Annotated in this window: 74 protein-coding genes, 4 pseudogenes and 1 riboswitch; of the genes and pseudogenes, 25 read left to right on the top strand and 53 right to left on the bottom strand. The window is 73.4% G+C overall.

All coding sequences use genetic code 11. The features are described from left to right. Positions 1-151: 151 nt before the first annotated feature. Positions 152-1039, bottom strand: coding sequence for a hypothetical protein (locus tag ACH5AO_RS33380; RefSeq protein ID WP_398931287.1), 888 nt, complete (start codon positions 1037-1039; stop codon positions 152-154). Between the two features lie 98 nt (positions 1040-1137). Next, positions 1138-3114: an acetoacetate--CoA ligase gene (locus tag ACH5AO_RS33385; protein ID WP_398931289.1), complete on the bottom strand. Its 1977-nt coding sequence runs from the start codon at positions 3112-3114 to the stop codon at positions 1138-1140. Positions 3115-3327: 213 nt separating this feature from the next. Between ACH5AO_RS33385 and ACH5AO_RS33390 the strand changes: the two genes are divergently transcribed. Beyond that, positions 3328-5706 carry a glycoside hydrolase family 31 protein gene (locus tag ACH5AO_RS33390; RefSeq protein WP_398931291.1) on the top strand — a complete coding sequence of 793 codons (2379 nt, stop codon included), beginning with the start codon at positions 3328-3330 and terminating at the stop codon, positions 5704-5706. On the opposite strand, the gene ACH5AO_RS33395 is transcribed toward ACH5AO_RS33390, so the two are convergent. Both ACH5AO_RS33395 and ACH5AO_RS33400 read right to left on the bottom strand, forming a co-directional pair. Continuing rightward, on the bottom strand, positions 5697-6233 hold the full coding sequence (locus tag ACH5AO_RS33395) for an NUDIX domain-containing protein (RefSeq protein WP_398931293.1): 537 nt from the start codon (positions 6231-6233) through the stop codon (positions 5697-5699). The two genes, ACH5AO_RS33390 and ACH5AO_RS33395, sit on opposite strands and share 10 nt — an antisense overlap. A 44-nt stretch (positions 6234-6277) precedes the next feature. Continuing rightward, positions 6278-7087: pseudogene (locus ACH5AO_RS33400) on the bottom strand (M15 family metallopeptidase). A gap of 172 nt (positions 7088-7259) precedes the next feature. On the opposite strand from ACH5AO_RS33400, the pseudogene ACH5AO_RS33405 reads away from it, so the two are divergent. Both ACH5AO_RS33405 and ACH5AO_RS33410 read left to right on the top strand, forming a co-directional pair. Then, positions 7260-7623, top strand: a pseudogene (locus ACH5AO_RS33405) (diguanylate cyclase); the annotation flags it as partial. Between the two features lie 300 nt (positions 7624-7923). Beyond that, positions 7924-8259: pseudogene (locus tag ACH5AO_RS33410) on the top strand (FGGY-family carbohydrate kinase); the annotation flags it as partial. Positions 8260-8339: 80 nt separating this feature from the next. Here ACH5AO_RS33410 and ACH5AO_RS33415 read toward each other — a convergent pair. From ACH5AO_RS33415 to ACH5AO_RS33435, 5 genes are read right to left on the bottom strand one after another with little or no spacing between them, the layout of a single operon-like run. Further along, positions 8340-8945 (bottom strand): GTP-binding protein, encoded by a 606-nt coding sequence (locus tag ACH5AO_RS33415; RefSeq protein ID WP_398931295.1) that lies wholly within the window; start codon positions 8943-8945, stop codon positions 8340-8342. After that, positions 8926-12609 carry a hydantoinase B/oxoprolinase family protein gene (locus ACH5AO_RS33420; protein WP_398931296.1) on the bottom strand — a complete coding sequence of 1228 codons (3684 nt, stop codon included), beginning with the start codon at positions 12607-12609 and terminating at the stop codon, positions 8926-8928. The genes ACH5AO_RS33415 and ACH5AO_RS33420 overlap by 20 nt, the downstream gene beginning before the upstream one ends. Positions 12610-12633: 24 nt before the next feature. After that, positions 12634-13029, bottom strand: a complete 396-nt coding sequence (locus tag ACH5AO_RS33425; RefSeq protein ID WP_398931298.1) for a DUF742 domain-containing protein — start codon at positions 13027-13029, stop codon at positions 12634-12636. Between the two features lie 9 nt (positions 13030-13038). After that, positions 13039-13473, bottom strand: a complete 435-nt coding sequence (locus tag ACH5AO_RS33430; protein WP_398931300.1) for a roadblock/LC7 domain-containing protein — start codon at positions 13471-13473, stop codon at positions 13039-13041. Further along, positions 13470-16469 (bottom strand): nitrate- and nitrite sensing domain-containing protein, encoded by a 3000-nt coding sequence (locus ACH5AO_RS33435; protein ID WP_398931302.1) that lies wholly within the window; start codon positions 16467-16469, stop codon positions 13470-13472. Before ACH5AO_RS33435 ends, ACH5AO_RS33430 begins: the two co-directional genes overlap by 4 nt. A 419-nt stretch (positions 16470-16888) precedes the next feature. On the opposite strand from ACH5AO_RS33435, the gene ACH5AO_RS33440 reads away from it, so the two are divergent. Then, entirely contained in the window at positions 16889-17515 is a 627-nt protein-coding gene (locus ACH5AO_RS33440) for a hypothetical protein (RefSeq protein ID WP_398931416.1), read from the top strand. Positions 17516-17670: 155 nt separating this feature from the next. Then, positions 17671-18468: an IclR family transcriptional regulator gene (locus ACH5AO_RS33445; protein WP_398931304.1), complete on the top strand. Its 798-nt coding sequence runs from the start codon at positions 17671-17673 to the stop codon at positions 18466-18468. Positions 18469-18491: 23 nt separating this feature from the next. Here the strand turns inward: ACH5AO_RS33445 and ACH5AO_RS33450 are convergent, their stop codons facing one another. The 4 genes from ACH5AO_RS33450 to ACH5AO_RS33465 all read right to left on the bottom strand — a co-directional run bounded on the left by ACH5AO_RS33450 (position 18492) and on the right by ACH5AO_RS33465 (position 26440). Next, complete coding sequence (locus tag ACH5AO_RS33450) at positions 18492-23144, bottom strand: hypothetical protein (RefSeq protein WP_398931306.1); 4653 nt, start codon at positions 23142-23144, stop codon at positions 18492-18494. 52 nt (positions 23145-23196) lie between these two features. After that, positions 23197-24078 (bottom strand): hypothetical protein, encoded by an 882-nt coding sequence (locus tag ACH5AO_RS33455; RefSeq protein ID WP_398931308.1) that lies wholly within the window; start codon positions 24076-24078, stop codon positions 23197-23199. Positions 24079-24127: 49 nt separating this feature from the next. After that, the gene (locus ACH5AO_RS33460; RefSeq protein WP_398931310.1) at positions 24128-25654 is read right to left on the bottom strand and encodes a hypothetical protein; all 1527 of its coding nucleotides are present in this window, start codon (positions 25652-25654) and stop codon (positions 24128-24130) included. Positions 25655-25723: 69 nt separating this feature from the next. Then, positions 25724-26440, bottom strand: a complete 717-nt coding sequence (locus ACH5AO_RS33465) for a GntR family transcriptional regulator (protein WP_398931312.1) — start codon at positions 26438-26440, stop codon at positions 25724-25726. A gap of 134 nt (positions 26441-26574) precedes the next feature. On the opposite strand from ACH5AO_RS33465, the gene ACH5AO_RS33470 reads away from it, so the two are divergent. From ACH5AO_RS33470 to ACH5AO_RS33490, 5 genes are read left to right on the top strand one after another with little or no spacing between them, the layout of a single operon-like run. Further along, positions 26575-27894, top strand: a complete 1320-nt coding sequence (locus ACH5AO_RS33470) for an MFS transporter (protein WP_398931314.1) — start codon at positions 26575-26577, stop codon at positions 27892-27894. Next, positions 27891-28736, top strand: a complete 846-nt coding sequence (locus ACH5AO_RS33475; protein ID WP_398931316.1) for a putative hydro-lyase — start codon at positions 27891-27893, stop codon at positions 28734-28736. The genes ACH5AO_RS33470 and ACH5AO_RS33475 overlap by 4 nt, the downstream gene beginning before the upstream one ends. Before the next feature lie 39 nt (positions 28737-28775). After that, positions 28776-29534, top strand: a complete 759-nt coding sequence (locus tag ACH5AO_RS33480; RefSeq protein WP_398931318.1) for a LamB/YcsF family protein — start codon at positions 28776-28778, stop codon at positions 29532-29534. Then, positions 29531-30160, top strand: a complete 630-nt coding sequence (locus tag ACH5AO_RS33485) for an allophanate hydrolase subunit 1 (RefSeq protein ID WP_398931320.1) — start codon at positions 29531-29533, stop codon at positions 30158-30160. Before ACH5AO_RS33480 ends, ACH5AO_RS33485 begins: the two co-directional genes overlap by 4 nt. Continuing rightward, on the top strand, positions 30157-31032 hold the full coding sequence (locus tag ACH5AO_RS33490) for a biotin-dependent carboxyltransferase family protein (protein WP_398931322.1): 876 nt from the start codon (positions 30157-30159) through the stop codon (positions 31030-31032). Before ACH5AO_RS33485 ends, ACH5AO_RS33490 begins: the two co-directional genes overlap by 4 nt. Here the strand turns inward: ACH5AO_RS33490 and ACH5AO_RS33495 are convergent. The 5 genes from ACH5AO_RS33495 to ACH5AO_RS33515 all read right to left on the bottom strand — a co-directional run bounded on the left by ACH5AO_RS33495 (position 31029) and on the right by ACH5AO_RS33515 (position 36462). Continuing rightward, positions 31029-31880: an SGNH/GDSL hydrolase family protein gene (locus tag ACH5AO_RS33495; RefSeq protein ID WP_398931324.1), complete on the bottom strand. Its 852-nt coding sequence runs from the start codon at positions 31878-31880 to the stop codon at positions 31029-31031. The two genes, ACH5AO_RS33490 and ACH5AO_RS33495, sit on opposite strands and share 4 nt — an antisense overlap. Further along, a complete protein-coding gene (locus ACH5AO_RS33500) occupies positions 31877-33070 on the bottom strand; it encodes a glycosyltransferase (RefSeq protein WP_398931326.1) in 1194 nt (397 codons plus the stop codon). Before ACH5AO_RS33500 ends, ACH5AO_RS33495 begins: the two co-directional genes overlap by 4 nt. After that, the gene (locus ACH5AO_RS33505; protein ID WP_398931328.1) at positions 33067-34191 is read right to left on the bottom strand and encodes a glycosyltransferase family 4 protein; all 1125 of its coding nucleotides are present in this window, start codon (positions 34189-34191) and stop codon (positions 33067-33069) included. The genes ACH5AO_RS33500 and ACH5AO_RS33505 overlap by 4 nt, the downstream gene beginning before the upstream one ends. Positions 34192-34352: 161 nt before the next feature. Then, positions 34353-35771: a HEAT repeat domain-containing protein gene (locus tag ACH5AO_RS33510; RefSeq protein ID WP_398931330.1), complete on the bottom strand. Its 1419-nt coding sequence runs from the start codon at positions 35769-35771 to the stop codon at positions 34353-34355. Between the two features lie 298 nt (positions 35772-36069). Continuing rightward, on the bottom strand, positions 36070-36462 hold the full coding sequence (locus ACH5AO_RS33515; protein ID WP_398931332.1) for an ankyrin repeat domain-containing protein: 393 nt from the start codon (positions 36460-36462) through the stop codon (positions 36070-36072). A gap of 261 nt (positions 36463-36723) precedes the next feature. Here ACH5AO_RS33515 and ACH5AO_RS33520 point away from each other — a divergent pair, with 261 nt between their 5' ends. Together ACH5AO_RS33520 and ACH5AO_RS33525 are read left to right on the top strand one after the other, a co-directional pair. Further along, positions 36724-36918 (top strand): hypothetical protein, encoded by a 195-nt coding sequence (locus ACH5AO_RS33520; protein WP_398931334.1) that lies wholly within the window; start codon positions 36724-36726, stop codon positions 36916-36918. A gap of 49 nt (positions 36919-36967) precedes the next feature. Beyond that, positions 36968-38614 (top strand): hypothetical protein, encoded by a 1647-nt coding sequence (locus ACH5AO_RS33525; RefSeq protein WP_398931335.1) that lies wholly within the window; start codon positions 36968-36970, stop codon positions 38612-38614. A gap of 181 nt (positions 38615-38795) precedes the next feature. On the opposite strand, the gene ACH5AO_RS33530 is transcribed toward ACH5AO_RS33525, so the two are convergent. Continuing rightward, on the bottom strand, positions 38796-40295 hold the full coding sequence (locus ACH5AO_RS33530; protein ID WP_398931337.1) for a PLP-dependent aminotransferase family protein: 1500 nt from the start codon (positions 40293-40295) through the stop codon (positions 38796-38798). A 99-nt stretch (positions 40296-40394) separates the two neighbouring features. Between ACH5AO_RS33530 and ACH5AO_RS33535 the strand changes: the two genes are divergently transcribed. The 4 genes from ACH5AO_RS33535 to ACH5AO_RS33550 all read left to right on the top strand — a co-directional run bounded on the left by ACH5AO_RS33535 (position 40395) and on the right by ACH5AO_RS33550 (position 43873). Next, a complete protein-coding gene (locus tag ACH5AO_RS33535) occupies positions 40395-41060 on the top strand; it encodes a YitT family protein (RefSeq protein WP_398931339.1) in 666 nt (221 codons plus the stop codon). Next, on the top strand, positions 41057-41824 hold the full coding sequence (locus ACH5AO_RS33540; RefSeq protein ID WP_398931341.1) for a glycerophosphodiester phosphodiesterase: 768 nt from the start codon (positions 41057-41059) through the stop codon (positions 41822-41824). The genes ACH5AO_RS33535 and ACH5AO_RS33540 overlap by 4 nt, the downstream gene beginning before the upstream one ends. Before the next feature lie 50 nt (positions 41825-41874). Next, a complete protein-coding gene (locus ACH5AO_RS33545) occupies positions 41875-43221 on the top strand; it encodes an MFS transporter (protein WP_398931343.1) in 1347 nt (448 codons plus the stop codon). Positions 43222-43498: 277 nt separating this feature from the next. Further along, positions 43499-43873 carry an RNA polymerase-binding protein RbpA gene (locus ACH5AO_RS33550; RefSeq protein WP_003977404.1) on the top strand — a complete coding sequence of 125 codons (375 nt, stop codon included), beginning with the start codon at positions 43499-43501 and terminating at the stop codon, positions 43871-43873. A gap of 128 nt (positions 43874-44001) precedes the next feature. Here ACH5AO_RS33550 and fxsA read toward each other — a convergent pair whose 3' ends face one another. The 4 genes from fxsA to ACH5AO_RS33570 form a co-directional block, all read right to left on the bottom strand. Next, entirely contained in the window at positions 44002-44583 is a 582-nt protein-coding gene (gene fxsA / locus ACH5AO_RS33555) for an FxsA family membrane protein (protein WP_398931345.1), read from the bottom strand. Positions 44584-44655: 72 nt separating this feature from the next. Beyond that, positions 44656-45507, bottom strand: coding sequence for a polyprenol monophosphomannose synthase (locus tag ACH5AO_RS33560; protein WP_398931347.1), 852 nt, complete (start codon positions 45505-45507; stop codon positions 44656-44658). A gap of 541 nt (positions 45508-46048) precedes the next feature. Further along, on the bottom strand, positions 46049-47653 hold the full coding sequence (locus ACH5AO_RS33565) for an amidohydrolase (RefSeq protein ID WP_398931349.1): 1605 nt from the start codon (positions 47651-47653) through the stop codon (positions 46049-46051). A 207-nt stretch (positions 47654-47860) separates the two neighbouring features. Next, entirely contained in the window at positions 47861-48301 is a 441-nt protein-coding gene (locus ACH5AO_RS33570) for an Lrp/AsnC family transcriptional regulator (protein ID WP_030867874.1), read from the bottom strand. A gap of 267 nt (positions 48302-48568) precedes the next feature. On the opposite strand from ACH5AO_RS33570, the gene ACH5AO_RS33575 reads away from it, so the two are divergent. Both ACH5AO_RS33575 and ACH5AO_RS33580 read left to right on the top strand, forming a co-directional pair. Continuing rightward, on the top strand, positions 48569-49003 hold the full coding sequence (locus ACH5AO_RS33575; protein ID WP_398931351.1) for a hypothetical protein: 435 nt from the start codon (positions 48569-48571) through the stop codon (positions 49001-49003). Between the two features lie 118 nt (positions 49004-49121). Next, on the top strand, positions 49122-49358 hold the full coding sequence (locus tag ACH5AO_RS33580; protein ID WP_398931353.1) for a hypothetical protein: 237 nt from the start codon (positions 49122-49124) through the stop codon (positions 49356-49358). Here ACH5AO_RS33580 and ACH5AO_RS33585 read toward each other — a convergent pair. The 4 genes from ACH5AO_RS33585 to ACH5AO_RS33600 all read right to left on the bottom strand — a co-directional run bounded on the left by ACH5AO_RS33585 (position 49336) and on the right by ACH5AO_RS33600 (position 53791). Beyond that, a complete protein-coding gene (locus ACH5AO_RS33585; RefSeq protein ID WP_398931355.1) occupies positions 49336-50508 on the bottom strand; it encodes an acyl-CoA dehydrogenase family protein in 1173 nt (390 codons plus the stop codon). The two genes, ACH5AO_RS33580 and ACH5AO_RS33585, sit on opposite strands and share 23 nt — an antisense overlap. Before the next feature lie 704 nt (positions 50509-51212). Beyond that, positions 51213-51869 (bottom strand): TetR/AcrR family transcriptional regulator, encoded by a 657-nt coding sequence (locus ACH5AO_RS33590; protein WP_398931357.1) that lies wholly within the window; start codon positions 51867-51869, stop codon positions 51213-51215. Positions 51870-51963: 94 nt separating this feature from the next. Next, positions 51964-52104, bottom strand: coding sequence for an SCO1431 family membrane protein (locus ACH5AO_RS33595; RefSeq protein ID WP_106979546.1), 141 nt, complete (start codon positions 52102-52104; stop codon positions 51964-51966). A 307-nt stretch (positions 52105-52411) separates the two neighbouring features. Beyond that, a complete protein-coding gene (locus tag ACH5AO_RS33600) occupies positions 52412-53791 on the bottom strand; it encodes a peptidase C39 family protein (protein ID WP_398931359.1) in 1380 nt (459 codons plus the stop codon). 261 nt (positions 53792-54052) lie between these two features. Between ACH5AO_RS33600 and ACH5AO_RS33605 the strand changes: the two genes are divergently transcribed. Both ACH5AO_RS33605 and ACH5AO_RS33610 read left to right on the top strand, forming a co-directional pair. Then, on the top strand, positions 54053-54709 hold the full coding sequence (locus ACH5AO_RS33605; RefSeq protein ID WP_398931361.1) for a uridine kinase: 657 nt from the start codon (positions 54053-54055) through the stop codon (positions 54707-54709). Between the two features lie 429 nt (positions 54710-55138). After that, the gene (locus ACH5AO_RS33610; protein WP_398931363.1) at positions 55139-57001 is read left to right on the top strand and encodes an AAA family ATPase; all 1863 of its coding nucleotides are present in this window, start codon (positions 55139-55141) and stop codon (positions 56999-57001) included. Positions 57002-57217: 216 nt separating this feature from the next. Here the strand turns inward: ACH5AO_RS33610 and ACH5AO_RS33615 are convergent, their stop codons facing one another. From ACH5AO_RS33615 to ACH5AO_RS33660, 10 genes are all read right to left on the bottom strand, one after another. Beyond that, positions 57218-58294, bottom strand: coding sequence for a hemolysin family protein (locus ACH5AO_RS33615; protein ID WP_398931365.1), 1077 nt, complete (start codon positions 58292-58294; stop codon positions 57218-57220). Next, positions 58291-59622: a hemolysin family protein gene (locus ACH5AO_RS33620; RefSeq protein WP_398931367.1), complete on the bottom strand. Its 1332-nt coding sequence runs from the start codon at positions 59620-59622 to the stop codon at positions 58291-58293. The genes ACH5AO_RS33615 and ACH5AO_RS33620 overlap by 4 nt, the downstream gene beginning before the upstream one ends. Positions 59623-59904: 282 nt before the next feature. Then, positions 59905-60375: a PH domain-containing protein gene (locus ACH5AO_RS33625; protein WP_398931369.1), complete on the bottom strand. Its 471-nt coding sequence runs from the start codon at positions 60373-60375 to the stop codon at positions 59905-59907. A 19-nt stretch (positions 60376-60394) separates the two neighbouring features. After that, positions 60395-61243 (bottom strand): ATP phosphoribosyltransferase, encoded by an 849-nt coding sequence (gene hisG, locus ACH5AO_RS33630; protein ID WP_398931371.1) that lies wholly within the window; start codon positions 61241-61243, stop codon positions 60395-60397. 49 nt (positions 61244-61292) lie between these two features. Continuing rightward, the gene (locus tag ACH5AO_RS33635; RefSeq protein WP_398931373.1) at positions 61293-61565 is read right to left on the bottom strand and encodes a phosphoribosyl-ATP diphosphatase; all 273 of its coding nucleotides are present in this window, start codon (positions 61563-61565) and stop codon (positions 61293-61295) included. A gap of 34 nt (positions 61566-61599) precedes the next feature. Further along, positions 61600-62085, bottom strand: coding sequence for a 6,7-dimethyl-8-ribityllumazine synthase (gene ribH, locus ACH5AO_RS33640; RefSeq protein ID WP_030867847.1), 486 nt, complete (start codon positions 62083-62085; stop codon positions 61600-61602). Positions 62086-62106: 21 nt separating this feature from the next. Further along, complete coding sequence (locus tag ACH5AO_RS33645) at positions 62107-63396, bottom strand: bifunctional 3,4-dihydroxy-2-butanone-4-phosphate synthase/GTP cyclohydrolase II (protein WP_398931375.1); 1290 nt, start codon at positions 63394-63396, stop codon at positions 62107-62109. Further along, positions 63393-64034, bottom strand: a complete 642-nt coding sequence (locus tag ACH5AO_RS33650) for a nicotinamide riboside transporter PnuC (protein ID WP_398931377.1) — start codon at positions 64032-64034, stop codon at positions 63393-63395. The genes ACH5AO_RS33645 and ACH5AO_RS33650 overlap by 4 nt, the downstream gene beginning before the upstream one ends. Further along, positions 64031-64645, bottom strand: a complete 615-nt coding sequence (locus ACH5AO_RS33655; protein ID WP_398931379.1) for a riboflavin synthase — start codon at positions 64643-64645, stop codon at positions 64031-64033. Before ACH5AO_RS33655 ends, ACH5AO_RS33650 begins: the two co-directional genes overlap by 4 nt. 145 nt (positions 64646-64790) lie before the next feature. Continuing rightward, positions 64791-64921: riboswitch (FMN riboswitch) on the bottom strand. A 145-nt stretch (positions 64922-65066) separates the two neighbouring features. Further along, positions 65067-66275 (bottom strand): ROK family transcriptional regulator, encoded by a 1209-nt coding sequence (locus tag ACH5AO_RS33660; protein ID WP_398931381.1) that lies wholly within the window; start codon positions 66273-66275, stop codon positions 65067-65069. A gap of 132 nt (positions 66276-66407) precedes the next feature. Here ACH5AO_RS33660 and ACH5AO_RS33665 point away from each other — a divergent pair, with 132 nt between their 5' ends. Continuing rightward, the gene (locus ACH5AO_RS33665; protein WP_398931383.1) at positions 66408-67613 is read left to right on the top strand and encodes an MFS transporter; all 1206 of its coding nucleotides are present in this window, start codon (positions 66408-66410) and stop codon (positions 67611-67613) included. On the opposite strand, the gene ACH5AO_RS33670 is transcribed toward ACH5AO_RS33665, so the two are convergent. Continuing rightward, the gene (locus tag ACH5AO_RS33670) at positions 67573-68031 is read right to left on the bottom strand and encodes an acyl-CoA thioesterase (RefSeq protein ID WP_398931385.1); all 459 of its coding nucleotides are present in this window, start codon (positions 68029-68031) and stop codon (positions 67573-67575) included. The genes ACH5AO_RS33665 and ACH5AO_RS33670 overlap by 41 nt on opposite strands. A gap of 175 nt (positions 68032-68206) precedes the next feature. Between ACH5AO_RS33670 and ACH5AO_RS33675 the strand changes: the two genes are divergently transcribed. Then, positions 68207-69610 (top strand): uracil-xanthine permease family protein, encoded by a 1404-nt coding sequence (locus tag ACH5AO_RS33675; protein WP_398931387.1) that lies wholly within the window; start codon positions 68207-68209, stop codon positions 69608-69610. On the opposite strand, the gene ACH5AO_RS33680 is transcribed toward ACH5AO_RS33675, so the two are convergent. After that, the gene (locus ACH5AO_RS33680; RefSeq protein WP_398931418.1) at positions 69592-70728 is read right to left on the bottom strand and encodes a glycoside hydrolase family 6 protein; all 1137 of its coding nucleotides are present in this window, start codon (positions 70726-70728) and stop codon (positions 69592-69594) included. The genes ACH5AO_RS33675 and ACH5AO_RS33680 overlap by 19 nt on opposite strands. Positions 70729-70901: 173 nt before the next feature. Between ACH5AO_RS33680 and ACH5AO_RS33685 the strand changes: the two genes are divergently transcribed. Further along, entirely contained in the window at positions 70902-71588 is a 687-nt protein-coding gene (locus tag ACH5AO_RS33685; RefSeq protein ID WP_398931389.1) for a DUF5995 family protein, read from the top strand. Between the two features lie 21 nt (positions 71589-71609). Here ACH5AO_RS33685 and ACH5AO_RS33690 read toward each other — a convergent pair whose 3' ends face one another. The 10 genes and pseudogenes from ACH5AO_RS33690 to rpe all read right to left on the bottom strand — a co-directional run bounded on the left by ACH5AO_RS33690 (position 71610) and on the right by rpe (position 85003). After that, positions 71610-73307 (bottom strand): flavin monoamine oxidase family protein, encoded by a 1698-nt coding sequence (locus tag ACH5AO_RS33690; RefSeq protein ID WP_398931391.1) that lies wholly within the window; start codon positions 73305-73307, stop codon positions 71610-71612. A 52-nt stretch (positions 73308-73359) separates the two neighbouring features. Further along, entirely contained in the window at positions 73360-74148 is a 789-nt protein-coding gene (locus ACH5AO_RS33695) for a carbon-nitrogen hydrolase family protein (protein ID WP_398931393.1), read from the bottom strand. Between the two features lie 475 nt (positions 74149-74623). Beyond that, complete coding sequence (locus tag ACH5AO_RS33700) at positions 74624-75817, bottom strand: MFS transporter (RefSeq protein WP_398931395.1); 1194 nt, start codon at positions 75815-75817, stop codon at positions 74624-74626. Between the two features lie 161 nt (positions 75818-75978). Continuing rightward, positions 75979-78151 (bottom strand): annotated as a pseudogene (locus ACH5AO_RS33705) (bifunctional polysaccharide deacetylase/glycosyltransferase family 2 protein). Continuing rightward, a complete protein-coding gene (locus tag ACH5AO_RS33710; RefSeq protein ID WP_398931397.1) occupies positions 78151-78879 on the bottom strand; it encodes a hypothetical protein in 729 nt (242 codons plus the stop codon). The pseudogene ACH5AO_RS33705 and the gene ACH5AO_RS33710 overlap by 1 nt, the downstream one beginning before the upstream one ends. 29 nt (positions 78880-78908) lie before the next feature. Continuing rightward, positions 78909-79361, bottom strand: coding sequence for an Lrp/AsnC family transcriptional regulator (locus ACH5AO_RS33715; RefSeq protein WP_398931399.1), 453 nt, complete (start codon positions 79359-79361; stop codon positions 78909-78911). A 10-nt stretch (positions 79362-79371) separates the two neighbouring features. Beyond that, on the bottom strand, positions 79372-80850 hold the full coding sequence (locus ACH5AO_RS33720; protein WP_398931401.1) for an amino acid permease: 1479 nt from the start codon (positions 80848-80850) through the stop codon (positions 79372-79374). Positions 80851-81126: 276 nt separating this feature from the next. Continuing rightward, positions 81127-82569: a GuaB1 family IMP dehydrogenase-related protein gene (locus ACH5AO_RS33725; RefSeq protein WP_398931420.1), complete on the bottom strand. Its 1443-nt coding sequence runs from the start codon at positions 82567-82569 to the stop codon at positions 81127-81129. Positions 82570-83194: 625 nt separating this feature from the next. Next, complete coding sequence (locus tag ACH5AO_RS33730) at positions 83195-84238, bottom strand: sugar-binding transcriptional regulator (RefSeq protein ID WP_217129967.1); 1044 nt, start codon at positions 84236-84238, stop codon at positions 83195-83197. 78 nt (positions 84239-84316) lie between these two features. Continuing rightward, a complete protein-coding gene (gene rpe / locus ACH5AO_RS33735; protein ID WP_398931403.1) occupies positions 84317-85003 on the bottom strand; it encodes a ribulose-phosphate 3-epimerase in 687 nt (228 codons plus the stop codon). A 160-nt stretch (positions 85004-85163) separates the two neighbouring features. Between rpe and ACH5AO_RS33740 the strand changes: the two genes are divergently transcribed. Next, a complete protein-coding gene (locus ACH5AO_RS33740; RefSeq protein WP_398931405.1) occupies positions 85164-87305 on the top strand; it encodes an MMPL family transporter in 2142 nt (713 codons plus the stop codon). Here ACH5AO_RS33740 and ACH5AO_RS33745 read toward each other — a convergent pair. After that, positions 87286-88704, bottom strand: coding sequence for an RsmB/NOP family class I SAM-dependent RNA methyltransferase (locus ACH5AO_RS33745; protein ID WP_398931407.1), 1419 nt, complete (start codon positions 88702-88704; stop codon positions 87286-87288). The two genes, ACH5AO_RS33740 and ACH5AO_RS33745, sit on opposite strands and share 20 nt — an antisense overlap. A 66-nt stretch (positions 88705-88770) precedes the next feature. Further along, positions 88771-89703, bottom strand: a complete 933-nt coding sequence (gene fmt, locus ACH5AO_RS33750) for a methionyl-tRNA formyltransferase (RefSeq protein WP_398931409.1) — start codon at positions 89701-89703, stop codon at positions 88771-88773. Positions 89704-90030: 327 nt separating this feature from the next. Here fmt and ACH5AO_RS33755 point away from each other — a divergent pair, with 327 nt between their 5' ends. Next, positions 90031-90564: a hypothetical protein gene (locus tag ACH5AO_RS33755; protein WP_398931411.1), complete on the top strand. Its 534-nt coding sequence runs from the start codon at positions 90031-90033 to the stop codon at positions 90562-90564. A gap of 81 nt (positions 90565-90645) precedes the next feature. On the opposite strand, the gene ACH5AO_RS33760 is transcribed toward ACH5AO_RS33755, so the two are convergent. Then, a complete protein-coding gene (locus ACH5AO_RS33760) occupies positions 90646-92793 on the bottom strand; it encodes a primosomal protein N' (protein ID WP_398931412.1) in 2148 nt (715 codons plus the stop codon). Positions 92794-93117: 324 nt separating this feature from the next. Further along, positions 93118-93336: methionine adenosyltransferase domain-containing protein (locus tag ACH5AO_RS33765; RefSeq protein ID WP_398931414.1), on the bottom strand; the 219-nt coding region annotated here is incomplete at its 5' end.

Raw genomic sequence — 93336 nt, forward strand, 5'->3', positions numbered from 1 at the left:
GGGGGGGGGCGGGCGGGCGCCGGGGGGGGGGGGGGCGCGGGCGGCGGCGGGGGGGGTGGGGGGGGGGGGGCCCCGGGCCGGGCGGGGGCGCGGGGGGGGGCCGGGGGGGGGCCCCCCCCGGGGGGGGGGCCACCCCTCAGGTGTTTCCGGCTCAATGGCAGTGGGCCGGGCCCGGTTCCTCGCCGAGGTCGGGCGGCTCGCAGTAGTCGACGTTGGACTCCGGGGAGATGAGCTCCCCGGACTCGGCGTCGGTGCAGTAGGCGTCGAAGACCTCGCCGGCGGTGAGAGGTTCGAGACCGTGGACGCGCAGTCGCCAGCCGTGGATACGGTCGGGGCTGCCGGGTTTGCTGGTCCGCATGACCAGTCCGCCGGGGCTCCCGGTGGCGAGGCCGACGGCCAGGACGGTGGTGAACTCGAAGGCTTCGGACTCGTCGAGTTCCATGCGGTCGGCGATGTCGTCGGCGTGCAGAACAGCGACAAGCGTTTCGGGTGGTCCGGAGACGCTGCACACGAGGTGCCGCTCGCCGGGTGGGGCCGCGTCGAGGATACGGACGAGGAGGCGTGAGGCGCGGGTGAAGGCGGCGCGGCCCAGGTCCTCGCCGCACGAGGCGCAGGCGCCGAGGCGGGCGAGGATCGCGGCCGCGTACTCCCAGGTGGCGTGGCGTACGGCCTCGTCGACGAGGGTGGGCAGGAGGTCGGCCAGTGGGCGGCCGTCGTAGGGGACCGTGGGACCGGTGGACGCGAGTACGGCCGTGAACCGTGCGCGGCTGGTGTGACTGTCGGGGTCGAGGCCCGTTTCCGCGCAGTACTCGGCGTAGTCCTCGGGGTCGAAGAGGGCCACCGTGGTGTGGCTGCCCTGCAGCGCACGCGTCCTGAGGACGGCTTCCATGTGTTTGAGGTAGGTGATGTGGTCGTCGAAGACGAAGCTGTCGTAGCGCCGCATGGCGCGGAAGTCGTGCTCGTCGGCCAGCAGGCCGACGGTGCCCGCGACTTCGCGGTGCAGGACGCGTCGCAAGGTCCGGTGGTCGGTGTGGGTCATGTCTCCCCCTGTGCACGGTCGATCAATGCTCACTCACAGTAATCGGCGGCACTGACAACGGCGTGGCCGAGGGGAAGCCGGTCTTGTTCCCGGAACAGTCAGGCGCGCTTGCGGGCGAGTTCCTCGTAGAAGGCGAGCAGGCCGAGGTCGTCGATGGAGCCCGGGTTGACCGCCTTCTCCAGCGGGGTGCCCTGGAGGAGGCGCTTGACCGGGACCTCGATGCGTTTGCCGGTGAGGGTGTGCGGGACGCCGGGGACCTCGATGATCTCGTCGGGGACGTGGCGCGGTGAGAGGTGTTCGCGGATGGTCCGCTTGATGCGGTTGCGCAGGTCCTCGTCGAGGGTGGCTCCGGGTGCCAGGTGGACGAACAGGGGCATCCAGTAGCCGCCGTCGGGCTGTTCGACGCCGATGACGAGGGATTCCCTGATCTCCGGGAGGCGTTCCACGGCTTCGTAGATGTCGGCCGATCCCATGCGGACGCCCTGGCGGTTGAGCGTGGAGTCGGAGCGGCCGTGGATGACGACGGAGCCCCGGGAGGTGATGGTGATCCAGTCGCCGTGCCGCCAGACGCCGGGGTAGGTGTCGAAGTAGCTGTTGTGGTAGCGGGTGCCGTCGGGGTCGTTCCAGAAGCGGATCGGCATGGAGGGCATCGGGTTGGTGACCACGAGTTCGCCGACCTCGTCGGTCAGGGGATTGCCGTCGGCGTCCCAGGACTGCAGGTCCGTGCCCAGGCCGGGGGCCTGGAGCTCGCCGATGTGGACGGGGAGGGTCGGTACGGCCCCGGCGAAGCAGGAGCAGACGTCCGTGCCGCCGCTGACGGAGGCGATCCACAGGTCGGCCCCGTTCTCGGCAAACTCGTCGTGCAGCCAGCGGAAGCCGTCGGGAGGCAGGGGGGAGCCGGTGGTCGCGACGCACTTCACCGCGGAGAGGTCGAAGTCGCGCGAGGGGTGCACGCCGGCCTTGCGGCAGGCCATGACGTAGGCGGCGGAGGTGCCGTAGAAGGTGGCGCCGGTGCGTTCGGCGACGCGCCACTGGGCGCCTGTGTCCGGATGGCCGGGGCTGCCGTCGTACAGGACGATCGTCGTTCCGGTCAGGAGACCGGAGACGAGGAAGTTCCACATCATCCAGCCGGTGGAGGTGTACCAGAAGAAGCGGTCCTCGGGGCCCAGGTCGCAGTGGAGCCCGAGTTGTTTGAGGTGTTCGACGAGGATGCCGCCCTGGGACTGGACGATCGCCTTGGGCAGTCCGGTGGTGCCGGAGGAGTAGAGCACCCACAGCGGGTGGTCGAAGGGCACCTGCTCGAAGACCGGTTCGGTGTCCGCGGCGGTGAGGGCGGACCAGTCCAGGGCGCCGTCGGGGGCCTCGGTGCCGAGCAGGGGGATGTGCACGACGGCACGCAGGGTGGGCAGTTCGCGGCGGAGTTCGGCGACGACGTCGCGGCGGTCGTGTTCCTTGCCGCCGTAGCGGTAGCCGTCGACGGTGAACAGGACGACGGGTTCGACCTGCTGGAAGCGGTCGAGGACGCTGCGGGCGCCGAAGTCGGGTGCGCAGGAGGTCCACACGCCGCCCACGGCCGCCGTGGCGAGGAGGGCGACGACGGCCTGCGGGATGTTCGGGAGGTATCCGCTGACGCGGTCTCCGGGGCGTACGCCGAGGGAGCGCAGCTCGGCCGCCAGGGAGCCGACCTGGCGGCGCAGCTCGGTCCAGGCGACGGGGCGCGGCTCGTGGGTTTCGTCGACGTACAGGAGCGCGGCTTCGTCCGCGCGGGAGACGGTCGCGCGCAGCGCGTGTTCGGCGTAGTTCAGCGTGGCTCCGGGGAACCACTGGGCGCCGGGCATCGAGCGGTCGCCCAGCACACGCGTGCAGGGAGTCGAGAAGCGGACGTCGAACCACTCCGTGACCGCTTTCCAGAAGGTGTCCAGCTCTTGCACGGACCAGCGGTGGAGCGCCGCGTAGCCGCCCTCGGCGGGGGCTCCGTGGTGTTCGGCGGCCCACGCCCGGAACGTGGTGATCCGCGCCTGGGCGATCTGGTCCCGGCTCGGCTGCCAGAGCGGCTGGGGGTTCACGGTCGACATGGGGCGGCTCCCGGACTGTGCGCGTCGTGTGCGTCCTCCGCGCACGGGCTGGGGTGTGCGCGTGACACGGCTGACAGGGACGATGCCATGTGATCGACTTCCGCACCAGGGCGTCTCCCACATAGTCCGTGTCGTGAAGATGTGGTCCGATCACAGGTGAACGGCAGTTGAACGACCCTCGTGGTGGACAGGGTCAATGGCAGGGTGAGCAGCATGGACGGTCGTGACCTGGTGCGTTCGGTGAAGTCGGTCGGTTCGGTGGGGGCGGCTCAGGGGTTGCGTACCGTACGAGCAGCGTGGCGCAGGCGGCGGGCCGATGCCACCGGGCTGCCGCCGCGGGGGCCGGTGCGTGCGCGGGTGCCCGGGGCCGTGCGGGAGGTGGAGCCGGGGCTCGGTGGCGGGCTGGTCAGGTTCGGCCGCTCCGAGTTGCGGATCTTCGTGGCGGTGAACGGGGTGGTCTTCTGGGGCTGGGACGGGGCTGCTCCGGAACCGTCGTACGCGCTGGCCGGTCGCTGTCCTGACCCGGATCCGCGGGCCGCGCTGGAGCCGGACAAGGACGGTGGCTGGCGGGTGGTGGCCGAGCGGGTGACGGTGGTGGTCTCGCGGCACGGTGCGGTGGAGGTGCTCACCCCGGGGGGTGTGATGCTGCGGCGCGATCTGCCGCCGCGGTGGTGGGAGCCGGTGGGCGGTGGTGCCGCGCGCTGGATGCAGCGGTCCGAGGTGCCGGCCGACGCGCGTTTTTTCGGGCTCGGGGGGCGTGCGTCGGGTCCCCGGCTGCGGGACGGCACGTACCGGTTGTGGAACGCCGCGCCCGGCCGTGCTGTCGGTCCCGGCGACGATCCGCTGTCCGTCACGATGCCGGTGCAGATGGTGGTGGCCGACGCGGGCACGCATCTGATGTTCTACGACAACTCGTGGGACGGCACCGTGACGCTGCGGGAGGGTGAGGAGGGTGCCGGTTCCGGACACGACCGGACCGGGACGAGTGAGGTGTGCGTGGACGGTGGTCCGCTGCGCTGTTGGGTGATGGTGGGTGCTCCCGCGCGGGTGCTGCTCGCCTGGGCCTCGCTCACCGGTGCGCCGGCGCTACCGCCCGCGTGGGCGCTCGGTCATCATCACGCGCGAGGGGCCTCCGGCGGCGAGGAGGAGGTGCGGCGGACCGTCGCGGGGCACCGGGAGCACGGGCTGCCGCTCGACGCCGTGCACCTCGGTGTCGATCACTTCGATGCCCGTCAGGTGTTCACCGTGGACCAGGAGCGGTTCCCCGAGCTGCCGGTTCTCGCGGACGAGCTGCGGCGCGAGGGGATCAGGCTGGTGTCGGTCGTCAACCCGGCGGTCGGCGCGGTACCCGGTGCCCCCGTGTACGACGAGGGGGTGGAGCGGGACGCGTTCGTGCGGGACGCCTCCGGGGAGGTCGTGGAAGGGGCCGGGAGCGCCGGAGAGGTGGTCTTTCCGGACTTCACGCACGCGCGCGTGCGTGCGTGGTGGGGCGGTTTGTACACGGAGCGGCTGGCACAGGGGTTCGCGGGCTTCTGGCACAGCCTGGACGAGCCGACGTCCTTCGTGGCCTTCGGCGAGCCGACGCTGCCGCGGTCGGCTCGGCACGCGCTGGACGGGCGCGGAGGTGACCATCGCGAGGCGCACAACGTGTACGGGTTGTGCATGGCCCGGGCGGCGTACGAGGGGCTGCGGAAGCAGGCTCCCCGGGAGCGCCCGTTCGTGTTCTCGCGTTCCGGGTGGGCCGGTACGCAGCGTCACGGCGGGGTGTGGTCGGGCGGGGTGACGGCGGGGTGGCCCGGGTTGCGGGCGGCGTTGTCGCTGGTGCTGGGGCTGGGCCTGTGCGGTGTTCCCTACGCGGGTCCGGACGTCGGCGGCTCCGACGGGGAGGTGTCGCCCGAGCTGTATCTGCGCGGGCTCCAGTTGGGGGCCTATCTTCCGTTCTTCCGCACCCATGACGCTGCGCGTGCGGGCCGGGGTGGGCCGTGGGGGTTCGGCGCGGACGTCCTCGGGCACGCGCGCGTGGCGCTCGTCGAGCGCCGGCGGCTGTTGCCGTACTTCATGACGCTGGCGCATCTGGCCCGACGTACCGGGGCGCCGTACGTGCGGCCGTTGTGGTGGTCGGCGCCCGAGGACCGCGCGTTGCGCGACTGCGAGGACGCCTTTCTGCTCGGTGACTGTCTGCTGGTGGCGCCGGTGCTCGCTCCGGGGATGGACCGGCGGGTCGTCCGGCTGCCGCGCGGACGGTGGTACGACACGGCGACGGGACGGGCGTACGACGGGCCGGTCCAGGTGTGGGCCGACGCGCCGCTGGGACGGATCCCGGTGTTCGCGCGCGGGGGCTCCGTTCTTCCGGTGCTGGGGGAGGACGGCGGTCCGGAGCTGGAGGTGTGGGCACCGGCCCGGGGGCGGACCGGGGGCGGGCTGGTCGTACTGGACGTCGGCGAGGGGTGGGAGGAGCCGGAGACCGAGCGTTACACCGTGCGGTGGTCGGGTCCGCGGGTCGTCGTGGAGCGGGAGGGCGGGGACGGCGGGGTCGAGCCGCCCTGCCCGGTGCGCGTCCGCGGGACGGGCACCGGCAGGAGTCAGATGTAGCGGCCCTCGAACCAGGCCCGTGCGGCCAGGGTGTGCAGGGGGAAGGCGAGTTCCTCCGGGCGGCGCAGCAGGTGGCGGTCCTCGGTCTCGTCGGTGGCGGTGAAGGGCGGCAGGTCTTCCGCGGGGCGTTCCGGGAGGAGTCCGAACAGCAGCAGGTGTCCGTCGGGCGAGCTCATGGCGTCGGCGAGCCTTACGTCGCGGCTCGCCGCGACGATGCCGGTCTCTTCCTCGAGTTCGCGGACGACGGCCTGGCGCCAGTCCTCCCGGTCGTCGATGTAGCCGCCGGGCAGGGCCGTACGGCCGCGCGCGGGCGCGATGGTGCGGGTGATGACGACGAGGCCGGTGCCCTGCGTGTCGTACACGGGCTGGAGGGCGACCGCGACCGGCAGCGGGTTGCGGTAGGCGACGGTGCCGCAGGCCGGACAGGTCCGGGGCCATCCGGAGACGCCCTCTCCGAAGGGCGTGCCGCAGCTCGAACAGTGGGAGTCCGGCGCGGAGTTGGAAGTCGTGGCATGAGTTTCGGACACGCGCGGACTGTATCCGATCGCGGTGGGGGCGTCTCCGGGGCCGGTCAGTTGTGGCCGGTGAGTGACCTCCGGGACACCGGGAAGTCGAAGTAGGTGTCCGGGTGGGCCTCCGGTCTGAAGGTGTAGTGCCACCACTCCTCGGCGAGGTTCACGAAGCCGAGGTCTTCCAGGGTGCTCTTGAGGAGCAGTCGGTTGGCGCGCTGTTCGCCCTGGACACGCGGGTCGAGGGTGTGACTGAGGGTGTCGAAGCAGTCGTAGCCGGTGCCCATGTCGACGGAGGTGTCGGGGAACCGTTCGTCCTGAGGGGCGAAGCAGGGGGTGAGGGGTTGCCCGGGACGGTAGGGCATCGTCGGCTTCGTGGGGATTTCCACGAGGGTGAGGTCCACGGTCGAGCCTCGGCTGTGGCCGGATTTCTCCGCGATGTAGCCGTTGGCGAACAACCGGCTCTTGTCGACGTTCGGGTAGAACTCGGCCTTCGTCCTCTGGTCGTCGAGGTCCTCGGCTCAGCGCACGAAGTGGTCCACCGCGCGCTGCGGCCGGTAGCAGTCGTACACCTTCAGGGAGTAGCCCTGGCGCAGCAGCTTCCGCTGCGCCGCGTGGAGGGCCTCTGCGGCGGGGCGGGTGAGGATGCACAACGGCTGCCGGTAGCCGTCGACTGGTTCGCCGACGAAGTTGTGCGGGGTGAAGTAACGGATCTCCTGGAGGATCGTCGGGTCCACGCTGTTCAGTGCCACGAAGTCGCGGGGCGCCTTGGGTTCGGGCTTCGCCTGGGCGGTGGCGGAGGCGGTGGTCGCGGCGAGCAGGGCGGCGACGGTGGTGGCGAGACCACGTACCGCGGTGAGGAGTCGTGTCATGTCCCCTGCATCTATCAGGAGAGGGCTCCATCGGGGAAGCACCCGGCCCTCCTCGGGTCGCGAAGGGCGCGCTTCCGATGCCATCGCACACGTGCAGTGACCGCCCGGAGGCCCTGCATGAACGTCTCGTGAACCGCGCTCGGGCGGCATCGGGCGGCGCCGTCGTGCTCTTGTGAGCTCCTGGTCGGACAGTCTCCGCTTCGTCTTCCGACCGGTGATCGACCTGACGATCGGCGAGGTGACGGATCTGGAGATACCAGCCCGCCCCGAGGCCGGCGACATCCTGAGGCGGACCTGCGGCTGGCCGTGTCGGCGGTACGGACGCGATCCGCAAGGAGACGCTGCTCCCGCTGTACGTGAACGTGTTCGCGGGCACCCTCGCCGGTCTCGGCGGCCTCGCGACGCTGCACGGCGCCGTGCGCGAGGCGGGACGGCTGCCGTGGGAGGTGACGATCGGCATCGGTCCTCCCTGCACGCACGTGCCGCGGCGGGCGATGCTGGACGCGGTCGCCGGCGACGGTCCTGTGCCCGCCCGGCAGCGTGACGGACCACCGGCAGGCCGCCGCCTGTCCGGCGCCGCTCAAGAAGGCGGCGAAGGCGTTACGGCGGACGAGTCGGGTGGTGGGCCGGGCGGGAGCGGGCGGGCACGGGATCCGGCGGGGCGACGAGCGGACGCCGTCGCCCGCGGGCTGACGGGTGAGGCGGGCGGCCCGGCGCCCGTGCCGTCACGGAGGACGTGCTTCCGGCCGGGTGGCCAACCGTTGCGGTCGGTGACCTTGACCCTCCTCGGTGCTGGTGGACCCGCGCGTGCGGCACTCGAGGCGGCCGACCGGTAAACGTGCGAGGTCGTGCATGCCGTGCGCCAGGACTCCGGGGCACGGATCACCACCCTGAGGACCGACGGGGGCATGACGAAGAACAACCTGCTGATGCGGCACCAGGCGGATGCGCCCGGGGGCCGGTGGTCCGGCCCGGGGTGTCCGTGGCGGCCCGTCCGGGCTCCGTCTGTGCCGCGGGGCTCGCCGCGGGCGTGTGGAACGGCCTGGACGAACTGAAGTCCCACTGGAGGAAGAACGCCGGTCACAGAGGTGCCGGCACGGGACCGGAAGTACCGCGGCTGGCGCAAGACGGTGGAGAAGAGCTTCGGAGGGATGGCGGAGGGGGACGGCTGACCGCGCGTGGTGCGTCGTTCTCCGGGTACGCGGCCCGGGCTCCGGTCGGTGGGAGCACGGGCCGCGTACCTGCCGGTATCTCAGGTGCCGACCGTCTGGCGTCGCTGTGCGGCCTGGGCCATGGCGTGCTGGACGACGCCGATGAGGGTCTCCTTGACCGACTCACGGTCCCGCGCGTCACACATCAGCAGCGGTACGTGGTCGTCGAGGTCGAGGGCACGGCGGACGTCGTCGGCCGGGTAGCGCGCCGCTCCGTCGAAGCAGTTGACGCCGACGAGGAACGGGATGGCGCGCCGCTCGAAGTAGTCGATGGCCGCGAAACAGTCCTCCAGGCGCCGGGTGTCGGCGAGGACCACGGCTCCGAGGGCGCCCTCGGACAGTTCGTCCCACATGAACCAGAACCGCTCCTGACCGGGCGTACCGAAGAGGTACAGCACCAGGTCCTCGCGGAGGGTGATGCGGCCGAAGTCCATGGCCACGGTGGTGGTCTTCTTCCCTTCCACACCGGAGGTGTCGTCGACCGGGCGCCCGGCCTCGGTGAGGAGTTCCTCGGTGCGCAGCGGCCTGATCTCGCTGACCGCGCCGACGAGCGTGGTCTTGCCCACGCCGAAGCCGCCGGCCACCAGGATCTTGAGCGTGACGGGCTCGACCGGGGGCTTGCCGCGCTCAGAACGCCCGAAGATCATCGATCTCTTCTCCTGCTTGATGGGGGTCGGGCGGCGGGCCGTATCCTCCGCCGCCGGGGGTTTCGACGACGAGTACGTCGCCGGGTCCGACGTCCGCCGAGTCGCTTCCGGCGAGCCGGGTGACCGTGCCGTCCGCCCGTTCGATCCGGTGGGCGCCCGGTGCGCCGGGTTCACCTCCGGCCATGCCGTACGGGGGGACCCTGCGGTGCTGGGACAGCGTGGAGACCGTCATGGGCTCCAGGAAGCGGATGCGGCGCACGGCCCCGTCCCCGCCGCGCCACCGTCCGGCGCCGCCGCTGCCGCGACGCACCGCGAACTCCTCGAGGCGGACGGGCAGTCGCCACTCCAGGATCTCGGGGTCGGTGAGCCGGGAGTTGGTCATGTGCGTCTGTACAACGGATGCTCCGGGGAAGCCGTCTCCGGCACCCGAGCCGGAGGCGACGGTTTCGTAGTACTGGTGGCGGGCGTTGCCGAAGGTGACGTTGTTCATCGTGCCGGAGCCCTCCGCCTGGACGCCGAGGGCCGCGTACAGGGCACCGGTGACGGCCTGGGAGGTCTCCACGTTGCCCGCGACGACGGCGGCCGGCGGCTCGGGGGCCAGCATGCAGCCCAGCGGCACGATGATGTCCAGCGGGCGCAGACAGCCGTCGTTGAGTGGGATGTCGTCGGCGACCAGCGTGCGGAAGACGTACAGGACGGCCGCGTTGACCACGGAGAAGGGGGCGTTGAAATTGGTGGGCAGCTGGGCGGAGGTACCGGTGAAGTCGATGGTCGCGCGGCGGTTCTCGCGGTCCACGCGGACGCGTACGCGGATGACGGCGCCCGAGTCGGTCTCGTAGGCGTACGCGCCGTCGTCGAGGGCGTCGATGACGCGGCGCACGGCCTCTTCGGCGTTGTCCTGGACGTGCTTCATGTAGGCCTGGACGACATCGAGGCCGAAGTTCTCGATCATGTGGCCGACCTCGTCGACGCCCTTGCGGTTGGCGGCGATCTGGGCGCGCAGGTCGGCGAGGTTGGTCTTCGGATTGCGGGAGGGGTGGGGTGCCTCGGTGAGGAGGCGGAGGGTCTCCTCCTCGCGGAAGCGGCCGTTCTCGGTGAGCAGCCAGTTGTCGAAGAGGACGCCCTCCTCGTCGATGGTGCGGCTGTCGGCCGGCATGGAGCCCGGGGCGATGCCGCCGATCTCTGCGTGGTGGCCGCGTGAGGCGACGTAGAAGAGGACCTTCCGGTCACTCTCCGTGCCGTCGGTGGGTTCGGTGCCGAAGACCGGGGTGATGACGGTGACGTCGGGAAGGTGGGTACCGCCGTGGTACGGGTCGTTGACGGCGTAGGTGTCGCCGGGCCGCATGGCCGGGCCGCGCCGCCGGATGACCTCCTTGACGCTGGTGCCCATCGAGCCCAGGTGGACGGGGATGTGGGGGGCGTTGGCCACCAGGTTCCCGTCGGGGTCGAAGAGGGCGCAGGAGAAGTCCAGGCGTTCCTTGATGTTGACGGACTGGGCGGTGGACTCGAGGCGGGCGCCCATCTGTTCGGCGATGGACATGAAGAGGTTGTTGAAGACCTCGAGCAGCACGGGGTCGGCTTTTGTGTCGGCTCGGGAACTCTGCGTAACCGCGACGCGTTCCATGACCAGATGCCCGTCGTCGGTCGTCGCGGCCCGCCAGCCGTCGTCGACGACGGTCGTCGCTCCGGACTCGGTGATGATCGCCGGGCCGGTGACGGCTTCGCCGGGGGGAAGGTCCTCACGGCGGTGAAGGGGTACGTCGCGCCAGGTGCCGCCGGTGTGGAGACGGACGGTCCGCGGGGTGACGGTGGAGTGGTGCGGGGTGCCTTCGTAGGGAGCGAGGGCGGAGAGATCGGGGGGCTCGGTGATGCCGGTGGCTTCGACGGAGAGGGCTTCGACGACGATCGGGCGGTCGAGCGTGAAGGAGTACGTGGCGCGATGACGTTCTTCGAAGGTGTGCCGCATCGTGCCGGGGTCGGTCAGTTCCACGGTCAGGGTGGTGTCGGTGCCGTCGTAGCGGAGCTGGGCGCGGCGGGTGACCTCGATCCGCTCCTCGGGGACGTCCTCGGCGAGGAGTTCGGCGCGGGCCGCCGATTCGAGGTCGTCGGCGGTCCTGTGGACACCGGGCATGGCGGCCGGTTCCAGGGGAGCCTCGACGGACCGTTCCCGCATGGCCGTGGTGTCGGCGAGACCGATGCCGAGCGCCGACAGGACGCCGGCCATGGGCGGGACGAGGACGGTGCGGATGCCGAGGGAGTCGGCGACCATGCACGCGTGCTGTCCGCCGGCTCCGCCGAAGGTGGTGAGGGCGTACCGGGTGACGTCGTGACCCTTCTGCACGGAGATCCGCTTCACCGCGCCGGCGATGTTGGCGACGGCGATCCGCAGGTAGCCCTCGGCGACCTGTTCGGGGGTGCGGTCGTCGCCGGTCTGCTCGCGGATCTCGCCGGCGAGGGCGGTGAAGCGGTCACGGACGAGCGCGTCGTCGAGGGGCTGGTCGCTGTCCGGGCCGAACACCGTGGGGAAGTGGGCGGGCTGGACGCGGCCGAGCATGACGTTGGCGTCGGTGACCGTGAGCGGGCCGCCGCGCCGGTAGCAGGCGGGGCCCGGGTCGGCGCCCGCCGAGTCCGGCCCCACGCGGTAGCGGGAGCCGTCGAAGTGGAGGACCGAGCCGCCGCCGGCGGCGACGGTGTGGATGTCCAGCATGGGCGCGCGCAGCCGGACTCCGGCGATCTGTGTGGTGAAGACGCGTTCGTACTCGCCCGCGAAGTGCGAGACGTCGGTGGAGGTGCCGCCCATGTCGAAGCCGATGACGCGGTCGAAGCCGGCGAGCTGCGACATGCGGGCCATGCCGACGATGCCGCCGGCAGGCCCGGACAGGACGGCGTCCTTGCCTCGGAACCGGCCGGCTTCGGTGAGACCGCCGTTGGACTGCATGAACATCATCCGTACGCCGTCGAGTTCGTCGGCGACATGGCGGACGTAACGGCGCAGCACGGGCGAGAGGTAGGCGTCCACGACGGCGGTGTCCCCACGCGGGACGAGCTTCATCAGGGGACTGACCTCGCTGGACAGCGAGATCTGCGGGAAGCCGATCCGGGCGGCAAGTTCCCCGACCGCCTGTTCGTGGGCGGGGTGGAGATGGCTGTGCACGCAGACCACGGCGACGGCCCGGATGCCGTCGTCGTACGCCCGGCGCAGGGGTCCGGTGAGGGCGTCCAGGTCGGGGGCGCGCAGGACGGTGCCGTCGGCGGCGATGCGTTCGTCCACCTCGACGACCCGTTCGTGCAGCAGCTCGGGCAGGTCGATGCGGCGGGCGAAGATGTGCGGGCGGTTCTGGTAGGCGATGCGCAGCGCGTCGCGGAAGCCGCGGGTGACGACCAGCAGGGTCCGTTCGCCCTTGCGCTCGAGGAGGGCGTTGGTGGCGACGGTAGTCCCCATGCGCACGGCGTCGACGGGAGCGTCGGATCCGGCCAGCAGTGCGCGGACGCCCACGACCGCCGCGTCGGTGCCGCGTGTCCCCCGGCTCCCGCGGTTTTGGGCGTGTTCCGGAGCCGGGTTGTCGGACAACACCTTGTGCGTCAGCAGCCGGCCGTCGGGGCGCCTCGCGACGATGTCGGTGAAGGTGCCGCCTCGGTCGACCCAGAACTGCCAGCCTGTCACGTCAGTACCCCGCTTCCGCGCCGGTCACAGCGCCCGGAGGCCGTTGATCACGTCGCGCAGAATACTCTCGTCCGGCAGCTCGGCCGGGGGTACCGGCCGGTTCACATGGACCCATTCCGCTTCCACCAGATCTCCGACGAGGACCCGGACCACCCCGATCGGCAGATCGAGTTCGGCGGAGAGCTCGGCGACCGTCTGCGAGCTGTCACGGCACAGTTCGACGATGACCACGTGTTCCGGGGAGAGCGTGGGATCGGCCTCCGGATCGTCCGCGTGCGGCTCCGTGACGACCACCGCGATCAGGTCGAGGCGGTGCTGGGCCGCACTGGTGGTGCGGCCCCGCGTCATGGCGTACGGGCGGACGACCGGTCCGGCCTCGTCGTCGAACCAGTGGCTTCCACCCTGACCGTCAGCGCTCATGCCATCCCACTACCCGCCCGCGGGCAGATCGGTGCGCGGTGCGGCACCCAGATGCACACCGACCCGCTTCACGAGAAGCGTCATCTCGTAGGCGACCTGTCCGACGTCCGAATCCGCGTCCGCGAGGACGGCGAGGCAGCTGCCGTCACCCGCGGCGGTGACGAAGAGGAACGCCTCGTCGAGTTCGACGACGGTCTGACGGACGTCTCCGGCCTCGAAATGGCGGCCCACGCCCTTGGCGAGGCTGTGGAAGCCGGAGGCCACGGCGGCCAGGTGCTCGCTGTCCTCCCGGGTGAGGTCCTTCGACGCGCCTGTCGGCAGGCCGTCACCGGAGAGCACGATCGCCTTGCGGATGCTGGTGACCCGGTCCACCAGGTCGTCGAGGAGCCAGTTCAGCTCCCCCTTGTCGGTCGTGGTGTGGCCGGTGGCCCTCGGTGCGGTCATCGACCGTCCCCCTCTGTCGTTCGTCGTGGTGCTGTGCCGCTGTCGGCTTCGTCGCCGGCGGCGTTCTCCTCGCGGCCGCGCTGCCAGCCACGCTGGAGCGAGGCCATGCGGCTGCGGACTTCGTCGGCATCCCGTTCAACGGGCCGCGCCCTGTCCTCGTTCCGCGGTTCGGCACTGCGCTTGAGCTGCGGAGCGAGGCTGGCCTGCCGTATGCGCCGGGGCAGCGCTCCGCCACCGGGCCGTGCGGCGTCGGCGTCCGTGCCGCCCGCGCCCGGCACGGAGTCGTCGAGGCCGCTCACCGCGACGGCGGGGCGGCCGGTGCGCCGGGGACGGCCGGCAGTGGGCTCCGGCCGGTCCTCGCGTACGGGGCCGGAGGGCTCCGGAGTCTCGTCCTGGCCCCCGGTTCCGGTCCTGGGGCGGGAGGGGCCGGGGCCCCGTCGTCGGGCGGGCAGCGGGGGCAGTGACTCCGTGCCCGGTTGTGCGCGCTCGGCGTCGGAGGGGAGCCGTTCGGCGCGGCGGCGTGCGGGAAGCGGGGACAGCGCATCCGTATCCGCATCCGGGCGGCCGGGACCCCGGCGTCCCGCGGAATTCTCACCGCGGCGGCGGGCGGGCAGCGGAGGCGCCGCTTCCGGCTCGGGCCGGGTAGACGCGGCGGGCGTGCCCTCCTCGCCCGTGCGCTCCGCACGGACGCGAGCGTCGCGGACCGGGCGCCCGTGGGAGCTGACCAGCTTGGGTGCTCCCCTGCGGGCCGGCGGTACCGGGGCGCTCCGGTCGTCCCCGTCCGGGTTCGCGCTCCCGGGCGTGTCGGGGGTCTGCTGATGGTGTGCGCGGCCGGGCCGCTCCTCCTGGGTGCCGGTGAGGGAGCGGCGGGAGCGGAAGAGGCCGCCGCTCCGGCTGTCCTCGTCCTCCAGGGCGCCGGGGAAGCCGTCAAGTGCGTCCAGGTCGACGGGGGCTTCCAGTTCGACCGGTCCGTCCAGCAGCGCGGCGGGGAGCCTGGGCAGTTGTACGGGCATCTGGGAGAGCGCGGTGCGGCGGGTCTCCTCCGGTTCGCGGTCCTTGGCCCGCTGGGGGCGGTCGAGGCGGAAACCGACGCCGTTGGTGTCCGGAACGTCGTCCGTCAGCAGTGCGTCGGGGATGAAGACGACCGCCGTGGTGCCGCCGTACGGGGAGGGCTGCAGGGAGACCCGGACGTTCTGGCGCTGGGCGAGGCGGCTGACCACGAACAGTCCGAGCCGGTCGGTGTCGGAGAGCTCGAACTCGGGGGTCTCGGCGAGTCTGAGGTTGGCGTCCAGAAGGGCGTCGGCCGCCATGCCGAGCCCGCGGTCGTGGATCTCCAGGGTGAATCCGTTGGCCACCCGCTCGCCGAGGACCTGGACGGCGGTGTGCGGCGGGGAGAACACCGTGGCGTTCTCCAGCAGTTCGGCCACGAGGTGAGTGAGGTCGGCGACGGCAGGACCGGTGACGGCGACCCTGGGCAGCCGACGGACCTCGATGCGCTCGTAGTCCTCGACCTCGGCGACGGAGGCGCGTACGACGTCCATGAGCTGGACGGGCTTGCGCCACTGCCGGGAGGGCGCGGCACCGGAGAGGATCACCAGGCCCTCGGCGTGCCGGCGCATACGGGTGGTGAGGTGGTCCAGCCGGAACAGGTCGGCGAGTTCCTCGGTGTCCTCGGTCCGGCGTTCCATGGTGTCCAGCAGGGTGAGCTGTTTGTGCAGCAGGACCTGGCTGCGGCGGGCGAGGTTGACGAACACCTCGGAGACGCCGGCGCGCAGCTCGGCCTGCTTGACGGCGGCCTCCACGGCGGCGCGTTGGAGGGTGTTGAGGGCCTGGCCGACCTCTCCCATCTCGTTCTTGTCGTACTCCAGGTACGGGACCTCGGTCTCGACGTCGACCTGTTCGCCCGCCGAGAGGCGGCGCATCACGCTGGGCAGCCGCACACCGGACGCCTCGTGGGCCTCCAGGCGCAGCTGCCGGAGGTCCCGGACGAGTCCGCGGCCCACACGTACGGAGAGGACGAGGGAGACCAGGAGGGCGGCCAGTCCGAGGACACCGGCGATGACGGCCTGGGTGATGACGCCCACGGCGACGGGGCGGACGCGGTCCTGGTAGCGGTCGGCGGCCTGGTCGTTGAGGGTGCCGAGTTCGGAGAGCACGTTGCCGGCGGCGATGTCCCAACTCTTGGCCGTGATCCCACGGGGCTCCCCGCTGCCGGAGGAGACGGCCGCCTCCTCGCCCACGCGCAGCGGGGCGGACGCCGCGTTCTTCCAGAAGGTCTCGTAGCGGTCGCGCTCGGACGCGGGCAGCTGCGGCAGGCCGGCGTCGTACATCAGCGTGCGCTGGGCCACGAGGTCGGAGATCTGCCGCACTTCGGCACGGGACAGTTCGCCGACGATCAGGGCGGAGCCGAGCAGGGCGTCCTCGCGGGAGAGGAGTTCGCGGGCGCGGGCGAGGCTGACGAGGGCGCGGTACTGCTTGTCGAGTTCGACGTCTTCGACCACGTGCAGATTGGCCAGCAGGACGTAGCAGGGGTCGATCAGCCGGTTGTAGAGGTCGAGGGCCTGGGAGCGGTCGACGGTGCCGTCCTCGACGCTGCGGCGCAGGGACTCGATGCCTTCGAAGGAGTCCAGTACCGCGCTCAGTTCACCGGAGTCCCCTTGCATGGCCTCGCGCACATCGGTGTTCGCCGCGTTCCTGCGGACGCTGTCGATGGCCTCGTCGGTGGCGGCGCGACTGCGCCGGAGCGCGGCGAGCCCTTCGGCGGCGCGGGGGTCCGCGAGATGGACGAGGGTCTGCCGGCGCTCCTGCTGGAGGACGCGGACGGTGTCCTCGACGGGATAGCCGACCTCCTCCATCACCGACGACACGTCGAACAGATGGCTTGCCTCACGGCCCGTGAGCACCGTGGTGAAGGCCCAGATCGTCGTCAGGGACAACAGCGGCACGAGAAGCAGCGCCACGATCTTCCGGCGGACGGACTTCCCGCGAAAGCGCATGGCCTCCCCCAGCTCGGCCCCCGGCCGTCCGGGGGTACACGTGTGCGTCAACAAACGGCGCGAGCCTACTACCGCGCCGGGGTGAACTCGAAGAGCCGTCCGGAAGCTACAGTTCCGCGCCGGGGGCGGGAGATGACGAGTTGTCCGGGCATTGGGGGAGATCGCCTCCCGGAATCGGGGGTGCGGCACCCGGGTCGATCTCCCGGAGACGTGGGGACGGTTGGCCGATTCCTTTCCCACGTCGGGAATCTTCGCGACGCGCCGTTCGTCCTTCTCTGTGGGAGATGGGGGCGGAATCGGCCGCAGGAGCCGTGTCCCGCACCTGGGCGGCGTAGAACAGCGCAAGCCGGGCAGCCACTGGAGAACCAGGTCTTCGAACACGAGTGAGCGGTCTGCTGGCGGTGGGGAGTGACACGTTGATGGGCACGGCGGAGCGGCGCGAGGCGTCCGAGGAGGGCGCGGCGGCGCAGATGACGACGCGGCCGGGGGCCGGGGCTTCCGGACCCGGTGCAGCCGCGTCCGGGCACGGGACGGCCGGCGGACGCGATGCCGCGGCGACCGTGCGCGAAGCGGCACGCGAGGGCCGCGACGGCGCTGCGGCGCGGAAGACCGGAGGGGGGAACAGCGAGTCCGGCAGCCTCAGCGGCAGGGCTTCCCACCGGCCGCTGTGGGTCGAGGAACCGGCCCGGCGGCGCCGGTTGCCGGACCCGGTACGGACGTCGGCCGTGCGGGCGGTGCTCGTCATCGCGGTGACGTTGATTCAGGCCATGGTGGCCTTCCTGTGCACGCTGGCCGGGTCCTGGCTGGCTTTCCCCATGGTCATCAGCAGCATCGTCAGCACGATCCTCGCGACCTGGGGAGTCCTGGACGTCTGGGTGACCCGCCAGGTCTGGAATCAGCGCAACGGCGTGGTGTCCGCGCCCAGCAGCACCGCGCGGGCCCTGCGGCGCGAGCGGCGCCGTGCTCGCCGTCAGCAGCGGGCCGCCCAGCGGGCGCAGGCTCGAATACGCCGTCGGGGCGGAGCCGGGCAGCTGTCGCACTCCTGACCGCGCACCCGCCGAAGCCCGGACTCTCGGTAGGCTGATGTCACGTGTGCCGCATGTGCAGGCGCTACGCGCAACAGTTCCCGGGCGGGTGACCGTCGCAGCGAGGGCGGTCGGCATCGGCCCGCACCGGGCCGACGGATGGTGAGAGCCGAGCCATGACCGGCGAGCGGAAACAGCCCGGGGGGAACGAGAAGGGCACGACGAGTGCCGTGCAGTCGGTGGACCGTGCGGTGAGCGTCCTGGAGATCCTGGCGCGGCACGGCGAGGCGGGCGTCACGGAGATCGCCGGCGAACTGGGCGTACACAAGTCCACGGCCTTCCGGTTGCTCGGCGTCCTGGAGAACCGCGGTCTTGTGACCCAGACGAAGGACCGCGGCAAGTACCACCTGGGTGCCGGCGTGCTGCGCCTCGCGGGGGCGGCCGCCGTGCGGCTGGACATCTCGCAGGAGGGCGTCCCGGTCTGCCGGGAGCTCGCCGACGAGCTGGGCGAGACGGTGAACATAGCGGTGCTGGACGACGACGCGGCCGTCAACATCATGCAGGCCCGGGGTACGGCGTCGGTCACCGCGCAGAACTGGCTCGGCAGGCGCACCCCGCTGCACGCCACCGCCGGCGGCAAGGTGTTCCTGGCCCACCTGCCACCCGCGGTCCGTGAAGACCACCTCGCACGCCCGCTGCACCGGTTCACGGAGCGGACGCTCACCACGGCAGCGGGGCTGCGAGGTGAACTGGAGGCGGTGGTCGAGCACGGCTACGCCACCACGCTCGAGGAGCTGGAGCTGGGGCTCGCGGCCGTCGCGGCGCCGGTCCGCTCGCACGACGGCACGGTGATCGCGGCGATCAGTGTCTCGGGGCCGGTGTACCGGCTGCGTGCGGACCTGCTGCCCGAGCTGGGCAGCCGGACCGCGACGGCGGCGGCCGGGCTGTCCCGGCGCATGGGCTACGGCTTCTGAGCCTTCTCCGGGGTGCTGCCTGATCAGCCGCTCGCCGTCGCGGGCCGCTTGAACATGCGGGTCGCCGTGATCTCGCTGTGCGCTTCCTCGGCCGGGTCCTGCTGGGGAAGTCCCGGCCGGAGGTGCTCCTCCACACTGATGTACTTCAGGCCGGCCCGCAGGTCGGCGTCGTTCCGCAGCCGGATGACCAGCGGGAACTCCGCGAGCGCCGTCGTGTCGAACAGACCGGTGGTGTACAGGAGCTGGACGCCGAGCGCGTCGGCGACCGCGCGCTGGAGCTCCAGGAGGTAGGTCGCGTTGGCGCGGCCGATGGGGTTGTCCAGGAACAGCGTGCCGGCGTGGCGGTGCTTGTCCCGGCCGCGGTCGTTGGAGCGCAGCGCGGCCATCGTGCAGTACAGGGCGATGGCCGCGGTGAGCAGCTGGCCGCCGGAGAACACGTCACCCATCTGACCGACGGGTACGCGTTCGGCGCGCAGTACCGCGTCGGGCTTGAGGATCTCGACCGCGACCCCCTTCGGCTGGAGGGCGGCGGCGACCCCGCGCAGCAGCAGGGACATGCCGTCGCGCCGCAGGTCGGAGTTCTTCTTCACGGCCGCCCGGGTCGCCTCGTCGACGACCTCGCCGAGCCGCTCGGTGAGGGTGGCCTGGTCGGGTTCCTCGAAGCGGATGCGCAGGAACTCCTGTCCGGACCACTCGCCGAGGCCTTCCGGCAGCCGGGACAGCCGCTGGGCGGAGCGGAGGGTGGCGAGGGCGGACTCGACCAGGCCCCGCAGCCGGTCCACGATCGAGTCGCGGTTGCGTTCCAGCTGCTCCAACTCGTCGGTGAGGACCCGCAGCCGGGGCGCGAAGGCGTCCGCCCACTTCTGGGCGTGCTCGGGCAGCGCGGAGGCGGGCAGTTCGCGGATCTGCTGGCGCGCGGGCGTGCGGACCTGCTCGTAGCGCGTGGAGTTGGCGTGCCGGACGAGGATGTCACTCGCCTCGCGCACGGCGGACTCGGCGGCGGACAGGTCGGCGGCGCAGCCGCGCAGCGAGCGGCGGGACTCGGCGGCGGACTGCCGGGCCTCGTCCAGGCCGCCCGGGTAGGGCTCGGGCTGCTCCTGTTCCTCTTCAGGGCCGTGTTCGCGCAGCAGGTCGCGGAGCATGGCGGCGATCTCGTCGAAGCCTCCGGCCGCGTCCTCGGCGGCGCGGTGCGCGTCGAGCAGTTCGGCGTGGGCCTCCCGTTCCCGGCTCAAGGCCTCGCTGCGGGAGGCGAGTTCGGTGGTGGCGGTGCGCAGGAGGGCCTGTGCGTGCTCGGCGTCACGCGGCACCAGGTCCTCGGGGAGGTCGGTGTGCGCCTCGCCGTCCTCGGGTGCGAGCCGTTCGGCTTCGCCGCGCAGCCGTCCGAGCTGTTCGCTCGCGCTGGACATGCGGGTCTCCAGGAGCTGCACCAGCTCCTCCGCACGGGCGGCGGCGGCCTGCCGGCTGGGTCCGTCGGAGCCGTCGGGCGACTGGAGCAGTTGCTCGGCGCGGGTGCGGACCTTGTTGCTGAGCCGGTCCAGTTCGGCCCGTGCGGCGCTCTCGTCGCTCTCCGCGCGGGCCTGTTCGGCGCGCAGATCGGCGCCGACGCCGACCTTCTCGTACACCTGGGACGCGGCGCGGTACGCCTCACGCAGGGCCGGCAGGGAGGACTGCGGCGCTCCGGTGCCGTCTTCGGGCACGTCGTCGGGGGCGCCCGCGATCTCGGAGCGTTCGGCGCGCAGAGCGCGGGCGGTGCGGCGGGCGTCGTCGGCGGCCCGCTGGGCGCCGCGCCGGTCCTCGTCTGCGGCGCGCGCCCGTTCCAGGCAGGTCTGGGCGCGGGCCTCCGCCTCGGTCGCGTCGTCGGCGAGTTCGCGCAGCTTGGCCTGCCAGCCGGCCCGTTCGCGCAGCCGGAAGGCGAGTCCGGCGAGGGCGTCGGCCGCGCGCCGGGCCTTCTGCGCGGCTTCCTGCCGTTCGTCACGGACGCCGACGGCCTCGGCGGCGGCCTCCTCGGCCTCCGCGCGCACGGTGCGCGCCTCGGTCAGCTCGGCCTCGGCCTCCTCGGCGAACGTCCGCGCCTCGTGGGCCGTGGCGGCCAGTTCCGTGAGCCGTCCGGCGGGGCAGCCGGTGCGCCAGGAGGCGAGCCGCGCGGCCAGTTCCCGGTCCTTGCCGAGCCGGACGGCGAGCGCGCGGATCTCCTCGTCCCGCTCGGTCGCCCGCGCGCGCAGTGCCTGCCGTTCCTCGTCGGCGGCGTGCTCGTCGTGCATGGCCGGGTTCGGCGGTACGAGGAAGACGTCCCCGGTGTCGGTGTCCTGCGCGGGGGTGGGGGCGAGCAGGGCGGCGGCGGTGCCGACGGCGACGGCGGAGCGGGGCAGCAGGGCGGCGTCGCTCAGTGCCTCGCGGGCGCGGAGATGGGAGTCGGGGTCGGTGATGATGACGCCGTCGACCAGTTCGGGGCGGGCGGCCAGCACGCGCGCGTGGTCGGCGGGGGCGACGGCCTGGGCGAGGTAGCGCCACCCCGGGAGGGCCGGGATGCCGTGCTCGCCGAGGAACTCGACCGTCGCCAGCACGTCCGGGCCGGGCGGCAGCAGCCCGCCGTCGCCGAGGGCGCCGAGGATGCGGGCGTCGTCCGCGGCGGCGGTCCGCAGGTCGAACAGCTGCCGCTCGGCGGAGGAGACGGCGTCGTCGAGCAGTTCGCGCAGCTCGTCGGCGAACCGGTCGAGTTCCTCGGCGGTCAGGGCGCCTTCGCCGAAGGAAGGCCCGGTCTCGGAAGCGTCCGCGGCGCGGTCCGTGTCCGTGCGCTGTCCCTGCGCGCCGGCCCGTCGCCGGCCGGCGGCTCCCGGCAGGCTCAGCAGTTCCGCCAGCCGTTGTTCGGCTGCGAGGGCCTCGGCCGTGCGGCGCTCGCTCTCGTGGGCGCGCTCGGCCGCCGTGGCCGCGTCCGCCGCGCGGGCCGCGGTGAGTTCCGCGCGGCTCTCGGCGGCGGCCGCCTCCCGCGCGTGCTCGGTGGCCCGGCGGGCCGCCTCGCGGGCGGTGTCCCAGGCGGCGACCGCCGTCTTCTCGGCGTCGCTGGCCGCGAGCGCGGCCCTGGCGGGGTCGGCGTCGGGGGCGCTGTCGTCGAGCCAGCCGGCCCGCACGGCCTCGGCGGTCTCCTGCTCGACCTCGGTGAGCCGCTGCCGCAGGTGTCCGACCTCGCTGCGGGCCCGCTGTGCCTCGGTGGCGGCGGCGGTGGAGTCGCGGTGGGCGCCGTCGCTGACCTCCTGGAGGGCGGCGGAGCGCTCCTCCTCCTCGTTGGCGAGGTCCTCGGCGTTCTGCGCGGCCGCGTGCAGGGCGCGGACGAGGTCGACGGCGGCCTTGGCGCGCGCGGCCAGCGCGGGGGCCGCGTCCCGCTCGGCCTCCTGGATGGCGGCGGACACCCTGGCGACGCGGTCGGCGGCGGCGCGGTGGCGCAGTACGGCCTCGGCGGCCTGCCAGGCCGAGTACAGGGTGCGCGCGTCGGCGAGTTCGCGTTTCTGGGCGGCGGCGGACTTCTCCGCGGCGGCGAGCGCCAGGGAGGCGTGCCGGTAGGCGAGTTCGGCGGAGATCAGCGCGCTGTGCTCGCGTGCCGACTCGGCGTGGGTGACGGCGTACGCGGCGGCGGTGACCCGCCCGGCCAGGTCGGCCGCGCGGACGCGTTCCCGGGAGCCGCGCGCGGAGAGTCGGCGGGCCAGGGTGCGGGTGCGGCGCTCGGCGGCGGTGTGGATCTCCCGCGCGCGGGTGCGGGCCTCGGCGGCCTCGACGATCCGGCCGAGCAGGTCGACGGACCCGGCGGTGAAGTCCCGTTCGGCGATCAGCTCGGCGCGCCGGCCCAGTTTGTTGCCGAAGCCGCCGACCAGGTCGGCGAGTCCGTCGGTGTCGCGGGTGTCGGTGACGGCGCGCAGCAGCAGGTCGGTGAAGTCGGAGTCCTTCTTGACCGCGAAGAGACCGGCTGCCTCGCCCTCGTCGGCGTTCATCTCCCGCTGGTAGCGGAAGAGTTCGGGGTCGAGTCCCAGCTCGCCGAGGTGTTCGGTCCAGCGCTCGTGGATCTCCTCCCAGTGCACTTCCAGGTGCGGGTAGTTCTTGCCGGCCTCCGTGAGGGCGTCCCGGAAGCCCTTCATGGTGCGGCGGCGTCCCCGCGCGCCCGACTGGCCCTCGACGGGCGGTCGTACGGCCGTGGACTCGGCGACGGGAAGGTTGTCCAGGCTGAGGCCGGGGCCGGGCCGGAAGGAGTACCAGGCCTCGGCGAACTTCCTCGGGTCGTTGGAGACCTGGCGGCCTCGCCACTCACTGGCCTTGCCGACGACGACGCACTCGCCGGTCTGCACGTGCTGCCATTCCAGCGCCACGTGGCCGCAGTCGTCGGCGAGCAGGAACTTGCGCAGCACACCGGAGCTGGCGCCGCCGAGGGTGTTGCGGTGGCCCGGGAGCATCACGGAGAAGATCAGCTTGAGCAGGACGGACTTGCCGCCGCCGTTCTCCAGGAAGAGCACCCCGGCGGGGGCGGGCCTGCGCGGCGGGCCGACGGGCTCCTCCTCGAAGAACTCCGCCTGCGTCGGCGCGGGGTCCGGCACGAGCCCGCCGACACCGCGCAGGTCGAGCACGGTGTCGGCGTAGCGCGCACCGGCCGGCCCGATGGAGTAGAGGCGGACCCGGGACAGCTCGTACATGGCGGACTCTCGTGAGGCTTCGTGAAACGGGGGTTCAGGCGGAAACGGGGGTTCAGGAGGAGTGGAACGGCAGACCGGCGTCGGCGACCAGCTCCAGGTCGTCGCCGTCCTCGGGCGGCAGCAGTGTGGGCGTGCCGTCGGTGACCGGGACGACGCCCAGCTCCAGCAGCTCGGCCATGGCGGCGCCGCCCGCCATGTCGCGGACCTGGAGCTGGTAGCGGGCCGTGGTGCGGTACGTGCCGCCGTTGTCGTCGCCGGTGCGCTGCAGGAAGCCGGAGTCGGTGAGGAAGCCGACGGCCTTGGCGACGATGCCGGTGGTGGAGCCCGCGAGGCGGCGGGCGTCCTTGGTGGCGCCGGTCGAGCTGCGTCTGGCCCAGATCCGCCACGCGGCCTCCAGGCCGGGGGCGTCGCTGGCCGGGTCGGTGTTCTCGCCCTGCTGCGCGGCCCGCTCCTCCAGGCGGTGGCAGGCCTGGCGGACGAAGGAGTCGACGCCGTTGACCGTGACGCGCCCGATGTAGCCGTCGTCGGCGAGGTCCTCGGGGCGCGGGAAGGCCATGGCGGCGACGGCGAGGTGGGCGAGCCCGTGCAGGAACCGGTCGCCGCCGTCGGCGGAGGTGCGGCGCGCGTAGTCGCCCATGCGGACGGCGAAGACGGAGTCCTCGGCGGCGGTGACGGCCATGCCGGCGCGCGGGGACACCTCCAGCACGACCAGTCCGAGGCCGGTGGCCACGGCGTCGGCGAGCCGCGCGAACGGCGGGTCCTCGCGGTAGCGGCGCAGCAGGTCGGCGTACTCCTGGTCGCGGGCGGGCTGGAGCTTGGGCTGGAGGCCGAAGGCGACGAGCCGTGCGGCGTCGGCGGCGTCGGCGGGTGTGACGGCGGCGCTCGCCGGTGCGGCCGCGGCCTCCGGCTCACTCCACTCGACGTGCTCGGTCACGGTCGGGACTCCTTGCTCTGGGACAGCTCGGTACGGACTGCTCGCTCCGTCATGCCGCCTCCGACCGGTCCGCGGCCATCCCCGCCGCGTCCAGCAGGGCCGTGCCGACGATGAGGTCGGCGCCGCCGAACTCGGGGTCGTCGAGTTCGGTTCCGTCGTCCACGGCGAACAGCAGTTTCGGTTCGCCCTGGCGGTAGGCGGTGCCGACCGGGGGGCTGGCGGCGTGGATGGCCAGCAGGGCGACCAGGTAGGGCAGTTCGGGGTCCTGGCGGCGGGCTTCGGCGAGCAGTCCGGACAGCCGGCGCGGTGCGTCGGCGGGCAGGTCCAGCAGTTCCGTGGCGGCCGCCAGCTGCTCCTCGCTGAAGCGGCTGTCGTCGGGCGTGGCGATCAGGTCGGGCTCGGGCATCTCGGCGCCGAGGTGTTCGCGCTCCACGGGCGGTGTCAGCAGGATCTCGACAAGGTCGGCGACCCGCACGGAGACCGGGGTGCGCAGTCCGGTGCCGTGGGCGAAGAAGGCGTCGGTGACCCGGGCCGCCCGCTCCACGGGCAGTGGCAGCAGGGGCGCGAGGAGGTGGCCGTAGAGGTCGGTGCCCGAGGACGACGTGGGGGTGGCGAAGGCCTGCCGGTCCTGTTCGGCGCGGAACAGCGGTCCGGCCTCCAGCAGCCGTGACTGCAGCTGGGTGTGGCGCCGGATGCAGTCCTTGACGATGTCCACCAGCTCGGCCGCCCGGCGCTTGTGCTCGAGGTCCTCGGACTCGTCGCGGGCCTTGCGGATGTTGGTGAGGATCGCGTTCTCGTGGCGGTAGCGGTCCGCCACGTGGTCGAGGGCCTCGGCGATCATGTCGGGCACGGCGCTCAGCCAGTCCACCGCGCGGACGTTGCGGCGGGTGGCGTCCAGGGCCCGGCGCAGGGTCTCGGAGTACTGCACGGTCCGGTAGCGGGCCTGCTCGGCGGCGAGCTGGGCGTCGGCGAGCCTGCCCCGGCTGATCAGCACCTCCAGCTTGACCTCGGCGGCGATCTGCGCGCTGGTGACGTCGGTGTCCAGGGCGCCGACCAGGACGTTGACGGCCTCGTCGGTCGTCCGCAGGTACACCGTGCCGCCGGGGCCGGGGACCTCCTCGATCAGCTTGAAGTCGTAGTCACGGCGCACATAGGTGCCGTCCGCGCCGAACACGCCGTACACCGCGCGGAAGCCGCGGTCGACGCTGCCGACGTTGATCAGGTTCTCCAGGACCCAGCGGGCCACCCGCTCGTGCTCGGCGGCGGGGCGGAGCGGGGCCTGGGCGGCGACGCGCGGGACGATCCGGGCGACTATCTGGTCGTGGTCGGCGCCCGTGTCGAAGTCCATGTTCAGGGTGACGAGGTCGATGGCCGCGAGGGCGATCTCCGCCATGCCGTACACCGAGTACTCGCCGGCGAGGTTGGCCTTGCGCGCGTCGAGGTCGTGCAGCGGCGCGGTGCACGCGAGCGCGCGCAGCCGCCGCGCCAGCCCTTCGTCGGCGGCCGGGCCCGGCGCGGGCCGCGGCCCCGCGCTGAGCTGGGGCGGAACGCTGTCCGTCGATGCAGGCGAAGTCACGGTGCACAGACTAGGTCCTCGGTCTGACAACGACCCAAACGACCGTGTTGCGCCCCGGCGCGACGGTCGTCACACCGTCGGCCGGCCGTCCTGTCCGTCCTCGCCGACGCGCCGCCGGTATACCTCGACGACCCGTTCCAGCGAGACCTCGAGGTAGGCCGCCAGCAGCGCCTCGGCCTTGTCGCGGTCCCCGTCCTGAAGCGCCTGGAGAATCCCGACATTGCGGGCGATGTACGGTTCGTGCAGTCGCCGGGGTTCGTCCACGACGTGGAAGGCGAGCCGCAGTTCGGCGAAGACGCTGCGCATCAGCTCGTCCGTGCGCTCACTGGCGGCGAGGGCCACCAGTTCCCGGTGGAAGTGGATGTTGGCCGTGCCCACGCCGTTCCAGTCACCTTCGCGCGCCGCCGTGCGCCCCTGTTCCACCACCTCGGTGAGCGCGTCGAGCGCGTAGGGCGGCTCGCCGAGCCCGCGCACGACGGCGCACTCGACGAGGCGGCGGGTGCGGTAGATGTCCTCGACGTCCTCGACGGTCAGCACCCGGACGAACACGCCCCGGTTCAGCTCGTGGACGAGCAGCCGTTCGTGCGTGAGCAGCCGGAACGCCTCGCGCAGCGTGTTGCGGGAGACGCCGAGCGCACCGCCGATGCTGTCCTCCGACAGCCGCGTGCCGGGCGGGAAGTAGCCCTCGGCGATACGGCTCCTGAGGATGTCCGCGACCCGCTCGGCGGTGCTGGTACGGCCCAACAGGGCACGGTCGTCGGCCAGTCCGCCCATCCGCTCTGCCATGCCGGAATTCAATCGCACGCGGAAGAACGAGACAACATGGGTATTGAAGGATCGTTCAACGATCCTCTACCTTGCTGGACAGTGGCACGGCTCACTCCTTCCCGCACCCTCCGTCCTCTTCCTGCGAGGTGCCCATGAGTACGCCCCCTCCACCGCGGGCCCTGACCGACGCCCCACGCCCCGCACCGCCCGAACACGCCCCTGACGACGGGGCGTTCGGCTGGCTGCGCGCACTGGGGCCGCGCGGCCGGCGCGCCTTCGGCGGCGCTTTCGGCGGCTATGCCCTGGACTCGTACGACTACTTCACGCTGCCGCTGACGATGGTCGCGCTGTCGGCGTACTTCGGTCTGGACAGCGGCCAGACCGGCCTGCTCACGACCGTCACCCTGGTGGTGTCCGCGGTCGGCGGCGCCCTCGCCGGCGTGCTGGCGGACCGCGTCGGCCGGGTCAGGGCGCTGCTGCTGACGGTGATCACGTACGCGGTGTTCACCGTGGCCTGCGGCTTCGCGCCCGACTACGAGACGCTGCTGGTGTTCCGCGCGCTGCAGGGGCTCGGCTTCGGCGGTGAGTGGGCGGTCGGCGCGATCCTGGTCGCCGAGTACGCAAGCGCCCGGCACCGCGGCCGCACCCTCGGCGCGGTCCAGAGTTCCTGGGCCGTGGGCTGGGCGCTGGCGGTGATCGTGTACACGACGATCTTCTCGCTGGCCGACGACGACCTGGCCTGGCGCGTGATGTTCTGGACCGGCGCGCTGCCGGCGCTGCTCGTGGTGTGGGTGCGGCGCAGCGTGCGGGACGCTCCCGAGGCGGCCGCCGCGCGGGAGAAGAGCGCGCGGAAGGGTTCGTTCGCGGTGATCTTCCGGCCGGACCGGCCGGGAGCGCCGGGCCTGCTGCGCACCACGCTCTTCGCCGTGCTGCTCTCCACGGGCGTCCAGGGCGGCTACTACACCCTCGCCACGTGGGTGCCGACCTATCTGAAGACCGAGCGCGACCTGTCGGTCGTGGGCACCGGCGGCTATCTGACGTTCCTGATCTCGGGTGCCTTCGCCGGCTACCTGACCGGCGGCTACCTCACCGACCGGCTGGGCCGGCGGCGCAACATCTGGCTGTTCGCGCTGCTGTCCGCGATCTGCATCCTGGCGTACACGAACATCCCGAACGGCGCCAACACCGTGATCCTCGTGCTCGGTTTCCCACTCGGGTTCTGCATGTCGGCGATCTTCAGCGGCTTCGGCTCCTACCTGAGCGAGCTGTACCCGACGGCGGTGCGCGGCACGGGGCAGGGCTTCACGTACAACACCGGACGCGCCGTGGGCGCCGTCTTCCCCACGACGGTCGGCTTCCTGGCCGACGGCTGGGGCGTGGGCGGGGCGCTGGTCTTCGGCGCGATCGGCTACGGCATCGCGGCGCTGGCGCTGCTGGGGCTGCCGGAGACCCGCGGGAAGGAACTGGAGTGAGCCACATCGACGACCGTACGCCGACCGCCGTGGACGACCGCCCCGTGGCGCTGGTCGACGGGCAGGCACACGCGTGGAGCCCGCGCACGGCGCGCGCCCGCTTCCGGGAGGGGCTGGCCGGCCCCACGGCCGGCGTGGCCGCGGGGCACACACAGGCCAACCTGATCTCGGTGCCCGCCGACTGGGCGTACGACATGCTGCTGTTCTGCCAGCGCAACCCCAAGCCCTGTCCGGTGCTGGACGTCACCGACGCCGGGTCCACGACCACCGTCCTCGCCCCGGGCGCGGACCTGCGCACCGACCTGCCCCGCTACCGCGTGTGGGAGCACGGCGAGCTGGTGGACGAGCCGACGGACGTGCGGGCGCACTGGCGCGGTGACCTGGTGTCGTTCCTGATCGGCTGCAGCTTCACGTTCGAGTGGGCGCTGACGGCGGCGGGCGTTCCGGTCCGGCACGTCGAGCAGGGCCGCAACGTTCCCATGTACGTGACGAGTTGGCAGTGCCGTCCGGCGGGGCGGCTGCGCGGGCCGATGGTGGTGTCCATGCGGCCGGTGCCGCCCGAGCACCTCTCCGCGGCGATCCGGGAGAGCAGTCTGCTGCCGGCGGTGCACGGCGGACCCGTGCACTGCGGGGACCCCTCCGGGCTGGGCGTCGACGACCTCGGCCGCCCGGACTTCGGCGACCCGGTGGACCTCGAGCCGGAGGACATCCCGGTGTTCTGGGCCTGCGGGGTGACCCCGCAGGCCGCGGTCATGGCCTCCCGCCCGCCGTTCGCCCTCACCCACGCGCCGGGGCAGATGTTCCTCAGCGACGCCCGCGACGAGCAGTTCCGCGTGGCCTGACCGGCCCGTGCGGCACGAGACAGGAGAAACGAAGCGCCCATGACGTCGATCGATCTGAACGCCGACCTCGGCGAGGGGTTCGGCCGCTGGCGGCTCACCGACGACGAGCGGCTGCTGTCCGTGGTGACCAGCGCCAACGTGGCGTGCGGTTTCCACGCCGGGGACGCGTCCACCATGCGCCGGGTGTGCGAGCTCGCCGCCGGGCGCGGGGTGCGGATCGGCGCCCAGGTCTCCTACCGGGACCTGGCCGGGTTCGGGCGGCGCGCGATGGACGTGCCGCCCGCCGAACTGGCGGCCGAGGTCGCCTACCAGATCGGCGCCCTGGAGGTGTTCGCCCGCGCGGCGGGCGCCCGCGTGGCGTACGTCAAACCGCACGGGGCGTTGTACAACCGGGTGGTGCGCGACGAGGAACAGGCCGGCGCGGTCGTCGACGGGGTGCTCCTGGCGGACGCCACGCTGCCCGTGCTCGGCCTGCCCGGCTCCCGGCTGCTGGAACTGGCCCGGAAGGCGGGTCTGCCGGTGGTCGCGGAGGCGTTCGCCGACCGGGCGTACACCGACGGGGGCACGCTGGTGCCACGTGGTCAGGAAGGCGCCGTGGTCACCGATCCGGAGTCGGTGGTGGCCCGCTCGGTGGACCTGGCCCGCCGAGGGGAGGTCGACGCGCACTCGGGACGGCGCATCGAGGTGCGGGCGCGTTCCCTGTGCCTGCACGGTGACACGCCCGGCGCGGTGGACCTGGCGCGACGGGTGCGTGACGCGCTGGAGGCGTCCGGGGTGCGGGTGGAGGCCTTCGTATGAGGGTGCTGCCCGTCGGCGAGGACGCGCTGCTCGTCGAGGTCGCCTCGGACGACGAGGCCCAGGCGCTCCACGCGGAGCTGCTGCGGCGCCGCGCGGAGGGCTCGTTGCCCGCCGGCGAGATCGTCCCGGCGGCGCGCACGGTGCTGCTCGACGGCCTGTCCGATCCGGCCCGGCTGGCCGCCGAACTGACCTCCCTCCGTCTCCCGCCCGTGTCCCCGCACGCGCGGGAGACGGTCGAGATCCCGGTGCGCTACGACGGCCCGGACCTCGCAAACGTCGCCGCGCACTGGGGTGTCCCCGCGCGGGAGGTGGCCCGCGTCCACGCGGGCACCGAGTTCCGTGTCGCCTTCTGCGGGTTCGCGCCCGGCTTCGGCTACCTCACCGGTCTGCCGGCCCGCTACGACGTGCCCCGCCGGGCCACTCCGCGCACCGCCGTCCCGGCCGGCTCGGTGGCGCTGGCGGGCCCGTACACGGGCGTGTACCCGCGGTCCTCGCCGGGCGGCTGGCAGCTGATCGGTACGACCGACCTCGTGCTGTGGGACCACGCGCGCGTGCCCGCGGCGCTGCTCTCCCCCGGCACGCGGGTGCGCTTCGTCCCGGTGGCCGCGGCGGGGTCCGCGGCATGACGGACCGTGCGCTCGCCGTCGTCCGCGCGGGAGCCCTCACCACCGTGCAGGACCGGGGCCGTCCTGGACACGCCCATCTCGGCGTCCCCCGTTCCGGAGCGCTGGACGGGCCCGCGGCGGCGCTCGCCAACCGGCTGACCGGCAACCCGCCGGACGCGGCCGTCCTGGAGACGACCCTCGACGGCTGTTCCCTGCGGCCCCGTTCGACGGTCACCGTGGCGGTCACCGGGGCTCCCTGCCCGGTCACCGTGGACGGCCGGCCGGCCGCCTGGGGTGCGCCGGTGCGCGTGCGCGCCGGTTCCGTGCTGGACGTCGGCGCGGCGGTCTCCGGAGTACGCGCCTACGTGGCCGTCTCCGGTGGGATCGCCGTCGAACCGGTGCTCGGCAGCCGCTCCACGGACCTGCTCTCCGGTCTCGGCCCGGCCCCCCTCACGGATGGCGCCGTGCTCCCCCTCGGCACCCCGCGGAAGGTCCACGCGCGCGTGGACGTCGCCCCGCAGCCGGCACCCCCGGACGAACTCGTGCTGCGAGTGACACCGGGCCCGCGCGACGACTGGTTCACCCCGGCCGCCGTACGGCTCTTCACGTCCCGCACGTACCACGTGTCGCCGGCGAGCAACCGCATCGGGCTGCGCACGTCCGGGCCGGCCCTGGAACGGGCCCGGCGGGACGAACTCCCCAGTGAGGGCATGGTGCTGGGCGCGGTCCAGGTGCCGCCCGACGGCACGCCGGTGGTCTTCCTCGCCGACCATCCGACCACCGGGGGCTACCCGGTGATCGCGGTCGTCCGCCCCGCCGACCTCCCGGCCGCCGCGCAGGCACGCCCCGGCACGCCGGTCCGCTTCGTCGCCGTACGCCGCCGGTGCTCCTAGGCGGCGCCGGGACGTTGTTCCCCCACCGGCAACGCGGCCAGGGCCGCCGAGACGGCGGCGGAGGTGCGCAGGTCCAGGCGGACGCCGGTGCCCCGCGCGTGGTGGCGCATGTCGTCGACGGCCAGGGAGAGCAGTTGCGGCAGCAGGTCGGTGCACCGGCGGGCCACCCAGCCGGTGCCGGCCGTGGCCAGCCACCGCAGGCTCGCCCACCTGGTGGGAGCCGGGGAGTCCGGCTCCGGTGACGGAGCGGGCCCGGTCGCGAGGCCGCGCTCCGTCAGCAGCGCGTGGAAGCGCAGGGCCAGCTGGCGGTGCCCCGGCTCACCGGGGTGCAGCCGGTCCGCGCTCCACATCGCGCGGTCGGTGATCCAGTCGCCCTCGCAGGCGTGCAGGTGCACCGCCCCGTAGCGGTCGGACAGGGCGTGGACCACGGTGTTCACCGCCCGTTGCCGCCGGGCGAGCGGGCGGGCCAGCGCCCCCGGCAGTCCCAGCATCCCGCCGGGATCGGGCAGGCACGCGGTCAGCAGCACGGCACCCTGGCCGGTGCACGCCGCGTACACCCGGTCCAGCCGTGCCACCACGTCACGGATGTCGAAGGTGCGGCGCAGGGTGTCGTTGACGCCGACGACGACGGAGACGAGGTCGGGCCGCTGCTCCAGCGCGGCGGGCAGTTGCCGCTCGAGCACGTCGCGCGTCTGTGCCCCGCTCACCGCGAGGTTGGTGAACCGCACGGGTCCGACGCCCAGCGACGGCGCGAGCAGCGCGGCCCAGCCCCGCCATCCGCCGCCGGTCCGGTCCCCGACCCCCTCGGTCAGCGAGTCCCCGAGGGCCACGAACCGCAGCGGTCTCACGAAAGCCCCCGGGACACGACCGGCCGCACCGGGGCGGCTCCCCTGGCCGCCGCCTCCGGCACCGTCGCCGGCGCGTCGTGCGCCGTGAGGAACGCCGCCACCGCCGTGCCCCAGCCGAAACGCTCCGCACGCGCGCGTGCCGCCTCGCGCCGGTCCGTCTCCGCGCGCTCCAGGAGCAGCTCGACGGCGTCCGCGAAGGCCTCCCCGCGGTCCTCGGCGACCGCGCCCGCCGCTCCGATCACCTCCGGGAGCGCCGACGACGCGCTCGCCACCACGGGCGTGCCGCACGCCATCGCCTCCAGCGCGGCGAGCCCGAAGGTCTCGGCGGGCCCCGGTGCCAGACACACGTCGGCGGACGCCTGGAGCGCGCCCAGCAGCCTCCGGTCGCGCACGTGCCCGAGGAAGACGACCGGCAGCCCGCGCTCCCGCGCGCGCTGTTCGAGCCGCGCCCGCAGCGGCCCGTCCCCGGCGACGACCAGCACCGTCCGCCGCCCACGCCGCAGCAGCGCCTCCAGCGCGTCCAGCGCGGTCCCCGGCCGCTTCTCCAGGGACAGTCTGGAGCACATCACGAGCAGCGTCCGCGGCCCGCGCGCGTACCGGGCGCGCAGTCCCGGGTCGCGCAGCGCGGGGTGCCGTTCCACCAGGTCGACGCCGAGCGGGGCCCGTACGACGTTGCGGGCCCCGATGCGCACGAACTCCCGCTCGGCGAACTCGGTGGTGCACACCACGCGCGCGTACGTGTGCGCGGTACGCGTGTTGAGGGCGTCGGCGGTGCGCCGGGCGGCCCGCTCCGGCAGCCCCCAGGTGCGCAGCACCCCGTCGGCGGTCTCGTGGGAGACCATGACCGCCGGGACGCGGGCCCGCCGGGCCCACCGGCCGGTCCAGCGCAGGGTCGTACGGTCGGACACCTCGAGCCGGTCGGGGGCCAGGTCCTGGAGCAGGCCGGCGACCCGCCGCCTGTCAGTGAGGACGCGGTAGCCGCCGGTGCCGGGCAGCAGGGGGCCCGGCAGGGTGATCACCCGCCCCTGCTCGGTCTCGCGGTCGCTCTCCCGCTCGCCGGGGACGACGAGCACGGGCCGGTGCCCCGCCCCCAGGTAGCCCTTGCCGAGTTCCCGCAGCGCGGTGCGCAGCCCGCCGGACGCGGGCGCCACGAAGTTCGCCAGCCGCACGATGCGCAGTGACCCGTTCACGCCGCCACCGCCGTCCTGCGTCCGGCGAGCACATCGGCGTAGTACCCGATGAGCCGGTCGCCGACGGCCGCCCAGGTGCGTCCCTCGACCGTCGTGCGCCCTGCCGCCCCGTACGCGGCCCGCAGGGCGGGATCGGCGGCCATGGACCACACCGCGTCGCGTACGGCGGCGGCGTCGCGCGGCGGGACGAGCAGTCCGGTGCGGCCGTGCGCGACCAGGTCCAGCGGGCCGCCCGCCGCGGGCGCGACCACGGGCACCCCGCTCGCCATCGCCTCCTGCACGGTCTGGCAGAAGGTCTCGAACGGTCCGGTGTGCACGAAGACGTCCAGCGAGGCGAAGATCCGCGCGAGGTCCTCGCCGGTGCGGCGGCCGAGGAAGACCGCGCCGGGCAGCGCCTGTTCCAGCGCCGGCCGGCTGGGCCCGTCGCCGACGACCACGCCCCGTACGCCGGGCAGCTCGCAGGTCTCCGACAGCAGCTCGACCTGCTTCTCCGGGGCGAGCCGACCCACGTAGCCGACGACGAGCTCGCCGTTCGGGGCGAGGGAGCGGCGCAGGGCCTCGTCGCGGAGGCCGGGCCGGAAGCGGGCGGTGTCCACACCGCGCGGCCACAGCCGGACCCGGGGCACGCCGTGTGCCTCCAGGTCGCGCAGGGCGGCGCCGGACGGGGCCAGGGTGAGGTCCGCGGCCGTGTGCACGGAGCGGATGCGCCGCCAGGCCGCCGCCTCTCCGGCGCCCACGTACGTGCGGGCGTATCCGGCGAGGTCGGTCTGGTAGACGGCGACGGCGGGCAGGCCCAGGCGGGCGGCGGCCGCCATGCCGCGCACGCCGAGGACGAAGGGGCTGGCCAGGTGGACGACGTCGGCCCGGTGCGCGGTGATCGCGGCGGCCAGGCGCCGGCTGGGGAGGGCGACGCGGACCTGGGTGTAGCCGGGGAGCGGAAGGGAGGGGACGCGGACGACGGGGCAGGGCACCCCGCCGTCGGGGGCGTCGTCCGCGATGGCGGGGGCGACGACGAGGGGGGCGTGGCCGCGGTCGACGAGGTGTCGGGCGGTCTGGAGCGCGCAGTGGGCCACGCCGTTCACATCGGGGGGAAAGGACTCGGTCACGATGACGACACGCATACCGGTGTTGTCGCCGCGCCGGACGTGGTCACGTCAACGTGGATCTTTCCTGGCGGGGAACGCGCCGTGAGCGTTGCCTTCCTCACCCGCGCAGGTCAGGCGGCATCCATGTGCGCCTGACCCACGGGCCATCCGCCGTTCACCGGCCGCGCGGGAGGCGGTCACACGGCGGGTTCCTCGGGACCGATCCGGCTGCGCACGGCGGTCTGCACCTCGGCCTCCTCGGCCGGGTCCGCGGCGAGCCTGCGCAGGCGCTCCACGACCCGGGTGTCCCCGGTCTCGGCGTGCCGGGCGGCGATCTCGCGGGTGGACTCCTCGCAGTCCCACAGGCACTCGACGGCGAAGCCGGTGCCGTAGGAGGGGTCGGTCGCGGCGAGGGCGCGGGCGGCGCGGCCCCGCAGATGGGACGAGGCGGTCTCGCGGTAGACGTGGCGGAGCACGGGGGCGGCACAGGCGATGCCGAGGCGTCCGGCGCCGTCGACGAGGGTCCACAGGGTGGGCGCGTCGGGGCCCTCGCCCCGTACCGCCTCCCGCAGCGCCGCGAGGACCAGGTCACGGTCCTGGGCGCCGCCCCGGCAGGCGAGGACCCGGCCGGCGGCGGCGCCGAGCGGGTCGGGCCGACGGGCCCAGCCGCGCGCCCGGTCGACGGCGGCGAGACCGCGCATGCGCTCGAAGGCGTCGACCGCGGCCTCCGCCACGGCCGTCGAGCCGGTGGCCACGGCGCCCTCGATCAGGCCGAGGGCGTCGGGATCGTCGCGGTCGGCGAGGTAGCGCAGGGCGGTGCACCGGGCTCCCTCGGTGCCGTCCTGGGCGGCGAGGACGATCTCGGGCCGGTCCTCGGGGCCCGCCACGGCGGTGAGGCAGCGGGCGGCCGGGACATGGAGCGCGGCGCCGCGTTCGACGCCTTGCTGGGCCCACTCGAACACCGCCTGGACGCTCCAGCCGGGCCGGGGCCCGGTGGGGCGCATCTGCCGCTGCCAGCGGTCGAAGGACCCGGCCTCCTGGGCGGCGCGCACGCGCGCGGCGACGGACTCGCGGGGGTCGTCGGCCCACAGGCGCCAGGGCCGTGGTTCGAAGGCGTCGCGGACGGTGGCGGCGAGTTCCGCCTCGCCCTCGGCGTCGGTGGCGAACCGCGCGAGGACCGGGACGGCCAAGGCGCGCAGACCCGCGTCGTCGTCCCTCAGGGCCAGCTCGTCCAGGGCCCAGGCCCAGTTGGTGCCGTGGGCGGCGTACCTGCGCAACAGTTCGAGGGCCTCCCGCCTGCCGTAGGAGGCGAGGTGCCCGAGGACCGCGAGGGCGAGTCCGGTGCGGGACTCGTCGGTGTCGAGGACGTCCTCGGGGTCGAAGAGGTGGGCCTCGATCGCGTCCAGTCCGCCGTGCAGATCGAGGTAGAGGCGGGCGTAGTAGAGGGAGCGGTTCTCCACCTGCCAGTCGTGGCGCGGGTCGTGGAGCACACAGTGGTTCAACGCCGCGAGCGCTTCGGAGCGCGGGGCGGTGAGCGCGTGCAGCGTGCCGTCGCCGCGGCCCCGCTGGAGCAGGCCGAGCAGCGTACCGCTGGGCGCTATGACCGGATCGAACATGGGAAACAGCCTCACATCAAGCGTCGACGCAACCGGGGACGTGCATTACCTGGCCGCGTGACAACACGTCGGGGCGCCCGCCGTTTCCTGCTTGCTGTAGACCATCTCTCTGCCTCTCGTCGGTGGCCCATGCGGACCGCATCACGGCCCGCGCGGTGCGGCAACACCTGCCCAGCCGTCGCGTCCGTGAATCACGTCGTCATGATGACCCGGCGGTCACATCTGCCGCGACCGAAATTTCGGCGGCCCTGTACCGCCTCCCCCGTTTTCCGTGTCGTCGCTGGTCGGAGCGTGTCGTTCAGCCTTCGCCGAACAGCTCGAGCAGTTCCGTACGACCGAACATCCGGGCCGTGTCGACGGCCGAGGGGGTGCCCGCGGACGGGTCCGCGCCACCCTTCAGGAGGGCCTGGATCACCTCGGTCTCGCCCTTGAAGACCGCTCCCGCGAGTGGCGTCTGGCCCCGGTCGTTGACGCGGTCGGCGTCGGCGCCGCGCTCCAGCAGGGCGCGCACCGCCTCGGCGTGACCGTGGTACGCGGCGAGCATCACGAGGGAGTCGCCCCGGTCGTTGGTCAGGTCGGCCGGCACGCCCGCGTCGACGTAGGCCACGAGCTCCTCGGTCCGGCCGCGCCGGGCCAGGTCGAAGATCTTGGTCGCCAGCTCCACGACCTCGGGGTCGGGGGCATCGGTCATCGCCGGACCGCCTCTCACTGCACGCGCTTCACGCATCGGGGACAGGACGTACGTCTGCGAGCGGTGCAGAGCCGTACGGGTGAATCGCCAGAGTACTGGCTCGCCGGGCACATGACCCGTTGCGCCCGAGGTAATGATCACGGCAGACCCATGCGGGGGAAAGGCCGCGAATCGACCCAGTTGCACCTTTTATCCTATAGATACATTCTGTGATCCTGGACGTACTCATGGTGACTGTCCCCGCGAACCAGGAGAACTCACATGATCATCTCGATCTCATGCGTGGTGCTGCTCGGCATCGTCGTCTTCATCTTCCTCCGCAAGGACGGGCTGAAGACGTCGCACGCCCTGGTGGCGATGCTCTTCGGCTTCTATCTGGCCAGCACGGCCATCGCGCCCAGCATCAAGGCGGGCGGCGAGAGCCTGGCCGGCCTCCTGGGCGGCTTCAAGTTCTGACCCGCCCGACCACGCACCGCCCGCCCGTACACACCCTCTGGAGACAGCAGTGGCCCGGCGTCCCCTCCCCCGCATCCTGCGCAACGGCGGCGCACAGCTCGCCCGGAGCCGGGAGCTGGCCAGGACGGCGGCCGACAGCGCCACGGACGTCCTCCACCCGCTGATCACCATCACGCGCGGTCTGCGCCTACTGGCCTCGGCCGGGCGGCGCAGGTGGGCCGACACCCCCAAGGACCGGCGCGGCGCGCTGCTCTTCCTGGTGGCGTCGGTCCTGCTGGTCGTGGCGCTCGCGCCGTACGGTCCCCTGCTCGCCGTCATCACCCTGATGGCGGCGGCGGCCTGGCAGGGCCGGGACCGCGCCCCGTCGGCGCCCGCCGGGCCCGACGCGTCACAGGTCCAGCGCCTGAAGTCGCTCTACGAGGCCCTGGTGCCGTACTTCTCCGCCGCCGAGGACCCCGAACCGCTCTACGCTCACGGCGGTGACTGGGAGAAGGTCTTCTCCGAGTACGAGTTCGACGCCACCGGCCGGATCGCGCACCTGGTGATCGGCTACCCCGCCTACTTCACCGACGGCGAGCCGGAGTCACGGGCGCGGATCGAGCACCTGCTCGGCGCGAAGTCGGGCCGCGGCCGCGAGTATCACTTCGCGTGGGACGAGGAGGCCAACCAGCTCACGGTCCGCGTCCTCGCGCCCCTGCCCACCGACATCGCCGCCCAGCCCTTCGTCACAGCCCCCGGCGAGACGGTCCTCGGCTTCACCGACCCCGCCGGGGTGCAGCGGACGCTGCCGCTCACCCACGGCGTCCACGGCGGGGAGCGGCGTGACGTCCCGCCCGTCGTCTGGCGCACCGGCATCCGTTCCACCGAGCCGCATCTGCTCGTGGCCGGCCAGCCGGGCAGCGGCACCTCGACACTGCTGCGCTCCATCGCCCTGCAGGCCCTCCGCCACGGCGACGTGGTGATCGTCGACGGGGGCGGCACCGGCGAGTACGCCTGTCTGACCGGCCGGGACGGCGTGCTCGCCGTGGAGTGCGGGCCGACGGGGGCGCTGACGAGCCTGGAGTGGGCCGCGCACGAGACGGAGCGCCGGCTGATCGCGGTCAACCGCGCGCATCAGGCGGGTGACCCGCCGCCCGAGGACACCCGGCGTCCCCTGTGGCTGCTGCTGGACCGGCCGAGCGCGTTCACGCACCTGGCCGCCGCGAACGGCCGCGAGGACCCCCAGTCCCTGCTCCAGGTTCCGCTGCGGCACGGCCGCCCGGCGAACGTCACCGTGGTCGTCGCCGAGCAGCTCGACGGCCTGGAGGGCCTCAGCGACCCGGTACGGCAGCACACGCGCGCGCGGGTCGTCCTCGGGCCCGCGACGGCGGAGCAGCTGGAGGCCGTTCTGGGGGCGCCGCCGCACACCACGCCGGTGGACCAGGTCCCGCCGGGGCGCGGGTACGCCCGGCTGGGCTCGGGGCCGGTCCACCGTCTCCAGGTCCCGGCGACGCCGGACCCGTACGACGACGCGACCAGCGACGCGGAGCGGCAGGCGGTGCTGGACCTGCTGCCGCCGCGGACGACACCCGCGGACGAGGAACCGGAGCGGCTGGAGGCGGGGGTGGCGGAGGCCGTACGCCTCGACAAGGTGAGGGTGGAGAAGGACGCGGCGAAGACGCCCGCCGAGGCGGCGGTGGCGGAGCCCAGCACCTAGCCGACCGCCGGTGCCCGCAGGTCCCGCCGTTCGAGCGGTGCCCCGTGGCACGCGCCTCCCCCAGGGCCTCCCAGGTCTTCGAGGCACCGGGGGAGGCACGATCGCCCGCGGTCGCGGGGCACCGCCGCCTCTTCGAACGTCCGCACGGCCGCCCGCGGTCGAAACGGCACCGGCACTCCGGTCACGCCACGAACGTGCGGGGGATCTCCGTGCCCGAGGTGCCGCCCGTCTCGACGACGCGCCTCGCCGCGGACAGGCGGGCCGCCGCCTCCTCCGCCACCGCGCCGCCCACGGTGAAGGGCAGCCGTACGTAGCCCTCGAACGCTCCGTCGACGCCGAAGCGGGGCCCGGACGGCACCCGTACGCCGACCCGTTCGCCCGCCTCGGCCAGGCGTGAGCCGGAGAGACCGCCGGTGCGCACCCACAGCGTGAGCCCTCCGCGCGGCACCTCGAACTCCCAGTCGGGCAGCTCCCGCCGTACGGCGGTCACCAGCTCGTCCCGGTTCTGCCGGGCCTGGGCGCGCCGCACCTCCACCGCCTGTTCCCAGCCACCTGTGCCGAACAGCCAGTTCACGGCCAGCTGTTCCAGCACGGGCGTGCCCAGATCGGCGTACGCGCGTGCGGCGACGAGGCTGCGGATGACGTCGGGGGCCGCGCGCACCCAGCCGATGCGCATGCCGGCCCAGAAGGCCTTGCTCGCCGAGCCGACCGTGATCACCGTGGACCCCGCCGGGTCGAAGGCGCACACCGCGCGCGGCATCTCCACGTCCGCGTCGAGCCACAGCTCGCTCATCGTCTCGTCGGCGACCAGCACCGTGCCCGCGGAACGCGCCGCGTCCACCAGGCGCCGCCGCTGGTCCTCGTCGGCGAGCGCGCCGGTCGGGTTGTGGAAGTCGGCCACGACGTACGCGATCCGGGGTGCCGCCTCGCGCAGCACCTGGCGCCAGCGGTCCAGGTCCCAGCCGGTCAGTCCCTCGGCCATGGCGACGGGGACGAGCCGGGCGCCGGCCTCCCGCATCAGCTGGAGGATGTTGGCGTAGGACGGCGACTCGACGGCGATGCGCTCGCCGCGTCCCCCGAAGAGGTGACAGATGGCGTCGATGGCGCCCATGGCGCCGGTGGTCACCATGATCTGCTCGGGCATGGTCGGGACGCCCCGCGCGGTGTAGCGGTCCGCGATCATCGAGCGCAGCGCGGGCAGCCCGGCGGGATAGTCGCCGTGGGTGTGCGCGTACGGCGGAAGCTCCTCCAGCGCGCCCTGGACAGCCCGGGTGAGCCAGGGCTCGGGCGCGGGCAGCGCGGCACAGCCGAGGTCGATCATCGAGCCGAGGGCCTCGGGCGGCAGCGGTTCCAGCCCCCGCGCGGGCACCGGATTGCCGGCCGGCACCGCGGTCCAGCTGCCCGCGCCGCGCCGTGACTCCAGGAACCCCTCGGTGCGCAGCGCCTCGTAGGCGGCGGCGACGGTGGTGCGGCTGACGGAGAGGGCGAGGGCCAGTTCCCGCTCGGCGGGCAGCCGCGCGGCCACCGGTACGCGCCCTTCCAGCACCAGCAGGCGGATGCCGTCGGCGAGCGCGCGGTAGGCGGGCGGACGGCGGGTCCCGGGGCCGGCCGGGCGCTCCTGCTGGGAGTTGAGCAGCCGGGCGAGCTGCGCCGCGCCCACTGCGGAAGTCCACTGCACCACGAGAATCAGTCCACCTTCCCTGAATTGGCCCTGGATGACGCCCTCGCCCCCGCCACATGATCGCACGTACCGGTCCACTTCCACTACAGGGGGCACGTTTTGGCCAGGTACTCGTCCCGTCACGGGCATCTCGCGCGGCGGTTGTTCCAGCTGTACGCGGGTCTGGCGCTGTACGGCGCGAGTTCGGCGCTGCTGGTCCGCTCGGGGCTCGGCCTCGAACCGTGGAACGTACTGCACCAGGGCCTGTCCGAGCGGACGGGACTGTCCATGGGCGTGGTACTGACGCTCCTGGGCGCGGCGGTGCTGCTGCTGTGGATCCCGCTGCGTCAGCGGCCGGGCCTCGGCACCGTCTCCAACGTGCTGGTGATCGGCGTGGCGATGGACGCGGCCCTGGCCGTGGTCCCCGACGCGCACACCATGGCCGTACGCGTGCCGCTGACGGTGGCGGGCATCGTGCTCAACGGCGCGGCGACCGGGCTGTACATCGCGGCGCGCTTCGGCCCGGGCCCGCGCGACGGGCTGATGACGGGCCTGAACCGGCGCACCGGGGTGTCGGTCCGCCTGGTCCGCACGGCCATCGAGATCACGGTCGTCGTCACCGGCTTCGTCCTCGGCGGCACGGTGGGCGTCGGCACCTTGCTGTACGCGGTGACGATCGGTCCGCTCGCCCAGCTGTTCCTGCGGGTCTTCGCCGTCCCCCCGGCATCCGGCGGCAGCACGGTCGTCGCCGCCGGTCCACCACGGCGCGCGATACTGCGTCCGTGACCCCGCGGATACGCCACCCCTACCTCGACCGTCCCGGCCCGATCGCCTTCGCCCACCGGGGCGGTGCGGCGGACGGCCTGGAGAACACCGTCCGGCAGTTCCGGCGTGCCGTCGAGGCGGGCTACCGGTACATCGAGACCGACGTCCACACCACGCGCGACGGCCGGCTCGTCGCCTTCCACGACGTGACCCTCGACCGGGTGACGGACGGCGCGGGCCGGATAGCCGATCTGCCGTGGCGGGACGTGGCGCACGCGCGCGTGGCGGGTGAGGAACCGGTCCCCCTGTTCGAGGAGCTCCTGGAGACCTTCCCCGAGGTGCGCTGGAACGTCGACGTGAAGGCCGAGGCGGCCCTCCTGCCCTTCCTGGACCTGGTCGGGCGCACCGATTCCTGGGACCGGATCTGTCTCGGCTCGTTCTCCGAGGCCCGCGTGGTGCGCGCCCAGCGGCTGGCCGGCCCCCGGCTGGCCACCTCGTACGGCACCCGGGGCGTGCTGAACCTGCGGCTGCGGTCCTGGGGACTGCCCGCCGCGGTGCGCCGGTCGGCCGTCGCCGCCCAGGTCCCCGAGCGGCAGTCGGGCATCCAGGTGGTCGACCACCGGTTCGTGCGGGCCGCCCACGCGCACGGTCTGCAGGTACACGTGTGGACCGTCAACGAGGCGGAGCGGATGCACCGGCTCCTGGACCTCGGGGTGGATGGCATCATGACCGATCACATCGGCACACTGCGCAAGGTCATGGAGGACCGCGGCGTCTGGGTCTGAGACCCCGCGTCCGGCCGCCTCCGCGCGCTCACGGGGAAGCGAGGGCACGGGTGGACACCGACACCGTGCGGTCACCGGCGCCGGACGAGGCCGCCGGCCGGCGGCGCGAGCAGCGCGGCTGGTACTTCTACGACTGGGCCTGCTCCGTGTACTCCACGAGCGTGCTCACCGTGTTCCTCGGGCCCTATCTGACATCGGTCGCCGAGGCCGCGGCGGACGCGGACGGATTCGTCCACCCGCTGGGCATACCGGTGCGCGCGGGGTCCTTCTTCGCCTACTCGGTCTCCCTGTCGGTGATCGTGGCGGTGCTGGTGATGCCGCTGGTGGGCGCCGCCGCCGACCGCGCCGGACGCAAGAAGCCGCTGCTCGCGGCCGCCGCCTACACCGGGGCCGCGGCCACCGCCGGCATGTTCTTCCTCGGCGGTGAGCGCTATCTCCTCGGCGGCGTGCTGCTGGTGGTGGCGAACGCCGCGCAGTCCGTCGCGATGATGCTCTACAACTCCTACCTCCCGCAGATCGCCACGCCCGAGGAGCGCGACGCGGTCTCCTCGCGCGGGTGGGCCTTCGGGTACGCGGCCGGGGCCCTGGTCCTCGTCCTGAACCTCGTCCTCTACACCGGTCACGAAGGCTTCGGCGTCTCCGAGGGCATGGCGGTGCGCATCTGCCTGGCGTCGGCCGGTCTGTGGTGGGGCGCCTTCGCGCTGGTGCCGCTGCGCCGGCTGCGCGACCGCCGCGCTCCCGCGCGGGAGGCGGCCCTGCCGGGCTTCCGCCAACTGGCGGCGACCGTCCGCGACATGCGCCGGCACCCGCTGACGCTGGCGTTCCTGCTGGCGTACCTCGTCTACAACGACGGCATCCAGACGGTGATCACCCAGGCCTCGGTGTACGGCTCGAAGGAACTGGGGCTCGGGCAGTCGACGCTCATCGTGGCCGTGCTGCTGGTCCAGGTGCTGGCGGTGGCGGGCGCCCTGGCGCTGGGCCGGCTGGCCCGGCGGTACGGCGCGAAGCGCGCGATCCTCGGTTCCCTGGTCGCCTGGACCCTGACCCTGGCCGCCGGGTACTTCCTGCCCGCGGGCGCCCCCGCGTGGTTCTTCGTGCTGGCGGCCGGTATCGGTCTGGTCCTCGGCGGCAGCCAGGCACTGTCCCGCTCGCTCTTCTCCCACCTCGTGCCGCCCGGCAAGGAGGCCGAGTACTTCTCCGCGTACGAGGTGAGCGACCGCGGGACGAGCTGGCTCGGGCCCCTGCTGTTCGGTCTCACCTACCAGCTGACGGGCAGCTACCGGGACGCGATCATCTCCCTGGTGGGCTTCTTCGCCCTGGGATTCGTCCTGCTCGCACGGGTACCGGTACGGCGGGCGATCAGCGAAGCGGGCAACCCGGTTCCCGAAAGGATTTAGCGCTGGGCGCGAAAGGGCTGTAGTGTACGCGTTTGGCCTGCCAGGCGTACCGTTACTGCGCGTCAAAGATGCCGAACGCTGAGTCGTATCTCCTTATAGATGTGACAAACCGGACGTCGGGGGGTACTGCACTGGTTGACAAGGCTGCGGCTACGACGGCGACACATGACCCGGATCGGGACTCCGGTCGGGAATCTTTACCGCCGCCCGGACGTTGACCGGATGACGACGACAGCGACACCTGTCCTGTGGGCGACAAGCCCGGGAGGCACGATTCATGAGTGAGCGAGCTCTTCGCGGCACGCGCCTCGTGGTGACCAGCTACGAGACGGACCGCGGCATCGACCTGGCCCCGCGCCAGGCCGTGGAGTACGCATGCGAGAAGGGGCACCGCTTCGAGATGCCCTTCTCGGTCGAGGCGGAGATCCCGCCGGAGTGGGAGTGCAAGGTCTGCGGTGCCCAGGCACTCCTGGTGGACGGCGACGGCCCCGAGGAGAAGAAGGCCAAGCCCGCGCGTACGCATTGGGACATGCTGATGGAGCGGCGCACCCGCGAGGAACTCGAAGAGGTCCTCGAGGAGCGTCTCGCCGTTCTGCGCTCCGGTGCGATGAACATCGCGGTTCACCCCAGGGACAGCCGAAAGTCGGCTTGATCCCGTCAGGGGCTTAGGGCGAAACCGCACACGCACAAAGGCACAGGACCGCGGGCGCCGTACGTGACGTACGGCGCCCGCGGTCCTGTGTGCGTGCGGGGACCCGGCGACGGGGACCCGCCCCTCCCTCAGCGGGTGAGCGGCGGGCGCGGTCCCTGCGGGGTGTCTCCCGGAGCGCCTCCGGGTTCGTCCCGGACGACCTCCCCCTGGACGACCTTGCCGTCGGGCATGCGCATACGGGCCTGCTGGAAGGCGTCCCCGAGGGAGCCCTGCGCGGCCTCGCGGAGCTTGCGTTCGAAGGTGCGCTCGGCGTGACGGCTCACGGCCTTCTGCACCGGCGGCACCAGCAGGAGCAGCCCCACCGCGTCCGAGATCACACCGGGGATGATCAGCAGCAGGCCGCCCAGCATCGTCAGGCCGTTGCCCTCGCTGTTCGGCCGGGCTTCGGACAGCACCCCGCCCTGCTGCTGTTGCAGCGTCTCGGTCAGGTTCCTGAAGGCCCGCCGGCCGGCCCGCTTGATGACGGCCGAGCCGAGGACGAGGCCGGCCACCAGGATCAGGAAGACCACCAGTCCGTTCGACGCCCCGGCGACCATGGTGAGCAGCCAGATCTCCAGCACGAGCCATGCGGCGACCCCCAGCGGCAGGAAGGTGCGCAGCCGGGAGCGCCGGGGCCGGGCGGGATACGGGGTCTGAGCGCCAGTCGTCATGCTCCCAGTGTGCCTGGGCCCGGCTCAGCACGGGATAAGCGGGATCACCGGGACGAACGGGCGGTCCTGCGCCTACGGTTCGGACCGCTCGACGTCCGGCTCGGGCTGCTCGACGTCCCGCTCCGCCCGCTGCTTGTCGTCAACGCGCCCGAGGACCTTGCCGACCCGCTCGCCCACGCCCCACGCCGTGACCCGCCACAGCGCTTCGACGAGGATGTCACGGCTCATCTTGGAGTCGCCCAGTTCGCGCTCGACGAAGGTGATGGGGACCTCGACGACGTGGTAACCGGCCTTCACCGCGCGGCGGGCCAGGTCCACCTGGAAGCAGTACCCCTGGGAGGCCACTTCCTCGAGACCGAGGCCCTCCAGCGTCTCGCGGCGGAAGGCGCGGAAACCACCGGTGATGTCGCGCAGCGGCAGATCGAGCGCCACGCGCGAGTAGAGGCTGCCCCCGCGCGAGATGAACTCACGGGACTTGGGCCAGTTCACCACCCGGCCGCCGGGCACCCAGCGCGAACCGAGCACCAGGTCGGCGCCCTTGAGCGCGGTCAGCAGACGGGGCAGCTCCTCGGGCTGGTGGGAACCGTCGGCGTCCATCTCGACGAGCACGCCGTAGCCGTGCTCCATGCCCCAGCGGAAGCCCGCGAGATAGGCCGCGCCCAGCCCCTCCTTGCCCTTGCGGTGCAGCACCTGGACGCGGTCGTCCCCGGCGGCCAGTTCATCGGCGAGCTTGCCCGTGCCGTCGGGGCTGTTGTCGTCGGCCACGAGAACGTGCGCCTCGGGAACGGCCTCACGCACCCGGCCGACGATCGCCTTGATGTTCTCCGCCTCGTTGTAGGTCGGGATGATCACCAGAGCCGTGCCGAGCGGGCCGAAGTTCCTCCCCTGGGATCCTGCCGCGAGGATCCCGTCGCCGTGGTTCACTGCTGCCCCTTCATGTCCTGTCCGGAGGATCCCACCATAGTGGGCACGGCCTGCACCGACGTGACAGGACGTTCATATGGTGGTGTTCTTTACCGAAGATCGGGTAGGAACACACTTTTTGGGCGTGCTGGAAGAGGGGCAGCGGAGGGGGCCCGGCGCCCTTCGGGCCGGCCCGGGACCCGCCGGCTGCGGATCGCCCTGAAGCCGTTGTCTACTGAGCACCCGGGCCCCACCCCGGGTCGCACCTCCCCGGCCGGCTGGAGCGTCCCTCGGTACCGCGCCGCCGCTGAGCCTGGCTCCCAGTGACGGTGCTCCGGTGCGGCACGCCGTCCCTGACCCAGCGGCGCTGCCCCGAGTGGCCGGACGTTCTCCGGTCGGGCGTCCGGTGGTGGACCCGGCCGAACCTATCGGCCCCCCGCCGTCGCCTGTCAACAGTCGTTTGACCTGCGCGATGCGGCTCGCATGCCTGGTCAGCCGCGAGGATGCGCAGGTCGCGAGACGGGGACGCGGTGCGTGATCGTCACCGTGCCACCCCCGCAGATCACTCGCCCGGCCGCACGAACACCGTGCGCCCGCCGACCACGGTCCGCAGGCAGACCGGCAGGTCACGGCCGGGAGCGAGATCGGGCAGGCCGGGGGTGCCGGAGCGGGGGTCGGTGGACCAGCGCGCCACCCGGTCGTCGGGTGCCTGGACGACGAGTTCACCGGTGCGCCAGAGGGCGTAGTCGGCGGGGGCGCCGGGCACCAGGACGCCCGCGTCGTCGCGTCCGACCGCCCGCCAGCCGCCGCGCGTGTGCGCGGTGAACGCGGCGCGCACGGAGACGCGGTGCTCCGGTGTGCGGTGGAAGGCGGCGGCCCGGACCGTGCCCCAGGGGTCGAGGGGGGTGACCGGGCTGTCGGAGCCGAAGGCGAGCGGGACGCCCGCCCGCAGCAGCGCCGCGAAGGGGTTCAGGGAGCGGGCCCGCTCCGCTCCCAGACGCCGCGCGTACATGCCGTCCTCGCCGCCCCACAGGGCGTCGAAGGCGGGCTGGACGGAGGCGGTCAGACCGAGTTCGGCGAAGGCGGCGACGGTCTCGGGGGTGAGCATCTCGGCGTGCTCGACGCGGTGCCGGGCGGCGCGGACGCGGGCGAGACCGAGCGTGCCGGCGGCGGCCCGCACGCCGTCGACGACGGTGCTCACGGCGGCGTCACCGATCGCGTGGAAGCCGGCCTGGAGCCCGGCCTCGGTGCAGGCGACGACGTGGGCCGCGACGGCGGCCGCGTCCAGGTGCGCGGTGCCGGTGTGTGCGGCGTCGGCGTACGGCTCGTGCAGGCACGCGGTGTGCGAGCCGAGGGCGCCGTCGGCGAACAGGTCGCCCGCGGCGCCGATCGCGCCCAGCTCACGGGCCTTGGCGACGTCCTGTTCGGCCCAGTAGCCGACGACGCGCGGGCCGTTCTCCTCTGCGGCGAGCCGCAGCAGTCCGGTGAAGTCGTCCTCGGAGGAGATCTCCGGTCCGCCGCACTCGTGGACCGTGCCGATGCCGAGGGAGGCGGCGTGGCCGAGGGCGGCGCGCTGGGCCTCGGTGCGCTGGGCCGGTGTGACGGCGGCCAGGGCGGCGGCGCGGACGGCGTGATGGGCGTCCCCGGTGAGCGGGCGGTCCTCGCGGGTGACGGCGCCCGGGACGAGGTCGAGCAGCGCGGTGGTGACGACCGCGGAGTGGACGTCGATCCGGCTGAGGTAGAGGGGGCGGCCGCCGGCGGCCTCGTCGAGCTCGGCGCGGGTCGGGGGACGGCCGCCGGGCCAGCGGGCGGCGTCCCAGCCGTGGCCGAGGAGGACCCGGTCGTCCGGGCGGGCGGCGGCGAACTCCCGTACGCGGGCCAGCGCGGCCTCGAGGGAAGGGGCGGTGGACAGGTCCAGGCCGGTGAGGGCGAGGCCGGTGGCCGTGGTGTGGACGTGCGCGTCGGTGAAGGCGGGGGTGACCAGCGCACCGTCGAGGTCGATCACCTCGTCGACCCCGTCCGCGAAGGCGTCGGCGGCGCCCTCGGAGCCGACCCAGGCGATCTCACCGTGCTCGACGACCATCGCGGTGGCGAAGGGGTCGGCGGGGCTGTGGACCTCCCCGCGGCGGAGCAGGACGGTGCGGGGCGGGACGGTGCGTTCACTCATGTCCCACAGTTTCGCGCGTCGCGCGGGGCGCTCCGTACGCGGGGCCGTCCCACCACGACGGAGACGGCCCGCGGGGCCACTGCCCCGGGATGTTCCACCGCCCCGCCGTGCTCGCCCCGCCGTGCTCGCCCCGCCGCCCCTCCCCGCTCCCGGCCCCGGGGGCTCCGCCCTCGGGCCTCCGCTCCTCGAACGTGGAGGGGCTGTGGTTCAGATGCGCGGCGGACGGGCTTCGTACGGGGTGGAGAGGACCACCGTCGTGCGGGTGGAGACGCCTGCCAGCGAGCGTACGCGGGCGAGCAGTTCCTCCAGTTCGTGCGGTGTGGAGACGCGCACCTTGAGGATGTAGTTCTCGTCGCCCGCGACGCTGTGGCAGGCCTCGATCTCGGGGACGCCGGCGAGACGGTCCGCGATGTCGTCGGGGGCGCTGGGATCGAAGGGTTTGACCGAGATGAAGGCGGTCATGGGCAGGCCGACGGCCTCCGGGTCGACGACCGCGGCATAGCCGCGGATGACGCCACGCTGTTCCAGCCGGCGCACCCGCTGGTGCACGGCCGACGTGGACAGGCCCGTGGCCTTGCCCAGGTCTGTGTAGCTCATCCGCCCGTCCTTGACGAGCAGCTGCACGATCTGTCGGTCCAGCTCCTCCATGGCGCAAGAACCTACAGTGCGCTTGATCCCCTCGGGTACCTGAGCCGTCCAGGTCATGCCCGGTTCGTGATGCGCCGGGGACCGCCGCGCGCGGTCCGGGGGGACAAAGCCCCCGCACGGGGCACCCGCACATGGCATGTGACGAACACCACACCCTTCGAACGGTCTCCGTGATGTTCCCGTGATTACCCCGGAGGGGGGACGGGAAGTGCTTGCTGTGGTCGAGGCCGCAGTGCCTTCACGGCCCAGCCCGAGGGGGAGAACCCAATGCAGAGTCTTAAGCGCCTTGGTCGTACCACGTCCAAGCGGCAGCAGCCGGTCGTCGAGCTCGACCCGGAGTACGTCGAACCCGACGCCCCGGACGAGGAACTCGACACCTACGACACCTTCGAGATGTACCGGGTCGTCTGCCCGGACTGCGCGCAGCCCATCGCCCTGCTCGCGGACGAGGACGTCCTGCCGGAGCACGCGCTGTGCGCCTCGCCGTGGAACCCGTTCGGGCTCACGGTCTGCGCCGGCACCGGCCGCCGGGCCGCCGAGGCGCGGCCGGCCGACGAGTCCGTCACTCCCCAGGAGCAGGACACCGCGCTGCTGTTGACGCTCCCTCAGGGACTCGACTGGCGCACCCAGCCCTTCTCGCACGTCGGCGGCCCGGGCTCGCGTCCGATCCGGGTCCCGGCGATGCGGCGGCACGCCGCCTGAGCGCACACCGGTGCCGGGGCGGCGCGGTCCGCCGCCCCCGTCCGTGCGGGACGGCCGCGAACGCACGTCCTGTTCCAGGGGTCGGTGACCCGTCGGGCCGCTTCCACGTTGCCCGGGTATGACGACCCCCACGTACTCGACGACCGGGCGTCAGCGTCACGTCTTCGTGCCGCCGCCCATGGAGGCGGTCGCGCCCGTGCCGCCCCGGCTCCCGGATCCTCCGATCTACCGCGATCTCATGCGGACCTGGGTCGACCGGGGCCGCACGGTGCCCGGGCGGCAGGATCCGGAGTGGACCCGGCTCGTCGCGCCCTGGCGGGGGCCCGGCCGGATCAGCGGGTCTCCGGACCCGTGAGGTGGCGGGCGATGACCATGCGCTGGATCTGGTTGGTGCCCTCGACGATCTGCAGGACCTTGGCCTCACGCATGTAGCGCTCGGCGGGGAAGTCCGCGGTGTAGCCGTAGCCGCCGAGGATCTGCACGGCGTCGGTGGTGACCCGCATCGCCGTGTCGGTGCAGTGCAGCTTGGCCATGGCGGCCTGCTTGGCGAACGGCCGCCCCGCGTCGCGCAGTCGGGCCGCCGCCAGGTACAGCGCGCGCCCCGCCTCGATCTGCGTGGCCATGTCGGCGAGCATGAAGCGCAGTCCCTGGAAGTCGGCGATCGGCTTGCCGAACTGCCGCCGCTCGGCCGCGTAGCCGAGCGCCTCGTCCAGCGCCGCCTGGGCCAGGCCGATCGCGCAGGCGGCGATGCCGAGCCGGCCGCCGTTCAGCGCCGACAGGGCGATCGCGAAGCCCTGCCCCTCCTCCCCGACCCGCCTCGCGTCGGGAACCCGGACGCCGTCGAGATGGACCTGGGCGGTCGGCGAGCCCTTCATCCCCATCTTCTTCTCCGGCACGGCGGCGCTCAGCCCTTCGGCGTCACCGGGCACCAGGAACGCGGTGATGCCGCGCGGGCCCTCCTCGCCGGTACGGGCCATGACGGTGTAGAAGTCGGCGATGCCACCGTGGGTGATCCACGCCTTGGTGCCGGTGAGCACCCAGTCGTCCCCGTCGCGCACCGCCTTGGTGCGCAGGGAGGCCGCGTCGGAGCCCGAGGCGGGCTCGGAGAGGCAGTAGGCGCCGAGCAGGCCGCCGCCGAGCATCGCCGGCAGGTGTTCGGCCTGCTGCTCCTTGGCTCCGTGGGCGGCGAGCGCGTAGGAGGCCAGGGTGTGCACGCTGACGCCGAGGCCGACGGTGAGGCGGGCCGCGGCGAGCTCTTCGAGGACCTGGAGGTAGACCTCGTACGGCTGGTCACCGCCGCCGTACTCGGAGTCGTAGGGCAGGCCGAGCAGGCCGGACTCGGAGAGCAGCGTGAACAGTTCACGGGGGAAGCGTCCCGCTTCCTCCTCCTCGGCCGCCCGCGGGGCGACCTCGCGCTGCGCGATGTCGCGGACGAGCGAGATCAGGTCCCGGGCTTCGTCCGTGGGCAGTTGCCGGTCCACCGGCTGCGGGGCGCGGTCGGGCATGGCGACGCTCTCCTCCCTGTTCGGGCACGTCGGCGTGCGCCTTGGGTGGGGGCGGCTCCGCCGGGGTCGTATCGGTGCCTGGCCGATGCTCGCACTCCCGGGTCTCGGAAGCTGCTGACCAGCGGCTGTGCGCTGCGAGTATGCCCGATCGGCCGCAGCAAGTCACCCGTTAACGACCGCTCACTTCAGGAAATCCCCTCCCCCGCGAGGAGACGACCGGATGCGGTCCCGTACCGCCCCCGCACCCCGCGGTCGCTCGTGTCCGCCGCGTGCGCCACCGTGCCCGGCGCCGGACCACCCGCCGGCGCGGCGTTCCGGCCGCGACCGCCGCGACCTCGGCTCAGGAGACCGCCGGTTCCCAGGTCGCCGGAGACCTCACCGCACGGGGCGCCCACGACCGCGCGCACCGCGTCGGGAACATCGGGACGCCGCGCTCCGTGGACGGGCTCACCCCCGTCGCCCACGCCGTCGGCGACCCCTGCGCCGCACCTTCGACCAGCCTCGCGAACCGGAGAAGGAGGCCCCGACCGCCACCAGGACGACCCGCGAGGAGCGGCAGGGCCCGGGCGGCACGTCCGTCCGGGAGCCGGGCGGTGACACCGCGGACGGGGAACTGACCGAGGCGCCCCGGTGACCCTCTCGGGCGCACGCCGGGGGCGGGGTTCCACGGGGGACTTCCGCCCCGGCCGCCGTCCGGGACCGGCTCAGCCGTCGCGGCGGGCGGGCGCCGGTGCCAGGTAAGCGGGGTCCAGCTCCTCGATGGCGCGCAGGGCCCCGCCGAGCGTCTTCACCAGCAGTTCGCCCATGGTCTCGCGGGACAGTTCACCGCGGTCGATCCACGCGAGTGCGGCACCCTCCACGCTGCACACCCAGGCCAGCAGCCCCATCCGGGCCACCGGCGCGATGTCCATACGGCCGTAGGCCCCCTCGGCGATGGTCGCGACGATGGCCTCGCGCACCCCGTCCCGGATCGCGTGCACCTCGGTGTCGAAGCCGACGCCGCCGCTGACGATCGCGCGGTAGGCGGCCTGGTTGTGCTCGGCGTACCGCAGATAGCTGTCGATGGTGCGGTGCACCCGCTCCGCGGGCGGCAGCCCGGCCCCGCTCGCGGCGAAGGAGACCAGGCCGGCCACCGAGTCCTCGATGATCGCCAGGTAGTAGCCGCGCTTGGAGTGGAAGTAGTAGTAGATCAGCCCCTTGGCGACCTGCGCCTGGCGTGCGATGTCGTCCATCGAGAGCGCGTCGTACGACGTGTCCGCGAACAGCCTCCGCCCGATGGCGATGAGTTCGGCGCGGCGCGCGGACGAACGCTCGGTACCGTGCGCCGCGGCGCGTACGGCGGACTGCCGGCTGATGTTCAATGTCGACCCAGGTCTTCCTGCGGACGGTGGGACATCCCGCCGCAGTATGTCAGGTCGTCCGGAGGGCCCGGGCCGGTATTGCCGCGGCCTCGGGTTACAGCAGTCCCAGTTGGGTCACGAACATCGCGAGGACCACGACGAGGGTCCATCCCATGGCGTGTTCGAAGATCTTCGGGCCGTCCTCCCGGGGGCCGCCGGTGCGGGCGCGGGTGACGGTGGCTGCGTTCGCGGTCATGGCTTCTCGCTGGTCTCTGTGGTGCGGTGGACTCCCCCTGCGACTGACGTCCACCTTGCCACCGTGAGCGGCCTGTGTGGCCGAGAGGTTGGTCACAGCCGTGCGGCGGGGCCCCGGCGGCCCGGGGCCCCCCGCCCGCCCCGCGCACCCCCCCCCCCCCCCCCCCACCGCCGAGCGCGCCCCCCGGGGGGGCCCGGCCCGGCCGATGCCGGCCCCCCTCCCCCCGGGGGGGGGGTGTGGGGGCGGTTTGGTGGCCCCCCCCGGCCGGGGGCCCCCGGCCCCCCGGGGCCCCGCCGGACGGACCGGCTCAGCGCACGCCCACCGCCGCGAGCGCCTTGCGCTGCCGCGGGGTCGGCCGGGCCGGGAAGTAGAGGTAGCAGATCCCCCCGGTGCCGGAGACGACCTTCCCGGAGGCGTTGTACCGCTTGGTCCTCAGCCAGATGTTCTCCCACTCGCGCCGGTCGTAGACGCGGCGCACGGCCTCGTTGTCGTCCGAGGCGGGGTCGTTGGCGATCACATCGCCGTCGGCGGTGAAGCCGATCACCGTCATCAGGTGCCCGGAGGTGCCGTACCCCGCCCCGGTCAGCTCCTCCGCCAGGAACGACTGCGACGTGATGGCCGGGATGCCCGCGGCGATCAGCGTCTCCAGGTCGGTGAGGGAGCCGAGGCGGGTGACCACGCCCGCCAGGCCGTCGAAGGTGGCCGCGTAGGCGGCGTTGAACGGCCAGTTGCCGCAGCCGGCGTACTGGTGGTCGTACGTGTACCGGGCCGCGTGGCAGATCTGCGGGTCGGCGTAGGACGGATCGACCCAGGACAGCTGCTCCTCGGTGAGCCGCCCTCCCCAGTACTCGATGATCATCTGCGAGGAGGTGGGGCTGCACCAGGCCTCGCCGCCGTTGTCGTACTCCGGGTACTGGCCCTTGTGGATCTCCTGCGAGTAGCGCGGGACGATCAGCTCCTCGGCGAGACCGGGCCGGGAGGCGGGAACGGTGAACCGGTCGGGGACGTCGGAGCCCATCACGCCGAGCCGCCACACCGTCGGGGTGAGCCGGGTGCCGGGGCGGCGGTGGAGGGTCAGCCGCAGCCGGTACGAGACGACGCGCAGGCCCGAGGCCGCGTCGTCCACGGAGAGCGTGTCCGTCCAGACGGTGCTCCTCCCGTCGCCCTGGCCGTCCACCGAGGTGCGCCGGATGTCCTGATCGCCGGCGGCCCAGCGGCCCATGACGTACCAGGGGCTGTCCGTGCCGTCGGAGTACGTGCCCTTCAGCTCGATCTGGAGCCAGGTGCCCTCGGGGGTGTGCGCGTTCCAGGAGGCGATGACCTCCGTCGCCGGAACCCCGGGACGGTGCACGGGTGAGGTCCAGGTCGCGTACTCCCAGGCGGTCGTGCGGCCGGTGTGCGGGTCGGTGTGGTCCGTGGTGCCGGCGGGCCGCGCGATCACGAGGCCGGGACGGGCGCCGGTGACGGCACGGGTGCCGTCGGCGGTGCCGCCGCACCAGTCGGCGTACGAGGTCCAGGCCCGGTTGTCGACGGGACGGGCGGCGGTCCGGCCGGTGCCGACGGTGCGTCCGGCCGGGATGCCGGCCGTCGGGGTGCCGGCGGACGCCGGGCCCGCGCTCCCGGCGACGGCGACGACGACCGCCGCGGCCAGGAGGGATCTGCGGGAGGGCAGTTCGGCTCTGCTCATGGGTGGAGGACCCCCAGGTGTCGGAGTCGGGACAGGACCAAAGCGCGGCCGGCCGGACGGCGGACGTCCGCCGGATGGAGCGGGTGTGCGCCCACTATGAACGCAGCCGGGCGGATCCTGCCAGCATCCCGGCCGTGCCGAGTCCGACCGACAGGGGACTCGCCCCATGGCGGGGCCTGCGGCGGGCCCGTCCGGCCGAGGGTTCGGGGGCTTCTCCGTCCGGGCGTCCGGGCTCGTCCGTCCGGGGCCTAGAGTGCTCCGGTGAGCCCTCCACCCTCCCCGCCCCAGGAGCCGGCCCTCCACGGTCTCGCCTCCCGCATCCGCCGGCTCGCCCCCTCGTGCGGCCCGGTCCGGCTCGTCGGTGTCGACGGACACGCCGGCTCGGGGAAGTCGACGTTCGCCGTGCGACTGGCCGAGGCCCTGGACGGCGCTCCGGTGCTGCGGCTCGACGACATCGCCAGCCACACCGAACTGTTCGACTGGACCGGACGGCTGCTGAGCCAGGTGATCGAGCCGCTCGGCCGCGGCGAGACCGCGCGCTACTCCCCCTATGACTGGCGGGCCCGCCGCTTCGGACCGTCCCGCCGGCTGCCGCCCGCCCCCGTGATCGTCGTGGAAGGTGTCGGCGCGGGACGCCGGGCCCTGCGCCCGCATCTGGCGCTGCTGCTGTGGATGGATCTCCCCCGGGAGGAGTCCTGGTCACGGGGGCGGGCCCGCGACGGAGCGGAGCAGCGGGAGTTCTGGGACGGCTGGGTCCGCGCGGAGCGCGAACACTTCACCGGCGATCCCTCACGGCCCTTCGCCGGCCTTCTGGTACGGCAGCGCCCGAAGGGATACGAGCTGCTTCCCGGGCCTGCCGGGGCGGGTGAGCCACCCCGGCCGATCACGTACGGTGACGGGTCACCCGCGTTGTGGTGAACCCGTGAAGAGCGGTCCCGGACAAGTTGCCGGAGTACCCCAACTCGGCTTGACCGGGGGCGCGTACAGGTCTTACGTTCTCAATGTGCGGCCCTTCGGAGCCGCCGGCAGACGCGAAGCCCCCGGTTGTTCCCCCGTGATCGGGGGCTTCGTTCTGCCCTCTTCACACTTTTCGGGCGCTCAGCGGCATATGACGATCACCCTGGGTCACCGCGCGTGTTCCGCGCTCCCTCTCCCGCCTCGCCCTTCGGCGTGCACGGCACCCTACGGACGTGACGCCGCCGCAGGTACGATGCCCTCGGTGCGACCTACGGACGCTGCTTCGCGCACCTTGCAACTCCGGTCCGCGGCACAGCGGTTCGACCGACGGGAGCAGACGGACGCGGGCCGGCCGGCACACCGACGGGGGCACGGTTCGTGGGGGACGTGATGGACTTCGGCACGCAGGACCCGCAGGCCCCGGCCGATCTCGCCTGGCTGCGCGGCGTGGACGCCTACACGATGGGCGCCTATCCGCAGGCGGAGGAGGAGTTCCGGGCCGCGGTGCGGCTCGACCCGGGGATGGCCGACGGCTGGCTGGGACTGCACGCGCTGCGCGTCGACACGACGACCGCGCTGCTCAGGATGTTCCGGCACCGGGAGCGCTTCGGCGAGCAGCGCGCCCGGCACCGCCGCACCCTCAACTCCTGGTACTGGCTGGGCTGGTGGGTGCAGCCGGTACTGGAGAGCCCTCGCGATCTGCTGCTGGCGCACGCCTCCCACTGGCTGGACGGGCGCCACGTGCCCGAACTGGACCGGGCGCTCGCCGGACTGCCCCCGGTGGACGCCGATCCGCAGGTCCGCTTCCTGCACGCCTGCCGCGCCTACCTGGTCAAGGACTGGGAGCAGCTGGTCCGGTACACGGACTCCCTCGTCGAGGACCCGATGCTGGGCATCGAGGCCGGCCTGTTCGGCGGCATGGCACGGGTACGGCTGGAGATGTACGGGCAGGCCGAACCGCTGCTGTCGGCGGCGCTGATGCGGTGCCGCAGCGAACAGCCGCAGCGCAAGGAGCTGCGCTACTGGCTGGCCCGCGCCCACGAGGGGACCGGCCGCAGCGCCGCCGCGCTCCCCCTGTACCGGGCCGTGCACCGGGTCGATCCGGCCTTCATGGACACCTCCGCCCGGCTCGCCGCGATCGCCGAGGGCGACGGGTACGACGACTCCGCCGATCTCGCCGCGATCACGCTCACCGGGGCCGGGCAGGATGCCGTGGACGGCCCCGACATGCTCGATCCCCTGTTCGGCACCGAGGGGCGTGACCTGCGGCTGCCCGAGCCCGAGCCCGTGCCGGGCCCCCTGCCCCCGGTCACCGCTCCGGGCGTGCGGGAGCGGGCGGGCACCGGGACGTCACCGCTGCCCACCGGACCCACGGACCCCGTGTTACTGGAGGAAGCGCTCGCCGAGCTGGAGCGCATGGTGGGCCTGGAGCCGGTGAAGCGCCAGGTCAAGGCGTTGTCGGCGCAGCTGAACATGGCGCGGCTGCGCGCCGGGCAGGGGCTGCCGGTACAGCCGCCCAAACGCCATTTCGTCTTCTCCGGACCGTCCGGGACCGGCAAGACCACGGTGGCCCGCATCCTCGGCCGGGTGTTCTACGCCCTCGGGCTGCTCGGCGGTGACCATCTGGTGGAGGCCCAGCGGGCGGATCTGGTCGGTGAGTACCTGGGGCAGACCGCGGTGAAGGCCAACGAGCTGATCGACTCCGCGCTGGGCGGGGTCCTGTTCGTGGACGAGGCGTACTCCCTGTCCAACTCCGGGTACGGCAAGGGGGACGCGTACGGGGACGAGGCGCTTCAGGTGCTGCTGAAGCGGGCGGAGGACAACCGGGACCATCTGGTGGTGATCCTCGCCGGGTATCCGGAGGGCATGGACCGGCTGCTGGCCGCGAACCCCGGACTGTCCTCGCGGTTCACCACACGGGTGGACTTCCCCTCGTACCGGCCGCTGGAGCTGACCTCGATCGGTGAGGTGCTGGCGGAGGAGAACGGGGATGTGTGGGACGAGGAGGCGTTGGACGAGCTGCGGTCGATCGCCGGGCACGTGGTGGACCAGGGGTGGATCGACGAGCTGGGGAACGGGCGGTTCCTGCGGACGCTGTACGAGAAGAGCTGTGCGTACCGGGATCTGCGGTTGTCGGTGTATCCCGGGACGCTGACCCGGGATGATCTGGCCACGTTGCGGTTGCCGGATCTCATGCAGGCGTACGGGGAGGTTCTGTCGGGGCGGGGGCCGGCGGACCCACCGGGGTCGTGAGACCCCGGTGGGTGGGCTGACGGGGGGGTGTCAGCTCGCTCCGCTGAAGAGGTGCCTCCCCCACTCTCGGCTTCGCTCGAGCGGGGGGACCCCCATCGCCCACCCGTGCCGCCCTGGGGGTACCTCCCAGGCCCTTAAGGCACTGGGGGAGGCACGACTGCCCGCAGCTGGGGCGGCGTGGCTGCCTCGTAGCTGGGGCGGCGGGGCTACTCGTGGTCAGGGGGTCAGGGCCTCCTCCGGGGTTCCGCTCGCCCTCTGGGGGGTCACCGTCACTTCTCGGTGGGCCGGGTCACGGACCTCGCCCACCAGGAGTTCCAGGACGTCCTCCAGGGCGACCAGGCCCAGGACCCTGCCGGAGGCGTCGGAGACCTGGGCCAGGTGGGTCGCGGCGCGGCGCATCACCGTGAGGGCGTCGTCCAGGGGGAGTTCGGGGCGGAGGGTCGTCATCGGGCGCCACAGGTGCTGCGGGACGGCCCGGTCGGAGTCCTCCAGGTCCAGTACGTCCTTGACGTGCAGGTAGCCCATGAAGGCACCGCTGTCCGCGGCCACCGGGAACCGGGAGTACCCGGTGCGGGCGGTGAGTTCCACGATCTGTCCCGGCGTGACCGCGGGCGTGACCGTCACCAGCGACTCACGGCCCAGCAGGACGTCCGTCACCGGGCGGGAGCCCAGTTCCAGCGCGTCCTCCAGGCGCTCGGCCTCCTCGGGGTCGAGGAGGCCGGCCTGGCCGGCGTCCTCCACCAGCCGGTTGAGCTGTTCGCTGGTGAAGACGGCCTCGACCTCGTCCTTCGGTTCGACGCGGAACAGCCGCAGCACGGCCTGGGCACAGGCGCCGAGCGCGATCGTGACCGGCCTGCACAGGCGGGCGAACCAGACCAAGCCGGGGCTCAGCCACAGGGCGGCCTTCTCGGGGGCCGCCATCGCCAGGTTCTTCGGGACCATCTCGCCGATGACGAGGTGGAAGAAGACCACCACGGCGAGCGCGATGACGTAGCCGAGCGGGTGGATCATGCCGTGCGGCAGGTGCATCCACGCGAAGACCGGTTCCAGCAGGCGGGCGACCGTCGGTTCGGCGACGGCGCCCAGGGTCAGCGAGCAGACGGTGATGCCGAACTGGGCCGCCGCCATCATCTGCGGCAGGTGCTCCAGGCCGTACAGCACCCGGCGGGCGCGGGCCGTGCCGAGGGGTTCGATCTGGCTGCGGCGGACCGAGACCAGCGCGAACTCGGCGCCGACGAAGAAGCCGTTGGCGAGCACGAGCAGCCCGGCGAAGAGGAGTTGCAGCACGCTCATCCGGCCACCTCCACCAGCGGCAGCGGGGCCGTTCTGACCAGGCGGACGCGTTCGGCGCGGTAGTGACCGACCCGGCGTACCGACAGCCGCCAGCCGGGCAGTTCCGCGCGGTCGCCGACGGCCGGGATCCGGCCGAGCAGATCGGCGATCAGGCCGGCCACCGTCTCGTAGGGGCCTTCGGGCACCTCCAGGCCTATGCGCAGCAGGATGTCGACCCGGACACCGCCGTCGACGTCCCAGGCGGGGTTGCCGTCCTCGGGCGGGGCGGGGGCGAGTTCGGGGACGTCCTGTCCGTCGTGCTCGTCGCGCACCTCGCCGACGATCTCCTCGACGATGTCCTCCAGTGTGACGACGCCGGCCGTGCCGCCGTACTCGTCGACGACGACCGCGATGGGCTGCTCGCTGCGCAGCCGTGTGAGCAGCGGCCGTACGGGCAGGGTCTCGGGGACGAGCAGCGCCGGACGGGCGATGCGGCTCACGGGGGTGCGCAGCCGGTCGTGCACGGGCACCGCGAGGGCGTCCTTGAGGTGCACCATGCCGACGATCTCGTCGATCCGCTCCCGGTAGACGGGGAAGCGGGACAGGCCGGTGGCCCGGGTCAGGTTGACCACGTCCTCGGCGGTCGCCGAGGACTGCAGGGCGCTGACCTTCACGCGTGGCGTCATGACGTGCTGTGCGGTCAGTTCGCCGAGGGACAGGGTGCGGACGAAGAGGTCCGCCGTGTCCTGTTCCAGGGCGCCGGCCCGGGCGGAGTGCCGGGCCAGGGAGACGAGTTCGCCGGGGGTGCGGGCGGAGGCCAGTTCCTCGGCGGGCTCGATGCCCAGGGCGCGCACCAGACGGTTGGCCACGGCGTTCAGTCCGGCGATGACCGGGCGGAAGAGCCGGGCGAACGCGTGCTGCGGGCCGGCCACGAAGCGGGCGACCTGCAGGGGGCGGGACACGGCCCAGTTCTTCGGCACGAGTTCGCCGATCACCATCTGCACCGCGGAGGCCAGCAGCATGCCGACGACGACGGAGACACCGGGGACCGCGCCCTCGGGGACACCGATGCCGGTGAAGGGGCCGTGCAGCAGTCCGACGAGCGCCGGCTCGGCCAGCATGCCGACGACGAGGGAGGTGATGGTGATGCCGAGCTGGGTGCCGGAGAGCTGGAAGGAGAGCTCCCTGAGCGACTCGACGACCCGGCGGGCGCGCCGGTCGCCGCCCGCGGCGGCCCGTTCGGCGTCCGGTCGCTCGACGGTGACCAGGCCGAACTCCGCGGCCACGAAGAATCCGTTGGCCAGGATCAGTAGGAAAGCGGCTGCCAGAAGCAGCAAGGAGGTGGTCATGATGCCGCCGCCTCCGCATGCGCGCGGACCTGGAGACGCGGGTCCGCGCTATGTCGGCAGGGGGCGGCGCAGGTACTACAGGACGATCCGTCCATCGCCGGAGAGGGTCACTCCTCGGGTAGCTGGAGCCCCTGTGCACCGGGCGGGGCGGCAGGGGCGCAGGCGCGGTCGTCGCGCCTGCGCCCACCAGATTAATCAAGACATGGGCGACTGCGGCAGGTGGACGTCCCCGGACGCTTCCCGGAGTCCGGCCCCGGACCGTCCCGGAGGGGTGGCCCCGAGTCAGCTCCGGGGTGTCCCGGGCCCGGCCGTGGAGCGGGCCTCGACGAGCGCCCGCAGGGCCCGCGCGTCGGCGACGGCCCGCTGTCTGGCGATGCCCGGCTGGATGCCGAGCGCGGGCAGGCTGGTGCCGTCGCTGAGGTCGAGGAAGACCCAGGGATCACCGGAACGGAGGTTCACCTGAAGGACCTCCGCCCATTCCAGGCGGCGCCGGCTCACGATGTTGACGACGGTGACACCCGTCTCGTCGGCGTCGACCCTCGGCCGGGCCAGCAGGAACAGCACGCCGGCCAGCAGCGCGGCGGTGAACACGAAGCTGATCCGCTCCCCCGGGCTGAGCTGCTCCAGCAGCAGCGCGATCAGGGTGATGACCACGAAGAGCGCGGTGCCGGCCGTGAGCAGTACCGCGCGGGTGCGGCCCGGACGGAAGGTGACGGGCAGTTCGGGCAGCCGGCCCTCGGTCGCGTCGGACATGGTGGTGCTCCGGAACCGGTCAGAGGCGGCAGGCGTGGATGGCCGTGGTGAGGATGGCGCGGGCGCCGATGTCGTACAGGTCGTCCATGATCCGCTGGGCCTCCTTGGCGGGGACCATCGCGCGGACGGCGACCCAGCCCTCGTTGTGCAGCGGGGACACGGTGGGGGACTCCAGGCCGGGGGTGAGGTCGACGGCCTTCTCGAGCTGTTCGACGCGGCAGTCGTAGTCCATCATCACGTACGTCCGGGCGACCAGGACGCCCTGGAGGCGGCGCAGGAACTGCCGCACCTTGGGCTCCTCGCCGTCCGCGCCGGTGCGGCGGATGACGACGGCCTCGGACTTCATGATCGGTTCGCCGGTGATCTCCAGGCCGGCGTTGCGCAGCGAGGTGCCGGTCTCGACGACGTCCGCGATGACCTGGGCGACACCGAGCTGGATGGCGGTCTCGACGGCGCCGTCGAGGTGGACGACGGAGGCGTCGATGCCGTGGTCGGCGAGGTGTCCCGCGACGATGCCCTCGTAGGAGGTGGCGATCGTCTTGCCCTTCAGGTCCGCCAGGCCGCCGAGGGTGCCCGGCTTGGTGGCGTAGTGGAAGGTGGAGCGGGCGAAGCCGAGGGGGAGGATCTCCTCGGCGTCGGCGCCGGAGTCGATCAGCAGGTCGCGGCCGGTGATGCCGATGTCGAGCTGTCCGGAGGCGACGTAGATGGCGATGTCGCGCGGGCGGAGGTAGAAGAACTCGACCTCGTTCGCCGGGTCGACGATCCGCAGTTCCTTGGACTCGCGGCGCTGCCGGTAGCCGGCCTCATGCAGCATCTCCCCCGCGGGGCCTGACAGGGAACCCTTGTTGGGGACGGCGATGCGCAGCATGAGGTCGGCTTCCTTCGTGTGGGGAGGGGTGAGTGGCGAACGTCGGTTCTTACAGGTGGGCGTAGACGTCGTCGAGGGAGATGCCGCGGGCGACCATCATCACCTGGACGTGGTAGAGCAGCTGCGAGATCTCCTCGGCGGCCGCCTCCTTGCCCTCGTGCTCGGCGGCCATCCAGACCTCGGCGGCCTCCTCGACGACCTTCTTGCCGATGGCATGGACCCCCTTGTCCACCAGCTCGGCGGTGCGGGAGGTGGCGGGGTCCCCGTGGGCGGCCTTCTGCTGGAGCTCGGTGAAGAGCTCCTCGAACGTCTTCTTGGACATGGTGGTCCTTACCCTACGCGGTGACGGGGTCTGCTCACCGCCAGGGTTCGGATACTGAGCGCAGGCAGGCCGCGGTCGCCACCGCCGCGGTGACCGCCTCGTGCCCCTTGTCCTCGCTGGAGCCGGGCAGTCCGGCGCGGTCGAGGGCCTGCTCCTCGTCGTCACAGGTGAGCAGGCCGAAGCCGACGGGGACGCCGGTGTCGACCGAGACCTGGGTGAGGCCCTGGGTGACGCCCTGGCACACATAGTCGAAGTGGGGCGTGCCGCCCCGGATGACGACGCCGAGGGCGACGACCGCGTCGTAGCCGCGGCCGGCCAGGACCTTGGCGACGACGGGGAGTTCCCAGCTGCCGGGAACCCGGAGCAGGGTCGGTTCGTCGATGCCGAGGTCGTGCAGGGCGCGCAGGGCGCCGTCCACCAGTCCGTCCATCACCTTCTCGTGCCACTGTGCCGCGATGACGGCGACCCGCAGGTCCCCCACGTCGCGTACGGACAGTTCCGGTGCACCCTTGCCGCTCACGTCTCTCCTCGGTGATTCTCGTTACTGGTTGCCGCAGGCGGGCACGGCCGGCGTGTCCAGCCAGGGCAGGTCGTGGCCCATCCGGTCCCGCTTGGTGCGCAGGTAGCGGAGGTTGTGTTCGCCCGCGGTGACGGGCATCGGCTCGCGCGCGGTGACCTGGATGCCGTGACGGGCGAGCGCGTCGGACTTGTCGGGGTTGTTGGTCATCAGGCGGACGCTGCGGACGCCCAGGTCGGCGAGTATCCGCGCCCCGGCGCCGTAGTCGCGGGCGTCGGCGGGCAGGCCGAGTTCGAGGTTGGCGTCGAGGGTGTCCCGGCCGCGCTCCTGGAGTTCGTAGGCGCGCAGCTTGGGCATCAGGCCGATGCCGCGTCCCTCGTGGCCGCGCAGGTAGACGACCACGCCCCGGTCCTCGGCCTGGACGCGTTCCAGGGAGGCGTCGAGCTGGGGGCCGCAGTCGCAGCGCCGGGAGCCGAAGACGTCACCGGTGAGGCATTCGGAGTGGACGCGGACGAGGACGTCCTCGCCGTCGCCGATGTCGCCGTGGACGAGGGCGACGTGTTCGACGCCGTCGGCGGTGGAGCGGTAGCCGTACGCGGTGAAGGTGCCGTGCGAGGTGGGCAGACGGACCTCGGCCTCGCGGCGGACGGTGGGTTCGGCGGAGCGGCGGTAGGCGATCAGGTCCTCGATGGAGATGATCGTCAGGCCGTGCTTGCGGGCGAACGGGATCAGTTCGGGGAGCCGGAGCATGGTGCCGTCCTCGCCGGCGATCTCCACGATGGCGCCGGCCGGGCGCAGGCCGGCGAGGCGGGCGAGGTCGACGGCGGCCTCGGTGTGTCCGTTGCGCGCGAGCACGCCGCCGGGGCGGGCGCGCAGCGGGAAGATGTGGCCGGGGCGGACGAAGTCGTCGGCCCGCGCGGTGCCGCTCGCCAGCAGCCGGAGCGTGGTCGCGCGGTCCGCGGCGGAGATGCCGGTGGTCACGCCGTGGGCGCCCGAGCCGTCCACGGTGACGGTGAACGCGGTCCGCATGGACTCGGTGTTGTTCTCCACCATCAGGGGGATGCCGAGCCTGTCCAGCTCCTCGCCCTCCATGGGGGCGCAGATCAGGCCGCGGCACTCGCTCATCATGAAGGCGACGGTCTCGGGGGTGACCTTCTCGGCGGCGATGACGAGGTCGCCCTCGTTCTCGCGGTCCTCGTCGTCGACGACCACGACCGGGCGGCCGGCCGCGATGTCGGCGATCGCCTGTTCGACCGGGTCGAGCGTGAGGTCCTCGAGGCCGTCGGTGCCGTACAGGATCGGTGCCGTGCTCATGCGGGCGCTCCTTCCAGGGCGGGCCGCGCGTCGCGGGAGCGCAGCCACCAGTCGCGCAGGCCCCACAGGACCAGTGCGCCGTAGATGACGTAGACGAAGCCGGAGAAGGCGAAGCCGTTGGCGAAGTTCAGGGGGACGCCGACGAGGTCGACGAGCAGCCAGGCGAACCAGAACTCGACCATGCCGCGGGCCTGGGCGTACATGGCGACGACGGTGCCGACGAAGATGTAGGCGTCCGGCCAGGGGTCCCAGGACAGGGACGGGTAGAGGGTGAACAGCCCGCCGACGGCGAGGGTGCCGACGGCCGCGGCGCCCACGAGAAGAAGCCGTTCGGTGTTGGTCGCGAACCGTACGGCGACGGAGCCGTCCTGCGCCTGTCGCCGGCCGCGGTTCCACTGCCAGAAGCCCCAGGCGGCGACCAGCATGACGACGATCTGCTTGCCGGCGCTGCCCGAGAGGTGGGCGGTGGCGAAGGCCGTGAAGAGGATCAGGCCGGAGACGAACTGGGCGGGCCAGGTCCACAGGGAGCGGCGCCAGCCGAGGGCGAGGGCGATCAGGCCGATCACGTTGCCGATCATGTCCGACCACTTGATGTGCTGGCCGAAGAGGGTGAAGGCCTCGGAGTTGAGCCAGTTCACCGGGGAACCCCCTCACCGGTGACGCGGTCGCCGAGCATCCGCTCGACGTACTTGGCGATGACGTCCACCTCGAGGTTGACCGGGTCGCCGGGCTGCTTGATGCCGAGGGTCGTCAGGGCGAGGGTGGTGGGGATCAGGCTGACGGTGAAGAAGTCGGGCCCGGCGTCGACAACGGTGAGGCTGATGCCGTCGACGGTGATGGAGCCCTTCTCCACGACGTAGCGGGAGAGGTCGGCGGGGAGGGAGATCTTCACGATCTCCCAGTTCTCCGACGGCTCGCGCCCGAGGATCTCGCCGGTGCCGTCGACGTGCCCCTGGACGATGTGGCCGCCGAGGCGGGAGCCGACGGCCGTGGGGCGTTCGAGGTTGACGCGGGAGCCGACGGCGAGGACGCCGAGGCTGGAGCGTTTCAGGGTCTCCGCCATGACGTCGGCGGTGAACTCGTCGCCCTCGTGCTCGACGACCGTGAGGCAGACGCCGTTGACGGCGATGGAGTCGCCGTGCTTCGCGCCTTCGGTGACGACGGGGCCGCGCAGCCGGAAGCGACAGGCGTCGTCGAGGGTTTCGACGGCGGTGATCTCGCCCAGCTCTTCGACGATTCCGGTGAACACTTCCCGGGTCCTCCTGCCTTTTCGGGCACGGACTCCGGGGCTGCCGATAACGGCGGGAACCGCGGACGAAAACACCGGGAGCGACGCCGGACAGGGCTCGCCCGGACGGCGAACCGGTACGGCGGCGCGCATGGATGCCCGCCCGCCGCGCACTGCCTCCCATCCGGACTTTAACCGTCGGTCCAGGAATTTCACCTGGTCAACCGGTCGCTGGAGGCGACCGGGTCGCGGACTGTAACCGCCGGTTCGGACTTTCACCGACCCCGGAGTGCGCTGCTACTGGTACAGGGTCAGTGTGCCACGGCCGACCGCCGTCCATGCGTGCGGGGGGTGTGGAGTGCCTCACAGCCGTGAGGCGGGGACCGCCGAGGGTCGCGCGGGGAGCGACTCCGTCGCGGCGTCCCGCGCCGGTGAGCGGAGGCTAGTGCCCGGGCGTGCCGAACAGTTCGTCCTGGGCCCGGTCGCGGGCCGTCAGGAGGGCTCCGCGGAGCACCGCGCCGCCGCCCAGGGTGCTGGGCCGTACGTCGGCGGGCAGGGGGGAGAGGGCGGCCAGGCGGTCCCGCACCCGCGCGGCGAGCGCCTCGCCACCGGCCTGGCCGATCTCGCCGCCCAGGACCACGTGGCCGGGGTCGAGCAGCGCGACCACCGAGGCGACGCCCACCGCGATCCGGTCGGCCAGGGTGTCGAGGAAGCGTGCCTCCGGGGAGGCGGGCCCGGACGGGGAGGCGGGCCCGGCCGACGCGACGGCCGTCCGTACCGCGCCCGCCGCCGGCGGCTCGATGCCCGGCTCCGCCACGACGCCGTACTCCTCCGCCAACTCCGCGACCGCCGCCGCCCCCACCAGGGAGTGGTAGCCGCCCGCGCAGTCGGTGGCCGAGGGCAGACCGCGGGTGCCCGGGACCGGGAGGAAGCCGATCTCGCCCGTGCCGCCGGAGGCGCCCCTGCGCAGGGTGCCGTCGAGGATCACGGCGGCGCCGGTGCCGTGGCCCAGCCACAGCAGGACGAAGGTGTCCCGGTCGCGGGCCGCGCCGTCGCGCTGCTCGGCCAGCGCGGCGAGGTTGGTCTCGTTCTCCACGCTGACCCGGGCCTCGGGGAACCGTTCCTGGAGTACGGCGACCAGGTGCCGGTGCCACTCGGGCAGGCCCGTGGAGTCGCGCAGTTCGCCGCTCGCGGGGTCGATCAGCCCGGGGGCGCCGATCCCGACGGTGTGCAGCCGGTCGGCGCCCGCCTCCTTCGCCGTCCGCTCGACCAGTGCGACCGCCTGTTCGACCGCCGGTCCGGTGCCCGCCGCCCCGGTGATGGGCAGGGCGGCCTCGGCCAGCACCTCGCCGACGAGGTCGGAGACGACCACGGTGACGCCCTCGGTGCGGACGTCCAGCGCGGCCAGGTGCGCCCGGTCCGCGACGATGCCGTAGAGCTTGGCGTTGGGGCCGCGCCGCTGCTCCCCCGCCTCGCCGGCCACCGCGATGAGCCCGGCGGCGGTGAGCCGCTCGACGAGGTCGGCGACGGTCGGCCGGGACAGTCCGGTCAGCTGCTTCAACTGCCCTGCGGTCAGCGGGCCTTCCTGCTGGAGCAGACGCAGGGCGAGCCGGTCGTTGATGGCTCTGGCGGTGCTCGGGGATGCGGCCATGCCGGGATCCTTCCAGATCGGCGGGGCCGGCCGGCGCATGCTCCGTCCCCGGATGCCCCATATCTTTCAGGCAGGGTTCCTGATAGTTTACGGCGGCGCAGACGGAAACCGACGGCCGGGAGGGGCGGGACGATGAGCGCAGTGGTCCATCGACAGCGCGACGTGAGGCGGGCGCGGTACGCCGTGGCCGCCGTGTTCGCCGTGCACGGCGCCGTCACCGGCTCGTTCGCCACCCGCGTCCCCTGGATCCAGGACCACGCCGGGGTGAGCGCCGGGCAGTTGGGCCTCGCGCTCGCCTTCCCCGCGCTCGGGGCGTCCCTCGCGATGCCGCTCGCGGGAAGCGTCAGCCACCGCTTCGGCGCCCGCACGGCGCTGCGCGGCCTGATCGCGCTGTGGACGCTCGCGCTGATCCTGCCGTCGATCGCCCCGAACCTGCTCACCCTCTGCCTGGCCCTGTTCGTCTACGGCGCCACGGCCGGCATGTCCGACGTGGCGATGAACGCGCTGGGCGTGGAGGTGGAGAACCGGCTCGACAAGTCGATCATGTCGGGGCTGCACGGCATGTGGAGCGCCGGCGCCCTGGTCGGCTCGGCGGCCGGCACGCTCGCCGCCCACCTGGGCACGGACGCCCGGCTGCACCACGCGCTCGCGGCCGCCGTCTTGACGGTGGCGGGCGTGACCGCCTGCACCTGGGTGCTCGACCTGCAGCCCGCCGAGGACGAGGAGCCGCCGCCGCGGTTCGCCCTGCCGCCCCGCTCCGCGCTGCTCATCGGCGCGATCGGCTTCTGCGCGGTGTTCGCGGAGGGCGCGAGCCTGGACTGGTCGGCGGTCTACCTGCGCGACCAGCTGGAGACCTCGGCCGGTCTCGCGGCCGCCTGCACCACCGGTTTCACGCTCACCATGGCGATCGCCCGGATCGCCGGGGACCACGTGGTGGACCGCTACGGCGCCGTGCGCACGGTCCGCGCGAGCGGCGCCGTCGCCCTGCTGGGCGGACTGCTGATCGTGTTCGCCGGGCACCCCGCGGTGGCGATGGGCGGGTTCGCGCTGATGGGGCTCGGCATCGCGGTGGTCGTGCCGCTGTGCTTCGCCGCCGCCGGCCGCAGCGGCTCCAACCCGAGCCTGGCCATCGCGGGCGTCGCGACCATCACCTACACCTCGGGCCTGATCGCCCCGAGCGCGATCGGCCTGCTGGCCCAGGCGACCAGCCTGATGGTGTCGTTCGTCCTGGTGACGGTGTTGTCGTGCGGCATCGCGGGCTTCGCGGGCGTGCTGCGCGCGGGAGACCGTACGAAAGTCACGCGTCCGGAAGCAGCAGTTCCCGAGCCCCGTCCCTGAACGTCTCGCTCCAGGGCGCCGGGCGCAGGGTCGTGGCGTCCAGCCGCACCAGCACCCGGCTGCCCCGCGCGTAGGTCACCTCCCCGTCCTGCGAGCAGAAGCGGAAGCCGTACGTCAGTCCGGTCCTGCCGAGCCGCTCCAGCCACAGGTGGACCGCGTACGTACCGGCGCGGGTCACCGGGGCCTCGTAGCCGATGCGCAGCTCCCGGACCGCGTTGCAGGCGTCGCCGGCCGCCGCCCAGTCCCCGTCGAAGCGGACGCCCTTCTCCTGCCACAGCTCGGTCCACGCCCGCTCGACGAGCAGTGGGTAGCGGGCGTTGTGCAGCAGCCCCAGCGCGTCGAGGTCGTCGAAGTGGACGGTCACGGGGATCAGCCGGCCGTGCGACAGGGCGGGGGCGAGCGGGGCTTCGGCGGTCACGGGCGGGACTCCTGGGACGTACGGGACGAGTGCCGCTTACATCGAACAGCGGCGCGTCCTCATCCTAAGCAGACGCTCAGCCGGGTCGGCCGTGCCCGCCCACCTGTACGAACCACCGCTGCCCAGCCCGCACAATGGTCCGGACACCCTGCACGTACGACGAAAGCGACAGCCCATGGATCTCGGCGTCCGGTGGAAACTGCACGGCGACGGACGCACCCCGGCCCCCGGCGCGGTGGTCCGCCCCGACGAACGGCTCTCCTGGCCCCGCACGGCGGGTCTGGGTGCCCAGCACGTCGTGGCGATGTTCGGGGCGTCCTTCGTCGCCCCGGTGCTCATGGGTCTGGACCCCAACCTGGCGATCATGATGTCGGGTGTCGCGACCGTCGTCTTCCTGCTCGCCACCCGCGGCCGGGTGCCGAGTTACCTCGGCTGCTCGCTCTCCTTCGTCGGCGTCGCCGCGGTCATCCGGGCCGACGGCGGCTCCAGCGCCACCGTCACCGGCGCCGTGTTCGTGGTGGGGGGCGCGCTGTTCCTGGTGGGTCTCGCGGTGCGGCGGTTCGGGGCGCGGATCATCCACGCCGCGATGCCGCCGGTCGTCACCGGCGCGGTGGTGATGCTCATCGGCTTCAACCTGGCACCGGTGACCGCCTCCACCTACTGGCCGCAGGACCAGTGGACCGCCCTGTCCGTGATGCTGTTCACCGGGCTCGCCGTGGTCTGCCTGCGCGGCTTCTGGTCCCGCGTCGCGATCTTCCTCGGACTGGTCTTCGGGTACGCCCTGTCCTGGGCGCTCGACCGGGTCTTCGGGAAGATCCACTCGGCGGACGCGAGCGGCAAGGTCACCGACCACTGGCGCCTGGACCTGTCCGGCGTGGGCCAGGCCGACTGGATCGGCCTGCCGACCCTGCACGGCCCGTCCTTCGAGTGGTCGGCGGTCCTGGTCGCCCTGCCGGTGGTCATCGCGCTCATCGCCGAGAACGCCGGGCACGTCAAGGCGGTCGGCGAGATGACCGGGGACAACCTCGACGACAAGCTCGGCACGGCCATCTCCGCCGACGGTGTCGGCTCCATGCTGTCCACCGCGGTCGGCGGCCCGCCCAACACCACCTACTCCGAGAACATCGGCGTGATGGCCGCGACCCGCGTCTACTCCACGGCCGCGTACTGGGCCGCCGCCGGCTTCGCCCTGCTGTTCGGCGTGTGCCCGAAGTTCGGCGCGGTCGTGGCGGCCGTCCCGGGTGGGGTCCTCGGCGGGATCACCGTCATCCTGTACGGCATGATCGGCCTGCTCGGCGCGCAGATCTGGACCAACGCCAAGGTGGACCTGCGCAATCCGCTGAACCTGGTGCCGGCCGCGGCGGGCATCATCATCGGCGTCGGCAACGTCTCGATGGAGTTCACCGACACCTTCTCGCTCAGCGGCATCGCGCTCGGCACGCTGGTCGTCATCACCGGCTACCACGCGCTGCGCGCCTTCGCGCCCGCCCACCTCAAGACGCAGGAGCCGCTGCTCGACGAGGGCACGTCCTCCTACGACACCGACGGCGCCGAAGGCGATCAGCGCGCCAAGTCGTAGGCGTACGACGGGGTGAAGGTGCCCGGCGCCCCCTTGCAGCCGTCGGACTCCCCCGGCAGCTTCACCCACAGGTAGGCGTCGATTCCGGCCTCCCCGGTGCTCAGCGTCGGGGTCCGGCCGAGCTTGCGGCCGGCCGGGTCGCACCATGCGCCGTCCGCCGGGGCGCCGTTGCCGTTGCGGCTGGTGTCGATCACCGCGCCGAGGCCCGGCGGGCCGTCGAGGGCGTCGAGCACGGCACGGTCGTAGGCGACCTCGTCGGCGGTGGAGTGGAAGTTGGAGACGTTGCTGAAGACGCCGTCGGAGGAGGCGGCCGAGGCGGCCCCGGCCTGCCGCAGCAGGGCGGCCTGCTCGGCGGGCGCGTGCCAGCCGGAGTGCCCGGCGTCGAAGTAGACCCGCGCCCGGGGGTTGGCGTCCTTCAGCACCCGGCCGGCCCGGGCCAGCGAGGCGAAGCGGTCGGCGCGCCGCCCGGCGGGGAGGCACTCGGACTGGGCGATCGCGTCGGGCTCCAGGATCACGATGACCTCGCCGTCGCCCAGTCCGGCGGCGAACCGGTCGATCCAGGCGTCGTAGGCGGCCAGATCGGGCGCCCCGCCCTCGGAGTGCCCGCCGCAGTCGCGGTCGGGGATCGCGTACGGCACGAGGACCGGCGTCCGGCCCCGCGCCGCGCCGCCCGACGTCACGGCACGCACCCGGGAGGTGATCAACTCCGGGGAGTGGTCCGCGAACCACACGGCCGCCGGCTGGTCGGCTATCCGGGACTCGATGACCGCGCGGCGCGGGTCGTCGGGGTTGGTCCGCAGCCAGTCCAGGACCTGGGAGTCGGGGTGACGGTAGAGGCGGGTGGACACGGGGGCGGTCCACCGCTTCCTCTCGGCCTCGGACGCGGACGCCCTCGGACTCGTCCCCTCCTGCGGACCCGCCGTGGGGGAAGGGGACTTCGACGCCGACGGGAAGACCGTCGGGGAGGGCGACGGCGACGGCACGGTGGGCAGCGATTCCAGCCGTGGTGACGAGGTCACCACGGGGCGGGCCTCGTCCGCGCGGCGTCCGTCGCCGACCGCCGACATCATCCCGGCGGCGGTGCCGACCGCGACCACCACGGAGGCCGCCGCGACCATCGCGCCGCGCCGGGCGGCACGCCGGCGCTCGGCCCTCCGCGCGGACAGGCGCTGGGTACGCGGGCCTGACACAGTACTGCTCCCCCTCCCCCACGACGGGCGCGTTCCCCCGTTCCGGGGAAGCGTCGGGCCCGCCGCCACTGGTTCCACCCTAAAGGTGCGACTCTGCGCTCATGCCGCAACGCGAACAAGTCCTCACATCTGTGGACGGGGTCATCTCCCGTATGCGCGCGCTCGACGCGGCCCTGCCCGCGCGGGACGGGGTCGCGGTGTTCAACCGCGTCTACCTCACCGTCACGGAGGCCGTGGACCGGCGGATCGACGCGGGCCGGTTCCCGGACGCGCGGGCGGCGATCACGCTGGACGTGCGGTTCGCGGAGCGCTATCTGGCGGCGGTGGACGCGGTGGCCCGGGAGCTGCGGCCACCGGCCTGCTGGCGCCCGCTGTTCCAGTTCCGCCGGCATCCCGGAGTACGCCCGCTGCAGTTCGCGCTCGCGGGCGTCAACGCGCACATCGGCCACGATCTCGCGCTCGCCGTCGTGGACACCTGTCGTACGCTCGCCTGCGAACCCGTGGACCTGGAGGACGAGTTCGACCACGTGGGCGACATCCTCCTGTCGTTGGAGGACCGGATCCGCGAGGAGCTGACCCCGGGCCCCGAGCTGCTGCGGATCGCCGACCCGCTGACCCATCTGCTGGGCGCGTGGAGCCTGGAACGCGCCCGGGAGGCGGCCTGGACGGCGGCCCGCGCCCTGTGGGCGCTGCGCGGACTGCCGGACGTCGCCGGGGAGTTCACCGAACGCCTGGACACGGCGGTGGGCTTCGCCGGCCGCATGCTGCTCACCCCGCTGCCGGACTGATCCGGCGGCGGGGAGGCGGGCTCAGTCCTCGGGGAGTTCGACCGGGGCGATCTCGTCGTAGAGATCGCCGGGGCCCGGGTTGGTCGGGTCGGTCTCGCCGCCGAAGTGGTGCATGACGCCCCAGACCGCGTTCAGCGCGGTCTGGACGGCGCCCTCCGCCCAGCCGGCCGTCCAGGAGATGTCGTCGCCGGCGAGGAAGATGCCCCGCTTGTCCTCGGGCAGCGCCTCCTGCATGAAGTGGGTGAACAGGCGGCGCTGGTAGCGATAGTGGCCGGGCAGGTTGGCCTTGAACGCGCCCATGAAGTAGGGCTCGTTCTCCCAGGAGACGGTCACCGGGTTGCCGATGATGTGCTTCCGGATGTCGACCTTCGGGTAGATCTCGCCGAGCGACTTCAGCATGACCTCCATCCGCTCGTTCGCGGACAGCGGCAGCCACTTCAGGCTGTCGTCGCACCAGGTGTAGGAGAGGCAGATGACGGCGGGCTTGTCGGGGCCGTCGTCGAGGAGGTACGTGCCGCGCGTCATGCGGTCGGTGAGCGTCATCGACATGACGTCCCGGCCGGTCTCCTCGTCCTTGTCCAGCCAGAACGGCCGGTCCACGGGCACGAAGAGCTTGGAGCTCTCCATGTAGTGGGTGCGCTCGATGGCGGTCCAGTGGTCGATCGGGAAGAGCGAGTCGTCGCAGGCGATCTTGGACAGCAGCATCCAGGACTGGGCGGTGAAGATCGCCGCCCGGTAGGTGCGGATGTCCCCGTCGGCGTCCGTCACCGTGATCCGGTTGCCCGCGGTGCGGTTGAGCCGGGTGACCGCCGGGCGGGGCTCGCCGTCCTGGTGCAGGGACTTCAGCGAGGTGCCGTACGGCCAGTGGACGATCTTCTCCGGCTCGCGCTCCCACAGACGCAGGGGCAGCTGCTGGGAGCCGCCGACGATGCCGCGGTGGTGGTCGTCGGCCTCGGTGTAGACGACGCGGAGGATCTCCAGGATGGAGTTGGGGAAGTCGGTGTCCCAGCCGCCGGTGCCGAAGCCGACCTGGCCGAAGATCTCGCGGTGGCGGAAGGACTTGAAGGCCTCGGAGTCGCAGAGGAAGCCGTAGAAGGTCTGGTTGTCGAGCTTCTCGACCAGCTTCGCCCAGATCTCCCGGATGCGCGGGACGTCGCGCTCGCGCAGGGCGCGGTTCATGTCGGAGAAGTCGGCGCCCTCTTCGAGGCACTTGCCCCAGGCGTCGGCGACGTCCCGGTAGACCTGGGGCAGGTCGTCGAGGGTTTCGGCGTAGTGCGACTCGCCCTTGAGGTCGACGACGGTGGACGGCGTCGCCTCGGCGAGGGGATTGGGGAAGGGACGGGTCCGGAGACCCACCAGGTCGATGTAGTGCTGGAGCGCCGTGGAGGACGGCGGGAAGCGCATCGCGCCCATCTCGGCGGTCAGGGAGTCGTCGCACCCGTCGAAGCCGACGGTGCGCAGCCGGCCGCCGATCCGGTCGGCCTCGTACACGACCGGCTTGAGGCCCATCTTCATCAGCTCGTACGCGGCGACGATGCCGGACAGGCCGCCGCCGATCACCGCGACCTCGGTGCCGTGTTCGGTCGCCGGTATCTGTCCGAGGCCCGCCGGGTGGGCGAGGAAGTCGTCGTACGCGTACGGGAAGTCCGGGCCGAACATGGTGATCGGCGGCTGCTGCTCGTCGGCGTGCTCGATCGCGTTGGGCACGGTGGACGTCATGGGGTACGGACTCCTTGCACGGGTGAAGCGGGGGTGGGGCGGGAGCGGGGGTTCAGACGAGGGACCCGTAGAGGCCGGGGCGGCGGTCGGCCAGGTACGGGTTGTTCTCACGGGACGCGGCGAGGAGGACGGGGTCGGCGTCGGCGACGACGAGTTCCTCGGTGCGGCCGGCCCGGGTGCGGGCGACTCCGTCGGGGGCCGCGAGCGTGGACAGGCCCACGAACTCGAACTCGCCCTCCTGGCCGACCCGGTTGACGTACGCGATGTACATCTGGTTCTCGAACGCCCGCACCGGTACGACGGACTCGGCGACGAACTGGAACGGGTGCAGCTGTGCCGTGGGCACCAGGAGGAGGTCGGTGCCGGCCAGCGCGTGGGAGCGCACGTTCTCCGGGAACTCGACGTCGTAGCAGATCATCAGGCCGACGGTGAGGCCGTCGATCTCGGCCTGCACGACGGCTCGCTCTCCCGGGGTGAAGTGGTCCCGCTCGAAGCAGCCGTAGAGGTGGGTCTTGCGGTAGTTCGCGAGGCGGGTGCCGGCGGCGGAGATCAGCTGTACGGAGTTGAAGACGCGCTCGCCGTCCCGCTCGGGGTAGCTGTAGGCGACCGCGAGGCCGTGCCGGGTGGCGGTCTCCGCGATCGCGTCGGCCGCGTCGCCGTCGGCGGGCTCGGCGAGCCGGCCGAGGTCGTCGCCGATCGCGTACCCCGTGAGGAACAGCTCCGAGGTGACGAGCAGCCCGGCGCCCGCGGCGGCGGCGCGGGCGGCCGCCTCGTCGAGGACCTTGAGGTTCTCGACGACGGATCCGGGGCGGCCGGAGCTCTGGAGCAGGGCGGTGCGCATGCGTGTTCCTCACCGGTACGCGGGGGTTTCGGGGGGTCGGATAGACGGTACGGGCGGGCGGCTCGGGGGGACAAGGCGGAGCCGTTGCGCGTCGGTGAGGGGTTTGTTGCGCGTGAGGTAGGGCGGGCGGCGATTCGTTGCGCGGCGCGCGGCGCTTCCGCGGTGGGTTCGGAGGGCGGCGCCGTGTGGGGTGCCCCGGCGTCGGTGCGGCCCGGCGTGCTACGGGGTGCTCCACGTTGGTGTGGGCCGGGGGTGGGGTTGCGCGGCCCGGCGCTTGCGGGGTGCCTCCCCCACTCTCGGCTCCGCTCGAGCGGGAGGTACCCCCACCGCCCACCCGTGCCGCCCTGGGGGCACCTCCCAGGCCCTTGAGGCACTGGGGGAGGCACGACTGCCCGCGGGAGCGGCAGGGAGGGGACGGGGGTGGCCGCCCGCAGTGGCCGGCGTGTCCACTCCCCGCGGGCGCTACGGCGGGTTCTCACGTACGGCGTGTCCTGGCGGCCCCGGTGAGCAGCAGGGCCGCCGTCGCCAGGTACGGCAGCGCGAACACCGCGAAAGCGGTGCTGTGGGCGCTGCCCGAGGCGATCAGCGCGTAACCGCCGTAGACCGCCACCGTCGCCAGTTCCGTGCCCAGGCCCGCCACCGAGGTGAGGGTGGCCCGGCCGGTGTCCTCGATGCGCCGCTGGAGACGGGCGTCGGCCAGTACCGTCGCCGCCTGGAAGCCGCCGAAGGCGAGGGCGACGAGACCCAGCCCCCAGGGGGTGCCGTCGGCCGCGCCGGCGGCCAGGGCGAGACCGGAGCCGGCCAGCAGCGCGGCGAGCCCGGCCGTGCCGAGCCGCTCGCCCTCACCGGCCAGCAGGCTCCCGGCGGTGGCGCCGGCCCAGATCAGCAGGAGCAGGTAGGGGACGGTCCCGTCGGCGGCCCCGGTCTCCCGCACCAGCAGGGGCGTGTACTCGTCGAGGGCGCCCCATACCGCGCCGACGGCCGGGACGAGCAGCAGCGCCCCGCGTACGGACCGGTCGGCGCGGGCCCCGGCGAGCCCGGCGCGCAGGGTCGCCGTCCAGTTCTCCTGCCCGGTCTTCGGCGAGCGGCGCTCGGGGAACCGGAGCGCCGTGGCCGCCGCCAGCAGGCACACCAGCACGCTGGCGGCCCCGACGGCGGTGTGGCCGCCCCAGGTGAGCACGGGGCCGGCGAGTCCCATCGCCGCCATCACCGCGACCAGCCCGGCCGCACGGGCCCGGCCCATGATCCGGGCGTAGCGGCCGGCCGCGTCGAGCCGTTCCAGTTCGTCGTAGACCAGCGCCTCCAGCGCACCGGAGCCGAGCGCCCCGCCGGCGCCCCACAGCACGAAGCCGAGGGCGAAGGCGCCGTACGACGGGACGAGCACCCACAGGGCGAAGCCGGTGGCGGTGAGCAGCGGGCCGAGCCACAGCAGCAGCCGGCGCGAGACGGCGTCGGCCCAGACACCGGAGGGGACCTCCAGCAGCACACCGGTCACCGACCAGAGGGCGAACAGGGAGGAGATCTGCCCGACGGACAGGCCGGTGTCGCTGAACAGCAGCGCGTACACCGGGTAGAGCAGGACGAAGTCTTCGAGGAACGCGTAGCCGTACAGCGTGGTCGTCAGCCGTCGCACGCGGACGTCGGAGGCACGCGTGGGCGTGAGAGTCATGAGGCCTTCCCGTAGGGGCGGTTCGGACACCGGACGTCGAGGACGTACGGCGGCCGAGGCGGTCCTCGGGAGGCGCGGCCGGTGGATCAATGTCGCCAGGTCATGACCCTCATGCTAGACCGGCCGTGCGGGGTCCCGCCCGGTGTTTCCGCGGTCGGAGCTCACCGTTCCCGGACGGGGAACCGGGGCGGCAGCACGACGTCGCCGCTGCGCTTGAGGCGTTGCCAGGGCAGCCGGTACCCGTTGACCGCGGTGAGGCAGGCCTGGACGAGCACCAGGTACATGAGCTGGCGGTAGACGATCTGCTGCAGCGGGAGCGTCCACAGCGGCCGGAGGCTCTCGCCGTCGAGGCGGAAGGCGTAGGCCGCGCAGAGGGTCTGCACGGCCAGCACACCGGCCCACGCCAGCATCGTGCGGAGCGGGTTCCCGAAGACCAGGCCATAGACGGTCAGCAGGTCGATCAGCGGGGCGAGGAGCGGGGTGAGGATCTGGAAGACGGCCAGCAGGGGCAGCCCGAGGCGGCCGAAGTGTCCCGCGTGGCCGCGCTCGACCAACGCGCGGCGGTGCTTCCACGCGGCCTGCAGGGTGCCGTAGCTCCAGCGGTAGCGCTGGCGCCACAGTTGCCGCAGGGTGGCCGGCGCCTCGGTCCAGGCGAGCGCGTCCTCGGTGTAGCGGACCTCCCACCCGGCCCGGTGCAGGGCCATGGTGATGTCGGTGTCCTCGGCGAGGGTGTCGCCGCTCATCATCCCGGCGTCCCGCAGGGCCGTGACGCGAAAGGCCCCGACGGCGCCGGGGACGGTCGGCATGCAGCGCAGCAGGTCGTAGCTGCGGCGGTCCAGGTTGAAGCCCATCACGTACTCGATGTGCTGCCAACGGCCCAGCAGGCCCCGGCGGTTGCCCACCTTGGCGTTGCCGGCGGTGGCGCCGACGGCCGGGTCGGCGAACGGCTGGACGAGGCGGTGGACGGTCGAGGGGGCGAAGACCGTGTCGGCGTCGAGCATGACGACGAGGTCGTGGGAGGCCCGCCGGACGCCGGCGTCGAGGGCCGACGCCTTGCCGCCGTTCGGCCGGCGGAGCACCGTGATCCCCGGGAGGCCGAGCGACTCGGCGACGTCGGCGGTGCCGTCGTCGGAACCGTCGTCCACGACGATGATCTCCACGGGGTGATCGCTCGCGGCGAGCGAGCGGAGCGTCTTGGCGATGCACAGCCTCTCGTTGTACGCGGGGACGACGACACTGACGGGCCGGGTGACGGGCCGGCCTGCGCCGGGGGGGCGGGCGCCGGTGGACGTGGTGGTGGGCGAGGACCAGCATCAGCGCGCACCGTGCGAGGACGAGCGCCCCGACGACCAGCAGCAGCACGCCCACGGCCGACACCGCCGTGTCCGACACGGCCACGGCGGCCACGAACGCCCGGCCCTTCCACCGGGTTCCCGTGTCGACGGGGCTGGTGAGACCGTCGGTGCCGACGAGGCCGGCGATCGTGGTGAAGCGGTAGCCCTGGGCCTGGAGCCGGGGGATGAGGATGTCCAGCGCCCGGACGGTCTGCGACCGGTCCCCGCCCGAGTCGTGCAGGAGGACGACCGCTCCCCGGCCCGGCACGTGCGGTGTGGCCGCGTCGGCGATCGCCCGCGCGCCCGGCCGTCGCCAGTCCCTGGTGTCCTGGTCGACGAACGCCAGCACGTAGCCCTTCTCGCCCAGGCGCCGGGCGACGGACCAGGCCGGTCCGTCCAGTGCGGTGGTGGTCGAGGAGTACGGCATCCGCAGGAGCGAGCTGTTGACGCCCCCGGCTCCGGCGAGGGCGAGCTGGGTCAGCGCCAGCTCGCGGTCGGTCTCGGCCGCGGACAGGGTGGCCAGGTCCCGGTGGGAGAAGGTGTGCACCCCGATCTCGTGACCGGAGCGGATCAGGTCCCGCAGGATTCCGGGGTGGCGCACGGCCTGCCGGCCGGTGACGAAGAAGGTGCCGGGCGCGCCGTGGCGGTCGAGGACGGCCCGGATCCGGGGTGTCCAGGCGGGGTCCGGGCCGTCGTCGAAGGTCAGGACCACCGTTCTGTCGGGTGCCCGGTAGGTGCGCGGGGGGTCCTGGGCGGTGTCGACGACCGGGCCGCCGCCGGTGACCTCCCGGGGGACGCCGGTGGCCGGTTTCCCGGCGCGTCCCTCCTGGTCCCCGGAGAAGCCCCGGGTGGTGTAGCCCTCGACCAGGAGCACCGAGACGACGAAGGCCAGCAGGACGAGTGGGACGACGATGCGGAAGCGGTGCCGGGACGGCAGGGGCGCCCGGGTCCGTCGCGGCCCGGGTGTCGCCGGCGGGGGACGGACCGGCCTACGGCGCATCAGGGGGTCCCGGCCACGGGCGCGTCACCGCCGGGGGCGTCGGACGGTGCCTGCGGCGGCTCGGACGGACCGGGGGGCGGGGTGGGCGGGGGCGTGTCCGGCGGGGGCTCCGGGGCGGGCGGCTCGTCCGTCCCAGGGGGCGGACCGTCCGGGGGCGGCTCGGGGGCGGGTTCGCTTCCGGTGCCGGGACCGGGTGCGGACGGGTCGTCGGGGGCGGGTGCGTCGGGGGCGGGTGCGTCGGGCTCCTGCGGTGCCGGCGGAACGCCGGTCGCGGGGGAATCCGGTTCGGCCGGGACCGGGGGCACCGGTCCACCGGGAACGAGCGGGACCGCGGGGGTGAGGAGCGGACCGCCGGGCGGCGTGAGCAGGGGAACCGGCGGGGAGCCCGGGCCCACCGCCGTACCGGCGTCACCGAAGTCGCTCCGCCCCGGGTCGAGCACACCGCCGGGCGGCCGGGGTCCGTCGTCCGGTTCCCCTTCCCGGTCCGGCGCCGAGGGGGCCGTGGCCTCTCCGGGAAGGGGCGGCAGCAGGACGCCCGGGGCGAACGGGGTCGCCCCCATGAGGCTCAGTACCAGCACCATCAGGTACGCGGCCGCCAGCCCGGCCACGCCGTATCCGGTGCGCCGGAGCGTCCGCGCGCGCCTGCCGGTGGAGTCGACGAACACGGGGAAGCCCGGATCGGCCGGGGAGACGGTCCGCATATGTCCGGAATCATCATGACTCCGCATGGAGTCAGCGTACGCCGGAACGGGCCTCCCTACGCGGGCGATCCCGACGAGAACCGGCGCAGCAGCGGGGAGAGCACCAGCACGGACTTCGTCCGCTCGACGAACGGCTCGCCCGCGATGCGTTCCAGGACCCGTTCGAAGTGGCGCATGTCGGAGGCGAAGACCTGGGCGACCGCGTCCGCGTCACCGGTGACGGTGGAGGCGGCCACGACCTCCTGGTAGCGCTCCAGTCCCCGCCGGATGGTCTCCGGGGAGGTGTTGCTGCGGCAGTAGATCTCGACGAACCCCTCCGTCTGCCAGCCGAGGGCGGCCGGGTCGACCCGTACGGTGAACCCGGTGATGGCCCTGGTGGCGCGCAGCCGGTCCACCCGCCGTTTCACGGCGGGGGCGGACAGGCCGACGAGCTGGCCGATGTCCGCGTAGGAGCGGCGGGCGTCCTCGGCGAGGGCGTGCACGATGCGTTCGTCGAGATCGTTCAGCACTGCGGGTGGTTCACTTCGCTTCTGGTGCGGCGGGGGCGGCGAGCCGGGAGCGGCGGTGGCCGTACAGGAAGTAGAACACGAGCCCGGCGGCCATCCAGACACCGAAGACCACCCAGGTGATCGTGGACAGGCTGCCCATCATCCACAGGCAGAACGCGAAGCCGAGGGCCGGCATGAGCGGGGACAGCGGCACGCGGAAGGTGCGGGGCATCTCCGGACGCGTCCGGCGCAGCACCACGACGGCGACGTTGACCAGCGCGAAGGCGAACAGGGTGCCGATGCTGGTGGCGTCGGCGAGCTGGCCGAGCGGGATGGCGGCGGCCAGTACACCGCAGAAGAGGGAGACGATCAGGGTGTTGGCACGGGGCGTGCCGGTCCTCGGGCTGACCTTGCCGAACACCTTGGGCACCAGTCCGTCCCGGGCCATGGCGAACAGGATGCGGGTCTGGCCGTAGAGCACGGTCAGGACGACGCTGGCGATGGCGATGACGGCGCAGAACGCCAGCAGGGTGCCCCAGAAGCTCTGGCCGGTGACCTCGCGCATGATCTGGGCGAGCGTGGCCTCGGAGTCGGTGAACCGCTGCCAGGGCTTGGCGCCCACGGCGACGGCGGCGACCAGGACGTACAGCGCGGTGATGACGGCGAGCGACAGCAGGATCGCGCGGGGCAGGTCGCGCTGGGCGTCCTTCGCCTCCTCACCGGCGGTGGAGGCGGCGTCGAAGCCGATGTACGAGAAGAAGAGCGTCGCCCCGGCGGCGCTGACGCCGGCCATGCCGAGCGGCATGAAGTTCTCGTAGTTGCCGGAGCGGAAGCCCTGGACGCCGATGGCGCAGAACAGCACCAGCGCGCCGATCTTCACGAGGACCATGATCGTGTTGGCGCGGGCGGACTCGCGGGCGCCGCCCATCAGGAACGCCATGGCGAGCAGGACGACGATCAGCGCGGGCAGGTTGAAGACGCCGCCGTCGCCGGGCGGGGCGGAGAGCGCGTCCGGGATGGTGACGCCGATGGTGCCGTCGAGGAGTTCGTTGAGGTACTCGCCCCAGCCGACGGCGACGGCGGCGACCGAGACCCCGTACTCCAGCATCAGGCACCAGCCGCAGACCCAGGCGACCAGCTCGCCCATCGTTGCGTACGCATACGAGTAGGAGGAGCCGGAGACCGGGATGGTGCCCGCCAGCTCGGCGTAGGAGAGGGCGGAGAAGAGGGCCGTCAGACCGGCGATGACGAAGGAGAGCGTGACGGCCGGGCCGGCCTTGGGGACGGCCTCGCCGAGGACGACGAAGATGCCGGTGCCGAGGGTGGCACCGATGCTGATCATGGTCAGCTGCCACAGCCCGAGGGACCGCCGCAGGGAGCCGCCCTCGCCCTGGCCACCCTCCGCGACCAGGTGTTCCACGGGCTTGCGGCGCATCAGGCGCGCGACGGGGCCCGGGGGCGGCGGGGTGGCGGGGCGGCCGTTGTGCGGGGGTGCGCCTTGGTCGAGCACGCGCTGACTCCTTTGTCGCTGCCGGGCTTCCGAGGCAGGGGACCGACGGCGTCCCGCGACAGCCGGGACCCGTCGAGCGGGGTCCCCGCCACACACGTACAGCGCGTAACCCTACGAGGTTCTCCGTTGCTCCTGAAATGCAGCAACCTTGCGCACTCCCGCAAGATCATTGCGTTGCCGGCGGGGAGGCGGGTGTTCGTTGCGCGGGGGCTTTCGACCGTTGCGCACCGGCCCCCGCCGGTCCTCGGGCGGGGGCCGGGCGCGGGTGAGGGCCCGTCAGTTCCAGCTGGCGTGCAGCGGCTTGCCCTCGGCGTAGCCGGCGGCGCTCTGGACGCCGACGACGGCCTTCTCGGCGAACTCCTCGAGCGATCCGGCCCCGGCGTAGGTGCAGGAGGAGCGGACGCCCGCGATGATCGAGTCGATCAGGTCCTCGACGCCGGGCCGGGTGGGGTCGAGGAACATGCGGGAGGTGGAGATGCCCTCCTCGAACAACGCCTTGCGGGCGCGGTCGTACGCCGACTCCTCGGAGGTGCGGTTGCGCACGGCACGCGCGGAGGCCATGCCGAAGGACTCCTTGTAGGGGCGGCCGTCCGCGTCGTGCTGGAGGTCGCCCGGGGACTCGTGGGTCCCGGCGAACCAGGAGCCGATCATCACGTTGGACGCGCCGGCGGCGAGCGCCATCGCCACGTCGCGCGGGTGGCGGACACCGCCGTCGGCCCACACGTGCTTGCCGTACTTCCTCGCCTCGGCGGCGCACTCCAGGACGGCGGAGAATTGCGGCCGGCCGACGCCGGTCATCATGCGGGTGGTGCACATGGCGCCGGGGCCCACGCCGACCTTGACGATGTCGGCGCCGGCCTCGATCAGGTCGCGGACGCCCGCGGCGGCGACGACGTTGCCGGCGACGATCGGCACCCGCGGGTCGAGGTCACGCACCAGCTTCAGCGCGCCGATCATCGACTCCTGGTGCCCGTGCGCGGTGTCGATGACGAGCGTGTCGACGCCTGCGTCCAGCAGCTGCCGGGCCTTGCCGGCCACGTCGCCGTTGATGCCGACGGCGGCGGCTATGCGGAGCCTGCCCCGCGCGTCGGTGGCCGGGGTGTACAGGGTGGCGCGCAGGGCGCCCTTGCGGGTCAGGATGCCCGCCAGACGGCCGTCCTCGTCGACGGCGGGGGCGTAGCGGCGGTTGGCGGTGTCGAGGGTGTTGAAGGCCTCGCGCGGGTCCGTGTCCGCGTCGATGAGGATCAGGTCCTTGGACATGACCTCTTCGAGCTGGGTGAAGCGGTCCACGCCGGACAGGTCGGTGTCGGTGACCACGCCGACCGGCTTGTGGTCCCCGTCGACGACGACACCGGCGTTGTGCGCGCGCTTGGGCAGCAGGGCGAGCGCGTCGGCGACGGTCTGGTGCGGGGCCAGCACGATCGGGGTGTCCAGGACGAGGTGGCGGCCCTTGACCCAGGAGACGACCTCGGTGACGACCTCGATCGGGATGTCCTGCGGGATGACGACGAGTCCACCGCGCCGGGCCACGGTCTCGGCCATGCGGCGGCCGGCGATGGCGGTCATGTTGGCGACGACCAGCGGGATGGTGGTGCCGGTGCCGTCCGGGGAGCTGAGGTCCACGGCCTGCCGCGAGCCGACCGCGGAGCGGCTCGGCACCATGAAGACGTCGTCGTACGTCAGGTCGTACGCGGGCTGGATGTCGTTGAGGAAACGCACGTGCTGCACATCCCAGTCGATCAGAGGTGGCCCCCGGACAGGTCAGCCAGGGGGAAGAGCACGTACTTCATTGTCCCATGTCGACCGGAACGCCATCTCCGGGCGGATCGTCCAGGCTGGTCAGAGCCCTGCTCGGAGGATCCTCCGAGATCCGGGGCCACGACGGGGGACGGCGTCCGGCCGGCCGTCCCGGCGCGCACGTCCCGGGCGGTCGTCCGCTCCGCGCGACGCGCCGCCGCGCACGACGGTCGGCGCCCGCTCCACGGCTCCCTCGGGCCGGACGGTGTGATCGGAGAGGGAGCCGGCGGGAGCGCCCCGGTCGCGGCCGGACCGGTCGGCGTCCGTGCCGGGGCCGCGGGCCCTCGGAGCCGCCGGGGACGGCGCCGTCCCGGTCGTACGGGACGAGGCCGCCCGCGACGACGGGCTCCCGGGTGCGGCACGCCTCGGCGGGCGGGCGGGCCGCCCGGACGGTGCCCGTGCCGCCGGTCCACGCGGGCGCCGGCCCGCCCGTCGCCGGCGGACGAACGGGCGGACGGCAGGGCGATCGGGCAGCCGGCGGGAGCAGGGCCTGTCGCGCGGCACCGTGCGGCCGGTGCCGCCGGGCCCGCCCCCGCCTCACCCGCCGTCAGGGGCCGTCCGGGTCCGCGCGGTTGAGGGCGGATCGCGGGGTGGTCCCCGCCGTCATCAGGTAGTCCGCGGCCGACGTGTCCGTCACCAGGCTGGTGACGAGACCGGAGCGCAGTACGGCGTCGATCGCGGGCCCCTTGCGCTGACCGCCCGCGATCGCGACGACCTCGGGAACCCGGCGCAGTTGGTCGGTCTTGACCGTGATGCACCGCTCCCCCAGGTCCCGGCCGACCCGGCGCCCCTCCGCGTCGAAGAGGTGCGCGGACATCTCCGCGGCGACCCCGAGGGAGGCGTAGTGCGCCCGCTCCTCGTCGCTGAGCATGTCGTGCACCGTGGAGATGCCCGGCTCCCAGGAGCCGATGGAGACGCAGGCGACGGTGACCTTGTCGAAGTACTCGAAGGCCCGCGCGATCCCGGTCTGGTGGCGCAGCGCCTGGGCGGTGGCCGCGTCCGGCAGCAGCATCGGCGCGTAGATGGGGTGGGCGTCGCCGCCCGACACCTGCGCGGCGCGCCGCACGGCCTCCACCGAGCCGCGCTCGGCGGTCCCGGCGTCGTAGACGCCCGTGAGCTGCACGACCGTACAGGGCGGCAGCCGGTCCAGGGCCGCCGCCATGTGGATGGTGGACCGGCCCCAGGCCAGGCCCAGCACGTCCCCCTCGTTGACCAGCTCGCCGAGCAGGTCGGCGGCCACCTCTCCCAGGTTCTCGGGGTCGGGTGTCTCCGCGGCCTCGGCCGGGGACTCGACCACGACGGCGTGCCTCAGGCCGTACCGGGCGCGGAGCGCGTCGGAGCGCTCGGCGTCCAGCTCGGCCGGCACGCGGATCTCGATCCGTACGAGATCCCGTTCGAGGGCGGTCTCCAGGACCCGGGCCACCTTGAAGCGGCTGACGCCGAACTCCTCGGCGATCTGGATCTTGGATTTGCCCTCGAGGTAGAAGCGGCGGGCCATGGCCGCCGCCTGCACCAGCTCAGCGGGTCCCATCCGCATGGCTGACCGGCCCGCCGACATACCCGACACGGCGATCTCCTCACTGCTGTTCACACTCTGGATTCGCCGTTCATCCTTGCAGATCCGGCGCGGTCGATCAGCCCTGCCGGGCGCCGTTCATGTTCCTGACGCTCAGTGGCCGCATGCCCACGACGCCCCGGCCGTCGCGGCCTCGGCCTGGTCGCGCAGCGCGCGTACCGCCTCGGCCGGGTCCGCCGCCCCGTACACGGCGGAACCCGCGACGAAGACGTCGGCGCCGGCGTCGGCGCACCGCTCGATGGTGGACGCCGAGACCCCGCCGTCGACCTGGAGCCACATCTCGAGGCCGTGCTTGTTGATCAACTCGCGGGTGCGGCGAATCTTCGGAAGCATGATGTCGAGGAAGGCCTGGCCCCCGAAGCCCGGCTCGACCGTCATGATCAGCAGCATGTCGAGTTCGGGGAGCAGGTCCTCGTACGGCTCGACGGGGGTCGCCGGCCTCAGCGCCATGGAGGCGCGGGCGCCCTTGGCGCGGATCTCCCGGGCGAGCCGCACGGGCGCGGTGGCCGCCTCGACGTGGAAGGTGACCGAACCGGCCCCCGCCTCCACGTACTGGGGCGCCCACCGGTCGGGGGCCTCGATCATCAGATGGCAGTCCAGCGGGGTGTCCGTCGCACGGGCGAGCGACTCCACGACCGGCACGCCGAGCGTGAGGTTCGGGACGAAATGGTTGTCCATGACGTCGACGTGGAGCCAGTCGGCTCCTTCCACCGCCTTCGCCTCGTCGGCGAGGCGGGCGAAGTCGGCGGACAGGATGCTGGGGCTGATCTGCGGGGCCATGCGTCAAGACTGCCATGCCCTCCGGGGGTTGTGTGCGCGGGCCCCGTGCGGGGACGGTGGTGCGTGACCCGCGGGCCGGTCGCGGCCGGCCGTGCCCGCCCGGCGGAGCCGCGGACGTCATTGCTCCGCGCCCCCCTGGGGCGCTCTCGCGGAGGTCTCCATGACAGGTGGCCGTGGTGTCGCGCACCTCGTGTGCGGACGGCGTTCCAAGTGGCTGGTGCTCGGGCTGTGGGTCGTGGTGCTGTTCCTGACGGCGCCGTTCGCCCAGAGGCTGACCGACGCGCAGGACAACGACGCGGCGTCGTGGCTGCCGGGGTCCGCCGAGTCCACGCAGGTGCTGGAGATCTCCGAGGGCTTCCGGCCCGAACGGATCCCCGCGATCGTGGTCTACGCGCGGGACGACGGACTGACGGCCGCCGACCGGGCGCGGATCGCCGGGGACGTGGAGCAGCTGAAGCGGCTGAGCGACCACGGCGTCAGGGGTGACGAGACCCTCGGCCCGGTCTTCGACCGGGAGGCCGGTCCCCGGGCGGCGCAGGTCCTCGTGCCGATCACGATGGACGAGCGGGGCTGGGAGCGGATCGGAGCCGCGGTCGACTCCGTGCGGGACCGCGTCGGCGGGAGCGGCGACGGGCTCGCGGTGCACATCACCGGCCCCGCCGGCACGTCCGCCGACTTCGCCGAGGCGTTCGAGGGCATCGACTCCACGCTGCTGCTGTCCGCGATGGCCGTCGTCGTCGTGATGCTGCTGATCACCTACCGCAGCCCCACCCTGCTGCTGGTGCCGCTGCTCGCGGTGATCTGCGCGCTGTTCACGGCGCAGGCCCTGATCTACTTCCTGGCCGAGTACGCGGGGCTGACGGTCAACGGGCAGAGCGCCGGCATCCTCACCGTGCTGGTCTTCGGCGCGGGCACCGACTACGCCCTGCTGCTGGTCGCCCGCTACCGGGAGGAGCTGCGCCGGCACGAGGACCGGCACGAGGCGATGGCGCTGGCCCTGCACCGCGCGGGCCCGGCGGTGCTCGCCTCCGGCGCGACCGTCGTCCTGAGCATGCTGGTGCTGCTGACCGCCGAGATGAACTCCACCCGGGGACTCGGCCCGGTCGCCGCGATCGGGGTCGCGGTCGCCCTGCTGGCCATGCTGACGCTGTTCCCGGCGCTGCTGGTCATCTGCGGCCGGTGGATCTTCTGGCCGGTGATCCCGCACCACGGCGCCCCCGACCCGACCGAGCGGGGCGTGTGGGCCCGCACGGGCCGCCGCATCGCCCGCCGTCCGCGCCTGGTCTGGGGGGTGACGGCGGTGGTGCTGGCGGTCTGCTCGCTGGGCCTGGTCCAGCTCCGCGCGGAGGGCATCGGCAACGCGGACGCGTTCACCGGGAAACCGGACTCGATCACCGGGCAGGAGGTCTCCGCGCGGTACTTCCCGGCCGGCAGCGGCGATCCGCTGGTCGTCGTCGCCGGTCAGGCGCGGGCCGAGCGGGTGGGCCGCGCGGTCGCCGGTACGGAGGGGGTCGTCCCGGAGTCCCTCGGGGTGCCCCCGGGCACGAAGCCGTCGTTCGAGGGCAAGGTGCTCTTCGAGGCCACCATGACCGCCCCGTCGGACAGCGAGGCGGCCAAGCGGACCGTGGAGCGGGTCCGCGACGCCGTGCACGCGGTACCGGACGCCGACGCGCGGGTGGGCGGCGGTACGGCGGCGCTGCTGGACATGGACGAGGCGACCGCCCACGACAACACGCTGATCATCCCGCTGGTGCTGGTGGTCGTCCTGCTGATCCTGTGCGTGCTGCTGCGCGCCCTGATCGCCCCGCTGCTGCTGATCGCGACGGTGATCCTGTCGTTCGCGGCGGCGCTCGGCCTCAGTGCCCTGGCCTTCCGGCACGTCTTCGACCACGCGGGCGAGTCGACCGACTTCCCGCTGTTCGTCTTCGTCTTCCTGGTGGCCCTGGGCATCGACTACAACATCTTCCTGACCACCCGCATCCGCGAGGAGGCCGCCCGTCGGGGCACCCGGCCCGGCGTGGTCACCGGCCTCGCGGCCACGGGCGCCGTCATCACCTCGGCGGGCCTGGTCCTCGCCGGCACCTTCGCCGCCCTCGGCACGCTGCCCATGGTCGCGTTCGCCGAGATCGGCTTCGCGGTCGCCCTGGGCGTGCTGCTGGACACCTTCGTCGTACGGTCGGTGCTGGTCACGTCCCTGCTCCTGGACGTGGGCCCGAAGGTGTGGTGGCCGCACCGGCTGGCCCGCGGGGACGGCGGCGAGGTGGGGGAGCCCGAGGAGAGCCTCAGCCGGTCCGGCGGATGAGGGCCAGGTACATCGCGTCGGTGCCGTGCAGGTGCGGCCACAGCTGTACGTCGGGGCCCTCGCCCAGATCCGGTACGCCGGGCAGCATCGGCCGGGCGTCGATCAGGTCGGCCTCCGGGAACTGCTTGAGGAGGTCGGCGACCACGGCCCGGGTCTCCGCGAGGTGCGGGGAGCAGGTGGCGTAGCCGACGACACCGCCGACCCGTACGGACTCCAGGGCGGTGCGCAGCAGCCCGCGCTGGAGGGGGGCGAAGCCGTCCAGGTCCTCCGGGCGGCGCCGCCAGCGCGCCTCGGGGCGGCGGCGCAGGGCGCCGAGGCCGGTGCACGGCACGTCGACCAGCACCCGGTCGAAGCTGCCGGGCCGCCACGGCGGGCGCGTCCCGTCGGCGGCGACGACCTGGTACGGCCCCGGGTTCCCGGCGAGCGCCTTCGCCACCAGGCCGGCCCGGTGCGGCTGCTTCTCGGAGGCCAGCAGCACGGCGCCCCGCTCGGCGGCGAGCGCGCCGAGCAGCGCGGCCTTCCCGCCCGGTCCGGCGCACCCGTCCAGCCACATCCGGTCGGGGCCCTCGACGGGCGCGTTCGCGAGCGCGAGCGCGACGAGCTGGCTGCCCTCGTCCTGGACGCCGGCCCGGCCCTGGGCGACCGCCGGGACGGCGCCCGGCTCCCCACCCTCGGTGAGCCGCACCGCGTACGGCGACCAGAGGCCGGCGACGGCGGCCTCCTCGTCGAGCAGTTCGGTGGTGGTAGCCCGCCCGGGGCGGGCGACCAGGGTCACCTCGGGCCGCTCGTTGTCGGCCCGCAGCAGCTCCTCGATGCCGGCGCGTCCCCCGCCGAGGGAGTCCCACAGCGCGGAGACGACCCAGCGGGGGTGCGAGTGCACGACGGCGAGGTGGTCCTCGGGGTCCTCGTCGTAGGGCGGCGCGACCCGCTCCAGCCAGCCGTCGAGGTCGTCCTGCGCGATCTTGCGCAGCACGGCGTTGACGAACTTGGCGCGGCCGTCGCCGAGCACCACCCGGGCCAGCTCGACCGTGGCGGACACGGCGGCGTGCGTCGGGATGCGCGTGCCCAGCAGCTGGTGCGCGCCGAGGTTCAGCACGTCCAGCACCGGCGGGTCCACCTCGCGCAGCGGCCGGTCGACGCAGGCGGCGACGATCGCGTCGTACGTCCCCTGGCGGCGCAGCGTGCCGTACACCAGCTCGGTGGCCAGCGCCGCGTCGCGTGCGTCGAAGTCGCCGTTCTCGCGCGCCTTGCGCAGCAGCGGGGGCAGGACGAGGTTGGCGTACGCGTCCCGCTCGTCGACGGCCCGCAGGGCCTCGAAGGCGAGGACGCGGACGGGGTCCTTCTTGGGCCGGCGGTAGGGCTTGGCGGGCCTGTGGGGCCGACGGGGCTGGTCGCTCACGAAAAAGGTGCTCCGGATGTGGGGTGAAGTGCGCTCTCCAGCCTACGTCGTGGAGATCCGGGGGCGTCAGGCGCCGACGGTCTCCCCGGCGGCGATCCGCACCCCGCGCGCCCAGTCCGCCGCCCGCATCGGCTTCTTGCCCTGGGGCTGCACCCACAGCAGCTCCACGGCGTACGAACCGGTGCCCACGTACACGTTGTTCTTCCCGGCGGACAGCTGCCCGGGCGCGAGGTCGGTCAGGTCCGGTACGGGGGCGGCCTGGACGATCTTCAGCCGCTCGCCCCGGAAGGTGGTCCAGGCGCCGGGCGCGGGGGTGCAGCCGCGCACCACCCGGTCGACGCGCAGCGCCGGGGTGTTCCAGTCGACGCGGGCGTCCTCGACGGTGACCTTGGGGGCGAGGCTGACGCCGTCGGCGGGCTGCGGTACGGCCTTCAGGGTGCCGTCCTCGATGCCGTCCATGGTGGCGGCGAGCAGCCCGGCGCCGGCGAAGGCGAGCCGGGTGAGCAGGTCGCCGCTGGTGTCGGTGGGGCGGATCTCCTCCGTGATGGTGCCGTAGACGGGGCCGGAGTCGAGGCCCTCCTCGATGAGGAAGGTGGCGGCGCCGGTGATCTCGTCGCCGGCCATGACGGCGTGCTGCACGGGTGCGGCGCCGCGCCAGGCGGGCAGCAGCGAGAAGTGCAGGTTGACCCAGCCCCGGGCGGGGATGTCGAGGGCGGCCCTGGGCAGGAGGGCGCCGTAGGCGACGACGGGGCAGCAGTCAGGCGCGATCTCCTCGAGCCGCTCCAGGAACTCGGGTTCCCTGGGCTTCACCGGCTTCAGCACCTCGATCCCGGCCTCCTCCGCCCGCTCGGCGACGGGGGAGGCGACCAGCCTGCGCCCCCGCCCGGCGGGCGCGTCGGGCCGCGTGACGACGGCGGCCACCTCGTGCCGCCCGGAGGCGAGAAGAGCGTCCAGTGCGGGAACGGCGACCTCGGGGGTACCGGCGAAGACGAGCTTCATGGGGTGCTTGGGGCCTCTCGGGCGAGGACGGACACGGGTGGCGCACCAGTCTATGGGGGTGTCGACGGAACCACTCGTGCGGGGAGAGCCGCCGGCGAGGCCGCCCCACGGCGCGCCGCCCCCTCCCGACGTACCGGGAACAGGTGTGCGCGGGTGGAGGACACGCCGAGGCCGAGGGCCGGGGCGCGTCCCGCGCGGGGGCGTACGCATATGCCGCCACGCCCCACCCCGTGACCAGCGGAGCGCCTACGCGTTGGTCAAGAAAGAGTTGACCAAGGGCCCCGACACGGGCCCGATTCCTTTCACGCCGGTTCGAGAGGCTTGTTCATGGCCGACCACGCAACCCACGACGCCCAGGCTCGGGCCAGCCTGCACTTGCTGGTGCGGGACATCGAGCGGGTCCGCCGGCAGGTGGACGCGCTGCGCACGCTCACCGCCCAGCTGGGCAACGTCTACCGCCCGCGCCGCTCCGGCCCTTCCACGGGCTTCGTCGTCTACGGACGCGCTCCCGCCCCCACGGTCCGTCTCGCCCAGGAACTGCGGGACAGTGTCGAGACCCTGGTCACGGCTGCCGTGGACTTCGACCGTTCCCTGGGCTTCTCGTGGGACGCCGTGGGCTCGGCGCTCGGAGTCACCAAGCAGGCGGTCCACCGCCGCTACGGCGCCCGCCGCGCCGCCGCCCAGGCCGCCACGGCCACCACGGAGGCGTCGGGCGCCCGCACGGTGAACGCGGTCGCCGGCGTCACCACGGTGCCGACGGTCCCCGCGGCCCACTCCATGCCGACCCAGCCCACGGCGGGCAGTCCGTCCCTCCTCGACGACCCGCGCCCGACGGCCCTGCCCTCCCCCCGCAACGGCTGAGCCCTCGCCCGTCACGCCCTCACCACACCCCTGCCACGCCCTCCCGGACGCCCCGGGAGGGCGTGGCGCGTCCCGGCGGGTTCAGCCGATGTCCGGAGGGTCGACGCGGACCCATACGGGGGTGGTCCCGCCCCGGGCCGTGCGTGCCGCCTGGGCGGACTTCAGTGCGGCGGCCAGCGCGGCACCGTTGCCGGGAGGCACCCGGACCAGCGCCCTGTCCCAGTGCTCTCCGGGGGGCGGCGCGCCCGGCCGGCGCGGGCGGCCCGCCGGGGTGACCGGCAGGGGTACCGGGCCCAGGACCTCCGCCCGCGCGGGCAGCTCCACCGCGCGGAGGAACTCGGCCACCGCCTCACCCGGCCCCGACACCGCCGCCATCCGGGACACCGGCGGGAACCCCAGTTCACCCCGCTCGGCCAGTTCCCGTACCGCGTGCCCGACCGGGTCCCACCGGACCAGCGCCTGCACGGGCCGCAGGGTCGGCTCGGCGACCACGACCACCGTGCCGCCCGCCGACTGCGGCCGGACCAGCGCCGCCGCGCCGATCCAGCGGCGCAACGCGTCCTCCCCGGCCCGCAGGTCGGGCCGGCCCAGCATGGCCCACCCGTCCAGCAGCAGCGCCGCCGCGTATCCGCCCTCGGCCACCGGCTCCGCGCCGGGGGTGCTCACCACCAGCGCGGGTGTCCCCGGCACCGTGTCCAGCACGTGCTCGCGCCCGGAGGTGCGCACCGGGACCGCGGGGAAGGCGCGGCCCAGCTCCTCGGCGGTCCGCCGGGCCCCGACCACCTGGGCCCGCAGCCGGAACCCGCCGCACTCGGGGCAGTGCCAGCTGCTCTCCTCGCGCCCGCACCACTCGCACCGCAGCTCGTCGGCCCCCTGTGCCTGCAGCGGCCCGGAGCAGTGCCGGCACCGCGCGGGGGCCCGGCAGCCGGCGCACGCCATCCGCGGCACGTATCCACGGCGGGGCACCTGCACGAGCACCGGCCCGTGCCGCAGCCCTTCCCTGGCGGCCTGCCAGGCGAGGCTCGGCAACCGCGCCGCGCGGGCGGCCTCGTCACGCGCGAGGTCCCCGTCCCCCACGGTCCGCACCAGCGGCGCGGCGGCCCGCACCCGCTCCCGCCCGGCGACCAGCGGCCGGGCCCAGCCGGTCTCCACCAGCTGGGCGGCCTCCACGGTGCAGTGCCGGCTGCCCAGCAGGAAGCCGCACCTGTCCTGCGCCGCCCGCAGCAGCAGCACCTCACGGGCGTGCGGCTGCGGGGCGTGCGGCTCGCTGTGGCTGTCGTCGCCGTCGTCCCAGACGGCGACGAGTCCGAGGTCCCGCACCGGCGCGAACATCGCCGCCCGCGTCCCGACGACGGCCCGTACGGAGCCCCGCCGCACGGCGAGCCACCGCTCGTACCGCTTCTCCGGCCCGGCGTCGGCGGTGAGGACCGCGTGCCGTCCCTCCCCCAGCAGTTCGGTGAGCGCCGCGTCGACGCGGGCCACGGCCCTCCCGTCCGGCAGGACGACCAGCGCGCCCCGCCCGGAGGCCAGGGTCGCGGCGACGGCGCGGGCCAGTTCCTCGCTCCACCGCGGTCCCGGCAGCGCGTTCCACACGGCCCGTGGGGCGCCTCCCGAGGCCAGCGACTCCAGGAAGGCCGGCCCCTGCTCGTACCGCTCCCAGGAGCCGGGGGCGGGCGCCGGGGGCGGCGGCAGCGGGTCGGGCGAGGGCTGTCGCTCCGCGCGGGCGTTGCGCGGCGGCACGGCGAGCTGGAGGACGTCGGCGAGGCTGCCCGCGTACCGGTCGGCGACCGCACGGGCGAGGCCCAGCAGCTCCTCGCCGAGCACCGGTTCGGGCGAGACCACCTGCGCCAGTGCCGCCAGGGGTCCCGAGTAGTCGGACTCGGCGAGGCGCTCGACGAGGAACCCGTCGATCAGTCCGCCGCCCTCGCGCCGCCCCTCGCGCACCCGGTGCCGTCCGGCCCCGAACCGCACCCGCACCCGCACCCCCGGCTGCGCGTCGGCGTCCAGTTCCTCGGGCACGGCGTAGTCGAAGTAGCGGTCGAGGTGGAGCACGCCCTTGTCGACGAGGACCCGGGCGACGGGCAGCTCCTTGGCGAGCGCGGCACCGCGCCAGGTGCGGGGTTTGGCCCGGGGCGCCTTGGCCTTGCGCATGCTCTCCCGGATGAGCGCGAGCTGTTCGGGCGGCGCGCCCTCCGCGCCACCCTCCGGCTGTCCGTTCTCGCTGCTCACGCCTGCATTCTTACCAAACGCCACTGACAGCGACGCCGGCCCGAGGTCGAGCCGGGTACGGATCACGAACGCCCGAGGGCGCTTCTGCCTTGGGCCGCTCGGCCATACCGGTCCGGGACCGGCAGCAGGATTCGAACCTGCGAGGGCTGTCACCCGGAAGTATCCGTGCCCTTCGCACCGGGCCGTGGCGTCGCCGCACTCCCAGCGTAGGGCTCGCTCCCGCGGAGTGCGCGGGCATGTACGGCGGAGCGGCTCCGTACGCGCCGAGGCCCGGCGGCCCCTCGGGAGGGGTCGCCGGGCCTCGGGGAGACGCGGGGGTGGGACCTACAGCCCCGCCGCCTTGCGCAGGGCGTCCACGCGGTCGGTGCGCTCCCAGGTGAAGTCGGGCAGCTCACGGCCGAAGTGGCCGTAGGCGGCGGTCTGGGCGTAGATCGGGCGCAGCAGGTCCAGGTCGCGGATGATCGCGGCCGGGCGGAGGTCGAAGACCTCGTCGATGGCCTTCTCGATCTTCTCGGTGTCGATCGTGGCGGTGCCGAAGGTCTC

Source organism: Streptomyces sp. NPDC018964, assembly GCF_044390325.1.
Classification (GTDB): domain Bacteria; phylum Actinomycetota; class Actinomycetes; order Streptomycetales; family Streptomycetaceae; genus Streptomyces.

What these genes read in the sequence shown, in the direction of transcription:
- ACH5AO_RS33380 (WP_398931287.1), bottom strand. Translation starts at nt 1,039, where the DNA reads ATGACCCACACCGACCACCGGACCTTGCGACGCGTCCTGCACCGCGAA.
- ACH5AO_RS33385 (WP_398931289.1), bottom strand. Translation starts at nt 3,114, where the DNA reads ATGTCGACCGTGAACCCCCAGCCGCTCTGGCAGCCGAGCCGGGACCAG.
- ACH5AO_RS33390 (WP_398931291.1), top strand. Translation starts at nt 3,328, where the DNA reads ATGGACGGTCGTGACCTGGTGCGTTCGGTGAAGTCGGTCGGTTCGGTG.
- ACH5AO_RS33415 (WP_398931295.1), bottom strand. Translation starts at nt 8,945, where the DNA reads ATGATCTTCGGGCGTTCTGAGCGCGGCAAGCCCCCGGTCGAGCCCGTC.
- ACH5AO_RS33425 (WP_398931298.1), bottom strand. Translation starts at nt 13,029, where the DNA reads ATGAGCGCTGACGGTCAGGGTGGAAGCCACTGGTTCGACGACGAGGCC.
- ACH5AO_RS33430 (WP_398931300.1), bottom strand. Translation starts at nt 13,473, where the DNA reads ATGACCGCACCGAGGGCCACCGGCCACACCACGACCGACAAGGGGGAG.
- ACH5AO_RS33435 (WP_398931302.1), bottom strand. Translation starts at nt 16,469, where the DNA reads ATGCGCTTTCGCGGGAAGTCCGTCCGCCGGAAGATCGTGGCGCTGCTT.
- ACH5AO_RS33440 (WP_398931416.1), top strand. Translation starts at nt 16,889, where the DNA reads ATGGGCACGGCGGAGCGGCGCGAGGCGTCCGAGGAGGGCGCGGCGGCG.
- ACH5AO_RS33445 (WP_398931304.1), top strand. Translation starts at nt 17,671, where the DNA reads ATGACCGGCGAGCGGAAACAGCCCGGGGGGAACGAGAAGGGCACGACG.
- ACH5AO_RS33450 (WP_398931306.1), bottom strand. Translation starts at nt 23,144, where the DNA reads ATGTACGAGCTGTCCCGGGTCCGCCTCTACTCCATCGGGCCGGCCGGT.
- ACH5AO_RS33465 (WP_398931312.1), bottom strand. Translation starts at nt 26,440, where the DNA reads ATGGCAGAGCGGATGGGCGGACTGGCCGACGACCGTGCCCTGTTGGGC.
- ACH5AO_RS33470 (WP_398931314.1), top strand. Translation starts at nt 26,575, where the DNA reads ATGAGTACGCCCCCTCCACCGCGGGCCCTGACCGACGCCCCACGCCCC.
- ACH5AO_RS33480 (WP_398931318.1), top strand. Translation starts at nt 28,776, where the DNA reads ATGACGTCGATCGATCTGAACGCCGACCTCGGCGAGGGGTTCGGCCGC.
- ACH5AO_RS33485 (WP_398931320.1), top strand. Translation starts at nt 29,531, where the DNA reads ATGAGGGTGCTGCCCGTCGGCGAGGACGCGCTGCTCGTCGAGGTCGCC.
- ACH5AO_RS33490 (WP_398931322.1), top strand. Translation starts at nt 30,157, where the DNA reads ATGACGGACCGTGCGCTCGCCGTCGTCCGCGCGGGAGCCCTCACCACC.
- ACH5AO_RS33505 (WP_398931328.1), bottom strand. Translation starts at nt 34,191, where the DNA reads ATGCGTGTCGTCATCGTGACCGAGTCCTTTCCCCCCGATGTGAACGGC.
- ACH5AO_RS33510 (WP_398931330.1), bottom strand. Translation starts at nt 35,771, where the DNA reads ATGTTCGATCCGGTCATAGCGCCCAGCGGTACGCTGCTCGGCCTGCTC.
- ACH5AO_RS33515 (WP_398931332.1), bottom strand. Translation starts at nt 36,462, where the DNA reads ATGACCGATGCCCCCGACCCCGAGGTCGTGGAGCTGGCGACCAAGATC.
- ACH5AO_RS33520 (WP_398931334.1), top strand. Translation starts at nt 36,724, where the DNA reads ATGATCATCTCGATCTCATGCGTGGTGCTGCTCGGCATCGTCGTCTTC.
- ACH5AO_RS33550 (WP_003977404.1), top strand. Translation starts at nt 43,499, where the DNA reads ATGAGTGAGCGAGCTCTTCGCGGCACGCGCCTCGTGGTGACCAGCTAC.
- fxsA (WP_398931345.1), bottom strand. Translation starts at nt 44,583, where the DNA reads ATGACGACTGGCGCTCAGACCCCGTATCCCGCCCGGCCCCGGCGCTCC.
- ACH5AO_RS33565 (WP_398931349.1), bottom strand. Translation starts at nt 47,653, where the DNA reads ATGAGTGAACGCACCGTCCCGCCCCGCACCGTCCTGCTCCGCCGCGGG.
- ACH5AO_RS33570 (WP_030867874.1), bottom strand. Translation starts at nt 48,301, where the DNA reads ATGGAGGAGCTGGACCGACAGATCGTGCAGCTGCTCGTCAAGGACGGG.
- ACH5AO_RS33575 (WP_398931351.1), top strand. Translation starts at nt 48,569, where the DNA reads ATGCAGAGTCTTAAGCGCCTTGGTCGTACCACGTCCAAGCGGCAGCAG.
- ACH5AO_RS33580 (WP_398931353.1), top strand. Translation starts at nt 49,122, where the DNA reads ATGACGACCCCCACGTACTCGACGACCGGGCGTCAGCGTCACGTCTTC.
- ACH5AO_RS33585 (WP_398931355.1), bottom strand. Translation starts at nt 50,508, where the DNA reads ATGCCCGACCGCGCCCCGCAGCCGGTGGACCGGCAACTGCCCACGGAC.
- ACH5AO_RS33595 (WP_106979546.1), bottom strand. Translation starts at nt 52,104, where the DNA reads ATGACCGCGAACGCAGCCACCGTCACCCGCGCCCGCACCGGCGGCCCC.
- ACH5AO_RS33600 (WP_398931359.1), bottom strand. Translation starts at nt 53,791, where the DNA reads ATGAGCAGAGCCGAACTGCCCTCCCGCAGATCCCTCCTGGCCGCGGCG.
- ACH5AO_RS33610 (WP_398931363.1), top strand. Translation starts at nt 55,139, where the DNA reads ATGGACTTCGGCACGCAGGACCCGCAGGCCCCGGCCGATCTCGCCTGG.
- ACH5AO_RS33615 (WP_398931365.1), bottom strand. Translation starts at nt 58,294, where the DNA reads ATGAGCGTGCTGCAACTCCTCTTCGCCGGGCTGCTCGTGCTCGCCAAC.
- ACH5AO_RS33620 (WP_398931367.1), bottom strand. Translation starts at nt 59,622, where the DNA reads ATGACCACCTCCTTGCTGCTTCTGGCAGCCGCTTTCCTACTGATCCTG.
- ACH5AO_RS33625 (WP_398931369.1), bottom strand. Translation starts at nt 60,375, where the DNA reads ATGTCCGACGCGACCGAGGGCCGGCTGCCCGAACTGCCCGTCACCTTC.
- hisG (WP_398931371.1), bottom strand. Translation starts at nt 61,243, where the DNA reads ATGCTGCGCATCGCCGTCCCCAACAAGGGTTCCCTGTCAGGCCCCGCG.
- ACH5AO_RS33635 (WP_398931373.1), bottom strand. Translation starts at nt 61,565, where the DNA reads ATGTCCAAGAAGACGTTCGAGGAGCTCTTCACCGAGCTCCAGCAGAAG.
- ACH5AO_RS33645 (WP_398931375.1), bottom strand. Translation starts at nt 63,396, where the DNA reads ATGAGCACGGCACCGATCCTGTACGGCACCGACGGCCTCGAGGACCTC.
- ACH5AO_RS33660 (WP_398931381.1), bottom strand. Translation starts at nt 66,275, where the DNA reads ATGGCCGCATCCCCGAGCACCGCCAGAGCCATCAACGACCGGCTCGCC.
- ACH5AO_RS33665 (WP_398931383.1), top strand. Translation starts at nt 66,408, where the DNA reads ATGAGCGCAGTGGTCCATCGACAGCGCGACGTGAGGCGGGCGCGGTAC.
- ACH5AO_RS33675 (WP_398931387.1), top strand. Translation starts at nt 68,207, where the DNA reads ATGGATCTCGGCGTCCGGTGGAAACTGCACGGCGACGGACGCACCCCG.
- ACH5AO_RS33680 (WP_398931418.1), bottom strand. Translation starts at nt 70,728, where the DNA reads ATGGTCGCGGCGGCCTCCGTGGTGGTCGCGGTCGGCACCGCCGCCGGG.
- ACH5AO_RS33685 (WP_398931389.1), top strand. Translation starts at nt 70,902, where the DNA reads ATGCCGCAACGCGAACAAGTCCTCACATCTGTGGACGGGGTCATCTCC.
- ACH5AO_RS33690 (WP_398931391.1), bottom strand. Translation starts at nt 73,307, where the DNA reads ATGACGTCCACCGTGCCCAACGCGATCGAGCACGCCGACGAGCAGCAG.
- ACH5AO_RS33695 (WP_398931393.1), bottom strand. Translation starts at nt 74,148, where the DNA reads ATGCGCACCGCCCTGCTCCAGAGCTCCGGCCGCCCCGGATCCGTCGTC.
- ACH5AO_RS33700 (WP_398931395.1), bottom strand. Translation starts at nt 75,817, where the DNA reads ATGACTCTCACGCCCACGCGTGCCTCCGACGTCCGCGTGCGACGGCTG.
- ACH5AO_RS33710 (WP_398931397.1), bottom strand. Translation starts at nt 78,879, where the DNA reads ATGCGGAGTCATGATGATTCCGGACATATGCGGACCGTCTCCCCGGCC.
- rpe (WP_398931403.1), bottom strand. Translation starts at nt 85,003, where the DNA reads ATGGCCCCGCAGATCAGCCCCAGCATCCTGTCCGCCGACTTCGCCCGC.
- ACH5AO_RS33740 (WP_398931405.1), top strand. Translation starts at nt 85,164, where the DNA reads ATGACAGGTGGCCGTGGTGTCGCGCACCTCGTGTGCGGACGGCGTTCC.
- fmt (WP_398931409.1), bottom strand. Translation starts at nt 89,703, where the DNA reads ATGAAGCTCGTCTTCGCCGGTACCCCCGAGGTCGCCGTTCCCGCACTG.
- ACH5AO_RS33755 (WP_398931411.1), top strand. Translation starts at nt 90,031, where the DNA reads ATGGCCGACCACGCAACCCACGACGCCCAGGCTCGGGCCAGCCTGCAC.